Here is an 86,515-nt window from a genome sequence, read left to right as displayed (position 1 = left end):
AGCGCGGCCAACTCCTCGTACGAGGGCAGCTGCGGCGGGGCATCGGTCACAAGGTCAATCTACCGGCCCCGCAGGACCACCTCGCACCACATCGCCGCAGCTCACCGGCCGTCCAAAACAGTCACGATGGTTCAGAACCCTTGACCTTTTTCCTTTCGAGCCTTTCACCTTTCGAGAAAAGGAGTTCTCGGTGACCAGCGGCCGATCAGCCCGCCCGACCATGTCCACCCCCATTCCCGCCCGCGTTCCCATCCGCGCCCGTGTTCCCATTCCCAGGGAACGCCCCGACCAGCAGGCCGCCGGTCCCGACCCCTTGGACATCGCGACGATGATCGAGCACGCGCAGCACCGGTTTCGCCGGGCGTCCTCTTCCGAGGAGCCCGGCAGGACATGACGAAATCGGTGGCAGGGCTCGCCGTTGGCGGGCGCATATGAGCCGTGATCGGCGCGATTTCCCACGATTTCGGGGCACCGCGAGCCCCTCGCCGTCCCGGCCCGAGAGGGAAACGACACGACCCATCGGCCGAATGTCCGTCTGATCCTCTGAAGATCGACGCAATTTCGGGTGGAGCGCTCCATCCAGGGAAGTCGCACGATGTCGCGCAATGCAGCGGCCCGCTCCCCGGGTCGCATTCGAACCCGGAGGTATGCGGTGCCCAGTACCGCTCTGTCCCTGGTCTCGCCGCCCACCGGTCTGATGGCCCTGTCGGGCGTCTACCGACCTCAGGCGGACACCGGGTTGCTCGCCGAAGCACTCGCCCACGAGGACATCGGGCCCCACACGGAGGTCCTGGAAATCGGTACGGGCACCGGGATGCTGGCGCTGAACGCCGCGTCCAGAGGGGCCCGGGTCACGGCGGTCGACGTCTCCCGGGCCGCCGTGACCACGGCGCGCCTGAACGCCTGGCGTCACCGGCTCCCGCTGCGCGTCCTGCACGGCGACTTCGAGGCCCGCGCGGCGGGGCGCCGCTTCGACCTGGTCGTCACGAACCCGCCGTACGTCCCCGCCCCCGGCGATCGGCTCCCCTCGCGCGGCCCGGAGCGGGCCTGGGACGCCGGTCCCGACGGGCGTCGGGTCCTCGACCGGATCTGCGCGGGCGCCCCGTCCCTGTTGCATCCGGGCGGCGTCCTGCTCCTGGTGCACTCGGGCCTGTGTGGCGCCGACGAGACCCTCTCCCGGCTGACCGGCGCCGGTCTGGCCGCCGAGGTCACGGCCACGGCCTCCGTACCGTGGGGACCCGTCCTGCGCTCGCGACGGTCCTGGCTGGAGCGGCAGGGCCTGGCGGCCGAAGGCGAGCAGTGGGAGGAACTCGTGGTCGTCCGCGCCCGGCGGCCCGGTGACGACGCGACCGCTCGCGCTCGGGGTGGGACGATGGCCTGACAAGCGGTGCGGGACCGACTGCCCGCCCGCGGGGGTTTGTCTACCCGGGCGACCGCCCGATACGCGAGCAACCCACGTGAGTACCCGAGCCCTGCCCGGGACATTCGGCAGGCGGGGCCGGGACGAAGCAGCGATCACGCGGTGCAGAGGCACCGTCCGCTCCGGCAGAGGGACTTCACCCATGGCCGTCCGCAATCAGCTGGTCCATCGCCCGCCCCACGCCGTGTGGGCGGTACTCGCCGACCCGAACCGCTTCGAGGACTGGGTGGTGGGCCCCTCCGATTCCCGGCCCCTCGACCGGACCTGGCCCGACGTCGGCTCCCGACTGTGCTACACCGTCCGGCTCGGCCCCTGGTCGAGCGAAGGCGTCACCACGGTCAGGTACGTCGAGCCCGGCAGAGAACTGGAACTGGAAGCCTCGTTCAAGTCCCTCGGCACGGCCAGGATCTTCCTGCAACTCAGGCCGTGGGGCGAGGAGACCCTCGTCATCTGCGACGAGCATCCCTTGCGCGGCCTGGGCGGAACCCTGCACAACCCCGCCATCGAAGCCCTGATCCAGCTCCGCCACCGAGGGATGCTGGCCCGCCTGGCCAGGCTCGTGGAACAGGATCCGGTCGCGGGACAGGACCCCGCCGGGGACCAGGACCCCGCCCGGGAACAGGGCCGGCCGAGGCCCCGCGGTGCCTGACGCGGTGGTGATCGGCGCGGGCCCCAACGGGCTCGTGGCCGCGAACCTCCTGGTCGACGCCGGCTGGAGCGTGGAGGTCCTGGAGGCCCAGCCGGAACCGGGCGGGGCGGTCCGCAGCGACCGCGGTGTCCACCCCGACTACGTCTCGGACCTGTTCAGCGCCTTCTACCCGCTCGCCGCGGCCTCCCCGGTGCTCGCGCGCCTCGACCTCGCCGCGGAGGGACTGCGCTGGAGCCACGCCCCGCGCGTACTGGCCCACCCGCTGCCGGACGGCAGGTGCGCGGTCCTCGAACGCCGGGCGGAGGAGACCGCCGCCGGCCTGGAGGCGTTCGCGCCGTCCGACGGCGCCGCCTGGCAGGACATGTACGAGGTGTGGAGCCGGATCCGGCCCGATCTGATCCGGGCCCTGTTCACGCCCTTCCCACCGGTCCGCGCCGGGCTTCGCCTCGCGGCCCGACTCCGCGCCGCCGGCGGTCTGCGACTGGCCCGGAACCTGGCGCTGCCCGTGCGCCGCCTGGGCGAGGAGTCGTTCGCGGGGGAGGGCGGCAGACTCCTCCTGGCCGGCAACGCCCTGCACGCCGACCTGGCCCCCGAGGCGGCGGGCAGCGGCGGCTTCGGCTGGCTGATGTCGATGCTCGGACAGAGCCACGGCTTCCCCGTTCCCGTCGGGGGCGCAGGCTCCCTGACCGCGGCGCTCGTGAGCCGGCTGCGTCGCGGCGGGGGCGTGCTGCGCTGCGGGGAGCGCGTCACGTCCGTCGTCGTCCGAGGGGGCACGGCGGTCGCGGTGAGGACCGCGGGCGGGGAGACGATCACCGCGCGCCGGGCCGTACTCGCCGACACGTCGGCGCCGGCCCTGTACCGGGACCTCGTCGGCGAGGAACACCTCCCCGGCCGCCTCCTGCGAGACCTGGAACGGTTCCAGTGGGACTTCTCTACCTTCAAGGTCGACTGGGCGCTGACGGGGCCCGTGCCGTGGACGGCGCCGGGAGCGGCCGGCGCGGGCACGGTCCACCTGTCCGACGGCGTGGACGGGCTGACCCGCTTCGCCGCGCAGCTCGCCATGGGGCAGGTACCCGACGAGCCCTTCGCCCTCCTCGGCCAGATGACCACCGCGGACCCCGGCCGCTCGCCCGCCGGCACGGAATCGGCCTGGGCCTACACCCACCTCCCGCAGCACATCACGTCCGACGCCGGCCCCGACCGCATCACCGGCCGCTGGGACACCCGCGAACAGGAAGCCATGGCCGACCGCGTCGAAGCACAGGTGGAACGGTTCGCGCCCGGCTTCCGCGCACTCGTCCGCGCCCGCCGGATCCTGGCCCCCACCACCCTCCAGGCCATGGACGAGAACCTCCACAACGGCGCCATCAACAACGGCACCACGGCCCTCCACCAGCAGGCGATCTTCCGGCCGACCCCCGGCACCGGCCGGCCCGAGACCCCCGTCAAGGGCCTCTACCTGGCCTCCGCAGCCGCCCACCCCGGAGGCGGCGTCCACGGCGCACCGGGCGCGAACGCCGCCCGGGCCGCCCTGCGCCCCCCCGGCGCGCGAACCCTCCTCCACCGCGCCCAGCGCGTCTGACCCGCCCGCCCCGGTGCCGGGACGGGCGGGGTACGCGATCGCGGCGGTGCCCACACGGCCCGCGCCGCGACCCTCCGCCGCACGCCGCGTCACCTCCCGGTCAGGTTCCTGAGCGCGGTGTTGGGTTCGAGTACGTTCACCGAGACGGGACGGGCCTCAGCTTCGGCGGCCCCGGCCGACGGCGAAGGCGACGAGGACCCCGGCCAGGGCGGCCCACAGGACGCCCTCGCCACCGGCCTGGATCCAGCCGACGAGGCCGAGGAGGACCGCGGTGCACGCCCCCGCCGCGAGGGCGCGGGCATCACGGAGGAAGGTCCACTGGACGCGGCCCGCGCCCGGCTCCCTCAGTTCGGCGACGGCGGTCTTGACGACCAGCGCGGCCACCACGACGGCGACCACCACGAGGGTTGTCTCCACTCACGCTCCCAAGTCGGTTCCGCCCCGACGGCCGGCCGGGGGTCGGACGCGCCGATGGAGGTCAGGGGTTTCGGCGCGGTCGGCGCCGACCGCCTCCTCCTCGTACAGGTGACGGTAGACCCTGTCGCGGCGCGGCAGAAGTACGGCGTCGCAGCAGGGTGCCGGCGAGGACGAGGGCGACCGCGGCGCCGTAGGCGACGTTGCTCAGCGCCGCCCGGTGGTCGAAGACCGGGGCCAGTACGTAGACGGCGGCGCCCGCGAGCGCCACGCCGAGCCATTCCCAACGACCGTCCAGGGCCACGAGGGCGACCAGCAGCAGGGCGTACCAGGAGTAGCCCGGAGTGAGGAGCACGAACGACCAGCCGACGACCGTCAGGGCCCCGCTCCAGGGCCGTCGCGGGTCCCCGCGCCACATCACGTGGACGCACACACCGGCCACGGCGACGAGCAGCACGGGGAACGCCCAGCTGTCGGGCAGCACCAGCCGCAGCAGCGCGTAGCGGGACCCGGACGCCGGGTCCTCGTACCCCTCCTCCTGCACGTAGCCGCCGAGGTAGCCGAGGACGGAGCCCTGCGAGAGGAGGACGTACGGCAGGTAGGAGAGGGCGGTGAAGGCCGCGGCGGGCAGGAGCACGACGGCCGCGTCCCGGACCCGGCGGACGCCCGACAGGGCCCCCGGCAGGACGATCGCGGGCAGCAACTTGGTGGCGACGGCGGCGCCCAGCAGCAGCCCGCCGCCGGCCCGGCGCGCCGTCGCCCGGGAGGCGACGAGGCCGAGGCCGACGACCGCGAGGAGCGTGCCCAGCACGTCGACGTGCGCGTTGTTCACGGCCTCGACGGTTACGGCCGGACACCAGGCCCAGTACGCGACCCGACGGAGGTCACAGCCCCTGCGCCGCAGGATCGCGAGCAGCGCGCCGGTCACGCCGAGGGAGATCAGGGCCCCGCCGACCTGGAAGGCCTTGTGCCGGACCCCCTGTGGCGACAACCGGTCGACGGCCAGGAAGTACGCCTCGGCGACGGGCGGGTAGATGGTGTGGACGCCGGGCCGGTTGATGCGCGTGCAGTGGGGCGCGGCGCCCGCGTGGGTGAGGGGGACAAGGGCCGGGCCGGTGCAGGAGGCCCCCGTGGGGAAGAGCCACGGATCGCGCAGCCGCGCGAGCGCCGCATCGCGCGGCGCGTGGTCGTACGGCGAGATCCCGGCGGACTGCACACGGCCGTCCCACGCGTAACGGTACGAGTCGGTGCTCGTCCGGGGCGGCGCGACCAGCCCGGCCACGGTGACGGCGACCGCCCCGGCGAGGACCAGCGGCACCACGCGCTCGGCCGGGACGCGCCGCAGCGCCGCCAGGGCGAGGCCGAACAGGAGCCAGCAGACGGCGTACCGGGCGAACAAGCCGACCGGGTCGGTGAAGACACCGTCGTACCGCACGGTGAGGACGAGCGCCGTCACGAGGGCGGCGAGGGCGGCGGAGGCGAGGGCGGTACGCGGGTTCACAAGGCGCAAGCGTTCCAGGAAGAGCCCGTCCGGCGGGGCCCGACGCCCCTGACGTCCGCGTTTCGTAAGGTGTCGAATCCGCTCCCGGGCATCGTCGCGGGGGTGTGATGGAGACATGCGTTTCACTCTGCCCCCGGGGCCGCCGATCACCTTCAAGGCGCGGCTCCACGACGCCCGCACCGCGACCGCGATCGGCCGATGGCTGGCCCTGGCCTTCGTCGTCTGCTTCGCGACCGGCGTGCTGAGCCACTTCCTCCAACACCCGCCGGGATGGCTCGCGGACCATTTGCCGAGCCGCCCGTACTGGGGCTACCGGCTGACCCAGGGCCTGCACGTGGCCTCGGGCATCGCCGCGATCCCGCTGCTGCTCGCGAAGCTGTGGGCGGTCTACCCGCGGCTGTTCGCGTGGCCGCCCGTACGGTCCGTCCTGCACGCGCTGGAGCGCCTGTCGGTGGCGGTGCTGGTCGCCGCCGCCCTCTTCCAGCTCTTCACCGGCCTGCTGAACACATTCCAGTGGTATCCGTGGCCGTTCAACTTCGTGCCCGTCCACTACGCCGTCGCCTGGGTCGTCATGGGCGCCCTGCTGCTGCACGTCGCGGTGCAATGGCCCCGGATCCGGGACCACTTCACCCTCGATTCCCCCGTCACGCTGTCCCTGCCCGAGGCCGACGGACCGAACCGGCGGCAACTGCTGATCGGGGTCGCCGCCGCGGTGGGAGCGGTCACGATCACGACCGTCGGGCAGTCGGTGACCGCGCTCGGCCGGCTGGTGCTGTTCGCCCCCCGCAGCCCGGCGCACGGAGTGCAGGGACTGCCGGTGAACCGCACGGCCGCGGCCGCGCGCGTCACCGAGGCCTCGCTCGCCGACTGGCGCCTGACCGTCCACGGACCCCGCCCGTTCGCCCTGACCCTGGACGAACTCAACGCCCTGCCCCAACACGAGGTGACGCTGCCCATCGCCTGCGTCGAGGGATGGAGCAAGTCGGCCCACTGGACGGGGGTACGGGTCCGCGACCTGCTGGAGCGGGCGGGAGGCGGCCCCGGCTCACGGGCCCGCGTGGTGTCGCTGGAGGCGGCGGGCGCCTACCGGGTCATGGACATGGGGCGCCTGTACGCGCAGGACCCCCTCACCCTGCTCGCCCTGCGGATCAACGGCGAGGTGCTCTCCCTGGACCACGGCTACCCCGCCCGGATCATCGCCCCCAACCGGCCGGGCGTCCTGCAGACCAAGTGGGTCGGCCGACTGGAGGTCGTGCGATGAGGTCCCGATACGTCCTGGGAGCCCTCGGACTCGCCCTGATGGCCTGGGGCGGGCTGCTCCTGGTCCGACAACCCGAACCCTGGCGGATCGCACTGTGGTTCGCGGGCGCGGTCGTGGTGCACGACGGGTTCGTCGCCCCGCTCGTGTGCGCGATCGCCGCCCTGACCGCGGCGGCCGGACTCCGCCTGCGGGGCGTTCCGCGCGCCGCCCTGATCGTCGCGGGTTCCCTCACCGCGATCGCCCTGCCCCCGCTGCTGCGCCCCGGCGGCGCGGCCAACGCGACCGTCCTGCCACTGGACTACCTGCGCAACTGGCTGCTGACGATGGCGGCGATCGCCGTGCTCACCCTCCTGTACACGGGCACGCGCGCCGCCCTGCGCCGGGCGGCCCGCCGGCACTGAGCGCACGGCAGCCGCCCTCCGGCCGGAAGAACGTTCCGGCCGGAGGGCGGCTCGACGGCGGCGCGGTCAGCGCCCCAGCCGCACGAAGTACCGGCCCGCCGCCTGCCAGCTGTCGGCCCGGCTCCAGCCCGCGCCCTCCGCCGCCGCGCACAGGGCGCGGGTACCGAGCCTGGCCCACCGGAAGGGCGCCCCCCGCCCGCCCTGACCGTCGTCGACGTGGACCTCGACGCGTTCGTCCACGTCGGCGCCGACCACCTCGACGAACAGGGCCCCGTCGGGAGCCGTGAGTTCGGCCGCGCGGCGCAGCAGGGCCGCGGGATCGCCGCCGATCCCGATGTTGCCGTCGATGAGCAGCACCGCGCCCCAGCGACCCTCGCGGGGCAGCGGGTCGAACACCGACCGGCACAGGGCGCTGCCGCCCGCCCGTACGGTGCGCTCCACGGCGGCCGGGGTGACGTCCACGCCGAGCGCCGTGTGTCCCCTGCGGGCGAGCGCGGCGACCAGCCGACCCGGGCCGCAGCCCACGTCGAGGACCGGGCCCCGGCAGCGGTCCAGGACGGTGTCGTCGGCGGTGTCCGGTTCCGCGCACCAGCGTTCGACGTCCAGGGGCAACAGCCAACCGTCGCCGCGCCGCAGGAACAGGGGCCCCTGGCCCGAGCGCAACGCGTCGGCGTACGGGTCGGCCTGCCAGGTGTGGGCGTGTTCCAGGAGCCGGACGGTCATCGCGTCACCGCGCACAGGTCGGCGTGCAGGGCCGCGAACCGGGTGCCCGGCGCGGCGGCCGCGACACGAGCCGCGTCCTTCGGGGTGTCCACGTCACACAGCTCGGGCAGGTCCCGCACGGTCAGCCCCGCGGCCGTCAGCCGCCGCCGCTGCACCGCGCCGGTGTGAGGTACGGACATCGGGACGCCGCGCAACAGGTCCGGGTCCGGGGCGGCGAGCCCCAGCGCCCAGAAGCCCCCGTCGTCCGCGGGCCCGAACCAGGCGTCCGTGTCCGTGAAGTCGAGCCCCTGCCGGAGCAGCTCCGGGGTGACCTGAGGGGTGTCCATCCCGATGAGCAGGGCCGGTCCGCCCGCCAGGGCGAAAGCCGCGGCGAGGCGGGCGTCGAGGGTCCCCGCGCACTGCCGCCGGACGTCGATGCCGTCCGGCAGCCAGGGGCCGGCCTCCCCGTCCAGGACCAGGATCCGCCGTCGCGCCGGGGTCGCGAGGACGGCGGCGAGGGTGTCACGGAGCGCGGCGCACGCCAGCTCGGCCGCCTGATCGGGGGTGAAGTGCGGGGTCAGCCGGGTCTTCACCCGCCCGGCCACGGGCGCCTTGGCGATGACGAGGAGCGTGCTCACGCGGCGACCCCCTCACCCGGTGCGCAGCGGGCGCCGGGGGCCTCGCCCAGGACCCGCCGCATGTCGCGCACGGCCTGCCAGGTGCCCCGCCAGGTCCCGGTGACCTTGGACTTGCCCGAGCGGGGCAGGTAGGGGACGTCCGTCTCGCTCACCCGCCACCCCGCGTCGGCGGCCCGCACGACCATCTGGAGCGGGTACCCGCTGCGGCGGTCGGTCAGGGCCAGGTCGAGCAGGGCCTCGCGGCGCGCGACGCGCATCGGACCGAGGTCGTGCAGCCGCAGGCCGGTGCGGCGGCGCAGCATCCGGGCGAGCGCGAGGTTGCCGGCCCTGGCGTGGACCGGCCACGCACCGCGGCCCCGCGGCCGGCGCCGGCCGAGCAGCAGGTCCGTCTCGCCGGCGGCGATCCGGGCCGCCATGGGGGCGAGCAACCCGGGATCGAGGGAGCCGTCGCAGTCGCAGAAGCAGACCAGGTCGGCACGCGCGGCCAACAGTCCGGCGTGGCAGGCGGCCCCGAACCCGCGTCGGGGCTCGTGGACGACCGTGGCCCCGAGGGCGCGGGCGATGTCGGCGGAGCCGTCGGTGGAACCGTTGTCGACGACGATGGCCCGCCAGCCGGCAGGCACGCGGGCCAGCACCCAGGGCAGGGCCTCCGCCTCGTCGAGGCACGGCAGTACGAGGTCCGCGCGGGGCGGTGCACAGGCAGATTCAGTCACCCTCCACACCGTAGGAACCGGACAGCCCGGAAAGGCGATTCAAGACCTTACGAAACGCGGACGCCGTGCCGTGTGCGGACCTCCGGGAGCCCCGGCTGCGGCCCGCGGTGTCACCCTTGAGGCATGGCATCGAGCATCGAGCGGCATCCGGACACCGCCCCGCACACCGAGCGGGAACCCGCGCCCGCCGAGACCCCCGGCCTCGTCCTGGTCGTGGACGACGACCCGACCGTCTCGGAGGTGGTGGCCGGCTACCTGGAAAGGGCCGGATACCGCGTCGTGCGGGCCGCCGACGGCCCGGCCGCGCTCCGCGCCGCGCAGGAGCACCGACCCGACCTGGTCGTCCTCGACCTGATGCTCCCCGGCATGGACGGACTCGAAGTCTGCCGCCGCCTGCGCGCCCACCGGGACGGGACCCCTCCCGTCCCGGTGGTCATGTTGACCGCGCGCGGAGACGAGGACGACCGGATCCTGGGCCTGGAGGTCGGCGCCGACGACTACGTCACGAAGCCCTTCAGCCCGCGCGAGCTGGTCCTGCGCGTACGGTCGGTCCTGCGCCGGGCGGTCTCGACCACCGCCCCGAACGCCGGACCGGCGCTCGCCGCGGCCGGCATCGCCATGGACCCGGCCGCCCGCCGGGTCACCAAGAACGGCATCGAACTGCCCCTCACCCTCAGGGAGTTCGACCTCCTCGCCTACTTCCTGGGGCATCAGGGCCAGGTCTGCGACCGGGAGCGGCTGATGCGCGAGGTCTGGGGATGGGACTTCGGCGACCTGTCCACGGTCACCGTCCACGTCCGCCGACTGCGCGGCAAGATCGAGGACGACCCGGCGAATCCGCAGCTGATCCGGACCGTGTGGGGAGCCGGGTACCGCTTCGAAACGGTCCCCGACACCGCGCGCGGCGCGGCGGGTGCCCCGGGTGCCTCGGGTGCCCCGGGTGTCCGGACGGAGGACGGCCATGCGTGACCTGCTGCTCATCGCCCTGTACGCGCTCCTCGGCGCGGGCGCCGCCGGCCTCCTCGGAGCGGTGGCCCTGCGGATACTGCGCCGTCGCAGCATCGCCGTCTCCCTCGCGGTCGTGGCGGCCGTGGCGGTCTGCGCGATGCTGGCCGGAACGCTCACCGTGGCATGGGCGATGTTCCTGTCCTCCCACGACCTGGCCGTGGTGACCACCGTCGTCGCGATGGCCGCCGCCGTGTCGCTCGTCACCGCCCTGCTGTTGGGCCGCCAGGTGGTGCTGCGCTGCCGCGAACTCGTGCGCGCGGCGGGCGAGTTCGGGGAGGTGGGAACCTTCACGGCGCCCACCGTGCCCGCCCCCGCCGAACTCACCGCACTGAGCCGGGAACTGGACCGGACCGGCGCACGTCTCGCCGCCTCCCGCGAACGGGAACGCGCCCTGGAGACCTCACGGCGCGAACTCGTCGCCTGGATCTCGCACGACCTGCGCACCCCCCTCGCCGGCCTGCGCGCCATGTCGGAGGCGCTGGAGGACGGCCTCGTGGCCGATCCCGCCCGCTACCATCGGCAGATGCGCGCCGAGGTGGAACGCCTCAACTCGATGGTCACGGACCTGTTCGAGCTGTCCCGCATCCACGCGGGCGCCCTCAGCCTCAGCCCCACCCGACTGTCCGTCTACGACCTGGTGGGCGACGCGCTGGCGGGCGCCGACGCCCTCGCCCGCCAACACGGCGTTCACCTGGCCGGCGAGGGCGTGGCCCCGCTGCCGGTGGAGGTCGACGGCAAGGAGATGACCCGGGTGCTGTCCAACCTCCTGGTGAACGCCATCCGGCACACCCCGGCCGACGGCACGGTCGCGATCGCCGCCGAACGCCGCGCGGGCGCGGTGGTGGTGTCGGTCACCGACGCCTGCGGCGGCATCCCGGAAGAGGACCTCCCGCGCGTCTTCGACACCGGGTGGCGTGGCGCCCCGGCCCGCACCCCTCCGTCGGGGGCGGGTCTGGGCCTCGCGATCGTCCGGGGCATCGTCGAGGCCCACGCGGGCCAGGCCGACGTCCACAACGTGCCGGGCGGCTGCCGCTTCGAACTGACCCTTCCGGCCCCGGTGTAGCCCTTCCCTCCCGCCCCGCGCGCGTCGCGGCCCGCCCCCGTCGCGCCGGCCGCGGTCCGGTCCGGACCGCGGCCGGCGCGATTGAGGATGTGTCCGGATATCGATCGCTCATCCGAGTCAACTTGAGCCGGCCACCTTCCCGACAGTCACGCTGCGTGTTCATCCTGGAGCCGTACGTACTCATCGGTGAAGGGATCAGCATGAGCGACCCGTTCGAGCAACAGACCGCCAACGCCCTGGCCGCGGCCCCGCCCGTCATCCTGGCCGCCGGCCCCCGCGAACTCCCCGCCGAGGCGCCGCCGAAGCCGGACGCCGAGTGGCAACTGCCCCACGGCACGGCGTGGGTGTACCTCGCCAACAGCAAGCACGGCCTGGTCAGGCCGATCATCCTGGCCGACGGATTCAACTCGGGCCCCAGCACCCTGGAATTCTCCTGGGCGGGCCTGGAGACCCGCAACCACCCGCTGATCAGCTCCCTGCGCAATGCGGGCCGGGACGTCATCCTGCTCGGATTCAAGGAGCGCAGCGCCTCGATCCTGGTCAACGCGCAGGCGGCCGCGGCCGCGATCCTGCGCGCCATCGCCGAGCGGCTCGGCGAAGAGCCCCTCGTGGTCGGCGGCTTCAGCATGGGCGGCCTGGTCACCCGCTACGCCCTGGCCAAGATGGAGACCGAGGACATCGACCACCAGACCTCCCTCTACTTCTCGTGGGACAGCCCGCACCGCGGCGCGTACATTCCCCTCGCGCTCCAGGCGTTCGCGCACTACATCCGCAAGCTGAACCCGCGGTTCTCCGACCAGATGAACAGCCCGGCCGCCCGGCAGCTCCTGCGCTGGCACATCGAGACGTGGGAGGACACCCCCGCCGTCAGCCAGGAGCGGACCGACTTCCTGGCCGCCCTGGAGAGCGTGGGCCAATGGCCCCGGCGGCCCCGCAGGATCGCCCTCGCCAACGGCGTCGGAACCGGCCTCGGCAACGGCATCCCCGCCGGAGCCACCGCCGTCAAGGGCAAGGGGCTGGGCATCACCGGCACCGATCTGCGCACCCAGCCGACGGGCACCGACTCCCTCGCGGCCACGCTGCGGGTCATCACCTCGCAGAAGGCCGAGGTCCACGCCCCGGGCCTGCCCGATGTCGACGGCGCACCCGGCGGCACCCTGGAGGGCTTCGGGATCCTCGCCGACGCACTGAACAAGATCATCGGCCTCGGTGTGGACCACCCGATCCGCAGTCACTGCTTCGTGCCGGCCGTCAGCGCGGTCGACGTGCGCGACATCGACACCCGCGCGGACCTGTACGTGAACATCGACGACCTCCCGCCGGAGGAGAGCGGGTTCGACGAGTTCGTCCTGGCCTCCGGGAACGAGGAGCACACCAAGATCACCGCAGAGCTCGGCACCTGGTTGATCGAGCGGCTTCCGTAGCGAGCCCGACCTCACGGGCGTCCACCCGGCGCCCTTCGCCGTCGGGCGGGTGCCGGCCGGTGTCCGGTCCGCCGCCCCGACCAGATCGGGACGGCGGACCGGGGTCGGCACGTGGCCGCATCCGCCCGGTGGCCGCCGTCACTCGCGGACGAGGCAGAAAGGGTGTCCCGCCGGATCCGCGAAGACGCGCCAACTCCGCGTTCCGTCCCCCTCGTCCAGCAGCGTGGCGCCCCGATCGAGCACCTCCCGCTGGGCCTGGTCCAGGTTCGTGACCCCCAGGTCGAGGTGGAACTGCTGGGGGCGGGCGGGGTCCGGCCACCGCGGCGGCTGATGGTCTTCCACCCGTTGGAAGGCGAGCACGAACCCGCCCCCGGCGTGGAGCGTCGCCCAGTCGTCGTCGAGCGACCACCGGGGATCCGGCTGGTTCACCACGCCGCCGAGGAGCGACTGGTAGAACCGGGACAGCTCGACGACATCGGCGCAGTCCAACACCACACACTGCAGCTTGGCGATCATGAGGGCAGCGTCTCACGGCACCTGACCGCGATCCGCGACCGGAGTGCCGGGCCGTCGCGGATCGCGTGACGTGGGCGGGCGTCGGTCGGACGCGCGGACAGTGGATCATCTGACGGGACAACCGCATGATCACCGCGCAGGAGGAAGCAGCATGGAACCACGAGTGGTGGACCGCTCCGAAAAGTCCCGGTACGAGATCCTCGCCGGAGACGACGGCACCGAGACGGCCGGCTTCGCCGAGTACTTCCTCTCGGAGGGCGAGATCGCCTTCATCCACACCGAGACGGAGCCCCGCTTCGCCGGTCAGGGCCTGGGCGGCCTGCTCGCCCGCGGCGCCCTCGACGACGTCCGGGCCCGCGAGCTGGACGTCCTGCCGTACTGCCCCTTCATCCGGGGATGGATCGGCAAGCACCCGGAGTACACGGACCTCGTTCCCGAGGGGCGCCGGGCACAGTTCGGCCTCTGACCGGTTCCGAGCCGCCCGCCGTCCGCGCTCGTCGTGTGGCGGCGCGGTGTCGGGGTGTACGGCGCTCGGGCGGCCCTCGCCTGTACGGGTCACCGGGACGATGCCCGCGACCAGGACCTCGGCGGCACGGACGGCGACCGCACCGGGCCTGGCAACCACCCGGCGGCGGGCCGGCCGCGCGCTGCGCCGGCGGCCCGGCGGTGCTCGACGGCTGCCGCTCCGCGGCGGTCGAACGCCTGCGGGAGATCCTCGACCGCGCCTTCGGGGCCCGCCCGCCGGGGGTCACCCTGGCCGGACTGGCCGCGCGCGGCACACCCGGCGCCGCACTGGTGGACGCGGTCGCGGATCCCGGGGACCTGCTCGTCGTCGGTACCGGCACCCGGGCTCCGGTGCTCCGCGCGCTGCGGCCCTCGGTGGCCCGGTACTGCCTGGTGCACGCGCCCTGCCCCGTCCTGGTGGTGCCGCCCGGCCCGCTCCGGGCCGACCTGGAGTCCGTACGCCGGCGGCGCAGGTGGCGGATGCCGATGGACGCGCGCGAGCTGACGGGGAGCCCATGACCCCGGACCCGGCGGCGGGCGCCGGCCGCACCACGATGGACTCGGCCGTCCGCACCACGGGCCCGGCCCGCCCGCGCGGGGTGCGCGGGCGGGCCGGGCGGGGGCCGTCGGGGCCGTTCGGATCCGGCCGTCGGGGCCGTCGGGGATCAGTGGATGACGCTGAAACTGCGCCAGGGGAGGGTGTCCGGGGCGGTCACGTTCGACAGGGTGGTCGCGACGTAGATCCCGTCGGCCCGATCGGTCTTCTCGCAGTTCGGCGTCCGGTACAGCACGATGTCGACGAGGGTGTTGTTCTCGACGTGGGTGGCGCCCCTGGGGATGGCGATCCTGTGGCAGCCCTTGACCGGGGTGTTCGAGTAGCTCAGCTCGACCGGCGACTCGTGGCCGCGGAAGGTGAGCATGCCGACGGTGCTCCGGCCCAGGCCCGAGCAGGCGGTGGCGGTCAGCAACAGTGCTGCGGCCCCTGTGATGACGCCGATACGCCGACTGTGGGACATGGCGCGGTCCTCGTCTGTGCGGTGATGGGGTCCTTGCGCACAGCCTGCCCCGGCGGGGGGCGGACGGCATCCGCTGTTCCGCCGGCCGGATGAACCGCACACCGCCGCACCCGACGCGTCGTTCCGGTGCCGTACCGCCGTACCGCCGTACCGCCGTACCGCCGTACCGCCGTACCGCCGTACCGCCGTACCGCCTCCCGCTCGGCCGCCGATCGGCGCCGGAGGGTCAGGGGGCCACGGGCAGTCGGCGCTTGTGGTCGGTGAGGCGGTAGCGCCCGACGATGGTGGCGAAGGTCGACTCGTCCACCGGCTTGCCCTCCAGGAAGTCGTCGATGTCGTCGTAGGTGACACCGAGGGCGTCCTCGTCGGCCTTGCCCGGATCGAGGTTCTCCAGGTCGGCCGTCGGGGTCTTCCACACCAGTTCGGCGGGCGCGCCCAGCGCGTCCGCGACGGCGCGCACCCGGCGCTTGGTCAGCCCGGTCAGCGGGACCAGGTCCGCCGCGCCGTCACCGAACTTGGTGAAGAACCCCGACACCGCCTCCGCGGCGTGGTCGGTGCCGACGACCAGGCCGTCGTGCGCGCCCGCCACCGCGTACTGGGCGATCATGCGTTGCCGGGCCTTGATGTTGCCGTGCACGAAGTCCTGGTGATGGGCGTCGCGGAACTCCACTCCGGCGGCCAGCGAGGCCTCCAGGGCGGCGTCGCTCGCCGGCTTGATGTCCACGGTCAGCACGTGGTCGGCCTGGATGAAGGAGAGCGCGAGCCGGGCGTCGTGCTCGTCGGCCTGGACCCCGTAGGGCAGCCGCATCGCGTGGAAACGCGCCTCGTGCCCGGCTGCCCTGGCCCGCTCGACGGCGAGCTGGCACAGCCGGCCCGCAGTGGTGGAGTCCACGCCGCCGCTGATGCCGAGCACCAGGGAACGCAGACCGGTGGAGGTCAGCCGCTCGGCGAGGAACGCGACCCGACGCTCGATCTCCCGCTCGGCCTCGAACATCTCGGCGACCTCCAGTTCCCGGGCGATCTCCTGCTGCAGGGCGATGGACGCCGGCTCGCTCACGTCTGCTCCTTGATCCTGTTCACGATGTGCTGTCGCGCCACCCTACCCAGGACGTCCGGGCAGGTCCTCGCCGTGGTCCGGGGTCCGGGGGGTCACCCCACGGGGCTCAGCGGCGCACCCGGCGGGCCGTGACGTCCAGTACGTGGACGCAGCGCAGCAGCTTGGCCCGGGCGCGGGGGGCGTCCGCGGCCGGCACGACGATCTCGCAGAGCGCGGGCGCCTGATTCGACGTCCGGAAGGTCAGCTCCGTGACGCACAGGCTGTTCAGCACGGTCACGATGCGGGAGAGGGCGTGCCCGCCGTCCCGGAGCGTGACGGTCAGTGCGTACGAGTCCTCCTCCGCGTCCTGCGGGGCGGGCAGCTCGGCGCGGGACGCGGACCGGCGTACGGCGATGTCGAGGGCGGGGAGGGTGTCGCTGACGGTCATGGGGCGGGCTCCTGTCCTGGGAGGCGAACGGGCCGTGGACGACGGGGGCGGCGCCGGCCGCGGGCGGCGGTCGGGGCCGTTGTCGGGTTCGGCGGTCGAGGTCGGAGGGCGGTCGGCGGTCGGGGCGCAGGGCGGGGGAGGAAAACAAAAAGACCCCTCGCGGATGCGAGAGGTCTGCGTGCGGGCGGTGGGACCGAGGGCGAATCGCTCGGTCAGTCCGGTGCCCGCACGCCGGCGCCGATAATCGACTGGTGCGGCATGGCGGGGAGTCTGCCACGAGAATCCCGGCCGGTGGCGTCGCATCTCAGCATGCGGATGAACGCGCCTCCCGGCGCCCGGTCGTGACCGTTCCCGATCGCCCGGCGACCGGTCATGACGCGGCATCACTCCGTCGTGACACGCGATCGAGGTCGCGGTCGAGGGCGTGGCCGAGGGTGTGATCGGAGCCCAGGACGTGATCGAGGTCGCGGTCGAGAGCGGAGTCGCGCTCGCTGTCGAGGGGCCCGGTCCGGTCGGTCGCCACGGCGGGCGCGGCCAGCGGTACGAGCACCGTGATGCGCTTGCCGCCCGCCGGCAGGAGGGTGACGGTCACGCTGTGCGAGAGGCGCTGGATCAAGGGCCAGCCGAAGCCGCCGGCGAGGAACGTCCCGGCCTGGCGGGGCAGGGTGACGGGACGGTCACCGCTGGGGTCGGTGATGCTCAGCCGCAGACCGTTCTCCGACACCGAGGCACTGAACCCGCTGATTCCGCCGCCGTGCCGGATGGCGTTCGTCGCCAGCTCCGAGGTCACGAGGAGCGCGTCGGTCAGGACGTCCTCCCCGTCCGGGCCGACACCGACGAGACCGGCTGGGCCCAGCAGGAACCGCACGCGGTCCCGCGCCTCCATGGCGGTGTGCGGAACGGGCTGCGCCGGTCCGTTCACGTCGTATCGCACGTTCACCTCCTCATCGGTCCCGTCAGACGCGGACGCTACTCGACTGCCCTGTAGCCGCGCCGGCAATCGCAGCGGCAAACACCGGTGCCCTCCCCGGCCCGCGGATCACGTTCGACGGCGCTGGGACGGCACGGTCATGACCATGGCCTCGGCCAGCGTGGGGGCCGCAGCGAAGACCTGGGAGGCACCCGTGATGTCGAGGAGCCGGCCCAGGCGGGGCGGCACCACCCCGGCCAGGATCACGGGACGGCTCAGGGCGGGCTGGAGCATGACGCTCAGCGTCGTCGAGTCCGCGAACGTGACCCCCGCGACGTCCAGGACGTACCGGGCGACGCCGGCGGCCTCCGGGTCCAGGGCGCTGCGCAGCTCGTCCACGTTGTCCATGTCGAACTCGCCCGCCATCACCACGACGCGGACGTCGCCCTCGGAACGCGTTGCGACGCGGCACCGCGCGTCATCGCCACTCGGGAACGTGTGAGCGTCCATGTGCTCCACCTTTCTCTCTCTCCGATGTCGGTTGATCCGGCCCGACCGGTCGCACCGGTCGCGGCGCTCGAATCAGACGGACCGCGGCAGTTTCACCACGGTGACGAAGAAGTCGTCGATCTGCTGGATGGCCCGGATGAACTGGTCGAGGTCCACCGGCTTGGTCACGTAGGCGTTGGCGTGCAGCTTGTAGCTGCGCAGGATGTCCTCCTCCGCCGCCGACGTGGTGAGGACGACCACCGGGATGTGACTCAACTCGGGGTCGTTCTTGATCTGTTCGAGGACCTGCCGACCGTCGTACTTGGGAAGGTTCAGGTCGAGGAGGATCAGGTCGGGGCGCGGGGCGTTCGTGTGGTCGCCCCTGCGGTACAGGAAGTCCAGGGCCTCCAGGCCGTCCCGGACGACGTGCAGCGTGTTGCCGATCTTGTTGTCCTCGAAGGCCTCACGGGTCATGAGCTCGTCACCCGCGTCGTCCTCGACCAGCAGGACTTCCGCCGGCTGGTTCTGCGGCCTGGAGTCAGGGGTGCTCATGCGGTACTTCCTTCGGTGGTCGGTACGGTCGCGTTCGCGTTCACGGAGCCGGCATCGGATCCTGTCACGGAGCCGGAATCGGTGGCGGCCGCGGACCCGTCGTGGGGGAGTACGGGCAGGGTGAAGACCATCCGCGTTCCGCCGGTGTGGGCGGTGTCGATCCAGATGCGACCGCCCGCGTGCTCGACGATCTTCTTGCAGAGCGACAGGCCGATCCCCGTGCCGCCATAGGTCTCCCGGCCGTGCAGGCGCTGGAAGATGACGAACACCTTGTCGGCGAACTCGGCCGGGATGCCGATTCCGTTGTCCGTGACGGTGAAGGTGTGGAAGCCGGGTTCGGCCCCCGCCCCCTCCTCGTCGTCGCGCAGGGCGATCTCGACGCGCGCGGGGCGATCGGGCGAGCGGAACTTCACGGCGTTGGCGACGAGGTTCTGCCAGAGCATGGTGAGCAGGGTGGGGTCGCCCGACACCGAGGGCAGGCGCTCAGGCCGCACGATCTCGGCCCCGCTCTCCTCGACGGCGGTGGCGAGGTTGCGCAGGGCCCGGTCGACGGTGGCGTCCAGGGCGACGGTCTCCCGCGCGTCCTGGACCCGGCCCACCCGGGAGAACGTGAGCAGGTCGTTGATGAGGACCTGCATGCGCTTGGCGCCGTCGACGGCGAACCCGATGTACTGGCTGCCCCGCTCGTCGAGCCGGTCCCCGTACCGCTTCTCCAGCAGCTGGCAGAACGAGGCGACCTTGCGCAGCGGTTCCTGGAGGTCGTGCGAGGCGACGTACGCGAACTGTTCCAGCTCGGCGTTGGAACGGCGCAGTTCGACCGCCTGGGCGTCGAGGTCCGCGGCGGTCCGCTTCAGCTCCTCCGCGTTGTGCCGGGAGGCCGTCAGCTCGGCGACGATCCGGCGGCGCATGGCCTCCACCGCGCGGGCGAGGGAGCGCAGGTCGGAGGGCCCCGTCTCGGGGATCTCCTCGTCGAACGCGCCCGCGGCCACCCGCCGGGACGCGGCCCGGACCTCGGCCAACGGCCGGACGACGCTCATCTGCAGGAGTCCGGCGAGGCAGAGGCCGGTCACGAGGAAGGCCACGACGATCGCGAACAGGACGTGGTCGCGTTCGGAACGGGCCTGCGCGAAGGTGGTGCGGGCGTCGGCCTGCACGCTGTCGAGCCGGGTCTGCTGGGTCTTGATCCGCTCGCGGACCTCGTCGAATCGGTCCTTGCCCAGTTGGACCGACGGCCCGGCCGTCCCGGCCTTCGCCGCGGCGAGGGTCGGCACGGCGAAGGACTCCTGCCAGGTGCGCGCGGCCTCCTCGACGGCCGCCAGGTCGGTCCTGGCGGTGCTCTCGCCGTCGAGCAGCGTCTCCAGCCTCCGGGACGAGGCGCGCTCGTTCTCCAGGCCGCGCTCGTAGGGCTCCAGCAGCTTCGGGTCGCGCGTCAGCTGGTAGCCGCGGACCCCGGTCTCCTGGTCCAGCAGGGCGGACTCCAGCCTGAGGGCCTCCCGCTGGGCCGGGGCGATCCGGTCGACGAGCCGGTCGCCGGCCGCGGTCGTGTTCGACAGCAGGGCGGCGCCGACCACGGCCGTGACGACGGCCATCACGCCGAGCAGGGCCAGCACGGTCATGAACCACGCGCGCAGGCTCAGCCCGGTACGGCCGCTACGGCCGCCTCGAGGGGTCGGGGGGTTGGTCGGGTCCGGGGCACTCACAAGGAGGTGTTCCATTCGAGGTGGAGTACGGCGACGTCGTCGGCCAGCCCCCCGCTGTGCGCGGCGAGGCTCTGGGCGGTGTGGATCAGGGTGTCGACGAAGGCGTCGGCGGGCAGGTCGTTGTGTCGGCGGGCGATGTCCAGCAACCCGTCCTCGTCGAGGCGGTCCGAGCCGGAGCCGATCCTGCCCTCGATCAGGCCGTCCGTGAAGAGCATCACGGCCCCCGCGTTCTCGACGGGGACCCGGACGACGGGCCACCGGGTGTCCCAGTCGGGCACGATGCCCAGGGCGGGTCCGCCGGGCACCTCTTCCAGGCGCACGCCCGCCGAGGAGCGCACCAGGAAGCCGGGGTGGCCGGCCCGCTGCACGCTGATGTGCGGTGCTCCCGCCGGCCGGGTGACCGCGATGAGGGTGGCGAAGATCTCGGGCCCGGAACGCTCGGCGACCAGGATCTTCTCCAACAGTTCCAGAAGGTCCTGACCGCGCGCGCCGGCCATGACGAACGCCCGCCACGCCACCCGCAGGCACACGCCCAGCGCCGCCTCGTCCGGGCCGTGCCCCGAGACGTCACCGACGACGGCGTGCGTCGCCCCGTCCGGTGTCTGGACGACGTCGTAGAAGTCGCCGCCGAGGAGCGCCTGGGCCCGACCGGGCCGGTAGCGGGCACAGACGGCGACGGTGTCGTCCAGCAGGAGCGGCGTGGGCAGCAGGCCGCGTTCCAGTCGGGAGTTCTCCTCCGCGCGCAGCCTGCTCGCCTGGAGGGAGGCCGCCGCGAGTTCCGTGTGCTTGCGCTGGATCGCGTACCGGATGGCGCGCATGAAGACGTCGGGCTCCAGGCGGCCCTTGACCAGGTAGTCCTGGGCCCCCGCCGCGACGGCGGCGAGACCGGCCTGCTCCTCGGAGAGGCCGGTGAGGACGACCACGGCGGCCTCGGCGGCGTTGGCCAGCACCTTGTTGAGGGCGTCGAGTCCGTGGGCGTCGGGCAGGTGCAGGTCCAGCAGGACGCACTGCGGCGCCTCGCCCTTCAGCCGGGGCAGGGCCTCCGCGAGGGAGCCCGCGCGACCGAGTCGGACGTCGACCCCGCTGTCCGCGACCAGCTCCTCGACGAGGAGGGCGTCGCCCTCGTCGTCCTCGATGAGCAGGACGCGCGGGGGAAGGCCGCTCCACAGCGCGCGGGAGCGGTCCTCCTCGATCGACGTGGCCTGCCGAGCCGGGCTCACCACTGTGTGTGACAGCGGTGGCGGGTTGTCGGCAGGGTGCGAGGACCCCAGGCCGAGAGCGCTCCCCATGGCGTTGCTTTTCCCCTCTCGCCACACAATGCGCAGGCCCGACGGGCGCCTGGTGCGTCCGGAGCGAGACTAGAGCGATCATTTGCCATCGGGCAATATTTTAACTGGTCAATCATCCGGGTCTGACCAGTCGCCCGGATCCGTCGCCCGCCCGTCGCGAGGACCTCAGGCCGTGTCGGACAGTCGGGTGGTCCGCGACGGTCCGATACCCGCTCCCCGTACGGCCCGCGCCCGGTCGGCGGCCCCGTGCGCGGCCACCGGCGCCCCGGCGGCCGCCGCTCGCGCCCCCGCGGCGAGGTCCTCCGCCGCCTGCCGCACCCCCGTCAGACCCACGACCAGTGCCTCGATCGCCGCCGGCTCCATCCGGTCGAGCACCGCGGACAGCTCCCGCAACCGAATCGCCCGGTACTCGTCCAGCAACGCCCGGCCCTGCCGGGTCGGGTACAGCTCGACCTCGCGCCCGCTGGTCCGGCTGCGCGAGCGCGTCAGCAACCCCATGGCCTCCATCCGGTCGCACAGACGCGTCACGGACGGCGGTCGGGAGCCGAGCATCGCGCCCAGGGTGCGCAGGTTGATGCCCTCGAACTGCTCCACGACGAGCAGCGCGCGCAGCTGCGACGGCGATATGGCGGGGGTCGTGGCGTCCTGGCCGCGCGCCAGCAGCACTTCGAGGAGCTCCGCGACCGCGCCGATCGTCACGGAAGCACGCGCTTCCGTGCCGGGGGGACCGTCGAGAGGGGGCATGAGGCCCACTCTGCCACCGTCACGCCCCTGATGTCGCTTCCGCCCGGTCCCGCCCGACACGGCCGAGGAACGGCGCGCCACGCCCGTCCGGCCCGGAACCCGGCGCCCGGGGCGGGGTTGGCGGCGCACCGGTACGCCCGGGCCCGCGACGCGTGTGACACTCCTCTACCGGATGCACACATCGCGTCCACACCCACGAAGAGGAGAGGCAGGCCGCACCCCGTGCCCCCAAGTGATTCGGTGGAGCGCATCCTGCGCGCCGCGGCACCCCACGAGCTGCTCGACGAGATCCGCGCGCTGCTGGTCGCACGTCACGGAGCGCTGTCCGTCGAGCTGCTGCTGGCCGACTACGCCATGACCCGGCTGCAGCCCCTGACCACGCCGCCGCACCACGCCGAGCCGGTGTCGGTGTACTCCACGGCCCCCGGCCGGGCCTTCGGCGCCCAGGAGCCGTACCTCGTGGACGGCGGCGAGCGGGTCACCGTCCACCTGCCGGTGAGCGTGCGCGGCGACCGGCTCGGAGTGCTGAGCGTCACGTTGCCCCGGGCCGCCCGTACGCCCGAGATCGGGGACGAGTTGGGGCTCGTGGCCGACGCGCTCGCCCACGAGCTCCTCGTCGCCGAACGGGACACCGACCTCTTCCGTCAGGCACGGCGCACGGACCGGCTGACCCTCGCCGCCGAGATGCAGTGGCAGCTGCTCCCCGGCCGCTCCTGCGCCCGCCCCGAGTACAGCCTCGGCGCACAGCTGGAGCCCGCCTACGCCATCTACGGCGACAGCTTCGACTGGTCGACCTCGGCCGACCACCTGTTCCTGGGCGTCAACAACGGCATGGGCGACGGGATCGACGCCGCGCTGCTGACGAACCTGGCGGTCAACGCCGTGCGCAACGCGCGCCGCGCCGGGCTCGGCCTGGTGGACCAGGCCTCCCTCGCCGACCAGGCGGTCTACGGGCAGTACCGGGGCGAGCGCCATCTGGCGATGCTCCTGCTCGACTTCCACCTGGACACGGGGCGCGTCGAGATCGTCGACGCCGGGTCGCCGAAGGTCTGGCGGTTGCGCGACGGCAACGTCGAGACCGTGGAGCTGGAGGCGCAGCTGCCCCTCGGCATGTTCGAGGACACGGTCTACACCTGCCAGGACTTCCGGGCCGAGCCGGGGGACCGGCTGATCTTCGCGAGCGACGGGGTCTACGACGTGGCCTCGCCGGGCGGCGAGAGCTACAGCACGCGCGCACTCGCCCGGGCCGTCACCAGCACCCGCCTGCTGCCGCCCTCCCAGGTGCCGGGGGCGATCCTGGAACACCTCGCGGGCCACCGGGGCGCCGGCGTCGAGTCCACCGACGACGCCACGGTGCTGTGCCTGGACTGGGTGGGCCGCCCGGCGCGAGGCGCCTGATCGCCGGGGGCCGCCCGCGCGAAGGGGCGGCCCCGATCGTGCGGGCCGGCCGCGGCCCGGCCGACTCCGCCCGGACGGGCCGGTGTCAGCCCTCCACCTCGGACCAGAAGGCGCCCATCCGGTCCTGGACCGCCTTGAGGGTGACCCGCAGCTCGGCGAACCCGGGGACCGAGCCGTAGACCGTCCCCAGGATCCACTCGGTCCCCGCCCGCCAGTCGGCCCGCCACCCCGGGTCGATGACGACGTCCACCAGCTCGACGCCGGGGATGTCGTAGAGGTCGTCGAGGAGTTCGTCCCCGCCCGGCACACAGGCGTCCGACGGCGGGGACACGAGGTACTGGAAGGCGACCCTGCGGTCGGCTCCGGCGAGCCCGAGCACCGGCTCGGGCGGGTCGAAGGCACCCAGCGCCGACTCGACGGCGTGGGCCAGCAGGTCGACTCCCGACGAACGCTTCAGGATGTCCGAGATGCCGCCGCCGATGCGTCCGTTGACCTCGATCACCCGGGGACCCTCCGGCGTGAACTTGATCTCCGTGTGGGTCACCCCCTCGCGGACGCCCAGCGCCCGCAACGCCCGCCGCTCCAGCCGGACCACCTGCGCGACGAGGTCCTCGGGAAGCTCGGCCGGAACGAACAGGCCGGTCTCCCGGAAGGGGTACGCCAGGGGCAACTTGCCCGTGACCCCCGCCGTCCTCGTGTCACCCTCCCGGGTCACCGACTCGACCGACACGTAGTCGCCCCAGAAATCCCCCACCGCCGAGGGGTCGCCGACCAGGTACTCCTCCAGTACGTACGCGCGGGGCTCCGCCACCCCGTCGGTGAACTCCGCGTACCGTGCGGCGAGTTCCTCCGCGCTGTCCACCCGGCAGGTGTCCGTGCTGCTGCACCCGGCCCGCGGCTTGACGACCGCCGGCAGCCCGGTCGCCGCCAGCGCCGGGGCGAGGTCACCGGCGGAGCGGATCAGCCGGCACACGGTGCTCTGGACCCCGGCCGACGCCAGGGCCTCGCGCTGGCGGAACTTGTCCACCAACACGTCCGCGGTGTCGGGTTTGTGGAACGGCAGACCGCACGCCTTCGCCACCACCGCGGTCGCCCGGAGCAGCGAATCGCTGAACGTCACCACCCCGTCGGGCCCCAACCCGACGACGAGCGCGCACAGTTGCTCCTCGGTCAGCCCCCGGGTGTCCACCACCCGCGTTCTCCTCGACACCGGTGCCAGGTCCGCGGCGACCAGGGGATCGCCCAGGTCGCCGAGGAAGACCACCGTGCAGCGCCCCCGCGCCGTGTCCAGGAGCCCCAGCGGGGTGGCCGCGCCGCGCCCGTAGACGACGGCCAACACGGGCAGGTCCCGGGCCCGCGCCGCGCCCCCGGGGCCGTCGGTGCGCGTCACGTGCGGGACACCCTTTCCGGGTTCGGTTCGCGAGCCGGGCCGAAGGAGCTCTGCTCCGCGGCGACGCAGGCGTGCTCCCACGCCTCGCGGTCCCGGAGGTAGAGCGGCTCCTGCGCGACGATGGCCCGCGTCACGGCCGTACCCGCCCCGAGCCGCCAACGCACCGTGCCGGTGACGCGCTGCGAGCAGACGTCGACGAAGGCCTGGCTCGCCCGCCGCAGACCGTCGAACCAACGGCCCTCCAGCGCCTCGCGCACCCAGATCTGCTCCTGGTGCATCTTCTCCCTGATGGTCTCCGCGGGCAGCGTCGCCGTCTCCAGGTGTCGGTGGGAACGCAGCAGCAGGGTCGCCGCCGGCATCTCCCTGACCTCCAGGACCTTCTGTCCCCCGGTCAGGTGCTCCAGCCCGGAGTAGCGGCCGATGCCGTGCGCGCCGACCCGTCGGTTGAGCGTCTCGACGAGCTCCGTCAGCGGCAGGGCGCGACCGTCCACCGAGACGGGCCGGCCCCGGTCGAACCCGATCTCGATCTCCTCCGGCCCCGCCCCGGGCCGGGGCACGCTCCACCGGTACAGCTCCTCCGGCACGGCGTGGTCCTCGGGGTCGTCGAGGATCCCCGACTCGAACTCCCGACACCACAGGTTGGAGTCGCCGCTGACCAGCCGCTCGTTCAACTGGTCGAGCCCGGCCTCCTTCAGCTCGTGCATCTTCCGGTCCCGGTCGACGGGCGTCAGGTCGTACGGGCTGCCGTGGCGCCCCGCGAACCCGAGCAGGTCCAAGGCCCCGTTGAGCCGGCGCAGGGTGTTCTGGGAGCGGTTCGCGGTGTGCAGCACCGTGCCGGCGCCGAGTTCGCGCGCCGTGTCCACGGCGATCTCGGCGATCAGCGGCCGGCTCAGGGAGCTGCTGATCGGGTGGGTGTCGAGGTACACGGCGTGCGCGGCGATCGCGGGGCGGACGTACTCCTGCGCGAACCTCTCGCGGGCGTCCACCAGGTGCAGCCGGACGCCGAGTTGGTCGGCCATCGCCTGCTTGCACGCGCTGCTCTCGTCCTCGCCGAGGTCGACGCTGAGCGCGTGGACGTCCCGTACTCCCGCCCGCACCAGCCGCAGCAGCAGGTACGTGCTGTCCAGGCCCCCGCTGAAGAGGGTGACGACGGGGGAGGACAGGTCGGGCGCGTGGAGGCGGAGGTCGTCGAAGGAACGGATCAGGGTCCGGGGTCTCACTGTTCCTCCTCCTGCCGCTCGGCGAGGGCGGCGCCGAACCCCGCGACGGTGGGCTCGTCGAACACCAGGTGCATCGGCACCTCGAAGCCGAGCAGCTTCTCCAGCTTCCGCGTCACACGGATCACCTTGAAGGAGTCCCCGCCGATGTCGAAGAAGTCGTCGTGCAGACCGATCGCCGGCAGGCCGAGCACCTGGCACCAGACGTCGGCGACGAGCTTCTCCACTTCGCCCGCCTCCGCGGCGGGCGTCTCCCGCGCCGTGGTGGCCGGCAGCGCCGTCAGGGCCCGGTCCGCCAACAGGGCCCGGTCCAGCTTGCCGTTGGCGGTCAGCGGCAGCTCCGACAGCACGGTGAGGGCGGCGGGAACCATGTACCCCGGCAGCGCGGAACGCAGTGCCTCGCGGACGGCCGCGGCGATGGCCTCCGGGTCGGTGCCCGGCCCGGCCACCAGGAAGCCGACCAGGCGCGCCTCGCCGCCGGACCCGCAGGCGACCGCGGCCGCCTGGCGGACCCCGGGGACGCGCAGGGCCACGGCCTCGATCTCACCGAGCTCGATGCGGTAGCCCCGCACCTTCACCTGGAGGTCCACCCGGCCGAGGAACTCCAGCCCGCCCACCGGGTGGCTCCGCACGAGGTCCCCGGAACGGTAGAGGAGGTCGCCGGGATCGCCCAGGTGGTCCGGGACGAACCGCTCGGCCGTCAGCTCGGGGCGGTCGAGGTAGCCCAGGGCGAGACCGGCGCCGCCTATGTACAGCTCGCCCGGCTCCCCGTCGGCCACCGGACGGCCGTCCTCGTCGAGGATCCGCAACGTGGTGTCCTCGATGGCGGAGCCGATGTACACGGTGTCCGGCTCCGGGTCCCGGGGCGGGACCCACGCCGTGCAGTAGATCGTGCACTCGCTCGGCCCGTACAGGTTGGTGAGCGGCGCGGTGGACCGCGCGTGGAAGCGGCGGACCAGCTCGGGGCCGAGCGGCTCCCCGCCGGTGAGGACCCGGCGCAGCCCGTCGAAGCGTTCCTCCGGGCCGCGGGCCGACAGGAACAGGTCGAGCAGGGAGACCACGCAGTAGAAGGTGGTGATGTCCGCCTCGCGGATCATCCGCGCGAGGTAGTCGGCGTCGCGTTGGCGTCCCGGCGCGGCGATCACGATCGTGGCACCGGTGATAAGGGGCCAGTACACCTCGATGAGGAACATGTCGAAGCTGCACGCGGTGTGGTGCAGCATCCGGTCGTCCTCACCCAGCCCGTGGGCGCGCTGGAGCGCCTTCAGGCGGCTGGTGACCGCCCGGTGCGGGATGAGGGACGCCTTGGGGCGGCCGGTGGAGCCGGAGGTGTAGATGGCCACGGCGGGCTGCTCGGCCAGATCGGCGGCCGGCTCGAACGCGCCGACCGGCGCCTCGGTCGCGCACTCCTCGACCGTCACCACCTCGACGTCGAGCCCGGCGGGGAGCCGGGACCGGAGGGCCTCGGTGGTGATCAGCAGCCGGGGCCGGCAGTCGGCCAGCATGTCGAGGGTGCGTTCCACCGGGTCGTTCGCGTCGAACGCGACCTGGGCGGCGCCGGCGAGGACCACGCCGCTCACGCCCACCACGAACTCCGCGGAGCGCTCCACGTAGACCGCCACCCGGTCTCCGGGACGGGCCCCCCGCCGCCGCAGCAGCGAGGCGACCCGCAGGCACCGGTCCCGGAGCTCGCCCGCGGTGATCTCCCGGTCGCCGTCGACGACGGCGACCCGCTCGGGGGCGCCGTCCCACCGTCTCAACAGCAGGGTGTCGAGCCGGTCGTCGGCCGGTTCGAGAAGGGTGGCCATCACGCGTGTTCCCATCGGTGTGTGGTGTGTGTCTGCTCTGCCGGCCCGCGGCGCGCCCCGGGCCGTGTCGTCAGCCGGATTCGGGGAGGGCCTCGGCGAGGGCGGCCGTCAGTTCACGGACCGTGGAGGCGTCGAAGAACAGCTCGATGTCCAACTCGGCGCCGAGTTCGGCCTGGAGCTTGGAGGCCAGCCGCATCGCCCGCAGCGAGTCGCCGCCGAGTTCGAAGAAGTCGTCGTCGAGCCCGACTTCGGGCAGGGAGAGCACGTCCCGGAACAGCTTCGCGACCAGTTCCTCCCGCCCCTGTGCCTCCGTCGTGCCGGCGACCTCCGGCGCGGGGGCGTCGGGCGTCCCCTCCGGCGCGGGCAGCGGCGCCCGCAACGCGAGGAGGTCCGTCTTGCCCGCCGGCGTCATCGGCAGCTCGGCCAGCCCCACGAAGGTTTCCGGAATCATGTACGACGGCAGCCGGCGTCGCAACTCACCCGCCAACCAAGCCGGTTCGAGCACGGTCGAGCGGTCCGCCGGCACGGTCCACGCGACCAGCCGGCCGTCCCGCACGGCCACGGCGGCCCCCGCGACCTCGGTCAGGTCCAGGAGCACCGCCTCGATCTCGCTCGGCTCGATCCGGTACCCGCGCAGCTTCAGCTGGCGGTCGATCCGGCCGAGGACCTCCACCCGCCCGTCGGGCAGCACCCGGGCGTGGTCGCCGGTGCGGAACATCCGGGTCCGCCCCCCGGTGAACGGGTCTCCGACGAAGCGCTCCGCCGTGAGTTCGGGCAGGTTCCAGTAGCCCTCGGCGACCCCGTCGCCACCGATGCACAGCTCGCCCACGCAGCCGATCGGCAGCAGCCCGTCGAACGGGTCGAGGACGCGCAGCACGGTGTTGGACAGGGGACGCCCCACGGTCACCCGCACGGTGTCCTTGCGGATCTCCTCCACGCTGGAGTAGACGGTGGTCTCCGTGGGCCCGTACATGTTCCACACGCTCGACCCGCGCTCGGTCAACGGGGCCGTCAGGTCCGGCGGGAACGCCTCGCCGCAGCTGTAGAGCCGCGGCCGGTCCACGCCCTGCCAACCGGAGTCGAGCAGCGCCCGGTACCGGGAGGGCGTCGCCTGGAGGGCCGTGATGCCGTGCCGCTCGACGTACCGGTCCAGCTCGGTGCCGCTCAGCCCCAGCGAACGGTGGCCGACGTGGACGGTCGCGCCGACGGCCAGCGGTACGAGCAACTCGGCCAGCGACGTGTCGAAGGTCAGCGTGGTGAGGGCCAGGAACCGGTCCTCGGCGGTGAGCCCGGGGTGCCGCGACGCCAGACTGTCCACGAGGTTCGCGAGCGCCCGGTGGCCGACCGCGACGCCCTTGGGGTTGCCGGTGGAGCCCGAGGTGTAGATGAGGTAGGCGAGCCCGTCCGGGTCCGCGTCGGGCAGGGCCGCCGGGTCGGGTCGGGTGCCGTCCTCGCCTGCGCCGTGCGCGAGGGTCTCCCGGGAAAGGTCGAGCACGGCGCCGTTCCAGGACTCCGGCCCCGGCAGCGGCGTGCCGTCGGTGAGCACCAGCGCGGGGGCCGCGTCCTTCAGTACGTACGCGATCCGGTCCGCCGGGTGGGAGGGGTCGAGCGGCACGAACGCGGCGCCCGCCCGTGCGACGCCGAGCAGCGCGGTGACCAGGTCTGCCCCGCGGCCGAGGCAGACCGCCACCCGGTCGCCGGCGCGCACCCCGAGGTCGACCAGCCGCAGGGCCAGCGCCGTGGCCCGCGCGTCCAGTGCGCGGTAGTCGTACGTGGTCGATCCGGCGACCACGGCCGGGTGGTCGGGGCGGTCGCGGACGGCGTCGCCGATCAGGTCGGCCAGGAGCGCGCGCGGCGGGGTCCGGTCGATGTCGGCGCCGTTCCAGCGGTCGAGCTGGAGCGCGCGGACCGGCTCGGGGACGGCGAGGAGTTCGCTCACGGGCGCCTGCGGCCGGTCGGCGAACCGGGTGAGGACGGCCGCGACGTGGGTGAGCAGGGCCTCGGCCTCGCCCTCGCCGAAGCGGGCCGAGTCCACGATCGCCTGAAGGTGGGTCTCCCGACCGGTCCGCACGACGAGGGTCACCGCGTAGTTCGTGCGGGTCTCATAGCGGACGTCGGTGATGACCGCGCCGCCGGAGAGCACGGCCCGCGACTCGTCCGGGTAGTTCTCGAACACGACCACGGAGTCGAAGAGCGCGACGCCCGGCGGCAGGCCGGCCCACCGCTGGACGTCGGTCAGCGGGGTGTGCTGGTGCTCCAGGATGGGGTGCCGGGCCTGCGCGTACCGCGAAAGCCAGGCGTCGGCGGGCAGTTCCGGATCGATCCGGGCGCGCGTCGCGACGGTGTTGATGAACATGCCGATCATCTCGGCGGCCCGCTCCAGGCCGGCGGGGCGGCCGGAGACGGTGACGCCGAACACCACGTCCTGCTTGCCGCTGTACCGGGCCAGGGTTCCGGCCCAGGCGGCCTCCACCACACTGCCGAGCGTGGTCGAGCGGGACGCCGCGAGGGCTCGCAGCCGTTCGGTGGTCCCGGCCGGCAGGGTCGTGGACACCCTGCGGTAGTCGCCCGAGGGGCGGGCCCCGGGACGGGCCCCGGGGAGCGTGAGGGTGGCCGGCTCCCGGTACCCGGCGAGGTGCCCGGTCCAGAACTCCCGGTCCCGGTCGGCGTCCTGATCGCGCAGCCAGGCGATGTGGTCGCGGAACGGCGGTGGCGCCGGGCGACCCGGGTCCGCGCCGCCGAGCGTCGCGGTGACCTCGGCCATCAGCAGGGCGGCCGACCAGCCGTCGAGCAGCAGGTGGTGATAGGTCCACACGAGGAGGTGCTCGTCGGGGAGGCGCAGGACGAGGAGCCGCATCAGCGGGGGGCGGGTCAGGTCGAAGGGCTCGCGGCGCCTGCGGTCGAGCTCGCCCGCGATCTCCGTGTCGCGGGCCGCCCCGTCGAGGTGCGACAGGTCCCGGAAGTCGACGGGCACCTCGGCGCTCGGCAGGACCACCTGGCGCGGTGCGCTGATCCGCTCGTGGACGAAGGCGGTGCGCAGGACGGGATGTCGGGCGGCGGCGGCCTGCCAGGCGGCCGTGAGGCCTTGGACGTCCAGGTTCCCGCTGACGCGGAAGGTGGTGAGTTCCACGTAGAGGCCGTGCTCCGGAGAGGTCGTGCTGTGGAAGAGCATGCCCTCCTGGGCGGGCGAGAGCGGGTAGATGTCCTCGATGTTGTTCATTTCTTGTCCTCTCCGAACCCGAACAGGTTCATGACCTGTGCCAGGTCCTCGGTGCTGAGATCGGCGTCCGGGAAGGCGCCGGTGTCCGCGCGGGGCGGTGTGTCGACGGCGGGGGCCGGTAGTCCGGGCCCGGGTGTCCCGGACACCGCGCGTTCCCCGGACGCGGCCTCGGCCGCGTCGCGGAGGTGGGCGGCGAGGCCGCCCGCGGTCGGGTGGGCGAACAGGTCGCTCGGCGCCACGGCCAGACCGATGCGCTGGAGTTCGGCGGTGATCTGCACGATGGTCAGGGAGTCCGCGCCCAGCTCGAAGACGCTGTCGTCGGCGCCGATCCCGGGCACGCCCAGCATCCGGGACCACACCTCGGCGATCCGCTGCCCGACGTCGTCCGGGTCCACGGGCCGCGCCGCGTCGTCCGGGGCCTCGGTGCGGCGGGTGGCCGCCGGTGCGGCGGTCGTGCCGGGCGGCGGCTGCGTCCGGCCGACGCGCGGGCTCACCAGCACGTGCGGCAGGTGACGGTTGGCGAGGATCCGTTCGAGGGCGAGCAGACCCCGCCCGGTGGGAATCCCGTCGGTGTCCGCCGGTCGGCCGGGCGCACCCGGGCGGTCCGCCCCGCCGGGCGCGGTGGCCGCGCGCAGCACGAACCCCTCGACCGTCACCAGCGGGGAGCCGTCCGGTGCGGTGAGGAACACGTCCGCGACCAGGGTGTCGTCGGCCGCGGGGTCGCCGGACCGCATCACCACGTGGGCGCGCAGCGCCGCGCCGAGCTCCCGGTGCACGGTCATGCGCCGGTAGGCGACCGGCAGATGACGCCCCGACACGCCGGCCGCGGCGCCCGTCGCCACGTCCAGCAACGCCGGGTGCAGCGGATGCGCCGCGAGGTCGTCGTGGAACGCCTCGGGCAGGCGCAGCGTCAGCACCGCCTCCGCGTCGCCCCGGCGGATCCCGTCGAGGCAGTCCCACCGGGGGCCGGTGGTCAGTCCGACGGCGCCGGTCGGGGCGTCCTCCCCGGTCGGGGCGCCTGGGCGCCGGAGCGCACCGGTCGCGGCCCCCCCGGCGACGGCCGTCACGTCGGGAGCCGTCACGTCGGGGACCTTCCGCTCGGGGGCGGGGCCGTCGTACGCGGCGATCCGGCCCTGGCCGTGCGGTCGGGCGGACGCGGACGAGCACACCTCCCAGTCGTGCCCGCCTCCCGCAGCGGGACGCAGCCGTACGGTCACCACCGTCGGTCGGTCCCGGGGCAGCCACAGCGGGCGGGTGAACACGGCGTCCAGCTCGACCGGCCCCGGACCCGCCACCAGGGCGTGCGCCGCGACGGCGAGGTCGAGGAGGGCCGTGCCCGGCAGCACGGGCTCGTCCGACAGCCGGTGTTCCGCGGACAGCCAGTCGATGTCCGGGCCGGTGCGCAGCCTCAGCGCGGTCCAACCGTCCCCGCCGGTGTGACGGGCCTCGAACAGCGGGTGGTCCAGCGGGTCGCCCGGCTCGTCCGGGGTGTTCCCGAGGGCGTGGCGCAGCGCCATGCCGGTCTCCGACCAGCGGTCCCAGCCGATGGACACGAGGGAGTCGTCGGTGTGCGCGTAGCTGTCCAGGAAGGCGTTCGCGCCGCTGTAGTCGGCCTGCCCGGCGGCGTCGGTGACGGACAGGACCGAGGAACACAGCACGACGGCCGGGCGGTCGTCGGCCGTCAACCGGTGCAGCAGGAGGGTCCCGCGCACCTTGGGGGCCAGGACCCCGGCCACGTCCCGCCGGCTCCGCAGGGCCATCGTGCCGCCCCCGGGCAGGCCCGCCGCGTGCACGATCCCGGCGATGGCGCCGTGCGCGGCGCGGATCCGCCCGAGGGTGGACTTCAGTTCCCCGGCGTCGGTGACGTCGCACTGGACGAGGCAGACGGCCGCCCCGTGCCCGGTCAGTTCGGCCAGGGCCCGGGCCTGCTCCGGCGGGCAGTCGGGGGCCGGCGCGGCGCCGGCGGGGCGGATCGTGGTCCAGCCCGGACCGTCCGGCACCGGACGCCTGCCCATCAGCAGCAGCGTGCGGCCGCCGTCCCGGGCGAGGCGCCCGGCCACGGCCAGGCCGATGCCGCCGAGACCGCCGGTGATCAGCCAACCGCCGCCCGGAAGGGCCGCGGTGGGCGAGCCCGTCGTCTCGTCGTCGGCGAGCAGCGCGGGCCGGTCCCAGCCGGGCACGAGGCGAGCCCGCCCCCGGACGGCGATCAGTGGCGCCGCCGGCCCCGCCGCGCGCAGCTCGACGAGGGCCGCGTCGGCGGCGCGTTCCAGCGCCGGGGCGTCGTGGGGCGCGCAGTCCAGATCGAGGGCGCCCAGGGTGAACCCGGGCAGTTCGCCGGGCAGCGCCCGTACCGCACCCATGGCCGTGGCGGCCTGCGGGGTGCGGGGGCGACGGCCCTGCACACCGTGGGCCCCGTCGCTGACCAGCAGCATCCGTACCGGCCGGCCGGGGAAGGCGCCGCTCAGGGCCTGCGCCAGCTCGGCGGGCACCGTGAGGGCGAGCAGGGCGCCCCGCGCCACCTCCTCGGGGTCGGCGCGCTCCGCGTCGGGGGCGTCGACCGCCCAGCAGGAGACGACCGTGTCGATCACGTGGCCGAGGTCGGCCAGTTCGCCGACCAGCGTCGCGAAGGCGCGGGGGTCCTCGGGGTCGAGCACCCGCGCGGGCGGCCGCCCGGTCGCGGCGCCGTCGGCGCGCACGGGGTCGGCGCGCACGGGGTCGGCGGGGGTGCGGGGGAGGGCCCGTACGGTGTGGACCTCGGCGCCCTCCCGGAGGAGCCGGGCGGCGATCCGTTCGGCCAACCCTGCCTCGTCCGCGAGGAGCAGCACCGTACCGGGAACGCCGTGCGGGTCGGCGACGGGCGGCGCCGCCTGCGACCAGGACGGCACGCGCAGCCACGCGTCCACGGATCCTGCGGACGCGGAGGTGTCGGCGCTGCCTGCGGCCCCGACGGAAGCGGTACCGGCGGGCTCCGACGCCCCGGGAAGGGACCCGTCGCCGCGAGGGGCGGCCGTCGGCGTGAACCAGTGGCGGGCCGGCTCGAACGGGTAACCGGGCAGCGGCACGTGCCGACGCCCCGCCCGCTCCCCGAGGGCGGACCAGTCGAGGGCCACCCCCCGCTCCCACAGCCCGGCGACGGCGGTCAACCGGGCCGGCGGGCGGCCCTGCGCCGCGCCGGTGTCCGGGGCGTACAGCGAGGGCAGCACGAGCCGCTCGGCTCCCGGGCTCCGCCGGGCGAACCCCGACAGGGCCTGCCCGGGGCCCGCCTCGACGAGCACGGCCCCCTCCGGCAGGGCGGCGAGCGCGTCCGCGAACCGTACGGTCCGCCGCATCTGCCGCGCCCAGTACTCGGGCGACCGGGCCTCCTCCGGCGTCAGGGCGCGCCCCGTCAGGGTCGACACCACGGTGACGGCGGGCACCTGGGCGGGCACCGAGGCCACCAGCTTCGTGAACTCCTCCACCAGCGGGTCGGCGTGCCGGCTGTGGAAGGCGTGCCGGACGCCGAGCGGGCGGCCCGTCACCCCCCGGTCGGCCAGCAGCGCGGCGAAGCGGTCCACCGTCCCCGGGTCGCCCGCCACCACACAGCGGTCCGGCGCGTTGACGGCGGCGAGCTCCGGCAACGGCCCCCAGTCGGGGCCGAGTTCCCGGCCGAGCAGGTCCAGGTGGGCTCGCGTCTCCCGTTCGGGGAGCGGTACCGCGAGCATCGCGCCCGGGGCCATGCCCGCCATCAGCCGCCCCCGTTCGGCGACCAGCCGGGCCGCGTCCCGGAGCGTGAACACCCCGGCGGCGCACGCCGCGGCGAACTCCCCGACGCTGTGCCCGACCAGCGCGACGGGGCGGATCCCCACGGCCGTCCACCAGGCGGTCAGCGCGTACTCGACGGCGAAGAGCGCCGGCTGCGCCACCTCGGTGCGGTCGAACAGGTCCGGGTGCGCGGGGTCCAGCAGCAGCGCCCGGGGCGTCGCCCCGGTCCAGGGCTCCAGGGCCTCCAGCGCGTGGTCCAGGGCCTCGCGGAAGGCGGGTTCCGCCTCGTACGGCTCGGCGGCCAGGCCGGGCGCCCCGGCGCCCTGGCCGGGGTACAGCAGGACGACGTCCGGCTCGCGGTCGGCGGCCCGGACGGGCCGGAGCGCGGTGATCGGCGTGGCGGAGCCGCGGCGCGGCACGGGGACCGCGGCGCGCCAGGCGTGGGCGGTGCGCCCGGTCTGGAGGGTGTGCGCGGCGTCGAAGAGGTCCGGCGCGTCGGGCGCGGCGAGCGCGACGTCCAGCCGGGCGGCGGCGCGCTCCAGGGCCTCGGGCGTGCGCGCGGACAGCGGAAGCACCTCCCACCCGGTGGCCCGCGGCGCGGGCCGGGCGGGGCGCGGCAGCGGCGGCGGGTCCTGGAGGATCACGTGCGCGTTGGTGCCGCCGATCCCGAAGGAGCTGACGCCCGCGATCCGTGTCCCGTCCGGACGGGACCAGTCCTCGGCCGCCGTCAGGACGCGGAACCCCGTCTCGGCCAGGCCGTCGGTCGGCCGCTCGAAGTGGACGGTGGGGACGAGCGTGCGGTGGTGCAGACAGAGCACCGTCTTGATCAACCCGGCCATGCCGGCGCAGGTGTCCAGATGTCCCACGTTCGACTTGACCGCGCCGAGCACCCGCTCCGCGTCCGGGTCGGCTCCGAAGACCTTGGCCAGGGCCGCCAGTTCGATGCGGTCGCCGAGCGCGGTGGCGGTGCCGTGCGCCTCCACGTAGGAGACCTCGTCGGGCGTGACCCCGGCGACGGCCTGCGCGGCCGAGATCACCCGGACCTGACCGTCCATGCCGGGAGCGGTGAACCCGACCTTGCGGGAACCGTCGTTGTTCACGGCCGAGCCCAGCAGCACCGCCCGCACCGTGTCGCCGTCGGCCACCGCGTCGGCGAGCCGCTTGAGGACGACCACGCCGACGCCGCTGCCGAACACGGTGCCGGTGGCGGCCTCGTCGAAGGGCCTGCAATGTCCGTCGGCCGACAGGATGCCGCCCTCGGAATGCAGGTAGCCGTGCCCCTGCGCGACCCCCGCCGACACCGCGCCGGCCAGGGCCACGTCGCACTCGCCGCTGAGCAGCGCCTCGCCCGCCAGGTGTACGGCGACCAGCGCGGAGGAGCAGGCGGTCTGCACGCTCATGCTCGGCCCGGTGAGCCCGAGCCGGTACGAGGTCTGGGTGGCCAGGTAGTCCTTGTCCCCGGAGGCGAGCCACTGGACGTCCGCGCGGTCGCCCAGTTCCCCGGCGTGGGGCAACAGGTGGTGCGTGAGGTAGGAGTTGAAGCCCGCCGACGCGTACACGCCGATCGATCCGTCGAAGCCCTCGGCCCGCCCGCCGGCGTCCTCCAGCGCGGTCACCGCGCACTGGAGGAACAGCCGGTGCTGCGGGTCCATGAGCGCCGCCTCGCGGGGCGGGATCCCGAAGTACTCGGCGTCGAACTCGTCGATGCCGTCCAGGACACCGCCCGCCGGAACGAACCTGGGGTCGGCCAGCCGCTCGGCCGGGACCCCGAGGGCCGCGAGTTCCCCGGGCGTGCGGAACGCGACGCTCTCCCGGCCGTCCACGAGGTTCGCCCAGAATGCGTCGGCGTCGCGCGCGCCGGGGAACCGGCAGGCGAGGCCGATGACGGCGATCGCGTCCGGCAGGTCCGCCGTATCGGCGGATCCCGGTTCCCTGGTGTCCTGAATGGTCATGCGGTGTCTTCTCCTTCGGGCGTTCTCGGCCGCGGGTCGGACCGACCGGCGAGGTGCCGGTCGGTCTCAGTTGGCCGGCGAGGTGCCGGAGCCGCCTCGCCGGCGGGCGGCGCGGCGCCTCTCGTGGTGCTGCCTGCGGTCGGTGACCGACTCGTCGGCGGTGGTGCCGGTGGTGCCGGTGGTGCCCGTGGTGCCGGTATTGCCGGTGGTGCGGTCGGTGACGGTGGGCGGTTCGGCGACGGCCTCCGGATCGGCCGGACGCGTCACGGGACGCACCGGCGCAGGGTCGGCCTCCGGCCGGTCGAGCAGGTCGGCGAGGTGGCGGATCGTCGGCCGGTCGAACATCTCGACCACCGACACCTCCCGGCCGAACTCCTCGGTGACCCGGCGCTGGACGCGGACGAGGTGGATGGACGTGGCGCCCGACTCGAAGAAGTTCGTGTCGATGCCCAACTCCTGCCCCTCCAGAACCTCCCGCCACAGCGCGACGAGCCGGTCGATGGTGCTGCCCGTCGAACGCGCCACCAGCACGGCCCGCTCCACGGGGGCCGGGGCCGCCGCGGCCGTGACCGGTGCGGCCACCTCCGGCGGGGTCGCCATCGGTGCGGCCGACCGCGCGGCCAGTGCCTTGCGGTCCACCTTCCCGTTCGCCGACAGCGGCAGCGCCTCGATCACCCGGACCCGCTGCGGCACCATGTACCCCGGCAGCCGCGCGGCCAGTTCGGCGCGCAGCGCCAGTGCCCAGTCGTGCGCGTCGTCCGCCGGCCCGGAGGCCGAGGCCGGGGCGCCCGAGGGCAGGCCGCCCACCAGGGTGTGCAGGACGCTCTGGTCCTCCTCCAACCGCAACAGCGCGCGCAGCGGCTCCGCGTGCACGTCACCGATCGGACAGAGCCCGAGACGACAGTCGGCGGCCCGCTGACGCAGCAGTTGCGCCATCGCACCGGCCTCCAACAGGCAGAACCTGTCGGACAGCTCGCCGTACACCGGTGTCACCGCGCGGTCGCGGGCGACGAGGAAGATCCCGAACCCGGCGCCCGCCACGAGCGCCCGGTTGGCCTCGGAGAACAGTGCCGGGTCCAGCGCCCGACCGGCGTCCGGACCGCTCTCCAGCGAGACCAGGGCCGGGCCCGCGGGGTCGAGGTAGTACACGCCCGCCGGGATCCCGGTGACCCTGCCCGGCGCCACCGCGAGGTAGGTCTGCACGGGGTACAGGCCGCCCGCCGAGCCGAAGGCGTACCGGGGCACACCGTCGTCGTCCTGTCGGGCGAGCGCCGTCAGCAGCGCGTACACGTCGGCCGCGGGCACGGGGCCGGCGCCGAAGGAGCCGGCCGCGCCCCGACCGGCCGCCGACGCCCGCAGGGCGAGGGTGTCGGCGGGCAGGACGAACGGGAGGATCTCACGGCCCGCGAGGTCGGCGCGGCGGCCGGGCTGGCTCAACCGCCGTTCCAGCAGACGGGCCTGCTCGGCTCCGAAGACCCCCGACGCGCCGGGCTCCGTCCCGGTGTCCGACGGCCGCGCCGCCGGATCGGCGACCGCGCGCGCCGCCTCACGGACCACGTAGGCCGCGAGACGGGCGGCCGTGCCGTGGCCCTCGACCAGCGCCGCGGCCTCGCGCACCCCGTCGGTGCGCACCAGGGCCGCCTCGATCTCGCCCAGTTCGATGCGCATGCCGCGCACCTTCACCTGCGAGTCCTGCCGGCCGAGGAACTCCAGGTCGCCGTCGGGCAACAGACGGGCCAGGTCGCCCGTGCGGTAGAGCCGCTCCCCGGTCACGGGGTGCGTGGGGAACGCCCGCGCGGTCAGCTCCGGCGCGTTGCGGTAGCCCGCGGCCAGCCCCGCGCCGCCGATGAACAGGGCGCCGGGCAGTCCGGTGGGACGCAGCCGGAACGCCTCGTCCAGGACGTACATCGTCTGGTTCCGCATCGGCCGCCCGTACGGGATGCTCGACCGGTCCGGGTCGACGCGGTCGATCGGATGCAGCACCGACCAGATGGACGCCTCGGTGGCGCCGCCGAGACTGACGACCCGCGCCTTCGGGGCGACCTCCCGGACCTGGTCGGGCATGCCCACCGGGATCCAGTCCCCGCTGAGCATGACCAGGCGCAGGCTCTCGGCGGTGGCCGCGCCGTTGCCCGCCGTGTGGGCGAGCAGCATCTCCATCAGCGCGGGCACGGAGTTCCAGACGGTGACGCCGTGCTCGCCGACGAGCCGGTTCCAGCGCACCGGGTCGCGGTCCTCGTCGGGTCCCGCCAGCACCAGGGTGGCGCCCGCGGCGAACGTGCCGAAGAGGTCGTACACGGACAGGTCGAAGCCGAGCGAGGACAGCCCGAACACCCGGTCCTCGGAGGTCACCCCGAAGCGCTCGTTGATGTCGACGACGGTGTTCAGGGCGCCCCGGTGATCGGTCATCACGCCCTTGGGGTCCCCGGTCGAACCCGAGGTGTAGATCACGTACGCGAGGTCGCGGGGATCCGTCGCCACCGGTTCGAGCACCGCGTCGCGGCCGGCGGACGCGAGCGCCTCGTCGAAGCGGACGACGGCGACGCCGTCCGGGACGCGCTCGTGGACGGACGCGGCCGGGGGCACGAGCAGGGCCGAGGCCCCCGCGTGCCGCAGCGAACCGGCGATGCGGGCCGCCGGCAGGCCGTCGTCCAGCGGGAGGTAGGCCGCCCCGATGCGGAGCACGCCGATGGCCGAGGCGATCTGTTCCCAGCCCCGGTCCGCGACCACCCCGACCAGGTCGCCGGGGTGGACCCCGGCCGCGCGAAGGGCGTGGGCGACGGCCCGGGAGGCCTCCTCCAACGCGCCGTAGGTGAGGGTCCCGTTCGCCGCGATCACCGCGGTACGGCCGGGCGAGCGGTGGGCCCGGTCGAGGAACGGCTCGTGCAGCAGGCCGTCCGGGAGCGGTCCGTCGGTGGCGTTGAGCTCCCGGTACCGGGCGGCCTGGTCGTCGGGGAGCACCTCGCGATGCGGGTCGTCCCAGGCGTCGGTGTCCGTCGCGAGCGCGGTCAGCAGCCCGGTGTACGCGCCGAACATGTCGTCCAGCGTCCCCGGTGCGAACAGCGCCTCCACCGCGTCCCAGGTGAGCCGAAGCCGGCCCTCGTCCTCGCTGATCTGGTGGTCGAGCCAGACCTGCGGGGTCTGGGTGATGGTGTGCGCGACCCGCGCTCCGAGCCCGGCCGGCGGGGTGCCGCCGGCGTCGGCCGCGCCGAGTTCGCTGGTGAACACGACGGGCATGGCCGCCGCGGCCACCCCGCGCCGGCGGGCCAGTTCGCCGGCCACGCGCACGCCGCTGACGAGCTGGTGGTCCAGGTCCTCCCAGAGCCGCTCCTGGAGGGCGCGCGCCCGCTCCTCGAAGGTGCCGCTGGTCGCGCGGTCCACCTCCAGCAGGCTGAGTGCGGTGAAGTCGCCGACCAGCGTGCCCAGTTCGGGATGGTCGCCGACCCGGTTGAAGAGGGTCAGGTTGAGGGTGAAGCGGTCGCTGGACGACCAGGTGCCGAGCACGGTGGCGTACGCGGCCAGGGCGAGCGCCGACGGAGTGATCCGGGCGGCGGCGGCCCGTGCCTTGAGCCGGGACCACAGCTCGGCCGGGAGGTGCGCCTCGCGCCGCCGGAACCGGGTCTCGGCCAGTTCCCCGAGCTGCTTGACGAGCGGCAGCGGGGGCGCCGGCGGCAGGGTGTCCAGCCGCTCGCGCCAGTAGGCGAGGTCACGCTCGTGCCCGGGCCCCGTGCGTCGGGCCTGCTCGGCCATGACGTAGTCGCGGAAGGACAACTCCATCGCGTGCGGGACGAGTTCGCCCCGGTAGACGGCGAGCAGCTCGCGCAGCAGGATCTGGACGCTGCCACCGTCCGCGATGAGCGTGTCGATGCTGAAGTGCAGCCGGGCCGCGCCCCCGTCGGTGTGGCTCGCCCGGATCTGGAAAAGCGGCCAGGTCTCGGCGGGCAGCACGTGGTGGGACATCGTGTCGCGGATCGCCGTCAAACGTGCCTCGCGCTCGGCGGCCGGCAGCTCGCGCAGGTCGGCGCGCTCGATGCGGTAGTCGGGCACCTCGGGGAGGATGCGCTGGGTGCCGTCCGTGTCGACGACCAGGCGCAGGGCGTCGTGGCGCCGGACGAGGGACCGCCAGGCGCCTTCGAGGCGGTCCAGGTCCACGTCGTCGACATCGAGCTCGACGAACAGGTGGCAGGACACGTCTCCGCCGACGGCGCCGCTGCGGCCGATCCAATAGGCGCGCTGCACCTCGGTGAGGGGGAACGGTTCGTGGCGGGTCGCCGGGTCCGGCAGCAGCGCCGCCGGCCGCTCCGACGGCTCCGCGCCGTCGGCGGCGCCGTCCGCCCGCGCGTCCACGCCGCGGGCCAGGGCCGAGACGGTCGGCGCCTCGAACAGGGTGCGCAGCGGGAGCCGGGTCGAGAACGCGCGCCTGATCCCGGCGACGACCTGGGTGGCGAGCAGCGAGTGGCCGCCCAGCTCGAAGAAGTCGTCGTGGACGCCGACCCGTTCGATCCCGAGGGCCTGCTGCCAGATGGCCGCGATCCGCTTCTCGGTCGGGGTGGAGGGCGCGACGTACGCGCCGCCGACGGCGCGGTCCGTGTCGGGCGCCGGCAGCGCGCCCCGGTCCACCTTGCCGTTGCTCGTCAACGGCAGCGCGTCCAGCACGACGAACCGCGAGGGAACGAGGAAGGCGGGCAGCCGGGCGGCCAGCGCGGCACGCAGGTCGGCGGCCGCCGGAGGGGAGTCCGGGGAGTCGGGCACCACGTACCCGATCAGGGACGCCCGGGCGGTGCCGATCCCGTGCGCGGTCACCACGCTCTGGCGGACGCCGGGCACGGCGGTCAGCGCCGCCTCGACCTCGCCGGCCTCGATCCGGAAACCGCGGATCTTGAGCTGGTCGTCGTTGCGGGCCAGGTACTCCAACCGGCCGTCGGGCCGCACCCGGACGACGTCACCCGTGCGGTACAGGCGGGCGACGGCCGATCCGGCGCCGTCGGAGCTGGACGCCGCGGCGGGGTCCGCCACGAAGCGTTCGGCCGTGAGTTCCGGGCGCCCGAGGTAGCCCGCGGTCACGCCCGCGCCGCCGATGTACAGCTCGCCGGGCACGCCGACGGGCGTGCGGCGGCCGTGTTCGTCCAGGACCCGTACGGTCGTCCCGGCGACGGGGCGGCCGATGGTGACGGCGCCCCGCACCGGGTCCACGGTATCGCTGGTGGACCACACGGTGGTCTCGGTCGGCCCGTACATGTTCAGCAGCGTGCCGGTGAGGTGCTCGTGCAACCGGCGCGCGAGGTCCGCGTCCAGGGGCTCCCCGCCGAGGAGGAGCCGGCGCAGCCCGCCGAGCGCCCCGGCGTCCGGTTCGTCCAGCAGGACGCGCGCCAACGACGGGGTGCACTGGAGATGGGTCACACCGTGGGCGCGGATCAGCGAGGTGAGCGGGACCTCCTCGACGTCCGTGAGGCGCCCGCCCTCCGACTCCGTCGCGGGTACCGCGTCGCGGCGGTGCAGCGCCGTCTCGCGCAGCGCGGCCAGGCCGGTGAGCGCGCGGAGCGCCGCGTCGGGGTCGACACCGAAGTCGACGAGGCAGGCGACCTCGTCGACGCCCGCGCCCGCGAGCCGCCCCAGGAGGGGCAGGCGGTCCTCGACGGTTCCGATGAAGGAGCCGTCCGTGAGGTAGCGGGCCGCCGCGTGGTCGAGCAGGGCCTCCTGGTCGTCGGCGCTGAAGTCGTCGGCGCGGACGTCGATGCCGAGGGTGGCCGCCATCTTCTCGATCAGCCCGACGGAGGACCGCAGGTAGTCGCGGAACGGCTGTCGGGCGTGTGCCCGCACGTCCTCGGCGTCGTCGCCGACGAAGGTGTGCAGCATCAGCGTCACGTGCGGCTCACCCGCGTGACCGGCGTTCCGCCAGGCCTCGCGGTAGATCGCGATCCGCTCGGTCAGCTCCTCGACGCTCTGGCCGAGCAGGTGCGTGAGCAGCCGCGCGCCGATCTCGCCGGCCTTGCGGCAGGTCTCGGGGTTGCCGGACGAGGTGAGCCAGAAGGGCAGTTCCGGCTGGACCGGACGCGGCATGACCGCCACGTCCACGCTCCGCCCCGAGGGCCCCTCGAAGGCGACCCGGTCGCCGCGCCACAGCCGCCGCACCTCGTCGATGCCCTCGACCATGAGCTTCTGCCGGTCGTCGTAGGCGTCCTTGGCGAGGACGAAGTCGTCCACGTGCCAACCGGAGGCGAAGGACAGCCCGACCCGGCCCGCGGAGAGGTTGTCGACGACCGACCACTCCTCCGCGACCCGGACGGGATGGTGCAGCGGCAGCACCACGCTGCCGGCCCGGATCCCGATCCGTTCGGTGCTCTGCGCCAGGGCGGCGGCCAGCACCGACGGCGCCGGATAGGACCCGCCGAACGCGTGGAAGTGCCGCTCCGGCAGCCACACGGAGCTGAAGCCGTGGGTGTCGGCGAACCGGGCGCCCTCCATGAGGAGCCGGTACTGGGCCGGCCCCGGGGCGTGCGCCTCGGAGTCGCTGGAGAAGTAGAAGAGGCTGAACTCCGGTACGACGGCGGGCGCGACCGCGGTCGGCGCCGGCCCGGCGGCCCGGCGTGCGACGACCGCGGAGGTCCCCGCGTCGGGGCTCACGACCACCCGGTGGCCGCGGCTGATCGTCCACAGCAGCTCCAGCACGGAGATGTCGAAGGAGACGCTGGTGACGGCGAGCCAGGTGATCGGCTCGGTGTCCGCCCCGGCGGCTGCCCGCGCGTCGTCCCGGCCCGTGACGATCCGGTCCATCGCCGCGAGGAACGCCGTGAGGTTGCGCCGGAGCACCACCACGCCCTTGGGCCTGCCGGTGGAGCCCGACGTGTGGATGACGTACGCGGGAGCCTCGGGGTCGTGCGACCCGCCGTCGGCGACGGGCGCGGGCGCCCCGGTGTCCGTGTCGGCCGCGTCGAGGTCGAGCAGCGGCGCCCCGGACGGCACGACGTCCCGGGTGCCGGCGTGCACCAGCACGGCCGAGGGGGTGGCGTCCTCCAGGACGAACCGGATCCGCTCCGCCGGATACCCGGGGTCGAGCGGCAGGTACGCGGCTCCCGTCCGGAGCACGGCGAACAGCGCGGCGACGAGATCGGCGCCGCGCCGCAGACAGACGCCGACCCGGTCCCCGGGACGGACGCCCGCGGCCAGCAGCCGGGCCCGGATCTCCTCGATCCGCGCGTCGAGCGCGCCGTAGGCGAGCGCCGGCCCGTCGGGGTCCGACCCCGACAACAGGGCGGGCGCGTCAGGCCGTTCGCGCACGGCGCGGGCGAGGGACACGAGCACGTCCTCGGCGTCCGCGGGCAGCGGTCCGCCGTCGCCGGCGAGCGCCGACAGAGCCTCCTCGGCGGGAGTGAGCGCCAGCAGCCCGGAGAGCGGCAGCGAAGGGTCGGCCGTACCGCGCCGCAGGACGCGTTCCAGGGTCTCGGTGTAGGACCGCACGGTGTCCGCGTCGAACAGGTCGGCGCTGAACTCGCAGACGCCGGTGGTGACGTCTCCCGAGCGGGCGAGTTCGAGGCTGAGGTCGGTGCGGCACAGCCCGTTGTCCAGGTCGACGAGTTCGACGGCCACGTCGGGCAGCGAGATCGTGGGCGCGGGCACGTTCCGGTAGCCGAACTGCACCTGGTAGAGCGGCGCGTGGCTCAGGTCGCGGTCCGGGCTGAGATCGCGGACCAGACGCTCGAAGGGCACCTCGGCGTGGGCGAGGGCGCCCAGCGCGGTCTCCCGCGCCCGACCGACGAGCTCACCGAACGTGGGGTCCCCGGCCAGGTCGGTGCGCATCACCAGGGTGTTGATGAACATGCCGACCATGCCGCCCAGTTCCGGACGGTCCCGACCGGCCGTGGGCACGCCGACGACCACGTCCTGCTGCCCGGAGTGCCGCATCAGCACCGCCTGCCAGGCGGCCAGCGTCACCATGAACGGCGTCGCCCGGGCCTGTCGGGCGGCCTCCTCGATGCCCTCCGTCAGCTCCCGGTCCAGGGTGAGGTGCACCCGACCGCCGCGGTGCGAGGGGGTGGCGGGGCGAAGACGGTCGGTGGCCAGGGAGAGCAGCGGCGGGGCGTCGGCGAGCCGCTCGCGCCAGTAGTCGAGCGGCCGCGCCAGCGCCTCGTCGGTGAGCTCGACGCGCTGCCGTGCGGCCCAGTCGCCGTACTGGACGGCCAGCGGCTCGGGCCCGCCCTGCGGGCCGCCGGCGCCGCCCGGCCGGCCGTCACGGAACGCGCGGTAGCCCGCGCACAACTCCTCCACCAGGACGGCGCGCGACCAGGCGTCGCCCACGATGTGGTGGTTGACCACGACCAGCAGGGCGCGGTCCGGGGCGGAGCGGATCAACAGGGCCCGGAAGAGTCGCTCGCCCTCCAGGTCGAAGGGCCGGCGGGCCTCCCGCTCGGCCGCCTCCCGCTCGGCGGCGTCGATCCCGCCGGCCACACCGGGATCGAGGTCCACCACCGTGAGCACCGGCTCCGAACCCGGACCCGAGACCGGAGCCGGGTCCAGGACCCGCTGCATCGGCCGCTCGCCCGAGGGGTCGACGACGGTGCGCAGCGCCTCGTGTCGGACCACCAGGCCGTTCAGCGCCGCGTCCAGCGCCGCCCGGTCCAGCGGACCGGTCAGCCGCAGGGCCACGTACTCGTTGAACACCCCGAGCCCCGGAGTGAGTTGATCGAGGAACCACAGTCGTTCCTGGCCGAAGGAGAGCGGCGCGGGAACGTCCGAGGGCCGCCGCGGTGTCACCGGTGCGGCGACCGGCACGCTCTGCCCGGCGGTGTTCCCGCGGGTACGTGCCTCGAACCTGGCGCGCTGTTCCGGAGTGAGCCGGGCCAGGCGCTCTGCGCGTCCGGCGTCTGCCGGGGGGCGGCCTGCTGAGTCGGTCACTGGTTCTCCAGGTCGGCGAGAATACGGTCTTCGATGTCCACGGCGAGATCGGCCACACGGCCGCCCTCGAAGAAGGCCCGGGCGGGCACGTCCACCCCGAACTCGGCGCGCAACCGCGCCACGACCTGCGCGGCGAGCAGCGAATGACCGCCGAGGTCCAGGAAGTCGTCGTGGACGCCCACCCGGTCGATGCCGAGCATCTCGCCGTAGATCTCGGCGAGACGCTCCTCGGTCGGCGTGCCCGGCGCGGTGTAGGCGGTGGCCAGCTCCGGGCGCGGCAGCAGGGTGTGAGAGGGGCGGGCGGCGGCGGGCTCGGCGGTCAGCCGCAGCGTCCCGTCGTCCGTGACCTCCGCGCCGGCGCGGGCCACCACGCTTTGGCCGCCGGGGCCTTCGAGCAGCGCGGCGAACGCCCGCGTCCCCTGGGCGGGGGTGAGGGCGCCCGCGAGCATCCGCTCCTGGAGGGCGCGCAGGTCGGCTGGGACCTCGGCGTCGCTCGCCATGCCGACCGAGGCCCACATGTCCCAGTTCACCGTGATGACGCGCCGTTCGCCGCGCGCGTCCTCGGCTTCGCCGGCCGCCGCGAGGTAGGCGTTGGCCGCCGCGTAGTCGGCCTGCCCGTAGGTGGGTACGAGGGTGGCCAGCGAGGAGCAGAGCAGCAGCGTGCCCGCCTCGCCCGGCCGCAGCGCGGCCAGCAGGTTGCGGATGCCCGCGGTCTTGGCGGCGAACACCGCACGCGCCTCGTCGTCGTCGCGCAGTTCCACGGAACCGCCGCCGGGGACACCGGCCGCGTGCAGGACGCCGTCGATGCCGCCGAAGGTCTCGCGCACGCGCTCCAGCGCCTCGGCGAGGGAGTGCGCGTCGGCGACGTCCGCCCGCAGGCAGAGCACCTCGGTGCCCCGGGCCCGCAGGTCCCCGACGAACTCGGCGGCGGGACCCTCGTCCCCGTCGGCCACCGGGCGCCGGCCCAGCAGGGCGATGCGCGCTCCGGCGGTACGGGCCAGATGGCCGGCGAGCGTACGACCGATGCCGCCGAAGCCGCCGGTGACGACCCAGACCGCGCCGGGCGCGGACCCGACGGACGACACCGGGGCGGGGGGCCGGGCGGGCTCGACGGCGCGGGTGAGCAGCTCGGTGCCGCGCAGCGCGAGCAGTCGGGCCGGGGCGGCGACGACGGCACGGAGCACGTCGAGGGCCGACTCGGCGTCGAGCCGGGCGCCCGGGGCGAGGTCCACCTGGGCGCAGCGGAGGTTGGCGTACTCCTCGGGCAGCACCTGCACCGGGCCGCTGAGCAGGGCCGCCGCGGGGTCGGGGCGTTCGCCGTCGAGGACGCGGAACGCGCCGGCCGTGAGGACTCCGAGGCGCACGTCGTTGACGACGCTCGCCTCGGTCATGGCGCGGGCCAGCCGGACCAGGCCGAAGTACCCCCGCGTCCCGTCGTCGTCGGCGGCGGGCGCGAGGCCCCAGCCGTGGACGATCGCGGTGGGGGTGCGGACCAGCCCGCGCAGGTCGGCCAGCAGCTTCGCGTACTGGCTCGGGTCGCCCGGGTCGATCTCGTACACGCCGCGGCGCACCCGACGGTACTCGGGGCCGGGCCGCACGACGGTGACGATCTGTCCCCGCGCCGTGATCAGGTCGATCACCGGCTGCGTGGCGCCCTCGGCGTCGCACAGGACCAGCCAGGTCTGGCGGCGCGCGAACGGGTCGGCCGGCACCTCGGCCCCGGGGCCCGGCGGACGCCACACGATGCGGGCGTGCACCGCGTCGGCCTCCGACGCCTCGGCCGGGGCCGCAGTGGTGGCCGGGGACGCTGCGCTCGCGTCCGGGGCGGCCGGGCCGGGCTCGATCCAGTGCGGCAGCCGCTCGAACGGGTAGCCGGGCAGGCCCGCGAGGTGCGCGTCGACGCCGGCGGGCTCCCAGACGACGGGGGCGCCGTGGGCCCACAGCCCGGCGAGGGAGAGGACGGCGCTCGCCGGTTCGTCGTCGGCCGAGCGGCGCCCCCGCGAGGGCAGCGGCGCCGGCGCGAGACGAGGGGCACCGGTCCGGGCCGCGGCGGCGTCCTCGGCGGGGCCCGCGCCCGCGGAGCGGACCAGGTCGGTGAGCACGCTGCCGGGGCCGTTCTCCACCAGCACCAGGTCCTCGTCCAGGGCGAGCAGCCGGCCCAGCCCGTCGTGGAACCGCACGGGGGAGAGCATCTGCCGGGCCCAGTACGCCGGGTCGCAGGCCTGCTCCGCGGTGATCCAGTCGCCGGTGACCCCGGAGAGGAAGGGGATGCCCGGGGCGTGTAGCGGCACGGCGGCCAGTTCCTCGGCGAACCGGGCGGCGGCCGGCCCGCACGGGGCGCCGTGGAACGCGCGGTCGACGGGCAGGCGCAGCGCGCGCACGTCCCGCTCGGCGAGCGCGGCGGCGGCCCGCTCGACGGCGTCCGGAATCCCGGACAGGACGGTGGCGGCCGGACCGTTGACGGCGGCGAGGTCCAGTCCGTGCGCGGCGGCGATCCCCGCCGCGTCCGCCTCTCCCAGGGGCAGCGCGAGCATGGCGCCCGGCGGCATCTCCTCCATCAACCGGCCCCGGGTCGCGGCCAGCGCGAGCGCGTCCGGCAGCGCGACGACCCCCGAGAGCAGCGCGGCGGTGAACTCGCCGAGGCTGTGGCCGAGCAGCGCGGTCGGGCGCACGCCCCAGTGGGCCCACAGCCGGGACAGGGCGTACCCGAGGGCGACCACGGCGGGCTGCACGATCGAGGTGCGGCGCAGTTGGGCCGCGTCACCGTCCCGCAGCAGCTCCGTCAGGTCCGCTCCGAGGTGCGGACGCAGGATCCGCGCGCACTCGTCGAGCGCCTCGCGGAACACCGGGTGCGCGCGGCGGAGGCCGTCGGCGGTGCCCGGTACGAGGGCGGCCTGTCCCGGCAGCAGGAAGGCCACGGGCGCGTCGCTGCGCCCGGTGCGGGCGCCCACGCGGTCGCGGCGGTCCCCGCCGCGCAGGGCCGCGACGGCCCCGGCGGTGTCACGGGCGAGGACGACCCTGCGGTGCGAGAGCCGGCGCCGGCCGTCGCGCAGGGTGCGCGCCACGTCGGCGAGGGCGAGTTCGGGGTGCGCGGCGAGGTGGTCCGCGAGCCGGTCGGCGACACTGTCGAGCGCGGTGGAGGTGCGTGCCGACAGCGGCAGCGCGACCGGTACGTCGGCCCGCGCCCCGGCCGGGGCGTCACCCACCGGGGCGCCGGCGGTCGCGGGTGCCTGCTCCAGGATGACGTGGGCGTTGGTGCCGCCGATCCCGAAGGCGCTGACGGCGGCCCGCCGCGGCCCGTCGGTGACGGGCCAGTCGGTGAGGTCGGTGGGCACGAAGAACGGACTGCCCGACAGCCCGACGCCGGGCTTCGCGGCGTCGACGTGCAGGCTGGCCGGGATCCGGCCGTGGCGCAGTGCCTGTACGGCCTTGATGAAGCCGGTGATCCCGGCCGCGGTGTCCAGGTGGCCCAGGTTCGACTTCACCGAACCGAGCCCGCACCAGGCCCCGGGCGCGGCGTCCGGCCGGTCGTCGGCCGCCCGGTAGGCGGCCGTCAGGGCCTCGACCTCGATGGGGTCCCCGATGGGCGTGGCCGTGCCGTGGCCCTCGACGTACCCGATGCTGCGCGGGGCCACGTCCGCGACGGACAGCGCCTCGCGGATCACGGCGCTCTGCCCGCTCACGCTCGGCGCCGTGTAACCGGCCTTGTCGGCGCCGTCGTTGTTGACGGCCGAACCGAGGATCACCGCGTGCACGCGGTCCCCGTCCGCCAGCGCGTCGGCCAGCCGCTTGAGGACGACGACGCCCGCGCCGTTGCCGAAGACCGTGCCGGCCGCGTTCGCGCCGTACGGCCTGCAGTGGCCGTCGGCCGACTCGATGCCGCCCTCGACCGACAGGTAGCCGGAGCGGTGCGGCACGGTGACCGTCACGCCGCCGGCGAGCGCCATGTCGCACTCCTGGGAGAGCAGGCTCTGCACGGCGAGGTGCACCGCGACCAGCGAGGTGGAGCACGCGGTCTGCACGCTCACCGCCGGACCGCGCAGGTTGAGCTTGTACGCGGCCCGGGCGGCCAACTGGTCGGGCTGGTTGCCCTGGAACAGCAACGGCACGCCCAGCTTCTCCCGCAGATCGGTGCGGGGCAGCAGGTTGTGGATGAGGTACGTGCTCAGCAGCGAACCCGCGTACACCCCGATCGGCCCGGCCGCCCGGTCGGGGTCGCACCCGGCGTCCTCCAGGGCGGCCCAGGCGGTCTCCAGGAAGACGCGCTGCTGGGGGTCGATGACCGAGGCCTCCAGGGCGCCGTACCCGAACAGCGTCGAGTCGAAGCCGGCGACGTCGTCGAGGACGCCCTTCGCCGGCACGTAACGCGGGTGGGCGTACTCGGACTCGGCGACCCCGTCGGCGCGCAGTTCCTCGGCGGAGAACCGGCTGACCGCCTCGGTGCCCGCCGCCAGCAGCTCCCAGAGCGCGTCGACGGAATCGGCTTTCGGGAACCGGCCCGCCATGCCGACGACGGCGATCCGGCCTTCGACGTCGGCCCGGTCATCGGGTTCCGGCAGAAGCTGCTGTGCGTTCAAGGTGTTCTCCGTCAGGGGTGGGTGCGGCGCCGCGCCGGTGCGTGGGTTCGGTGGGACGGTCGGGATCGGCCGGTGTCAGACCGCCATCAGGTAGCTCTGGAACCGGGGCATGAGGAACTCCAGCGCCCGCACCTCGGCCTCGGTGAGCTCCGGGTGCCACACGTCCCAGAGCAGGACCGCGCGCTGCTGCATGCCGCGGTTCTCCGCCTCGTGGATGAAGCTGTCGTCGAAGAGGATGACCTTGCCCTCCTCCCAGCCCCGCTCGTCGTCGCCGACAGTGATCACACAGCCGTCCGGGACGATCAGTGGGAGGTGGGCGGTGAGCAGCAGGTTGACCCCGCCCGTGTGCGGGGTGATGTGGACGCCCGGGTTGAGGATGGTGAACATGCCGTCGCGCGGCCCGTGAGGGGTCGACTCCACGGCCTTGACGGTCTCGGGACAGCGTTCGAGGACCTCGTCCCGCCAGGTGCCGTTGCGGTAGAGCTGGTAGGTGTCCCAGCCCTGCCAGCCGAGTTCCTTCGTGTACATGTCCTCGTACGGCGCGAACCGGGCCTGCTCCGAACGGAGCGCCAGGAACTCCTCCTTGATCGCGTCGTACGCGTCCTCCATCCCCGCCGTCCAGGGCTGGGCCGCGGCGTCGTGCCACGGCAGGGCGCTGATGCCGGGGAAGAACAGCCGGGTCGGCTCCTGGTCCTCGTGCAGGTACTCCGGGGCCTGCTCGCCCACGAGGATGCGCAGGCACTCCTCGACGCGCTCCAGCCCACGGGAACCGACCGCGTTGCGCAGCTCCGCCATCACGTCAGCGACGTCCATGTCTCGACCTCTCTCGTCTTCTGCTCTGTTGGGTACGCGTGTCACTCGGGCAGGCGTTTCACCGGCGGCGGGACCGCAGGGCGGCCCGGCGCCGCTCGCCGCGCGAGGCGGCCTCGTCGGAGCCGGCCGCCGCGGCGCCCGCTTCCTCGCGCAGTCCGGCGACGAACCCGGCGACGGTGGGTCGGGCGAACACGTCGACCAGGCGGATCTCCCGGCCGAGGCGTGCGCCCAGTTCCAGTTGGAGGCGGGCGGCGAGCAGCGAATCGCCGCCCGCCTCGAAGAAGTTGGTGTGCCGTCCGAAGGAGTCACCGCCGAGCACCCGCCGCCACGCGTCGGCGACCACCTGCTCGGCGCCGGCCAGCGGCGGCTCGCCGGCACGGACCACCGTCTCCGCCGGTACCGGGAGCCGGGCACGGTCGCGCTTGTTGGTGCGGGTCCGGGGCAGCGCGTCCAGCAGCACCACCGTCTCCGGGACCACCGCGGCCGGCAGCCGGTCGGCGAGGTGGGCCCGCAGATCGGCGGCGCTCACCCCGTCCGCCGCCACGGCGTACCCGACCAGACGCGGCGTGCCCGCCCGGTCGTGGAGGGCCGCGGCGGCCTCCCGTACGGCCGGGTGGGACTCCAACAGCGCCTCGATCTCCTCCAGTTCCACCCGGTTCCCGCGGATCTTCACGAGGCTTCCGGTGCGGCCGGTGAAGGCGAGTTCGCCGTCCGGCAGGAAGCGGCCCAGGTCTCCGGTGCGGTACAGCGTCCCGCCGGGCCGCCACGGGTCGGGCACGTACGCCTTGGCGCTCTCCTCGGGCCTGTTGCGGTACGAGCCGGCCAGCAGGTCGCTGCGCAGGTGGATCTCGCCCACGACACCGACCGGGCAGGGCCGGCCCCGGTGGTCCAGGACCAGGGCCTCCCGACCCGGGATCGGCACGCCGATCGGCACCGAGTCCGGGAACGCCTCGCCGGGCTTCAGCTCCCGGTGCGTGGCCAGCACGCACTCGGTCGGCCCGTACAGGTTGTGCAGGGCCGGCCGGTCGGGCCGCTGCGCCCAGGCGGCGGCCAGGGACGGGGGCAGCGCCTCTCCCGCGAGCAGCAGGTGCTCCAGGTCCGGCAGTCCCTCGCCGGCACGGTCCAGGGCCTCGGTCAGCACGGTGAGGAAACCGGGCACCGTCTGGATCTGCGTGATCCGCTCGGCGCGCAGCCACCCGGCCAGCGCGACCGGGTCGTGGCGGGTGCCGTCGGGCGGCACGCACAGCGTCGCACCGTGGCACAGGGCCGCGAACACCTCCGTGTAGGCGGCGTCGTAGGTGAACGGCGCCCACTGCGCGACACGACTCCCGGGCCGCACCGAGAAGCGGGCCCCCTGCCAGTCCGCGAACTGGGCGAGCGTCGCGTGCGGCAGCACGATGCCCTTGGGCGTACCGGTCGAACCGGACGTGTACACCAGGCACAGCGCGTCGTCACCGGTCGTCGCCGGCGCCGTCGGCCGGGGGGCCGCCGGGCGATCGCCGGCCGGCGCCACCGCGTCGCACCACTCCACCGGGACACCGCCGAACCGCACCGCCTCCCGGTCCCACAGCGCGGGGTACGCCGCCAGGGAAGCCTCGGTGGCCAGCAGCGCGACGGGGTCCGCGTCGGCAAGCACGGCGCGCAGCCGCAGCTCGGGGCCGACCCCGTCGAGGACCGCGAACGCCGCACCGGTCTTGGCCACGCCGAGGACGGCCGCGGTCTGCGCGGGCCCGGTGGGCAGCAGCACCGACACGAAGCGGCCGGGGCCGGCGCCGCGCGCCGACAGCCGGACCGCGATGTCGTCGCTCCAGCGGTCCAGTTCCGCGTAGGTGACCTCCACCCCGGCACACCGCACGGCCGGCGCGTCGGGGTGCTCGGCCGCCACGGCCCGGAACAGCTCGTGCACCGGCACGCCGTGGGCGGCGCGGTACGCGCCCGGTTCCGCCGCGGGGTGGGGCGAGGGGGTCTCGCCCCGTCCCAGGTCGACATCGTCCAGGTCGGCGTCGGGGTCGTCGAGCGCCGCGTACAGGAGGGTCTCCAGCCGGCGGACGAAGCGGGCCGCCGACTCCTCGCCGAAACGGGAGACGGCGTACTCCAGCACCCCGTCGATCCGGTCGGCGTGCTCGTCCAGGGCGAGCGTGAGGTCGTACTTCGCGGTCGCGGTGCGCACCGGCCGCAGCTCACCGGTGACGTCGCCCAGCCGGACCAGGTCGGGCGCCGCGTCCTGCCACACCAGCGAGACCTGGGCGAGCGCCGGCCGCCCCGGGTCGCCCGCCAGGCCCAGTTCGGCAACGAGCCGGTCGAAGGGGACCAGCGGCCGGTCCAGGTCCGCGGCGAGCAGCCGACCGGTGCGGGAGGCGAGCTCGGCGAAGCCGGGCGTACCGGAGAGGTCCACCCGTACCGGCAGGGTGTTGACCAGGTTGCCGACCAGACCCTCCTGCCCGGGCGCCTCGCGGTTGGCGACGGGTACGGCGACGACGACGTCGTCGGTCGCCGCGTAACGGCCCAGCAGGGAGCCGAACACGGTGAGCAGCACGGTGAACGGCGTCACCCGCAGCCGGGCGGCCGTCCGGCGCAGCCGCGCGGTGACGTCCGGGGACAGCTCCACGGGCAGCGTGCGGCCGGCCCCGCGGGCGCCGTCGGCGAGGGCCTGCGGATCGGTGGGCAGGGCGAGCACCCCGGGGTGCCCGGCGAGGCGCTCGCACCAGTACGCCAGGTGCCCGGCCCGCACGGCACGACCCTCGGGGGCGTCGGCCGCACCGGCGTAGCCGATGAACTCGGCTTCGGGCTGCCGCAGTCGCGCGGCACCGGCGGCGTGCACGCCGTACAGGGCGGCCAGTTCGCGCACGGCAACGGAAACGGACCAGCCGTCCACCGCGATGTGGTGGGCCGTGCACAGCAGTCCCGCGCGCCCCTCCCCCCGTACGAGGGTGAGGCGCAGCAGCGGTCCCACCGCCAGGTCGAACGGGCGGGCCGCCTCCGCGGCGGCGAACGCCTCCCACGCGTCCTCGGTGTCCCCGGTGCCCTCGCCGGGGGAGTCCGGCAGATCGACGACGGCGAGCCGTACCGCGTCCGCGGGCAGCGGCACCAGGATGGGCCCCTCGTCCTCCCAGCCGACACGGGCCGCCAGGACCTGGTGACGGGTCACCAGGTCGCGCAGCGCGGCCGCCAGGGCGTCCGCGTCGACGTCGCCGTCCAGACGGACCGCGCCCGCCAGGTTGTAGGCCGCCGAGGCGGGGGCGAGCCGTTGGGCCAGCCACAGCTGCCGCTGCTGGTCGGTGAGCGGCACCGGATCGCCGGGCCCGCGCGGAGGCACGGCGGCGAGACCGGGCACCGGCTCGGCGTCCCGACCGGCGGGCGCACCGGCGGCCGAGCGGGCCAGGGTCGCCGGGGTCGGGTCCGCGTAGAAGGCGGCCAACGACGGGGCCTGCCCGAACTCCGCGCGCACCAGCCCGATCAGCCGACCGGCGGCGATCGAGTTGCCGCCCGCCGCGAGGAAGTCGTCGTCGGTTCCGACCGTGTCCGGGGCGAGCCCCAGCACCGCCGCCCAGTGCCGTACGACGGAGCGCTCGACGGCGGTGACCGGGGCGGTCCGCCCCGTGCCGGACCGCAGGGTGCGCGCCGCGCGGGTCAACGCGGGCCGGTCGATCTTGCCGCTGGTGTTCAACGGCAGTTCGGCGACCGCGTCGAACACGGCCGGGACGGCCGCCGCGGGCAGCCGCTCGCGCAGGTGCCGGCGCAGCGCCTCGGTCGACACCCCGCCGGTCCGCGCCGGGACGACGAACGCGACCAGGCGCGGGCCCGAGGCCCCCGCGCGATCGATGACCACGGCGACCTGCCGTACGTCCTCGTGGGAACCCAACAGGGCTTCGACCTCGCCCGGTTCGATGCGATGGCCGAGGATCTTGACCTGCTGGTCCACCCGCCCCAGCACGACCAGCCGGCCGTCCGGCAGGTACCGGGCCAGGTCACCGGTGCGGTAGACGGTCCCGCCGGTCTCGGTGACCGGGTCCGGCACGAAGACGGTCGAGGTCAGCTCGGGCCGGTTCCAGTAGCCGGCCGTCACGCCCGCCCCGCCGACGACCAGCTCGCCGACGGCCCCGACGGGCACGGGCCGACCGGCCGCGTCCAGGACGTGGCAGACGGTGCGGGCGACGGGACGCCCCACGGTCACCGGTTCGCCCGGCAGGACGCGCCCGGCGGTGGACCAGATCGTCGTCTCGGTGGGCCCGTACAGGTTCCACACCTCGGCGCAGCGCTCCAGGAGCCGCCCGGCCAGTACCTCGTCGAGGGCCTCGCCGCCGCTGAAAGCCCGAAGGCCGCCCAGGCCCGGCCAGCCGCCGTCCAACAGACCCCGCCACAGCGACGGCGTGGCCTGCATCAGCGTGGCCCCGGACTTCTCCAACAGCGTCCCCAGGGCCTCCGCGTCGCGGACCGTCTCGCGCGGCGCGATCACCACCCGGGCGCCCGCGACGAGCGGGGCGAACAGTTCCAGGACACTGATGTCGAAGGTGAGCGAGGTGACGGCGACGAGCACGTCGCGCTCCTCGATGCCCGGCTCCCGCACCACGCTGTGCAGGAGGTTCGCCACACAGCCGTGCGGCACCGCCACACCCTTGGGCGTCCCGGTGGAACCCGAGGTGTACATCAGGTACGCGAGGGCCTCGGGCGCCGGACCGTCGGGAAACGGCACGTCCCCGGCGGCGGGCGCCGGGCCGTCCGACAGCTCCCGCGGGTCGAGGAGGGGCGTCCCCTCCCCGGCGGCGTCCGCGAGGCCGGCGCCGAGCGCTTCGTCGGCGACCAGCAGCCGCGCGCCGCTGTCCTTCAGCACGTGCGCCGCCCGCTCGTCGGGCATCGCCGCGTCGAGCGGCACCAGCACGGCGCCGGCCCGCCACACCCCGACGATCAGCGGGATCAGTCCGGCGTCGCGCCGGACCCGCAGGGCCACCCGGTCGCCCGCTCGTACCCCGCACCGGCCGGCGAGCGCGGCCGCCACCCGGTCGGCGGCGCCGGCCACGTCGGCCCGGGTGAGGGTCCCGTCGGCGGAGCCGACCGCGGGAGCGTCCCCGTCGCGCAGGGCGAGGACGCGCAGCGCCTCGGGGACGGCGCCCCAGGCAGGCGACGACGGGTCGCTCGTGTTGAAGTCCCGCACGATCCTGCGGGTCTCGTCCGGCGTGGTGACCGGCAGGTCGACGATCGGCCGGCCCGGGTCGTCCGCGGCGGCGGCCAGCAGGCACGACAGCGCGTCGGCGAACCCGGCGACGGTCTCCGGGGCGAGCAGCGCCGTGCGGTACTCCAGCGAGGCGTCCAGGTCGCCGGACGGCCGGGGCCGCAGGAACAGCGACAGGTCGTACTTGGCGGTGCCGCTGTGCGACGGCGCCGGCGCGGTCTCGACACCCGGCAGCCGCAGGGTCGTGGTGGGGCCGCTGTGGAAGGCGTACATCAGCTGGAACAGCGGCGTACGACCGGCGCCCGTCCCGGGGCCGAGATCCTCGACCACCAGGTCGAAGGGGGTGTCCCGGTGCCTGAGGTCCGCCTTGAGCGCCTGCCGGGTGCGATGCAGCGCCTCCCGGAAGGTCGGCGTCCCGCTCAGGTCCACCCGGTGCGCCATCACGTTGAGCAGCGGGCCGATCATGCCGCCGAGCGCGGGCCGGTTGCGGGTGGCCACGGGCATGCCGACGACGAGGTCGTCCTGCCCCGCGTACCGCTGGACGACGACGCAGTACGCCGTGAGGACGACGGCCGAGACACTGGTGAGTTCGGCCCGGCCGAGCGCCGAGAGCCGTGCGACGAGCCCTGCGGGGAGGGTGAACCCGTGCAGCGCGCCCGCCACCCGCGCCGTGCCCGGCGGCTCGTCGGCGGCGCCGACGCGCCGCCCGTCCGACGGCAGGCGCACCGGCTCCGGGTCGTCCCCGAGCCGGTCGCGCCAGTGCTCCAGGCCGCGACCCGCGTCCGGGTCGGTGCGCTGCCAGGCCGCGTAGTCGCCGAAGTCCACGGCGGACCGGGGCAGTTCCTCCGCGAGGGAGGCCGGGCCGCTCGTCTCCACCGCGTACCGGTCAGCCAGTTCCTCCAGGAAGACCCCGAACGCCCAGGCGTCCACCACGATGTGGTGGGCGGTGAACAACAACAGGTGTTCCCGCTCGGCCAACCGGAAGAGGTGGGTGCGCATCAACGGCGGACGCCCCGACAGGTCGAACGGAACCGAGGCCGCGCCGGCGACGAGCTCGACGAGGAGCCGCTCACGATCCTCCCGCGGGTGCCCGGTCAGATCGACCCGCTCCACGGCCGGACGCGTGCGGTCCTCGAACCGCTGTACCGGCGCGCCGTCCTCGTCGGTGACGACGGCGCAGCGCATCACCTCGTGACGGGTGGCGAGTTCGGCCAGGGCACGCTCCAGCGCGTCGGCGTCCACCGGCCCGGTCAGCCGGAACGCCGCCGTCTCGTTGTGCAGCGCGGTGCCCGGCAGCACCTGCTCGGCCCGCCAGATGGCCCGCTGGGCGTACGAGAGCGGGGCCGTACGCCGGTCCGGGCGCGAGGGCAGGGGCGCGGCGGGGCTCATCGGGTGCTCCTTGCCGCGCCGGGGTGTCCGTCACGGCCGTCGGTGATCACGGCGGCGAGGCCGGCGACGGTGGGCCGCCTCACGAAGGCGCCGACGGGGACGTCCACGGCGAAGCGGCTGCGCAGCCGGTCCAGCAACCGGGCGATCGCCAGCGAGTCGCCGCCGAGCAGGGTGAAGTCGTCGTCGCGGCCGATCCCCGGAAGGTGCAGCAGCTCGCTCCAGATGGCCGCGATCTCGCTCTCCAGGCCGTCCAGGGGAGCCTGTCCGGCGTCGCCGGCGTAGGCGGCGGAAGGCAGCGGGAGGGCCCGGCGGTCGGTCTTGCCGTTGAGGGTGCGGGGCACCGAGGCGAGCCGTACGTACACCGAGGGCCGGCTTCCGGGGGCCAGACCGGCGGCGGTGTGGGCGCGCAGCTCCTCGTCCGTCACCCCGTCGGCGACGACGTACGCGCACAGCACGGCCTCGGCGCCCGGCTCCTCCACGGCGGCCGCGCAGGCGTCCTGCACCCCCGGGTGACGACGGAGCACGTCCTCGACCTCGCCGAGCTCGATGCGCACGCCGTTGACCTTCACCTGCTGGTCCCGCCGCCCGAGCACCTCCAGGACGCCGTCCTCGCGCAGTCTGCCCAGGTCGCCCGTACGGAAGCGGTCGCCGTCGCGGAACCCGCCGGCGGAACCGTCGAGGTACCCGCCGAGCGGGAACGGGGTACGCAGTTCCACCTCGCCGATCGCACCCGTGACGGGCTTCCCGCCGAGCAGTACGCGGATCTCCACACCCGGCATGGGGCGGCCCACCGGCACGGTCTCGGCGACGGCGTCCTCGGCGGTCAGCCGGTGGAACACCTTGGTCATGGTCGTCTCGGACGGCCCGTACAGGTTGACGAGCTCCTTGGCGTCGCCGAACAGCCCGTGCCACCAGGCGACGTCCGCGGCCCGCACCGGCTCGCCGGCCAGCAGCACGGCCCGCAGCCCGGGCAGCGAGCCCGCGGTGAGGCCGGCGGAGCGCAGCGTACGGAAGACGGTCGGCACGCAGTGCAGCACCTCGACGGCGCGCTCCTCCAACCACGCGGCGAGCGCGGCGCCGACCGGCACCCCGCCGGATCCGGCCACCTCGACGGTCCCGCCCGCGCACAGCGGGAGCAGCGCGTCGCGCAGGAACGCGTCGAAGCCGGGCGAGGTGAGGAGGGAGACCCGGGTGCCGGGGCCGACCCGCAGCTCCCCGGCCTCCCAGTCCAGGAAGTGGGCGACGGCGGTCAGGCTGCCCCGGATGCCCTTGGGACGGCCGGTGGTGCCCGAGGTGAAGTAGACGTACCCGCCGTCGGGGACGTCGAGCGCGCGCCAGTCGTCGACGTGCCACGCCCGCGCGGACCGCGCCTCGGCGTCGACCGTCTCGGCGTCGATCCGTACGGCCCCGCCCGTGTCGCAGCCTTCGAGCGCGGCGCGCCCCGCGGCGTCGCAGACGACGTGGTCGGGTCCCAGGTCCTCCAGGATCGCCGTCCAGCGGGCGGCGGGCTGGCGCACGTCCACCGGGGCGAACGCCCTGCCCGCGGCGACGCAGGCCAGGATGGTCGCCATGACGGCCACGGGGTCGGCGCAGGCCACCAGCACAGGGCCGCGGCGCGGCCCGTCGCCGGCCGCGAGGACGGCCCGCAGACCGGACGCGAACTCGGCGAGTTCCCGACGGCTCCAGACGCGGTCGGGGGTGGTGACCGCCGGGGCCCGGCCGTCGCCCTCCACCTGTCCGGCCCAGCGGTCCAGGATCTTCGTGTGGCTCACAGCTCTCCGTTCGTGATCCGTCGCGCCACGACCGACAGGGGGTCGATGGCAGGGAAGTCGTCCGCTCGGCCGGACTCCTCGATCGCCCGGGTGACCAGGTGGAGTTCGGTGCACGCGGCGACGTACGCGTTCACGCCGTAGCGCGACAGGGTGGCGCGCAGGAAGTCCACCGTCGCCGCAGGGTCGTCGCCGCGCTTGATCCGGTACACCTCACGGTGGAGGGCCTCCTGGTCGTCCGGATCCAGCAGCACCAGACGGTGCGCCGATTCGGCCGCGCGCGGGCCGGAGGTGAGGATGCCCGCCTGGGCGGTCCCGCGGGTGCAGAGCAGCAGGTGCGGCTCGTCCGCGCGGGCCAGTTCCTCGTGGATGATCTCGACCAACGAGATGCACCGCTTGGCGAGTTCGGGCGGCAGGTGGTCCAGTACGTGATGGGCCGTCACGCAGGCGATGACCACGCGTTCCGCCCCGGCGGAGACCAGTCCGCGCACCGCCGTCTCCACGGATCGCAGCAGCGTTCCCAGTTCGCCCCGGCCGATCGCCTCGGTGCGGTCGACCACGGCAGGGTCGGACCAGAGCAGGATCCGGGGCGTGTCCTGTTCGGCCTGCCCGACGCAGGACCGGTAGACGGTCCGCAGCAGTTCCGTGGAGGCCAACGGCCCCATGCCGCCGACGACGCCGACGAGCGGATGGGAGGGGATGTCCGGAGCGGGGGAGGGCGGACAGCCACCCCCGTCGTCGGAGGTGGAGCGGGTCATCCGAGACACGGCAGATCGAACTCCTCGACGAAAAGCGCGAACGTCGCGACGAGCATCAGGTAGTCGGTGTCGAGGTGCGCGTGCACCTGACGGCTCTGGTCGCGCTGTCGGCGTACGAGCGCGGCGACCGTGTCCGGGTTGAAGTACCCCTGCTTGCGGACGACCGCCGGTGACAGCAGCTCCTCGAACCAGTCGGCCTCACCGTCGAGGAGGTGGCTGCTGGTCTGGCCGCGGAAGCCGAACTTGGGCCGCGCCAGGACCTCGTCCGGAACACGCCCCCGGGCCACCCGGCGCAGGACGGCCTTCTCCCGGCCGTGGGCGACCAGCAGCTCGGGCGGCAGCGCGGTGGCCTGGTCGACCACGGCGCGACCCAGGAACGGGAACCGCAGCTCGACGCTGTTCGCCAGCGACATCCGGTCGCCGTGGTCGCCCAGCAGGTGATCGGCGAGCCGCAGGTGGAAGTCCAGGTACGAACGCTGGTGCAGCGGGTGACGGCCCCTCAACATGTCCGGTTCGACGAGGCGTTGCGTCGTGACGGAGAACCCGTCGAAGGCGTCGGCGAGGTCGTCGGCGTACAGGTCGCGGCGGAACTCGTGGGCGGGCAAATGGTCCTGCTCGTACCCGATGTCGAGCCCCCACATCCGGTGCCGGATCTCCCGCTCCAACTGGGCGTCCAGGCCGCTGAGACGACTGCCGCCGAGGCCCGCGGCGTCGAAGCGGTAGCCGGGATAGCCACCGAAGAGCTCGTCGGCGCCCTCACCGGTGAGCACGGCGACCGTGCCGTCGTCCCGCACGGCCGCCGAGAGGAGCATGGAGCTGACGTTGTAGGACTCGCGGACCGGTGTCTCGCTGTGCCGGACCATGGCGGTGAACCGCCGGGCCAGATCCGTGTGTCGGATCGGCACCTCGTGGTGATCGGTGCCCAGCCGGCCGGCGACGAGCCGCTGGTGCGGGCTCTCGTCGAAGTCGTGGTCGGGGAAGACCGCGGAGTAGCTGGGCCAACGGTGCCCGGGACGCGCGGCGGCCGCGAAGGCGCCGATGAGGCTGGAGTCCAGGCCGCCGCTCAGGTACAGCCCGACCGGCACGTCGGCCGCCAGCCGGGTGCCGACCGATTCCTCCAGCAGCGTCTCCAGGTGCCGCGCGGATTCGTCCAGGCGCCGGTCGAGGGCTTCGGCCGGGACGGGCTCCAGATCGCCGGCCTGCGGGAAGTCCAGGTCCCAGTACCGTTCGATGCGCACGCCGGCGGAGTCGGCGACGAGCCGTTCGCCGGGGCGCAGGGCGTGGATCCCCTCGAACATCGTCCGCGGGCTGACCAGGCCCGGCAGGGTCATCACCTGGTCCAGGCCGCGCAGATCCACCTCGGGGCGCACAGCGGGATGGCGCAGAATCGCCTTGATCTCCGAGCCGAAGACAAGGAGGCCGTCCACGACCGTGTAGAAGAGCGGCACGATGCCGGCGTGGTCGCGCGCCAGCAACAGCCGCCCGTCGACCGCGTCGTGGAGGGCGAAGGCGAACTGCCCGTCGAGGTGGGCGGTCAGGTCGTCCCCGTACTCGCGGTACAGGTGGACGAGGACCTCGGTGTCGCAGGCGGAGCGGAAGCGGTGCCCGCGGGCGTGCAGCACGGAGCGCAGGGCGCGGTGATTGTAGATTTCGCCATTGCAGACGGAAACGATGTTTCCGTCTTCCGAGGAATGTGGTTGATTTCCTCGTTCGAGGTCGTTCAGCGCCAGTCTGCGAAAGCCGAGCGCAATTCCTTCACGGACGTGAAATCCGGAGTCATCCGGACCGCGGTGGGTCAGGCAGGCGGCCATGTCGCCAACGATTTGCCCGCTGGCTGCTTTCGCCCGATCCAGGCAAAATATACCCGCGATTCCACACACTTAGATCGTCCCCGTTCGCACCTGCCCAGTCAACAAAACGGCAGGTCAAGCTGTTTTGCCAGTTGAGCCAGGTTCATGAAGAGAGTTCATGAAACCTTATTCCCCGACCCGCACGCTACCAGGGGGACACCATCCTTCCGCAAGACCGCCAGGCATCTTCTTTGCACATTGTGAGAACGCACTCACTGGCTTGCCAACCCATCCCGCAATAAGCTCGGCAGACAGGCCGTCAAGCCTGTCGACATCACCCCGAACATGAAGGACGGTGCGCCGTGATCGGCCATCTGAACGCCCCCAGGTCCGACCGGAGCCGATGGACGCCATGGGATTCCGCGCCCGATCCGGACGGCGCCGCCGGACCGGTCCGCGTCTACTGTCTGCCGCACGCGGGAGGCTCGGCCGGCTCCTACCTGCCCTGGGCGCGTGGTCAACACCAGCCGGGCCTACGGTTCGTTCCGGTGGAGCTGCCCGGCCGCGGCACCCGACTCGCCGAAGAGCCGCTGCGCTCCATGGACCAGGTGGTCGAAGGACTCCTCGACGTGCTCGCCCACCGGCCGGCGGACGAGCGGTTCATGCTCTTCGGCCACAGCATGGGTTCGCAGATCGCCTACGAGACGGCCCGCCGACTCGCCGCCGAGGAACTGCCCCTGCCGGTCTCCGTGATCGTCTCCGGCGGCAGGCCCCCGGGCGCGCCGGCCGTGGCGACGCTCCACGACCTGAGCGACGACCGGCTGATGAAGGGCATCGTCGAACTCGGCGGCACCCCGGCCGAGGTGTTGGAGCATCAGGACCTGGTGGACCTGCTCCTGCCGGTGATCCGCGCCGACCTGACGCTGCTCGCCGACTACACGACGCGGGTGCGCCCCACCGTCCTGCCCTGCCCGGTCGTGGCGCTCGGCGGTGCGGACGACAAGCTCGCCGGCCCGGAGTGGATCAGCGGCTGGCGCTCGACGACGGCCGCCCGCTTCCGCCACCGCATCCTGCCCGGAGACCACTTCTTCCTGCACACGCACCGCGCCGAGGTGATGGCCGAACTGGCCGCCGAGGCCGCCGACCAGGACGCCCCGGGCCACGGCTGACCGTCGTCCACCGCGGGAAGACGCGGTCGTGTTCCGGCCACCGGCCGTCCGGACCCGTTCCAGGGACCCGGACGGCCGGTCCGCGGGCCGGAAGCCCTCGCGGACCGCCGCGCACCGCCCCTGCCCCGGGGCGAACACCGTGCCCGATGTCGTGCTCATCGGCCCTCCCTCCGCTCCAGCGCGGCGGCGAGGATCCGCCCGATCTCGTCGATCGGGCCGGGATCGGCCAGCTCCAGGTGCCGGGCGTCGATCGGATGGTCCTCGATGCGTCCCACGACGTGGTTCACCCAGCTCTGCGGACCCGCCACGGACTGCCCCGCACCCGCCCCGGGGCCGTCGTAGGCGAACTCGGCGGTGGCGGTGAACGTCATCAGCCCGCCGTCGAGCACCCTCGGGAACCAGCGGGCCATCAGCTCGCCGTGGTAGCGGCAGGTGTCCAGCATCACCGCCAACTGGGCCGCGTCACGCGGCGCCGACGCGCCCAAGGCGGGCGCGAGCAACCCGAGCAACTCCTCCGCGTCCGGTGTCCACCTCCCGTCGGCGGCCGCCTCCATGCGCTCCCGGGGAGCGCGCACCGCGTCGAGGAGCCGGAGCAGGACCTCGCCCTCGGTGACCGTTCCCTGCCGCACGTCGGCCGCCGTGGGGGCCGTACTGTCCATCAGCGCCACCAGGTCGACCGTCTCGCCGCTCTCCTTGAGCTGGACCGCGATCTCGTGCGCGAGCACGCCGCCGAACGACCATCCCAGCAGCCGGTACGGGCCGTGGGGCCGCACCTCGCGGATGCGCCGCGCGTACTCGGCCGCGAGCGCGCCCATGTCGGCCGGACGTTCCCCTCCGCCCGCCGGGCCGATGCCCTGCAACGCGTACACGGGCTGATCGGGGCCGAGGCCGCGCAGCAATCCCGCGTACCCGAACCCATCGCCCACCACCGGATGCACGCAGAACAGCGGGGGCCGCGAGCCCTGCGCCCGCAGCGCCAGCAGCGGCTCCCACGCGGGGAGCGCCCCCTCGGGGGCGGCCACCGGCGCGGCGGCCGGCAGCGGGCCGGCCGGCGCCGTCACCGGGTCGATCGCCGCGGGCGCGGGGGGCACGGGACCGGAGGCCACGCCGGCCGTCCCCGACAGCCTCTCGGCGATCAACCGGGGGGTGGGGCAGTCGAAGAGGGCCCGGATCGGCAGGTCCACGCCCAGCTCGGCCCGGATCCCCTCGGCCAGCCGCACCATCAGCAACGAGTGCCCACCCAGCAGGAAGAAGTCGTCGTCCGGCCGGACCACGGGCACGTCGAGCAGATCGGCGAAGAGCGTGGTGAGGGTCTTCTCCAGCGGGGTCCGCGGCTCCTGGTCGGCCGAGTCCCCGACGACCGCCGCCGGATCGGGCAGCGCGGCCCGGTCCAGCTTGCCGTTGGCCGTCACCGGGATCGCGTCCAGGGGCACGTACGCCGTCGGCACCATGTGCTCGGGCAGCCGGCCCCGCAGATGCGTGCGCAGCTCCTCGGCGCCCGGCGCCGCGCCGCCCTGGGCGGGCACGAGGTAGGCGACGATGCGGGACGCGGCGCGCGGGTCCTCGCGTACGACCACGGCGCAGGAGCCGACCGCCGGGTGCTCGCGGAGCACGGCCTCGATCTCCCCCAACTCGATGCGGAAGCCCCGGACCTTGACCTGCCCGTCGACCCGGCCCTGATACTCGACGACACCGTCGGCCCGCATCCGCGCGAGGTCACCGGTGCGGTACATGCGGGTGCCGGGGGCGCCGTGCGGGTCCGCGACGAACCGCTCGGCGGTCAACGCGGGCCGGTCCAGATAGCCGCGGGCCAACTGCACGCCCGCCAGGTAGAGGTCACCGGTGACGCCCGGCGGCACCGGCTGGAGTTCGGCGTCCAGGACGTAGACCCGGGTGTTCCACACCGGCCGCCCGATCGGCACGGGCCTGGTCGGATCGTCGTCCGGGCCGCAGGCCCACGCGGTCACCTCGATCGATGCCTCGGTCGGGCCGTACAGGTCCACCAGCAGCACGTCGGGCAGCACCTCGCGGAACCGGCGCGCGGTCGCCGAACCCAGCGCCTCGCCACTGGCGACGACCAGGCGCAGCGACCGGCAACGCCCGGCGTCGGGATCCTGGAGGAAGACGTCCAGCATGGAGGGGACAAACTGCGCCACGGTGATCCGCTCCTCGCGGATCAACCGGGACAGGTAGGCGGGATCACGGTGCCCCTCGGGCTTGGCGACGACCAGCGTGGCACCCGTGGTCAGCGGCCAGAAGAACTCCCAGACCGACACGTCGAAACTGGACGGGGTCTTCTGCAACACCCGGTCGGCGGCCGTCAGTCGGTACTCCTCCTGCCCCCAGCGCAGCCGGTTGGCGACGCCCTCGTGCGGGACGACGACCCCCTTGGGACGCCCGGTGGAGCCGGAGGTGTAGATCACGTACGCGGGATCGGACGGGGAGGGGCCGACCGGTTCGAGAACGGCGGACCCCTCGCCGGCCGGTTCGTCCGTCGCCCCGGCCCACGGGTCCACCACGGTGAGGCCCTCGGGCACCCCCAGGGCGTCGGCGGTCCGCCCCGCCGCGACGAGCGCGGCCGGCCGGGCGTCGGCCAGCATGAACGCCAGCCGCTCCGCCGGGTAGTCCGGATCCAGCGGCACGTGCGCGCCGCCCGCCCGGTGGACGGCGCACAGGGCGGCGACCAGTTCGACCGAGCGCGGCAACGCCACCGCGACCCGGCTCCCGGGGCCGACCCCGGCGGCCGTCAGCCGCCGGGCGAGCACCTCCACCCGGCCGTCCAGTTCGGCGTAGCTCACCGCGGCGCCCTCGAAGACCACGGCGGTGGCCTCGGGCGTCCGGGCGATCTGCTCGGCGACCGCTTCGGCGAGGGTGGTCGGCGGCAGGTCCCGCCGGGTGTCGTTCCACTCCTCCAGGATCCGGGTCCGCTCGTCGTCGGCGAGCAGCCCGACCCGGCTCAGCGGCAGGTCCGGGTCGGACGCGACGGCGGTGAGCAGTCGGGCCAGCCGGTCGGCGAGAGCGGCCGCGGTGGATTCGTCGAAGAGGTCGGCCCGGTACTCGACGGAACCGACCAACGCGCCCGCCGCGCCGTCCGTCGCCGACTCCGCGCCCAGCGTGAACGTCAGGTCGAACTTGGCCGGGGCGAGCCCCACTTGCATGCCCCGCGTCGAGACGCCGGGAATGTCGAGGGACGTCTCCACGGCCTGGTTCATCACCAGGGCGACCTGGAACAGCGGGTGACGGCCGGGCGAGCGCGCCGGGTTGACGAGGTCCACCAGACGTTCGAAGGGCAGGTCCTGGTGCGCGTACGCGGCGAGGTCGGTCTCCCGCACCCGCCGCAGCAACTCCCGGAACGTCGGATTGCCCTCGGTGCGGGTGCGCAGGACCAGGGTGTTGACGAAGAAGCCGACGAGTTCGCCCACCCCCTCGTCGAGCCGCCCGGCCACCGGCGTGCCCAGCGGAATGTCGGTACCGGCGCCCAGCCGGGTCAACAGGCCCGCGAGGCCCGCCTGGACGGCCATGAAGAGACTGGCGCCCTCACCGCCCGCGAGCTCCACCAGGGCGCGGTGCACCGAGGCGTCGACCCGCAGCGGCACGACCCCGCCCGCGTGCCCCGTCGCGGCGGTACGACGCCGGTCCACCGGCAGCGCGATCTCCTCCGGCAGCCCCCGCAGGGCCTCGCTCCAGTGGGCCCACTGCTCGGCGGCCAGGGAGCGCGGATCCTGGTCGTCCCCGAGCAGGGCGTGCTGCCAGAGGGTGTAGTCGGCGTACTGCACCGCGAGCGGCGCGCCGCGATCGGGCTCCCCGCCGGCCAGCCGGGCCCGGTACGCGGCGCCCAGATCGCGGGCGAGCGGCCCCAGGGACCAGGCGTCACACGCGATGTGATGGATCGTCAACAACAGCACGTGCCGCTCGGGAGCGATCCTGAACACCCGCGCCCGGACGGGCGGTCGGTGGGCCAGGTCGAAGGGCTCCGAGGCGGCGGCCGCGAGCACCGCGTCCAGCGCGGCACCGTCGGCGTCGTCCGGGTCCAGCGGCAGCACGTCGAGCAGCGCCGGCAGCCGGCGCGGGTCGAGGACCAGCTGCCGGGGCGCACCGCCGTTGTCCGGGAAGACCGTGCGCAACGACTCGTGCCGTTCGACGACGTCGCCGAGGGCGGCCGCCAGCGCCCCGATGTCGAGCGGCCCGTCGAGCCGCAGCGGGAGCGGGACGTGGTAGGCCGGACTCTCCCGGTCCAGGCGCTGGAGGAACCAGAGCCTGCGCTGCGCGTACGACAGGGGGATCCGGTCGGGGCGCTCCGCCGGCAGCAGCGCGGGACGGCGGCGCTCGCCGCCCCCCGCCCCGTCGGCCCCCACGAGCCGGGCCAGGCCGGCCGGGGTACGGGCCTCGAACACGGACCGGACCGTGAGGTCGGCCCCGGTCACGGTGCGGATGCGACTGATCAGCCGCATCGCGAGCAGCGAGTGGCCGCCCAGGGTGAAGAAGTCCTGGTCGGGCCCGACCTCGGGCATCCGCAGCACCTCGGCGAACAGCGCGCACAGGGCGGTCTCCGCGGGGCCCTCGGGCGCGCGCCCCGGGCCATCGGAGATCCGTACCTCCGGTTCGGGCAGCGCCGCGCGGTCCAGCTTGCCGCTGCTGGTGAGCGGCAGCGCGTCGAGGTGGGAGTACGCCGAGGGAATCATGTACGCGGGCAGTCGCCGCGCGAGGTGCGCGCGCAGCTCCGCCGGGTCGGGGTCGGCGCCCGGAGCGAGCGCGAGGTAGCCGGCCAGGAAGCGGTCGTCGGGGGAGTCGCCCCGGACGACGACGGCGGCCTGGACGATGCCCGGGTACTGCTCCAGGACCGCCTCGATCTCGCCCGGTTCGATCCGGAAGCCGCGGATCTTCACCTGCTCGTCCGCCCGACCGAGGTACTCGACCTGACCGTCGCGACGCAACCGCGCGAGGTCCCCGGTCCGGTACATCCGCGAACCGGGCGGACCGTACGGGTCGGCCACGAACCGCTCCGCGGTGAGCGCGGCACGGCCGAGGTAGCCGCGGGCCACCTGCACCCCGGCGAGGTACAGCTCACCGCGGACGCCGACGGGGGCCGGTCGCAGCGACTCGTCCAGCACGTAGGCGCGCACGCCGTCGATGGGCCGGCCGATGGCCGGGGTGGCGCTGTCGCCCAGCGCGCAGGCCAGGGCGTCGACGGTGGTCTCCGTCGGCCCGTAGTAGTTGTGCACGGCCAGGCCCGGCACGGCCGTGAGCCGGGTCCACAGGTCCGAGCCCAAGGCCTCGCCGCCGAGCATCAGCACCTCGGGCCGGTGCGTCTCCTCGTCCAGCAGGCCGGCGGCGATCAGCGGCGCCACGTAGGTGGGGGTGAGGTCCAGGAAGGCCACCCGCTCGCGCCGTACGTACGCCACCAGCGCCTTCGGGTCGAGCCGGACGTCGTCGGAGAGCAGGTGCAGCCGGTGGCCCTCCAGCATCCAGAACAGCGGCTCCCACGAGGTGTCGAAGGTCAGGGAGGCCACCAGGGCGACGTCCAGGCCGTCCCGGGTTCCCGGGCGCACCAGACGGGCCCGGTGGTGCCGCATCAGGTTGGTCAGGGACCGGTGCTCGACGACGACGCCCTTGGGGGTGCCGGTCGAGCCCGAGGTGTGGATGACGTACGCGGCGTCGCCGGGGCCCGTGGGCCCGGTGCGGTCGGCGTCCGTCAGGTCGTGCGACGGGTGCGCGGCGACCGCGGCCGACACCCGCGGGTCGTCGATCACGCAGGCCGCCGGATGGTCGAACGGTGCCTCGACGGCGGTCCGGGACACGAGCACGCACACGGGGCGGACGGTGTCGAGGATCCCCGCGAGCCGTTCCCCCGGAGTGTCCGCGGCGACGGGCACGTAGGCGGCCCCGGACTTCAGGATGGCGAGGAGGCTCACGAGGAGATCGGCGTCCCGGGCCGCCATGAGCACCACGTACCGCTCGGGGCCGGCGCCGCGCCGCACGAGTTCCCGGGCCAGCCGGTTCGCCCGCGCGTTGACCTCGGCGAAGGTCAGCCGGGTCGCGCCGGCGACCACCGCGATCCGGTCGGGGTCGGCCGCCGCGCGTTCCTCGAAGGCACGGTGGAAGGTGATGTCCGGGGGAGCCCCCGCGCCGGTGGGGAGCGCGGGTCCGTTCCAGGCGGCGGACAGGGCCGCCCGGTCCTCGGCGGTCAACAGGTCGATGGAGCCGATCCGCTGATCGGGGTCGGCGACGACCGCCTCCAGCAGCAGGGTGAGCCGGCTCATCAGGGCCTCTGCGCCGGCCAGGTCGAAGAGGTCGCTGCTGTACTCGACGAAACAGGTCAGCCCGGCCGGGCCGCCGTCGTCGTCGCGGCGTTCCATGACGTTGAACGACAGGTCGAAGCGGGCGCCGCCCGGGTCGGCCTCCACGAACTCGATGTCCACGCCGGGGAAGACGAGTTCGGCCTTGGGCAGGTTCTGGAAGGCGAGCATCACCTGGAACAGGGGATGCCAGCCCAGCGAACGCGGCGGGTTGAGCGCGGTGATCAACCGCTCGATGGGCATCTCCTGGTGGGAGAAGCCCTGGAGGTCGACCCGCCGGACCCGCTTGAGCAGCTCCCGGAAGGTCGGATCGCCCGAGGTGTCCACGCGCAGCACGAGCGGGTTCACGAAGTACCCGACGACGTCGTCGTAGCGCTCGTCCATCCGCCCGGCGGTGGGACTCGCGATCGGGATGTCCGTCCCGGAGCCGGAACGGGTCAGCACCGTGGCGAGCGCGGCCTGGACCAGCATGAACAGGCTCACCCGACACGTGCGCGTCAGCGCCAGCAGCTCACGGTGCAGCCCGGCGGGGATCTCCCAGGGGAAGTAGTCGCCCTCGAAGGTCTTCACCGCCGGCCGGGGACGGTCGGTGGGCAGTTCGAGGCAGTCCGGTATGCCGTCCAGGGCCTTGCTCCAGTAGCCGAGCCGGCCGCTGATCCCGCTGTCGGGGTCCTCCAGGTCGCCGAGCGAGGTGCGCTGTTCGAGCGCGTAGTCGGCGTAACTCGCCTGGAGCGGGGCCCAGATCGGCTCCCTGCCCCGGCTCCGGGCGAGATACGCGGCGCTCAGGTCACGGGCCAGCGGAGCCATGGACCAGCCGTCACCGGCGATGTGGTGCTGCACCATCAGCACCACGTGCTCCCGGGGACCGAGCACGAAGACGTGCAGGCGCAGCAGCGGGTCCGCCGTCAGGTCGAAGAGGACCCGGCAGGCGGCGGCGATCAACTCCGGCAGCTCCTCCTCGCCGGCCTCGGCCACGGTGAGCGGCGTCGGCACCTCCGCCGGGTCCAACACGTGCTGGTACGGGTTTCCGTCCCGCTCGGGGAAGACCGTGCGCAGCGCGGCATGACGTCCGATCACATCGTCCAGCGCCGCCCGGAGGGCGTCGACGTCGACGCTTCCGGTGAGCCGCATGGCCACCGGCATGTGGTACGACGCGTCGCCGTCCTGCAGCCGGTCGTTGAACCAGAGGGCCAACTGTGCGTACGACAGCGGAATCCCCGTCGACCGGTCGGCTTCACCCTGCACGTGTCTTCCTTCTTCCCCGTGTGGACCTGTGGTCCGAATCGCGACAACTACCCGTCAAAGCCGGGGGATGGTCAGTCCCCGGCGGTCCAGCGGTACGTCGCGTCCGGCTCCTTCTCCTCGTTGCGGCTGCCGTCGTTGAAGTCCACGGCGACGAATCCGTGGCGCTCGTAGAAGGCGCGGGCGCCGGTGTTGCGCTGGAACACGTGCAGGGTCAGCTCCCGCGGGCTCGCCCCGCGGACCAGCTCCAGCAGCCGCGAGCCGATGCCGCGTCGCAGGGCGTCGGGCCGCAGGTAGAGGTGGTCGAGTTCGGTTCCGTCCAGCGAGGCGAAGCCCAGCAGCTCGCCCCGCTCGTCCTCGGCCACCCACACGGTGCTGTCGGGCAGGACCACGTGCGTGATCCAGGCGAGGGTGTCCTCGTCGCTGTGCACCCGGGGGAGGTAGGGCATCGCGGCGGCGCGCGATGCCAGGAAGACCCCCGTGACGGCCTGCGCGTCATCGGCCGTGGCGCCGCGCAGACGCACCGCGCCCCGGTCCTGTCCCTGTTCGGCGGGCTCGTTCACTGCCATCCGTCTCTCCAAGCTGTCGGTGCGGTCGTGCCCGCCGGGCGGGCACGACCCGTGGTCAGAACGTGTACGTGCGGCTCGCCAGGGACAGGCCCGCCTCGTCGGCGAAGTACGCCCGGTCCCCGGGGAGGGGTCGGTCCAGGGCGGAGGCGGGCAGCCCCGCCTCCTCGGTCATGGCGAGCAGTCGCACCGGACCGTCGCCCCGTACGGTCAGGGTGAGCGTGAACCCCTCGGCCGGCGGCGCGGCGTGGACGAACCCCCACTTCCAGGGAGTCGCCGTGTACGAGCGGTTCTCTCCGCCGGGCATCTCGCCCGAACCGCCGGGGGCGCCGGCCAGGTTCGCCTTGACCACCTCGGTGGACGAGGTGTCCACGTAGAGCGCGGTCAGGACGGAGCGGCCCCGCTCGGCGGAGACGGACAGGGTCAACCGGCGCCCGTCCGCGACGCGTTCGTCGGAGACGGTGCGCACCACCGGCTCCGCGACCGCCACCGCCGGGGCGTCGCCGACGAGGTGACCGCCGGGCGGCGCGGGCAGGGCAGGGATGCTCTTCTCCAGGTCCGATGTGCGTGCGCCGTCGGTGTAGTGGGCCACCCACGAGTCCGGGTCGGCGTTCTCCGACACCCAGTACGCGCGTGACCGGTCCAGGTCCCGGGCGTACATCAGGCTCACGGGCAGCGGGTGGGCGCGGTCCGTGCCGTCGACCGCAGCGCCGACCCCCAGCATCGCGACCCCCGACAGGGCGAGCGCGAGACCGATGGCGAGCCCGGCGCGCGGCCGACCCGCCAGGTGGGCCGGCGGCAGCAACAGCAACACCGCGACCAGCGCCACGAAGACCAAGGGAGCAGCCGCAGCGGCGAGTTGGACGGCGGGGAACAGCAGGACGGCCAGCGGGACGATCAGGACCGCGGCCGGCAGGCCCGGCAGGGCGAGGGCCACGGGACGCCACGGCGACTCCTCGGCGAGCCGCACGGTCAGGGCCAGCGCGGCCGCGCCCGCGAGCGCGGTCCAGGTGAACAGGTAGCACGCGCCGGGCAGCGCCAGGCCGGTGGCCACGGCGAGCGCCACCAGCCAGACCAGCACGGCCGCCAGGGACTCCACCGGCGTCGTACGGGTGCGGGCCCACCGCGTCCAGCCCCAGGCAACCGCCACGACGAGCAACACCAGTCCGACGACGATGAGTTCGGGCCGGTAGGGATCGCCGTGCGTGAACCGGCCGTAGGCGGGCTTGACCAACAGGAGGACCTGCCAGGAGGCCCAGCCGATCGCCCCCGCCGCCACCAGGACCAACGGGAACGCGGCGGCCGCCACCGCCACCTTCCGCGGGCGCAGCGCCCGCCGCCGGCGGGCGTACCAGCCGGCCGCGACGGCGGCGAGGAGCGCCGCGCCCGCCAGGGGCAGCACGGCCCCGGCCGGGTAACGCACCAGCACCGGGCCCACGTTGAACCAGGTCGCGTCCGAGGCCCCGGCGACCTGCTTCAGGTCCGCGCCCGCGAGGCTCCGGGTGGCGGAGAGCGCGGTGGCGCCCAGGTCCTGGAGGCTGCCGGAGTCGAGGTGCTCGATGTCGTCCTCGGTGGAGTGGTAGCGCGAACTCCCACCGATCACGGCGAAGTTCAGGCCGGTCAGGCCGGCGTCGCGAAAGTGGGTGAAGTCGGTCTCGTTGGGGAGCAGCCGATAGACCTCGTCCGCGAGGGAGGTGGTGACCGGCGGACGGTCGCCCAGCGCGCCGACCACGCCCGCGCTGCGCTCACCTGTCTGGAACATGACGGCCGGCCCCGTGGTGCCGCGGGCATCGATGTTGATCACGACGTCCCGTCGCGGGTCGAGGGTCGGCGTGTTCCGCACGTACGCCCGCGCCCCGAGTTGCCCGATCTCCTCCGCGTCGGTGAAGAGCAGGACGACGTCGTTGCGCGTTCGCTCCCCGGCCTTGAGCACACGGGCGATCTCCAGCACCGCCCCCACGCCGAGTCCGTCGTCGGACGCGCCGGGGCCGGAGGACGTGGAGTCGGTGTGGGCGACGAGCAGGATCCTTCCGGTCGAGGACCGTCCGGGGATGGTCGCCGTGATGTTGTGGACCCGCCCCGCCAGGTGTGAGGCGGCGGAACCGGGAAGCACCTCGGTCGCCTCCTGCACCGACGGATTCAGGCCAAGTTTCCGCAACTCGCCTTCCACGTGGGCGCGTACCCGGTCGGCGGCCTCCGAACCGGACGGATGGGGCGCGTGGGCGATCTGTTCGATGTGCTCTTTCGCCCGCCCCGCGGAAAAGGAAGCGGGTGCCTCATCTTTGCCTGAAGGTACGGGAGTTGACTGCACCGCGAATCCGCAGAAGGCCGCGATCAGAGCGAGCAGCGCGACCGCCGACAGTGCAGGCATGCGCGTTCTCATTCGTGTCCCCCGGCACTTGGCGAACCACCAGGCGGGTTCGTTCACCGAAGCAACGTAACAGCACCGGGCAATCGTTGATAGATCTTGCCGGGTTCGGTCGCATGGTGTTTGGATGGGCAGCCGCAGGACGGCCATGACCAGTTGCCCCGCGATGTCACCGGCTACGAGGGGGATCCAGGGTGAACGTCCCCGCTGTCCGCATGAGCGGCGCGGTCAAGAGCTACGGATCGACCACGGCCGTCGACGGATTGGACCTGGAGGTGCCGGCCGGGATGTTCCTCGGCCTGCTCGGTCCGAACGGAGCGGGCAAGTCCACCACCATGCGCATGCTCACCGGGCAGAGCAGGGCGGACAGCGGTACCGTCGAGGTCTTCGGGCACCGACTGCCCGAGGAGTCCCGTCGCGTCCGGTCCCTGATCGGCGTCGTGCCGCAGCACGACAACCTCGACTCCGAACTGTCGGTCCGACAGAACCTCGACGTCTTCGCCCGGCTCGGGGCCGTGCCCGCGCGCGAATGCCGTGCCCGCGTCGACCGGGCGCTGGCCGACGCGCGCCTCACCGACCGGGCCGGCCACCGCGTCGACGCCCTCTCCGGCGGCATGCGCAGACGACTGCTCCTGGCCCGGGGGACCCTGTTGTCCCCCCGCCTGCTGCTGCTCGACGAACCCACCGTCGGCCTCGACCCGCAGATCCGCCAGGACCTCTGGGACGTCATCGAGGAACTGCGGGCGGGCGGCACCACCGTCGTGATGTCCACCCACTACATCGAGGAGGCCGAGCGCCTCGCCGACAGCGTGGCCGTGGTCTTCGGCGGCAAGCTCATCGCCCAGGGCGCCCCCGCGGACCTGCTGCGCGCGCACGCCGGGGCGCAGGCCGCCGAGTACCGGGGCGACGCGGCACGCCGCGTCCGCGTGGAGCGGGTCGCGACCGAGGCGGGCCTGCCCAGCCGACGTACCGGACTCTCCGTCTCCGTGCTGCGCGCCGAGACCATGACCGCCTCGGTCCACGAACTCCTCGGTGCGCCCGACGTCCTGCGCCCCACCACGTTGGAGGACGTCTTCGTCGTCCTGACCGGGGCGCTCTTCAGCTGACTCGCCCCGCCCCGCGACGGCTCCGCCGTTCCAGAAAGGACCCTTCCCATGACGAGGGCAGCTCCCGCACGCCCCGCGGAGACGCAGGTACGCGGCCCGGAGGAGGCGCGGAAGGCGACCCCGGTGCTCTGGCCCACCCTGCGGGCCGTCTGGCTGCGGGAACTCCTGCTCTTCCGCCGCTACTGGCCCGCCGTGACCTTCGGCTCACTGGTGGAGCCACTGGTGTACATGGCGGGATTCGGGCTCGGGTTCAGCCGGCTGATCAGCACGGCGGAGGGGCGACCGTACATCCAGTTCATCGGCACCGGCATGGTGGTCACGTCGGTCCTCTTCGCCTCGGCGTTCGCCGGGATGTTCGAGACCTTCAACCGCCGGTGCTACCAGAAGCTCTACGACGACATGCTCAGTCGGCCGGTAGACGTCTGGGAACTGATCACCGCCGAGGCCTCGTGGATCGCCGTCAAGTCGTCGATCTACAGCTCCGCCCCGCTCCTGATCACCCTCGCGGCGGGCCTGCCCGCGACCCCCGGACTGCTGCTGGTGCCCTTCATCGCGCTCTTCTCCGGGTTCGGCTTCGCCCTGTGCGGCATGTGGGTCTCCTGCCTGGTGCCGGCGATCGACTGGCTGCGGCTGGTGGTGTCGGGCGTCCTCACGCCGATGGTCATGGCGGCGGGGGTGTTCTTCCCGCTGGACGGCCTGCCCGGGTGGATCGGAGGCATCGCAACCGTGAATCCGATCTACCACTGTATGGAATTGGTGCGTCACTCGGCGTTCGGAACGCTGGGAATGGGCGACCTCGTCCACGCGCTCGTCCTGATCGGATTCACCGCCCTCAGTTGGTTCCTGGCATTGCGCGGGATGACGCGCCGCCTCATCGACTGAGTTCCGCTGCCACGAGCACATGTTTGAACATGCATGTATCGGTATATTCATCCATTGGTGCGACTGAAAGGGAGTCGTCATGACCAACCCGTTCGACGATCCGGACCGCCTCTTCCGCGTACTGCGCAACACCGGCGGCGAACACTCGCTCTGGCCGGACGGCATCGAGATTCCCGCCGGCTGGCAGGTCGTCCACGGCGAGGCCTCGCGCGCCGCCTGCCAGACCTGGATCGAGGACAACTGGCGCCCCGCCGCGCACCGGTGACGGACCGCCGCCGACCGGTTCCGCTCCGTGGCGGGGCTGCGCGGCACCACGCCGGAGGTCATGGACGCGGTCCGCACGGCGGCTCAGGACGCGGTCACACCCGGCCCGCCGTGGGCACGCCGTCCACGTAGGTGTCGAGCACCTCGATGTCGCCGATGCGTGAGGTCTCCACCCGCGTGGGATCGTCGGCGAGCACCACCAGGTCGGCCCGCTTCCCCGGCGTCAGACTGCCCGCGCGATCGTCCCAGCGACAGGCGTGGGCGCCGCCGACCGTGTACGCGTACAGGGCCTCCTGGACGCCGATCGCCTCGTCCGGGCCGATCGCCCGCCCCGACAGCGAGGCCCGCTCGACCATGAACTGGACGCCGCGCAGGGGCGAACCGTCCGTCACGGGCCGGTCAGAGCTGCCCACCAGGGTGACCCCGTGGTCGAGGAACCCGCGACCCCGGTACATCCACGGGGCCCGCTCGGGGCCCATGACGGCCGCGTAGTCGTCCCCGAAGTACCGCAGGAAGTTCGGCTGGACCACCGCGCTGAGACCCAGCGTGGCGAACCGCGGCACCTGGTCGGGGCGGATCAGCCCGGCGTGTTCGATGCGGTGCCGGGCGTCCGGCCGGGGCCGCAGACCCTGGGCCCGCTCCAGCGCGTCCAGGGCGAGGTCCGCGGCGCGGTCGCCGATGGCGTGCACCGCGAGCTGCCACCCGGCGAGGTGACCGTCCACGATCAAGTCCGTGATGGCCTCCGGGGAGTCCTGGAGTTCGCCGATGCCGTCCGTCCCGACGTACGGGGCGGTCAGCGCGGCCGTACGCGCCATCATGCCGCCGTCCGTGTAGATCTTCAGCGCGCCGACGGACAGCCAGTCGTCCCCGAACCCGGTCCGCAACCCGAGGTCGAGCGCGCGCGGGAAGCCGTCGTCCGCGTGGGCCGCGACGGGACGCAGGGTGTCCCCGGCCGCCATCAGCTGGACGCGCAGCGGAAGCCGGCCCCGGTCGCGCAGCAACTGGTAGGCGCCGGCCTCCACCGGGCTGTGGCCGAGGAGCCCGCCGCCGATCCCGGCCTCCGCGCAGGCGGTGATGCCCTCGCCCAGGCACTGCCGGCCGGCGCGTTCGATGGCGTCGGCCAATTCCTCCTGGGAGTAGGGAAGTCGCAGCCGTCGGGCGGCGGTCATGGCGCTCTCCGCGAGGAAGCCCCCGCCGTCCGCGGCCGACGCGGGCAGCAGGTCCAGGACAGCGCTGTTGACCACACAGCCGTGCCCGGAGTCGTGCATCATGAACACCTTGCGTCCGGCCCCGACCTCGTCCAGTTCGACGGCCGTCAGGTGTCGGCCCAGGGCCCGCTGGTCGTATCCGGCGATGTCCACCCAGGCCCCGGGCGGCTTGTCCGCGACGGCCCGCGCCACCACCGCCAACACGTCCTCGACCCGCTCGCACGGTGCCACGCTCGGTGTGGCCGCCTTCAGGCCGGTCCAGGCCAGGTGGACGTGGCTGTCGATGAACCCGGGCAGCACGGTGGCGCCCTGGAGGTCGACCACCTCCCGGGCGGGCAGCCCCGTCACCGCCTCGTCGAGGCCGACGATCCGGCCGCGCCAGATCCCGATGTCGTGGGCGACGGGGTGCGCCGGGTCCATGGTGACGACGTGCGCGTTGGTCAGCCGCGTACTGAGCATGGGCATCGATCCTCGGGGAGTGCGGGCCACCGGTTCCGGGGCAGGGGGTGGCGGGTGTGGGCAGGGGGGCCTCGCGACCCGATCCGGCCGGCCGCCTGGTGCGTGAACAGCCTAGAGAGAGGAGCCGATCTCGTCGGCGGTGCGGCGGGGTCCACCGGCGGGTTCCGGGCCGCGCTCCACGATCGACCGCAGGATGTCCCCGACCCGGACCGCCGTGTTCGACAGCAGGGCCGAGGTGATGCCGTGGGTGTGCTCGGTGCCGCCCTGGAGGTATATGCCGCAGCGCAGTCCGGGATCGGTGGTCAGGCGGTAGTCCCGCTCGACCCGGACCCGACCCTGCTCGTCCAGCAGGCAGTACCGGCCGATCTCGCCGAGGAGGCCGAGCGCGTCGGCCGAACGGTACCCGGTGGCGTAGATCAGCACGTCGGCGTCGAGGTGGGTCCGTTCGCCGTCCAGCGACTCGACCGTGGCGAGCACCTTGTGCGGCGTCTCCACCACGTGGGTGAGGCGGGAGACCTTCAGGAAGCGCAATCGCTCGGCGCCCAGGACCTTCTCCCGGTACTGCTGCCGGTAGAGGTCGTCGATGAGGCCGATGTCCACCACGGAGTAGTTGGTGTTGGCGTGGTACTCGATCAGCTTGCGCTTGACGTCCTCGGGCGCGGCGAAGTACTCGTCGACCGCGTCCGGGTCGAAGATCCGGTTGGCGAACCCGCTGTTGTCGGCCGGGCTGTAGCCGTACCGGGAGAAGACCGCGCAGACCTCGGCCTCGGGGAAGGCGCGGTGCAGGTAGGCCACGTTCTCGGAGGCGCTCTGGCCGGCGCCGACCACGACGAACCGGGACGGGGCGGTGTCCTTGAGCGCGTCCGCCCGCGTCAGCAGGTCGGACGTGTGCCAGACACGGTCCGAGCGCTCGACGCCCTCCGGCATCCGCGGCCGCAGTCCGGTGCCGATCACGAGGTTGCCGCCTCGGGGCGCCGACCCGACCCCTCGCCGCCGCGCGGATCACCGGATCCGTGGGGCGATGTCATTCCGTCGGCCGCGCACTCGGCAACGAACGAACGGGGATTGAGGGGGAGCTGATGGAGCGACAGGCAACCACCGGTACGAACGGGGGCCCCGCCGGGGCCCCGTTCGTCATCATCGGCATGGGGAACACCCAGGCGGACTGGGCGCGAGTGCTGGGCGCCCTCACCAACACCGACCCGACCATCGACGCCCCGCCGGCGCCGGCCGCCGCCGCACCGGCGGTGACGACCGAGAGCTGAACCGGACCGGGTCCGGAGACCCGTACAGGTTCACATCTGCGCGGCTCTTGGCTGTTTCGACAAGCATATGCGGCGTGATGTACGAAGCGGGTTTGCACATGCAGTATGAGGGGAGGCGCGGTTCCCGGTACAGGAGGAGGCGGTGGCGATGGCGGTGAACGTCCGTGGCGTGGACGGCGGTGCGGGGGACGTGGACCGCGGCGACATCGGTGCGGTCCACGCGCGCCTGCGGCGGCCGGACCCGAGGATCGCGCACTTCGTCGCCCAGGCCCTCGGGGGCGCGCGCAGGGTGGTCAACGTCGGTGCGGGGGCCGGTTCGTACGAGTCGGCGGCGCCCGCGGTGACGCCGGTGGAGCCCTCGGAGTCGATGCGGGCACGGCGCGCCGCGGGTCTGCCGCGCGCGGTGGACGCGGTCGCGGAACACCTGCCCTTCGACGACGGGGAGTTCGACGGGGCGATGACGCTGTTCAGCGTGCACCAGTGGTCGGACGTGGCGGCGGGCCTGCGCGAGATGCGGCGGGTGACCCGGGGCCCGGTCGTGGTGCTGACCTCTGATCCGGAACGGGTGCGCGACTTCTGGCTGTACGAGTACGCGCCCGAGGTCCTCGACATGGAGGCGCACCGGTATCCCTCCATCGGGATGATGGCCGCCGCTCTGGGTGGTTGTGGGAGTGTGCGGGCGGTGCCGATTCCGTTGGACTGCACGGACGGGTTCAACGAGGCGTACTTCGGGCGTCCGGAGATGTTGTTGGATCCGGCGGCACGGCAGGCGTGTTCGGCTTGGAGTTTCGTGGACGACGGGGTCCGCGAACGCTTCACGACCCGATTGCGGGAAGACCTGGAATCGGGGGTGTGGGACGAGCGGTTCGGTCATCTGCGGCGTCGCTCGTTCCACGAGGGGTCGCTCGTGCTCGTGCGCGCGACACCGGAAACGGAAGAGGAACAGCACCATGGGGGTATCTGAGCGGATGGACGAACAACTGCGCGCACTCGGCCTGGTGGAGGCGCAACGCAAGGCGGTGGCCCTGTTCGCGGAGGTCGAGGCGCGAGGTCTGGTCGCGCCCGGCGTCGGCGAACGGGAGGTCAGCGACGGCATTCGGGACCTGGCCAACGAGATGTTCGGAACCACGAAGCACTGGCACAAGCGGATCGTCCGTTCCGGCCCGCACACGATGTTCCCCTACCGGGAGAACCCGCCCGACCGGATCATCGGGGAGGACGACATCGCCTTCGCGGACTTCGGCCCGATCTTCGAGGAGTACGAGGCCGACTTCGGCCGTACCTTCGTCTTCGGCGACGACCCGGTCAAGCACCGGCTCCGCGGCGACCTCGCCCGCGTGTTCGCCGAAGGCCGGCAGGCTTTCCGCGAGGACCCCCACATCACCGGCAAGCAGTTGTACACGGCCGTGGAGCGCTCGGCGGCCGAGGCCGGCTGGACACTGGGCGGCTGGCACGCGGGACACCTCGTGGGGGAGTTCCCGCACGAACTGATCGACGGCGCCAAGGTGGAGTCCTACGTCACCCCGGACAACGACCATCCGCTGCGCCGCACCGACCGGGCCGGATGGCGCTGCCACTGGATCCTGGAGGTTCACCTGGTGCACGAACCGGGCGGCTTCGGAGGCTTTTACGAACAGCTCCTCGACCTCGCGTAGGTCCCGCTCCGCGGGTGCCGGCCCGGTCCCCGGCGGTGTTCACCCGGCTCGGGAGGGGTGGTCATCGAATCGACGCCCCTCGCGGACGGACCGCACGAGATCGCCCGGATCGAACGTCGAGGCGGCCACGCCCCTTGACGTGCGGGGTCCGTCCACGGTGACGGACCGGCGCCTCAGGCGCGCGGGGAGAGTTCGGCCATGGCGCTCCAGCCCTGGCCGGGCACCTCCACGTTGATGATCTCCGGGGTCGAGGCGATGGCGCCGGCCAACGTCTCCATCCCGGCCTTGAAGTGCTCCGACGCCACGTGCGCGGCGCCCGCCTCGGCGTCGGCGAAGGCCTCCAGCAGGGTGTACTTGGTCGGGTCGTCGACGCTGCGCGACCAGTCGTAGAACAGGTTGCCCGGCTCCGCGCGGGTGGCCCGGGTGAAGTCGTCGACGAGCGTGAGCCAGTTGTCGCTGTGCTCCGGACGGACGTCGAACCTGACGGCTATGAAGATCATGGGCACCAGCCTGGCACCCGATGCCCGCCACCGCACGCGGGACCGGCCCGGTTTCCGGCAGGCTCGGAAAGCGGCGCCCGACGGGCCGGGGAAAGCGGCGCCCGACGGCCCGGGGTACGAGACCGCCCCACGTGCCCGCGGTCCGCCGGGTGACCTCAGAGCAGGCCCGCCGCGCGGGCGAGCGCGCCCCGGACCTCATCGGGGCGGCGCCGGTACTCCCGGGTCGGCAGCGACACGGACAGCGCGTGCACCGCGTCGTCACCCCGCGGCCGCTCCGCCGGCAGGGCGACGGCCACACAGGTGTAGGCGGGGTCGGCCTCGCCCACCGAGACGGCGTACCCCTGCCCCCGCACCCGGGACAGCTCCGCCTCCAGCGACTCCGCGCTGGTGATGGTGGCCGGGGTCAGGCGCGCCATGCCATGCTCCGACAGGTAGCGCCGCCGCAGCGGGCGGGGGAGCTCGGCGAGCAGCGCCTTGCCGTGCGCCGTGGCGTGCGCGCGGGTCTCCCGCCCGGGAGCGAAGGGGTTCGCGGTGTCCGTCACGGGAGCCGTCGTGTCGACCACCGTGATCAGCCCGCCGCGGTACGCGGTGTAGTACGCCTCCGCTCCGGCGGCCCGGCGCAGCCGCGCCAACACGTCCGTGACGCCCGGCGCCGGCTCCAGGTGCCGCAGGTAGCTGCGGTGCAGCCGGGGGATCAGCGGCCCCAGCGCGTACCCGCGCGCCGTCCGCACGAGATGGCCGCGCTCCGTGAGCGGGGCCAGGAGGTGGTAGACGGTCGAGAGGGAGCAGCCCGTCAGGCGGGCCAGTGCCTTGGCGCTGACCGGCCCGTCCGCTTCGGCCACCGCGTCGAGGAGGGCCAGCGCCCGGTCGACGGACTGCGGACCGTGGTGCGGCATGGCGGGTTCCCCGGGGGCGAGTGGCGACGTACGAGACCTCCCGACCCTACGGCAGCGGTCCCGCGACCCGCCGCCCGTCGGGGGCGCGGCCACCGGATCGGCGGACCAGCGGCTGCCGGTTCCGCGCGGTGGAGGGAGGATGGAACCCACCCGGCGCGCGTGCGCGGGACAGGGAGCGGGCAGAGCCTCCGACTCCGGGCCAGGTGGTGGGAAGGAGCGGCCGGCATGGGCAGTGCTGATGCCGTGCCCCCCGGTTTCGAAGAGTCCGGCGACGCGTTCTTCGCGGAACCGGGCGGGCTCCTGGACGACCTCGGCGTCGCGGCGGTGCTGCTCGACGACGTCGGGCGGATCGCCCTGTGGAGCCCACAGGCCGAGGAACTGTTCGGTTACACGGCCCAGGAGGCCCTGGGCCGCTTCGCCGCGCAGCTGCTCGTCGGCGAGGAGCAGCGCGACCACGTCGTGGCCCTGTTCGCCGCGGTGATGGCGGGCGGCGGGCCGTGGGCCGGCGTGTTCCCGGTGTCACACAAGGACGGCAGCACCCGATTGGCGGAGTTCCGCAACATGCGGTTGGAGGACGCCCAGGGCAAGACCTACGCCCTCGGCATCGCCTCCGACCGGACCGTGCTGCGGCGCGTGGAGCGCAGCCTGGCGCTGTCCCTGGGGCTGGTAGAGCAGTCCCCGATAGGCCTGGCGGTCATGGACACGGACCTGCGCTACGTCCTGGTCAACCCCGCGCTCGCGCGGATCAACGGAATGCCGGCGGAGGACCACCTCGGCCGCCACCTCCACGAGGCCCTCCCGCTCCTGGACTCGGGCCCCCTGGAGGCGGCCATGCGCGAGGTCCTCGACGACGGCGTCCCGCAACTGAACCGGCTCACCACCGGCCACACCCCGGCCGACCCCGGCGACGAGCGTGCCTGGTCGGTCTCGCTCTACCGGCTGGACGACTCGGTGGGCCGGGCCATCGGCGTCGCCGCCTCCGTCGTGGACGTCACCGAACAGCACCGGACCTCCCGGGCCGTCGCCCTGGCCCGGCAACGGCTCGCCCTGATCGCCGACGCGTCCGTACGCATCGGCACCACCCTCGACCTCGACGTGACGGCCCGCGAACTGGGCGACATCGCCGTCCCGGAACTCGCGGACCTCGCCACGGTCGACGTCCTCGACAGCATCCTCAGGAGCGACAAACCGCCCGAGGACCCGCACGCCGACACCGTGCAGTTCCGCGCCCTGGCCGTGACCGCCGCCCGTCCCGGTCCGGCCACCCTGGCCGTCGACCCGGTCGGCGAACTCGCCCGCTACGACGCCACCCGCCTGGTCACCCAGTGCGTGCTCACCGGCCGGTCCATTCTCGTGCGGCACGTCACCGACCGGGAGCTGGCCGGGATCGCCCGCAACCCCGAGGCCGCGGCCCTGCTCGTCGAGGCCGGGCTGCACTCCTACCTCGCGGTGCCCCTGACCGCCCGCGGCGAGGTCATCGGCGTCCTCGGCCTCCAGCGGACGAGCAACCCGATGCCCTTCGACCACGACGACGTCCTGCTCGCCGCCGAACTGGCCGCGCGGGCCGCCGTGTGCATCGACAACGCCCGCTGGTACCAGCGCCAGCGCCGGGCCGCCCTCACGCTCCAACGCCACCTGCTGCCCCAGGAACCCACCGTCACCCCGGGCCTGGAGATCGCCTACCGCTACCAGCCCGCGGCGGCCGTCGGCGAGGTCGGCGGAGACTGGTTCGACGTCATCCCGTTGCCCGACGACAAGACCGCGCTCGTGGTCGGGGACGTCATGGGCAGCGGCATCAACGCGGCCGCGACCATGGGACAACTGCGCACCGCGGCCCGGACGCTCGCCGAGCTGGACCTCGACCCCGCCGCCGTGCTGACCCGGCTCGACCACACCACGACCGGCCTCGGCCACACCATGGCCACCTGCGTCTTCGCCGTCTACGACCCGCACGCCAACCGGTGCCGGATCGCCACCGCCGGTCACCTGCCGCCCGTACTGGTCCGCCCCGGCCGGGACCCCGAACTCCTCGACCTGCCCACCGGGGCACCGCTGGGCGTCGGCGGGGTGCAGTTCGAGGCCACCACGTTCGAACTGGGCGTCGGCGACGAGCTGGTCTTCTACACCGACGGGCTCGTCGAGACCCGCGACGAGGACATCGACGTGCGCCTGCGGGCCCTCACCGCCCTCCTCGCCGACCCGGCGCGCCCCCTCGAAGAAACCTGCGACGTGCTCCTGGGGGCCCTGCGCCACCCCGACGACCGCGACGACGTGGCCCTGCTCATCGCCCGCACCCGCCCGCGCTGACCCCGGCGTCGCCCGCCCCGCCCGGCCAGGCGTACGTGAAGACCTGCCCGCAGCTCATCGCGCGGGTATCTCCGCTTGAGGCACGCGGGACCGGGCAGGTGCCAGGCCGGAGGACCGAAACCGGCAGCGAAGGAGTGGTTTCCATGTCCGGCGACGTATGGGGATACCGCGAGACGTCGGGCCGGTTGCGGGACATCGACCTCACGGGCTTCAAGGTCGAGGCGACCGACGGCCACATCGGCAAGGTCGACAAGCACTCCGACGAGGTGGGCGCGTCCTACCTCGTCGTCGACACCGGCCACTGGATCTTCGGCAAGGAGGTCCTGCTGCCCGCCGGCACGGTCACGCGGATCGACCAGGAGGAACAGCGGATCCACGTGGACCGCACCAAGGCGCAGATCAAGGACGCGCCCGAGTTCGTCAGCGACCGACACCTCACCGACGCGGAGTACCACCGCCAGGTCGGCGCCTACTACACCGGCGGCCCGGAACACCGCGCCTGACCCGCCGGCGCGGCACACCGCCGCCCACCCGGGCCGCACGCCCCATCCGGGGCCCCTGTCGGCCGCACGGCCCATCCGGGCCCCTGTCGGGCCTTACTCCGGCCGGCGGGCCACCACGGGGTACTCGGGGTCCTGCTGACCGCCCGAGGCCAGCATCCTGACCTCGCCCTGATCGCTGATCTCCGCGCGGATGATCCCCGTCTCGTCGGCGTACACGGGATGACCACCCGGTCCCGCCTGCGAGGTCCGCGAGACGAGGACCTTGTCCTGCGCCCGCCCCCCGTCCTCGCCGCGCCGGAACACCAGCTCATACCGGTCCTCGTCCACCGCACCTCCCGATCCGTGCCGCCGTCGGTCGTCCCTCCATGGGAAGTCCTCGACCCCGCCGCGTCCATTTCACTGCGGCGATTGGCCCAGAGGGACACCTCCGCCGACCGGGGACCCGGGGGCGGCGCCGGCCCGGGATCCGGTGGGCGGCACCGGCACTCAGGCGGCACCGGCACTCAGGCGGCCCCGGACACGGGAACAGCCCCGGACCGGGGTCCGGGGCTGTTCGCGGCGGTGCGGCGTGCGGGGGCTCAGCCCTCCTGCTGCTCCTGCTTCTGCGCGTTCTTCTCCTTGATGCGGACCGTTTCCTTGCGGACCTCGGCCTGCGTGGCACGCTCCTTCTGCAGCCACTCGGGGGCCTCGTTCTTCAGCGCCTCGATCTGCTCCGTGCTGAGGGCCTCGGTGACCCCGCCCCGCGCGAGACCGGCGATGGAGACGCCCAGCTTGGCCGCGACCACCGGCCGGGGATGCGGGCCGTTGCGGCGCAGCTCCTGGAGCCACTCGGGCGGATCGGTCTGCAGGGCACCCAACTCGCTGCGCGAAACGACACCCTCCTGGAACTCGGCGGGGGTGGCTTCGAGGTACACACCCAGCTTCTTCGCCGCGGTCGCGGGCTTCATGGTCTGGGCGGTCTTGTGCGACGTCATGGAGTCAAGAGTATCGAGCGTGTGCACCACCTCTGACCACGGCCGGTAACCTGGCCCGGTGACAGGCTCGGAAGTACCTCCCTCGTTCCGGCTCGCCTACGTTCCGGGGGTGACACCCACCAAGTGGGTGCGGATCTGGAACGAACGGCTGCCCGGCATCCCGCTGACCCTCGTCGCGGTGGCCCCCGCCGACGCCCCCGGCGTGCTGCGCGCCGGCGAGGCGGACGCCGGATTCGTCCGGCTGCCGATCGACCGCACGGACCTCAGCGCCATTCCGCTGTACACCGAGACCACGGTCGTCTTGATCCCCAAGGACCACCTGGTGGCGACGGCCGAGGAGGTGTCCACCGGCGACCTGGCCGACGAGATCGTGCTGCATCCCCTCGACGACACCCTCGACTGGGACACCCTGCCGGGGCGTCCCGCGATGGAGCGACCCGCGACGACGGAGGACGCCGTCGAGCTGGTGGCCGCGGGCATCGGGGTACTGGTCGTCCCGCAGTCCCTCGCCCGCCTGTACCACCGCAAGGACCTCACCTACCGGCCGCTGACGGGCGCCCCCGAGTCGCGGGTGGCGCTGTCCTGGCCCGGGGAGGAGACCACCGACCTGGTGGAGGAGTTCATCGGCATCGTCCGCGGACGGACCGTGAACAGCTCCCGGGGCCGCTCCCTGGCGGCCCCCGCACCCGCGACGGCGCAGCCGAAGGGCAAGCGCCCGGCGCCGGGCGGAGCAGCGCGCAAGCCCACCGGCGGCAAGCCGGCCGGCAAGAACCCGCGCGGTGGCGCCGGCGCCCCCAAGGGCGGCAAGGGTGGCAAGGGCGGCGCCCCGGGCAAGGGCGGCGGCAAGCGCGGCAAGCCGCGCGGCCGCTAGTGCTGCTCCGCGAAAGTTCGTGGAGGGGGGTTCAGGCTTCCTGGAGGGGGCTGGCGGCGTAGGTCCACTTGAAGGGGCGGGCGGTCTCGTTCCGTTTGATCATGTAGTCGTCCATCTTGG

At 74.0% G+C, this 86,515-nt stretch carries 56 protein-coding genes and 1 pseudogene; 21 read left to right on the top strand and 36 right to left on the bottom strand.

Annotated elements, in window-relative coordinates; all coding sequences use genetic code 11:
* Positions 1–697 precede the first annotated feature (697 nt).
* From OTB19_RS17915 to OTB19_RS17905, 3 genes are all read left to right on the top strand, one after another.
* On the top strand, positions 698–1,381 hold the full coding sequence (locus tag OTB19_RS17915) for a HemK2/MTQ2 family protein methyltransferase (RefSeq protein WP_267799276.1): 684 nt from the start codon (positions 698–700) through the stop codon (positions 1,379–1,381).
* A 181-nt stretch (positions 1,382–1,562) separates the two neighbouring features.
* Positions 1,563–2,069, top strand: a complete 507-nt coding sequence (locus OTB19_RS17910; RefSeq protein ID WP_267799273.1) for an SRPBCC family protein — start codon at positions 1,563–1,565, stop codon at positions 2,067–2,069.
* Positions 2,062–3,651, top strand: coding sequence for a phytoene desaturase family protein (locus OTB19_RS17905; RefSeq protein ID WP_267799272.1), 1,590 nt, complete (start codon positions 2,062–2,064; stop codon positions 3,649–3,651). The genes OTB19_RS17910 and OTB19_RS17905 overlap by 8 nt, the downstream gene beginning before the upstream one ends.
* Before the next feature lie 156 nt (positions 3,652–3,807).
* On the opposite strand, the gene OTB19_RS17900 is transcribed toward OTB19_RS17905, so the two are convergent.
* Positions 3,808–4,068 (bottom strand): hypothetical protein, encoded by a 261-nt coding sequence (locus OTB19_RS17900; protein ID WP_267799271.1) that lies wholly within the window; start codon positions 4,066–4,068, stop codon positions 3,808–3,810.
* A gap of 61 nt (positions 4,069–4,129) precedes the next feature.
* Entirely contained in the window at positions 4,130–5,566 is a 1,437-nt protein-coding gene (locus OTB19_RS17895; RefSeq protein ID WP_267799270.1) for a glycosyltransferase 87 family protein, read from the bottom strand.
* A 115-nt stretch (positions 5,567–5,681) separates the two neighbouring features.
* On the opposite strand from OTB19_RS17895, the gene OTB19_RS17890 reads away from it, so the two are divergent.
* Together OTB19_RS17890 and OTB19_RS17885 are read left to right on the top strand one after the other, a co-directional pair.
* Positions 5,682–6,827, top strand: a complete 1,146-nt coding sequence (locus OTB19_RS17890) for a molybdopterin-dependent oxidoreductase (protein ID WP_267799269.1) — start codon at positions 5,682–5,684, stop codon at positions 6,825–6,827.
* Complete coding sequence (locus OTB19_RS17885; protein ID WP_267799268.1) at positions 6,824–7,228, top strand: hypothetical protein; 405 nt, start codon at positions 6,824–6,826, stop codon at positions 7,226–7,228. Before OTB19_RS17890 ends, OTB19_RS17885 begins: the two co-directional genes overlap by 4 nt.
* Positions 7,229–7,294: 66 nt before the next feature.
* Here the strand turns inward: OTB19_RS17885 and OTB19_RS17880 are convergent, their stop codons facing one another.
* From OTB19_RS17880 to OTB19_RS17870, 3 genes are read right to left on the bottom strand one after another with little or no spacing between them, the layout of a single operon-like run.
* The gene (locus OTB19_RS17880) at positions 7,295–7,951 is read right to left on the bottom strand and encodes a class I SAM-dependent methyltransferase (RefSeq protein WP_267799267.1); all 657 of its coding nucleotides are present in this window, start codon (positions 7,949–7,951) and stop codon (positions 7,295–7,297) included.
* Positions 7,948–8,568, bottom strand: a complete 621-nt coding sequence (locus OTB19_RS17875) for a TIGR04282 family arsenosugar biosynthesis glycosyltransferase (RefSeq protein ID WP_267799266.1) — start codon at positions 8,566–8,568, stop codon at positions 7,948–7,950. The genes OTB19_RS17880 and OTB19_RS17875 overlap by 4 nt, the downstream gene beginning before the upstream one ends.
* Positions 8,565–9,281, bottom strand: a complete 717-nt coding sequence (locus tag OTB19_RS17870; protein WP_267799265.1) for a glycosyltransferase family 2 protein — start codon at positions 9,279–9,281, stop codon at positions 8,565–8,567. The genes OTB19_RS17875 and OTB19_RS17870 overlap by 4 nt, the downstream gene beginning before the upstream one ends.
* 123 nt (positions 9,282–9,404) lie before the next feature.
* On the opposite strand from OTB19_RS17870, the gene OTB19_RS17865 reads away from it, so the two are divergent.
* The 3 genes from OTB19_RS17865 to OTB19_RS17855 all read left to right on the top strand — a co-directional run bounded on the left by OTB19_RS17865 (position 9,405) and on the right by OTB19_RS17855 (position 12,776).
* Complete coding sequence (locus OTB19_RS17865) at positions 9,405–10,250, top strand: response regulator transcription factor (protein WP_267799264.1); 846 nt, start codon at positions 9,405–9,407, stop codon at positions 10,248–10,250.
* On the top strand, positions 10,243–11,352 hold the full coding sequence (locus tag OTB19_RS17860; protein WP_267799263.1) for a sensor histidine kinase: 1,110 nt from the start codon (positions 10,243–10,245) through the stop codon (positions 11,350–11,352). The genes OTB19_RS17865 and OTB19_RS17860 overlap by 8 nt, the downstream gene beginning before the upstream one ends.
* 200 nt (positions 11,353–11,552) lie before the next feature.
* Positions 11,553–12,776: an Mbeg1-like protein gene (locus tag OTB19_RS17855; RefSeq protein WP_267799262.1), complete on the top strand. Its 1,224-nt coding sequence runs from the start codon at positions 11,553–11,555 to the stop codon at positions 12,774–12,776.
* A 138-nt stretch (positions 12,777–12,914) separates the two neighbouring features.
* On the opposite strand, the gene OTB19_RS17850 is transcribed toward OTB19_RS17855, so the two are convergent.
* Positions 12,915–13,292: a VOC family protein gene (locus tag OTB19_RS17850; protein ID WP_267799261.1), complete on the bottom strand. Its 378-nt coding sequence runs from the start codon at positions 13,290–13,292 to the stop codon at positions 12,915–12,917.
* Between the two features lie 151 nt (positions 13,293–13,443).
* On the opposite strand from OTB19_RS17850, the gene OTB19_RS17845 reads away from it, so the two are divergent.
* Both OTB19_RS17845 and OTB19_RS17840 read left to right on the top strand, forming a co-directional pair.
* Positions 13,444–13,758 carry a GNAT family N-acetyltransferase gene (locus OTB19_RS17845; protein ID WP_267799260.1) on the top strand — a complete coding sequence of 105 codons (315 nt, stop codon included), beginning with the start codon at positions 13,444–13,446 and terminating at the stop codon, positions 13,756–13,758.
* Between the two features lie 200 nt (positions 13,759–13,958).
* A complete protein-coding gene (locus OTB19_RS17840; RefSeq protein ID WP_267799259.1) occupies positions 13,959–14,315 on the top strand; it encodes a universal stress protein in 357 nt (118 codons plus the stop codon).
* Positions 14,316–14,461: 146 nt separating this feature from the next.
* On the opposite strand, the gene OTB19_RS17835 is transcribed toward OTB19_RS17840, so the two are convergent.
* The 9 genes from OTB19_RS17835 to OTB19_RS17795 form a co-directional block, all read right to left on the bottom strand.
* Positions 14,462–14,812: a hypothetical protein gene (locus tag OTB19_RS17835; protein ID WP_267799258.1), complete on the bottom strand. Its 351-nt coding sequence runs from the start codon at positions 14,810–14,812 to the stop codon at positions 14,462–14,464.
* A 226-nt stretch (positions 14,813–15,038) separates the two neighbouring features.
* A complete protein-coding gene (nadE, locus tag OTB19_RS17830; RefSeq protein WP_324289501.1) occupies positions 15,039–15,869 on the bottom strand; it encodes an ammonia-dependent NAD(+) synthetase in 831 nt (276 codons plus the stop codon).
* 106 nt (positions 15,870–15,975) lie between these two features.
* Entirely contained in the window at positions 15,976–16,296 is a 321-nt protein-coding gene (locus tag OTB19_RS17825; RefSeq protein ID WP_267799257.1) for a hypothetical protein, read from the bottom strand.
* A 370-nt stretch (positions 16,297–16,666) separates the two neighbouring features.
* Complete coding sequence (locus tag OTB19_RS17820) at positions 16,667–17,230, bottom strand: ATP-binding protein (protein WP_267799256.1); 564 nt, start codon at positions 17,228–17,230, stop codon at positions 16,667–16,669.
* A 105-nt stretch (positions 17,231–17,335) separates the two neighbouring features.
* Positions 17,336–17,716, bottom strand: a complete 381-nt coding sequence (locus tag OTB19_RS17815) for an STAS domain-containing protein (RefSeq protein ID WP_267799255.1) — start codon at positions 17,714–17,716, stop codon at positions 17,336–17,338.
* A gap of 72 nt (positions 17,717–17,788) precedes the next feature.
* Positions 17,789–18,247, bottom strand: a complete 459-nt coding sequence (locus tag OTB19_RS17810) for a response regulator (protein WP_267799254.1) — start codon at positions 18,245–18,247, stop codon at positions 17,789–17,791.
* The gene (locus OTB19_RS17805; protein ID WP_267799253.1) at positions 18,244–19,962 is read right to left on the bottom strand and encodes a sensor histidine kinase; all 1,719 of its coding nucleotides are present in this window, start codon (positions 19,960–19,962) and stop codon (positions 18,244–18,246) included. The genes OTB19_RS17810 and OTB19_RS17805 overlap by 4 nt, the downstream gene beginning before the upstream one ends.
* A complete protein-coding gene (locus OTB19_RS17800) occupies positions 19,944–21,167 on the bottom strand; it encodes a PP2C family protein-serine/threonine phosphatase (protein WP_392897339.1) in 1,224 nt (407 codons plus the stop codon). Before OTB19_RS17800 ends, OTB19_RS17805 begins: the two co-directional genes overlap by 19 nt.
* Positions 21,168–21,401: 234 nt before the next feature.
* Entirely contained in the window at positions 21,402–21,980 is a 579-nt protein-coding gene (locus OTB19_RS17795; protein ID WP_267799252.1) for a MarR family winged helix-turn-helix transcriptional regulator, read from the bottom strand.
* A 222-nt stretch (positions 21,981–22,202) separates the two neighbouring features.
* On the opposite strand from OTB19_RS17795, the gene OTB19_RS17790 reads away from it, so the two are divergent.
* Complete coding sequence (locus tag OTB19_RS17790) at positions 22,203–23,378, top strand: PP2C family protein-serine/threonine phosphatase (RefSeq protein ID WP_267799251.1); 1,176 nt, start codon at positions 22,203–22,205, stop codon at positions 23,376–23,378.
* An 85-nt stretch (positions 23,379–23,463) separates the two neighbouring features.
* Here the strand turns inward: OTB19_RS17790 and OTB19_RS17785 are convergent, their stop codons facing one another.
* The 12 genes from OTB19_RS17785 to asnB all read right to left on the bottom strand — a co-directional run bounded on the left by OTB19_RS17785 (position 23,464) and on the right by asnB (position 61,954).
* The gene (locus OTB19_RS17785; RefSeq protein ID WP_267799250.1) at positions 23,464–24,768 is read right to left on the bottom strand and encodes an ATP-grasp domain-containing protein; all 1,305 of its coding nucleotides are present in this window, start codon (positions 24,766–24,768) and stop codon (positions 23,464–23,466) included.
* Complete coding sequence (locus OTB19_RS17780; protein ID WP_267799249.1) at positions 24,765–25,988, bottom strand: argininosuccinate synthase-related protein; 1,224 nt, start codon at positions 25,986–25,988, stop codon at positions 24,765–24,767. Before OTB19_RS17780 ends, OTB19_RS17785 begins: the two co-directional genes overlap by 4 nt.
* Entirely contained in the window at positions 25,985–27,793 is a 1,809-nt protein-coding gene (locus OTB19_RS17775) for a non-ribosomal peptide synthetase (RefSeq protein ID WP_267799248.1), read from the bottom strand. Before OTB19_RS17775 ends, OTB19_RS17780 begins: the two co-directional genes overlap by 4 nt.
* Before the next feature lie 70 nt (positions 27,794–27,863).
* Positions 27,864–31,013 carry a non-ribosomal peptide synthetase gene (locus tag OTB19_RS17770; RefSeq protein WP_267799247.1) on the bottom strand — a complete coding sequence of 1,050 codons (3,150 nt, stop codon included), beginning with the start codon at positions 31,011–31,013 and terminating at the stop codon, positions 27,864–27,866.
* Entirely contained in the window at positions 31,010–36,706 is a 5,697-nt protein-coding gene (locus tag OTB19_RS17765) for a type I polyketide synthase (RefSeq protein ID WP_267799246.1), read from the bottom strand. The genes OTB19_RS17770 and OTB19_RS17765 overlap by 4 nt, the downstream gene beginning before the upstream one ends.
* Before the next feature lie 66 nt (positions 36,707–36,772).
* Positions 36,773–45,598 carry a non-ribosomal peptide synthetase gene (locus OTB19_RS17760; RefSeq protein WP_267799245.1) on the bottom strand — a complete coding sequence of 2,942 codons (8,826 nt, stop codon included), beginning with the start codon at positions 45,596–45,598 and terminating at the stop codon, positions 36,773–36,775.
* On the bottom strand, positions 45,595–50,175 hold the full coding sequence (locus tag OTB19_RS17755) for a type I polyketide synthase (RefSeq protein WP_267799244.1): 4,581 nt from the start codon (positions 50,173–50,175) through the stop codon (positions 45,595–45,597). The genes OTB19_RS17760 and OTB19_RS17755 overlap by 4 nt, the downstream gene beginning before the upstream one ends.
* A gap of 75 nt (positions 50,176–50,250) precedes the next feature.
* Positions 50,251–50,988, bottom strand: coding sequence for an aspartyl/asparaginyl beta-hydroxylase domain-containing protein (locus OTB19_RS17750; protein WP_267799243.1), 738 nt, complete (start codon positions 50,986–50,988; stop codon positions 50,251–50,253).
* Positions 50,989–51,046: 58 nt separating this feature from the next.
* Entirely contained in the window at positions 51,047–57,547 is a 6,501-nt protein-coding gene (locus OTB19_RS17745; RefSeq protein WP_267799242.1) for a non-ribosomal peptide synthetase, read from the bottom strand.
* Positions 57,544–59,319: a non-ribosomal peptide synthetase gene (locus OTB19_RS17740; RefSeq protein WP_267799241.1), complete on the bottom strand. Its 1,776-nt coding sequence runs from the start codon at positions 59,317–59,319 to the stop codon at positions 57,544–57,546. Before OTB19_RS17740 ends, OTB19_RS17745 begins: the two co-directional genes overlap by 4 nt.
* A complete protein-coding gene (locus OTB19_RS17735) occupies positions 59,316–60,074 on the bottom strand; it encodes an aspartate/glutamate racemase family protein (RefSeq protein ID WP_267799240.1) in 759 nt (252 codons plus the stop codon). Before OTB19_RS17735 ends, OTB19_RS17740 begins: the two co-directional genes overlap by 4 nt.
* Positions 60,071–61,954: an asparagine synthase (glutamine-hydrolyzing) gene (gene asnB, locus OTB19_RS17730; RefSeq protein WP_267799239.1), complete on the bottom strand. Its 1,884-nt coding sequence runs from the start codon at positions 61,952–61,954 to the stop codon at positions 60,071–60,073. The genes OTB19_RS17735 and asnB overlap by 4 nt, the downstream gene beginning before the upstream one ends.
* A 272-nt stretch (positions 61,955–62,226) precedes the next feature.
* On the opposite strand from asnB, the gene OTB19_RS17725 reads away from it, so the two are divergent.
* Positions 62,227–63,033 (top strand): thioesterase II family protein, encoded by an 807-nt coding sequence (locus OTB19_RS17725; RefSeq protein WP_267799238.1) that lies wholly within the window; start codon positions 62,227–62,229, stop codon positions 63,031–63,033.
* A gap of 155 nt (positions 63,034–63,188) precedes the next feature.
* Here the strand turns inward: OTB19_RS17725 and OTB19_RS17720 are convergent, their stop codons facing one another.
* The 3 genes from OTB19_RS17720 to OTB19_RS17710 form a co-directional block, all read right to left on the bottom strand.
* Positions 63,189–70,574: an amino acid adenylation domain-containing protein gene (locus tag OTB19_RS17720; RefSeq protein WP_267799237.1), complete on the bottom strand. Its 7,386-nt coding sequence runs from the start codon at positions 70,572–70,574 to the stop codon at positions 63,189–63,191.
* 71 nt (positions 70,575–70,645) lie between these two features.
* Positions 70,646–71,140, bottom strand: a complete 495-nt coding sequence (locus OTB19_RS17715) for a GNAT family N-acetyltransferase (protein ID WP_267799236.1) — start codon at positions 71,138–71,140, stop codon at positions 70,646–70,648.
* 55 nt (positions 71,141–71,195) lie between these two features.
* Positions 71,196–73,508: a M20/M25/M40 family metallo-hydrolase gene (locus OTB19_RS17710; RefSeq protein ID WP_267799235.1), complete on the bottom strand. Its 2,313-nt coding sequence runs from the start codon at positions 73,506–73,508 to the stop codon at positions 71,196–71,198.
* A gap of 191 nt (positions 73,509–73,699) precedes the next feature.
* On the opposite strand from OTB19_RS17710, the gene OTB19_RS17705 reads away from it, so the two are divergent.
* The 3 genes from OTB19_RS17705 (at position 73,700) to OTB19_RS17695 (ending at position 75,758) form a co-directional block, all read left to right on the top strand.
* Positions 73,700–74,611: an ABC transporter ATP-binding protein gene (locus tag OTB19_RS17705; protein ID WP_267799234.1), complete on the top strand. Its 912-nt coding sequence runs from the start codon at positions 73,700–73,702 to the stop codon at positions 74,609–74,611.
* 48 nt (positions 74,612–74,659) lie between these two features.
* Positions 74,660–75,493: an ABC transporter permease gene (locus OTB19_RS17700; protein ID WP_267799233.1), complete on the top strand. Its 834-nt coding sequence runs from the start codon at positions 74,660–74,662 to the stop codon at positions 75,491–75,493.
* Positions 75,494–75,572: 79 nt separating this feature from the next.
* Positions 75,573–75,758: an MbtH family protein gene (locus tag OTB19_RS17695; RefSeq protein ID WP_267799232.1), complete on the top strand. Its 186-nt coding sequence runs from the start codon at positions 75,573–75,575 to the stop codon at positions 75,756–75,758.
* Between the two features lie 94 nt (positions 75,759–75,852).
* On the opposite strand, the gene OTB19_RS17690 is transcribed toward OTB19_RS17695, so the two are convergent.
* Both OTB19_RS17690 and OTB19_RS17685 read right to left on the bottom strand, forming a co-directional pair.
* Positions 75,853–77,424 (bottom strand): amidohydrolase, encoded by a 1,572-nt coding sequence (locus tag OTB19_RS17690; protein WP_267799231.1) that lies wholly within the window; start codon positions 77,422–77,424, stop codon positions 75,853–75,855.
* A gap of 111 nt (positions 77,425–77,535) precedes the next feature.
* Positions 77,536–78,393 (bottom strand): annotated as a pseudogene (locus OTB19_RS17685) (SidA/IucD/PvdA family monooxygenase); the annotation flags it as partial.
* A 110-nt stretch (positions 78,394–78,503) separates the two neighbouring features.
* Here OTB19_RS17685 and OTB19_RS17680 point away from each other — a divergent pair.
* The 3 genes from OTB19_RS17680 (at position 78,504) to OTB19_RS17670 (ending at position 80,344) form a co-directional block, all read left to right on the top strand.
* Entirely contained in the window at positions 78,504–78,689 is a 186-nt protein-coding gene (locus OTB19_RS17680) for a hypothetical protein (RefSeq protein ID WP_267799230.1), read from the top strand.
* A gap of 148 nt (positions 78,690–78,837) precedes the next feature.
* Positions 78,838–79,653: a class I SAM-dependent methyltransferase gene (locus tag OTB19_RS17675; RefSeq protein ID WP_267799229.1), complete on the top strand. Its 816-nt coding sequence runs from the start codon at positions 78,838–78,840 to the stop codon at positions 79,651–79,653.
* Complete coding sequence (locus tag OTB19_RS17670) at positions 79,640–80,344, top strand: M24 family metallopeptidase (RefSeq protein ID WP_267799228.1); 705 nt, start codon at positions 79,640–79,642, stop codon at positions 80,342–80,344. The genes OTB19_RS17675 and OTB19_RS17670 overlap by 14 nt, the downstream gene beginning before the upstream one ends.
* Positions 80,345–80,517: 173 nt before the next feature.
* Here the strand turns inward: OTB19_RS17670 and OTB19_RS17665 are convergent, their stop codons facing one another.
* Positions 80,518–80,844 (bottom strand): putative quinol monooxygenase, encoded by a 327-nt coding sequence (locus OTB19_RS17665; RefSeq protein WP_267799227.1) that lies wholly within the window; start codon positions 80,842–80,844, stop codon positions 80,518–80,520.
* A 155-nt stretch (positions 80,845–80,999) separates the two neighbouring features.
* Positions 81,000–81,740 carry an IclR family transcriptional regulator gene (locus tag OTB19_RS17660; protein ID WP_267799226.1) on the bottom strand — a complete coding sequence of 247 codons (741 nt, stop codon included), beginning with the start codon at positions 81,738–81,740 and terminating at the stop codon, positions 81,000–81,002.
* Positions 81,741–81,965: 225 nt separating this feature from the next.
* On the opposite strand from OTB19_RS17660, the gene OTB19_RS17655 reads away from it, so the two are divergent.
* Entirely contained in the window at positions 81,966–84,047 is a 2,082-nt protein-coding gene (locus OTB19_RS17655; protein WP_267799225.1) for a SpoIIE family protein phosphatase, read from the top strand.
* A 143-nt stretch (positions 84,048–84,190) separates the two neighbouring features.
* Positions 84,191–84,550, top strand: coding sequence for a PRC-barrel domain-containing protein (locus OTB19_RS17650; protein WP_267799224.1), 360 nt, complete (start codon positions 84,191–84,193; stop codon positions 84,548–84,550).
* Positions 84,551–84,643: 93 nt separating this feature from the next.
* Here the strand turns inward: OTB19_RS17650 and OTB19_RS17645 are convergent, their stop codons facing one another.
* Together OTB19_RS17645 and OTB19_RS17640 are read right to left on the bottom strand one after the other, a co-directional pair.
* Positions 84,644–84,877, bottom strand: coding sequence for a DUF6296 family protein (locus OTB19_RS17645; protein ID WP_267799223.1), 234 nt, complete (start codon positions 84,875–84,877; stop codon positions 84,644–84,646).
* Between the two features lie 251 nt (positions 84,878–85,128).
* A complete protein-coding gene (locus OTB19_RS17640) occupies positions 85,129–85,524 on the bottom strand; it encodes a DUF5997 family protein (RefSeq protein WP_267799222.1) in 396 nt (131 codons plus the stop codon).
* A 58-nt stretch (positions 85,525–85,582) separates the two neighbouring features.
* On the opposite strand from OTB19_RS17640, the gene OTB19_RS17635 reads away from it, so the two are divergent.
* Entirely contained in the window at positions 85,583–86,395 is an 813-nt protein-coding gene (locus OTB19_RS17635; RefSeq protein WP_267799221.1) for a LysR family substrate-binding domain-containing protein, read from the top strand.
* Positions 86,396–86,515 lie beyond the last annotated feature (120 nt).

This window comes from Streptomyces sp. H27-H5 (genome assembly GCF_026627505.1).
Taxonomy (GTDB): Bacteria; Actinomycetota; Actinomycetes; order Streptomycetales; family Streptomycetaceae; genus Streptomyces.
The sequence above is the reverse complement of the archived record's forward strand: the minus strand, read 5'-3'. Positions and strand labels throughout refer to the sequence as shown.

Bases quoted from the DNA above. Each gene is read 5' to 3' on its own strand.
- OTB19_RS17915 (WP_267799276.1), top strand. From the start codon at position 698: ATGGCCCTGTCGGGCGTCTACCGACCTCAGGCGGACACCGGGTTGCTC.
- OTB19_RS17910 (WP_267799273.1), top strand. From the start codon at position 1,563: ATGGCCGTCCGCAATCAGCTGGTCCATCGCCCGCCCCACGCCGTGTGG.
- OTB19_RS17890 (WP_267799269.1), top strand. From the start codon at position 5,682: ATGCGTTTCACTCTGCCCCCGGGGCCGCCGATCACCTTCAAGGCGCGG.
- OTB19_RS17885 (WP_267799268.1), top strand. From the start codon at position 6,824: ATGAGGTCCCGATACGTCCTGGGAGCCCTCGGACTCGCCCTGATGGCC.
- OTB19_RS17880 (WP_267799267.1), bottom strand. From the start codon at position 7,951: ATGACCGTCCGGCTCCTGGAACACGCCCACACCTGGCAGGCCGACCCG.
- OTB19_RS17865 (WP_267799264.1), top strand. From the start codon at position 9,405: ATGGCATCGAGCATCGAGCGGCATCCGGACACCGCCCCGCACACCGAG.
- OTB19_RS17860 (WP_267799263.1), top strand. From the start codon at position 10,243: ATGCGTGACCTGCTGCTCATCGCCCTGTACGCGCTCCTCGGCGCGGGC.
- OTB19_RS17855 (WP_267799262.1), top strand. From the start codon at position 11,553: ATGAGCGACCCGTTCGAGCAACAGACCGCCAACGCCCTGGCCGCGGCC.
- OTB19_RS17850 (WP_267799261.1), bottom strand. From the start codon at position 13,292: ATGATCGCCAAGCTGCAGTGTGTGGTGTTGGACTGCGCCGATGTCGTC.
- OTB19_RS17845 (WP_267799260.1), top strand. From the start codon at position 13,444: ATGGAACCACGAGTGGTGGACCGCTCCGAAAAGTCCCGGTACGAGATC.
- OTB19_RS17835 (WP_267799258.1), bottom strand. From the start codon at position 14,812: ATGTCCCACAGTCGGCGTATCGGCGTCATCACAGGGGCCGCAGCACTG.
- OTB19_RS17825 (WP_267799257.1), bottom strand. From the start codon at position 16,296: ATGACCGTCAGCGACACCCTCCCCGCCCTCGACATCGCCGTACGCCGG.
- OTB19_RS17815 (WP_267799255.1), bottom strand. From the start codon at position 17,716: ATGGACGCTCACACGTTCCCGAGTGGCGATGACGCGCGGTGCCGCGTC.
- OTB19_RS17810 (WP_267799254.1), bottom strand. From the start codon at position 18,247: ATGAGCACCCCTGACTCCAGGCCGCAGAACCAGCCGGCGGAAGTCCTG.
- OTB19_RS17805 (WP_267799253.1), bottom strand. From the start codon at position 19,962: ATGGAACACCTCCTTGTGAGTGCCCCGGACCCGACCAACCCCCCGACC.
- OTB19_RS17795 (WP_267799252.1), bottom strand. From the start codon at position 21,980: ATGCCCCCTCTCGACGGTCCCCCCGGCACGGAAGCGCGTGCTTCCGTG.
- OTB19_RS17775 (WP_267799248.1), bottom strand. From the start codon at position 27,793: ATGGCCACCCTTCTCGAACCGGCCGACGACCGGCTCGACACCCTGCTG.
- OTB19_RS17770 (WP_267799247.1), bottom strand. From the start codon at position 31,013: ATGAACAACATCGAGGACATCTACCCGCTCTCGCCCGCCCAGGAGGGC.
- OTB19_RS17765 (WP_267799246.1), bottom strand. From the start codon at position 36,706: ATGACCATTCAGGACACCAGGGAACCGGGATCCGCCGATACGGCGGAC.
- OTB19_RS17750 (WP_267799243.1), bottom strand. From the start codon at position 50,988: ATGGACGTCGCTGACGTGATGGCGGAGCTGCGCAACGCGGTCGGTTCC.
- OTB19_RS17745 (WP_267799242.1), bottom strand. From the start codon at position 57,547: ATGAGCCCCGCCGCGCCCCTGCCCTCGCGCCCGGACCGGCGTACGGCC.
- OTB19_RS17735 (WP_267799240.1), bottom strand. From the start codon at position 60,074: ATGACCCGCTCCACCTCCGACGACGGGGGTGGCTGTCCGCCCTCCCCC.
- OTB19_RS17715 (WP_267799236.1), bottom strand. From the start codon at position 71,140: ATGGCAGTGAACGAGCCCGCCGAACAGGGACAGGACCGGGGCGCGGTG.
- OTB19_RS17710 (WP_267799235.1), bottom strand. From the start codon at position 73,508: ATGCCTGCACTGTCGGCGGTCGCGCTGCTCGCTCTGATCGCGGCCTTC.
- OTB19_RS17700 (WP_267799233.1), top strand. From the start codon at position 74,660: ATGACGAGGGCAGCTCCCGCACGCCCCGCGGAGACGCAGGTACGCGGC.
- OTB19_RS17695 (WP_267799232.1), top strand. From the start codon at position 75,573: ATGACCAACCCGTTCGACGATCCGGACCGCCTCTTCCGCGTACTGCGC.
- OTB19_RS17690 (WP_267799231.1), bottom strand. From the start codon at position 77,424: ATGCTCAGTACGCGGCTGACCAACGCGCACGTCGTCACCATGGACCCG.
- OTB19_RS17680 (WP_267799230.1), top strand. From the start codon at position 78,504: ATGGAGCGACAGGCAACCACCGGTACGAACGGGGGCCCCGCCGGGGCC.
- OTB19_RS17675 (WP_267799229.1), top strand. From the start codon at position 78,838: ATGGCGGTGAACGTCCGTGGCGTGGACGGCGGTGCGGGGGACGTGGAC.
- OTB19_RS17670 (WP_267799228.1), top strand. From the start codon at position 79,640: ATGGGGGTATCTGAGCGGATGGACGAACAACTGCGCGCACTCGGCCTG.
- OTB19_RS17665 (WP_267799227.1), bottom strand. From the start codon at position 80,844: ATGATCTTCATAGCCGTCAGGTTCGACGTCCGTCCGGAGCACAGCGAC.
- OTB19_RS17660 (WP_267799226.1), bottom strand. From the start codon at position 81,740: ATGCCGCACCACGGTCCGCAGTCCGTCGACCGGGCGCTGGCCCTCCTC.
- OTB19_RS17655 (WP_267799225.1), top strand. From the start codon at position 81,966: ATGGGCAGTGCTGATGCCGTGCCCCCCGGTTTCGAAGAGTCCGGCGAC.
- OTB19_RS17650 (WP_267799224.1), top strand. From the start codon at position 84,191: ATGTCCGGCGACGTATGGGGATACCGCGAGACGTCGGGCCGGTTGCGG.
- OTB19_RS17640 (WP_267799222.1), bottom strand. From the start codon at position 85,524: ATGACGTCGCACAAGACCGCCCAGACCATGAAGCCCGCGACCGCGGCG.